Raw genomic sequence first — 115,343 nt, forward strand, 5'->3', positions numbered from 1 at the left:
CGTTTCTTACCACCACCGAACAACCCGTTCAGGCTTTCCTGCAGCTTTCGGAAGGCCTCGTCGAGATCCGGTGGCCCCTTGCGGTCGCCGTTATTGCGGCGCTTGCCACCCCAGGGATCCTGATTATTCGAGTTGCCACCCGGCTCATTCCAAGCCATAGCGCTCTCCATCTGATAAAGCAAAGACGCACCCACGGCGCGCCGACCAATGCTACAGAATGCCTGCCGTTGCGGCACAACCGCTTTGTCAGGCTTTTATTGCAAAGTGTGTTGCTCGATGAATTCCATCGGCTGCAATCCTTCGCGGCTTACCAATCGATTCAACTCGATCCGGGGCAAACGAACGGCCAGCAGGCTGACACCTTCTTCATCGTATTCTTCTTTCTGCACCGCACCGAGTTCGAAGAACTGCGCACGCAGTCGAGCGAAGCGTTGCGGCAAGCGCAAGGTACCGACGAACAGATCACTGCCGAGCAACTCGGCGATGGCCTGTTCAAGCAATTCCAGACCGCTGCCATCACGCGCCGAGAGCCAGACCCGTTGCGGCTTGCCATCGGCATCGCGCTGGATCTGCGGCTCGACGCCTTCGAGCAAATCGAGTTTGTTATAGACCTCGAGGATCGGCAAGTCCTGGGCACCAATCTCGCCCAGCACCACCATCACCTGCTCGATCTGCAACATGCGATCCGGTTCGGCCGCATCGATCACGTGCAGCAGCAGGTCGGAATTGCTCGACTCTTCGAGCGTAGACCGAAATGCCTCGACCAGCTTGTGTGGCAGGTGACGAATGAAGCCCACGGTATCGGCGAGGACGATCGGACCGAGGTCGTCAAGCTCCAGCCGGCGCAGGGTCGGGTCGAGTGTGGCGAACAGTTGATCGGCCGCGTACACCTCGGACTTCGTCACGTTGTTGAAGAGTGTCGATTTGCCCGCGTTGGTGTAGCCCACCAGCGAAACGGTAGGAATGTCCGCACGGGATCGGCCACGGCGCGACTGCTCGCGCTGACTGCGCACCTTCTCCAGCCGCCCCTTGATCTGACGCAGGCGAACCCGCAGCAGACGGCGGTCGGTTTCCAGCTGGGTTTCACCCGGGCCGCGCATACCGATACCGCCACCCTGACGTTCAAGGTGAGTCCAGCCGCGAACCAGCCGCGTGCTCATGTGGTCAAGCTGGGCCAGTTCGACCTGCAGCTTGCCCTCATGGGTGCGTGCGCGTTGGGCGAAAATATCGAGAATCAGCCCGGTGCGGTCGATCACGCGACATTCGAAAACACGTTCGAGGTTGCGTTCCTGACTGGGCGTGAGGATGTGATTGAAAATCACCAGATCGGCTTCTTCAGCCTTGACCAGGTCGCGCAGTTCCTCGACCTTGCCGCTGCCGATCAGATATTTGGCGGTTGGCCGATGACGCGGCACGTTAAAAAACGCGACGGTCTCGGCGCCAGCCGAATTTGCCAACTCCTGAAACTCCTGCGGATCTTCGCGCGCCTCAGGGTCCTGTCCATCCAAGTGAACGAGGATGACTCGTTCACCACCACCGTGGCGCTCAAAGAACAAAGGAGACTCCTATCAGGCGTTACCCGGCGCTGCATCGGCATCGCCCTGTTCGTTTTCGGTTGCGCTAGGCAGACGAATTGGACGAACCGGCACGACGGTCGAGATAGCGTGTTTGTAGACCATCTGGCTTACGGTGTTTTTCAGCAGGATCACGAACTGGTCGAACGACTCGATCGTCCCTTGCAGCTTGATACCGTTGACCAGGTAGATGGAAACCCCGACTTTCTCTTTACGTAAAGTGTTCAGGTAAGGGTCTTGTAGCGAATGCCCTTTTGACATGTGCCGCACTCCTTTAAGGATTCAATAATAAAAACAGGTAAATTCAGATGGCTTCGGCCGTCACACCCCCAAGGATAGACGGCAATTGCAAGGACTCAGCTCAATATGGAGATGGTCCCAAGGTATTTCAAGGCGCGTGGCAGATTGTCGCAATCAAGACTGTCCAGCCAGTGCAAATCGTCCCAGCTGCGCAGCCAGGTAAACTGGCGTTTGGCCAATTGGCGCGTGGCGATGATGCCCCGCTCCTGCATCTGGGCCAATGTCAGCTTGCCGTCCAGGTAATCCCAGACTTGGCGGTAGCCTACCGCACGTATAGACGGCAACCCCGAATGCAGGTCACTTCTTTTACGCAGGGCTACGACCTCGTCGATGAATCCCTGTTCCAACATATTTGTGAATCTTTGTTCAATTCGCTGGTGCAAAACCTGACGATTCGCCGGAGCAATGGCCAGGTTCGCGACAGTATAGGGCAATTGTTGGCGTCCCGAAGCGGCTGCTTCAGTACTTTGCGCAGATTGTTGCTCGCGCAGGGCGGTCATGCTCTGCCCGCTGACTCGATACACTTCAAGTGCCCGACTCAAGCGCTGCGGATCATTGGGATGAATGCGCGCCGCCGACACCGGATCGATTTGCGCCAGTTGATCGTGCAGGGCTTGCCAGCCGAGGCGTGCAGCTTCTTCCTCGATCTGCGCACGGACCTCGGGATCGGCCGCCGGCATGTCCGCCAGACCTTCGACCAGAGCCTTGTAATAGAGCATGGTGCCGCCGACCAGCAGCGGGATCTTTCCTCGTCCAGTGATTTCGGCCATGGCCTGCAACGCGTCGCGGCGGAAATCGGCGGCTGAATACGCTTCAGCGGGGTCGAGGATGTCGATCAGCCGGTGCGGGTATTGCGCCAGCAACTCTTTCGAAGGCTTGGCCGTGCCGATGTCCATGCCGCGGTAGACCAGCGCCGAATCGACACTGATCAATTCGCACGGCAGCACTTTGGTCAGCTCGATGGCCAGATCGGTCTTGCCCGCAGCGGTCGGGCCCATCAGGAAAATCGCTGGAGGAAGCTGGCTCATCAACGACCGCGCAGGAACAGTTTGTCCAGATCGTCCAGACCCAATTGGGTCCAGGTCGGTCGGCCATGGTTGCATTGACCGCTGCGTTCGGTGTTTTCCATATCACGCAGCAGGCCGTTCATTTCCGGCAGGGCCAGACGCCGGTTGGCGCGGATCGCGCCGTGGCAGGCCATGGTGCCGAGCAGTTCGTTGAGGTGCGCCTGGATACGGTCGCTAGTGCCGTACTCCATCAAATCCGAAAGCACGTCGCCGACCAGTCGATTGGCTTCGGCCTGCTTGAGCAATGCGGGAATCTGCCGGATCGCCAGGGTTTCCGGCCCCAGGCGCTGCAATTCAAAACCAAGGCGCTGAAACCAAGCGGCGTGTTCTTCAGCACAATCGGCCTCGCGCTGACTCACGGCCAGCGACTCCGGCACCAGCAACGGCTGGCCACTTAGACCTTCGCTGGCCATGGCGATTTTCAGGCGCTCGTACATGATCCGCTCGTGGGCGGCATGCATGTCCACCAGCACCAGACCATGGGCGTTCTCGGACAAAATATAGATGCCCTTGAGCTGCGCCAGTGCATAGCCGAGCGGCGGGATATCTTCCTGACCGGTTGGCAGCGCGCTGGCATTGGCTTCAGGCAGCGGCGCGAAAAACTCTTTGTAAGCGGCTTGAGCCTCGGCAGCGGGCAGCGCCGATTGCGGACGCGGCGTGTATTGATACTGATAAGCGCCGCCAGCGCTGGCCCCGGATGACGTGTTGAACGCCGGTTGCGCCTGCGGCTGCTCCAGCAGCGCATTGGCGGCCAGACGCATCTCGCCCTGTGGGCCGAATTCGCCCGCCTCGATCCCGCTCGGCCGAACGATCGCCGTGGTCACCGAACCGGCCAGTTGATCTTCCGGACGCACATCGCCCAGCGCACGGTGCAGCGTGCCATACAGGAAATCGTGGACCATGCGCCCGTCACGGAAACGCACTTCGTGTTTGGTCGGGTGCACGTTGACGTCGACCGCCGCTGGATCGACTTCGAAAAACAGCGCAAACGTCGGGTGACGGCCATTGAACAGCACGTCGCGATAAGCCTGACGTACCGCATGGGCCACCAGTTTGTCGCGCACTGCTCGGCCGTTTACGAAGAAATACTGCAAGTCAGCCTGGCTACGGTTGAACGTCGGCAAACCGACCCAGCCCCACAGGTGCAAGCCATTGCGTTCGATCTCGATCGGCAGCGCCTGCTCAAGGAAACCCGAACCGCAGATCGCCGCCACACGCCGGGCGCGGGCTGCATCATCGTGGGCCTCGTGCAGGCTGAGGATGGTCTTGCCGTTGTGGCGCAGATGAAAAGCCACGTCGAAGCGCGCCAGCGCCAGACGCTTTATCACTTCTTGCAGATGATCGAACTCGGTTTTTTCGGTCTTGAGAAATTTGCGCCGGGCCGGGGTGTTGAAGAACAGGTCGCGGACTTCCACCGAAGTGCCGACCGGATGCGCCGCCGGCTGCACGCGCGGCGCCATGTCCCGGCCTTCGGTTTCGACCTGCCAGGCCTGATCGGCATCGCGGGTGCGCGAGGTCAGGGTCAGACGCGCCACGGAGCTGATCGACGCCAGCGCCTCGCCACGGAAACCCAGGCTCATCACCTGTTCAAGATCCTCGAGGTTGCGAATCTTGCTGGTGGCGTGACGGGCCAAGGCCAGCGGCAGGTCATCGGCGGAAATACCGCTGCCGTCATCGCGCACGCGCAGCAACTTGACGCCGCCCTGCTCGACATCGACGTCGATACGCTTGGCGCCAGAGTCGAGACTGTTTTCCAGCAGCTCCTTGATGACCGAAGCCGGGCGCTCCACCACCTCACCGGCAGCGATCTGGTTCGCCAGCCGTGGACTGAGCAGCTCGATGCGCGCCGTGTTCAATACCTGGTTCATTCTTTGGACGCCAGTTCGGTGCCAGGAATCGTCAGATGCTGACCGACTTTCAGCTCATCGCTTTTCAGGTTGTTGGCGGCGCGCAAGGTGGCCGGCGAAACCTGATAGCGCACGCCGATCATCGCCAGGGTTTCCCCCGGGCCGACACGGTGGTCACGCGGGCCTTGGGCGATCTTGCCGGAATCACGCAGCCAAGCGATGTAGGTGCCCGGCGGCGGATTTTGCTGGAAGAACTGGCGCACACCGCTGCTGATCGAACGGGCCAACGCCTGCTGGTGGCTGGATGCGGACAGCTTGTTCGCTTCGTTGGCGTTGGAGATAAAGCCGGTTTCGACCAGGATCGACGGGATGTCCGGCGACTTCAACACCATGAAGCCGGCCTGTTCCACGCGCTGTTTGTGCAGCGGCGTAACGCGACCGATATTGGTCAGCACCTTCTGGCCGACGTTGAGACTGGAGGTCAGCGACGCAGTCATCGACAGGTCGAGCAACACGCCCGCAAGCATGCGGTCCTTGTCGTCGAGGCTGACGTTGCCGGCGCCGCCGATCAGGTCGGAACGGTTTTCACTGTCGGCCAGCCAACGGGCGGTCTCAGATGTCGCGCCACGATCGGACAGGGCGAACACCGACGCACCGAACGCGGCTGCGGACGGCGCGGCGTCGGCGTGGATCGAGACGAACAGGTCGGCGCCCTTCTTGCGGGCGATTTCGGTTCGCCCGCGCAATGGAATGAAGTAGTCGCCGGTACGGGTCAGCTCGGCGCGGAAGCCTTTCATGCCGTTGACCTGACGCTGCAGCTCGCGAGCGATCTGCAGTACCACGTCTTTCTCACGCTGGCCGCGCGAGCCGGACGCGCCCGGGTCTTCGCCACCGTGGCCGGCATCGATCACGACGATAATGTCGCGTTTGCCAGCCGGGGCTGGCGGCAGCTTGATCGCCGGTTCGGTCGGGGTCACCGGCACTGCCGGCACGGTCGCCACCGATGGCGTCGGGGCCGGCGGCGGCGCGGCATCGGCCGGGTTGTCGAACAGATCGACCACCAGACGGTTGCCGTACTGCGCGTTGGGCGCCAGCGAGAAGCTTTTCGGGGTGACGGCTTTTTTCAGGTCGATGACCACGCGCAGGTCGGTCGGCGTGCGCTGGGCCGAGCGCATCGCGGTGATCGGCGTGTTCGCCGTCTGCACGTTCAACGGCGCGCCGAGGGTGGCGCCATTGATGTCGATCACCAGCCGGTCCGGGGCTGTCAGGGTGAAAACGCTGTGCTGCACCGGGCCGCTGAGGTCAAAGACCAGTCGCGTGTTGTCCGGCGCCCGCCACAGGCGCACGCTGTTGACCTTTGAATCGGCCACAGCGTTGACGGTTACTGCCATCAACATCAGTCCAGCGGCAGCCACCAACGCGCGAAAGCGCATACCAAACCCCATCATTTAATTGGATTCCAATGCCAAAGCGGCACACCAGGCCTCGCCACGCGAGCCCTGGGCTAAAATTTTCAGCGAACGCCCGCTGTCTTGCGGGCTAATGGTAATGGTCAGGTCAGGCTTTGGCAAAAAGCCTGCACCTTTATCGGGCCACTCGATCAGGCACAGGGCATCGTCTTCGAAGTAGTCACGGATGCCGAGAAACTCCAGCTCCTCGGGATCGACCAGGCGATACAGGTCGAAGTGGAAGGCACGAATGTCACCGATCTCGTAGGGCTCGACCAATGTGAAGGTCGGACTTTTTACCGCGCCAACATACCCCAAACCGCGAATGATGCCCCGCGACAGAGTGGTTTTACCCATGCCCAGATTGCCTTCGAGAAAAATCAGGCCATGGCCCTGGGTGACGCGGGCGATCCGTGCGCCAAAGTCGCTCATCGCCTGTTCATCGGCCAGGTACAGGGTTACTTCAGACACGGTGCTTGCTCCTCCAACAACTGACGAATGGCTGGAATCAGATCACTGGCCGCCAGCCCACGGCCGAATTTGCCTTGTTGCATACCCGCGTTGGCGTGCAGCCAGACGGCCAGGCATGCCGCATCGAACGCGTCCATGCCCTGGGCCAGCAATGCGCCGGTGAGACCGGCCAGCACATCACCCAACCCGCCTGTGGCCATCGCCGGATGGCCCTGATGACAGAGGGCCAGACGCCCGTCTGGATGGGCGATCAGACTGCCGGCACCTTTCAGAACCACTACCGCTGAATACTTTTTGCTCAACGCCAGAGCAGCGGCCGGGCGATCGGCCTGCACCTCGGCGGTACTGATGCCAAGCAAGCGCGCCGCTTCACCCGGATGCGGGGTGATCACGCAATCCTTGGGCAACTGGACAAAATCGCTGGCCAGCAGGTTCAACGCGTCAGCGTCCCACACCTGCGGCAATGGTGCATTGGCGGCAGCCGACAGCAGGGCACGGCCCCAACTGGCCTGACCGAGTCCCGGCCCGATCACCAATACCGAAACCTTTTCCAGCAGACCCATCAGTTGATTGGCTGACGAGGTGCCGAGCGCCATCGCCTCCGGCACCCGAGTCAGCGCCGCCGGCACATGCTCTGGACGAGTCGCCAGCGAAACGATGCCCGCGCCGCCGCGCAAGGCCATTTCCGTGCTGAGCAGAATCGCTCCGCCGAAACCGTGATCGCCGCCGATCAGTAACACATGACCAAAGCGCCCCTTGTGCGAGGTCGGCGCACGCGGCGCAAGTGCTGGGAGATTAGCGGCGCTCAGGCGCTGAGCGCAGACGGGAATGTCACTGAAAATTTCGTCGGCGGCTTGCAGATCGCTGAAGACCAGTTCGCCGATATGATCCGCCGCGTCGCCGGTCAACAGCCCGATCTTCATAGCAATGAATGTCACCGTTAGATCGGCGTGGACCGCGACACCCAGTTCACGCCCGGTATCGGCACATAGCCCGGAAGGGATATCGACCGCCGCTACCGGCAAACCGCAGGCGTTGATCGCCTTGATCGTCGAGGCATAGGGCTCGCGCACTTCGCCGCTCAGACCTGTGCCGAGCAAGGCATCGAGGACGACACCGCGCAGCTCGCTTTGCCCCTGCCAGCCTTGCACCACAACACCAGCAGCCACCGATTCGGCATGGGCCAGTGCGGCATCGCCCTGCAAACGCTGCGGATCGCCGACGGCGAGAACGCGCACCGTCCAACCGGCCCGCAGCGCCAGCCCGGCCACCAGATAACCGTCGCCAGCGTTGTTGCCGTGCCCGGCGAGCACCGTCAGTTCGTTCGCTGCCGGCCACTTGCGCACCACTGCGCGCCACGTCGCGCGGGCGGCGCGCTGCATCAATTCGAAGCCCGGCGTGCCGGCGGCGATCAGCCGCGCGTCGAGTTCGCGCACCTGCGCGGCACGGTACAGCGCGTCGGGTAATTCATCTTTCGTCTGCGGCATGCGTCTTCGGGCTCCGATGTCTGGCAGAATTATACGCACCTCAGCTCCGGTTTCTCTCGCCTCATGTCCGCCATCACCACAGACCTGCCCGCCCTCGCCCAATCGATCAAGGATTGGGGCCGCGAGCTGGGCTTCCAGCAAGTCGGCATCAGCGGTCTGGACCTGGCCGAGCACGAGCAGCATCTGCAACGCTGGCTCGACGCCGGCTATCACGGCGAAATGGACTACATGGGCGCCCATGGCAGCAAACGCTCGCACCCGGAAGAACTGGTGCCGGGCACGTTGCGCGTGGTTTCGCTGCGCATGGACTACCTGCCAGGCGATACCGAAATGGCCAAACGCCTGGCTGAACCGGAAAAGGCTTACGTGTCGCGTTATGCCTTGGGCCGCGATTACCACAAATTGATCCGTAAACGTGTTCAGCAATTAGCGGACAAGATTCAGGCGGAGATCGGACCGTTCGGTTTTCGTGCATTTGTCGACAGCGCGCCGGTGCTGGAAAAAGCCATCGCCGAACAGGCCGGGCTGGGCTGGATCGGCAAAAACACCCTGGTCCTCAACCGCAAGGCCGGCAGTTACTTCTTCCTCAGTGAGCTGTTCGTCGACCTGCCGCTACCGGTGGACGAGCCGCACAGCACCGAACATTGCGGACGCTGCACCGCCTGTCTGGATATCTGCCCGACCAACGCCTTCGTCGGCCCCTATGTGCTGGACGCGCGGCGCTGCATTTCCTATTTGACCATTGAGCTGAAAACCGCGATTCCCGAAGAATTGCGGCCGTTGATAGGCAATCGGGTGTTTGGCTGCGATGACTGCCAGATCGTCTGTCCATGGAACCGCTTCGCCCGGCCAACCGGTGAAAGTGATTTCAAGCCACGGCACAACCTCAACAATGCTGAATTGGCCGAGCTGTTCATGTGGGATGAAGAAAAGTTCTTGAGCAGCACCGAAGGCTCGCCGTTGCGACGTGCCGGGTATGAGCGCTGGTTGCGCAATCTTGCGGTGGGGCTGGGAAATGCGCCTTCAACGATTCCGGTGCTGGAAGCGTTGAAGGCGCGACGGGATTATCCGTCAGAGTTGGTCAAAGAACATGTGGAGTGGGCGCTTGAACAGCACTCCAGACCTTCACACCCATAACGGGCAGGCGAAGTATTCAGAGTGCTCATGTGCGCGTTGTAACCATATTTTTGGCCGATCTCATTATTGCGTTGGTCTCTCCGTCGGTCCAATGGCCGCCCGCCCGCAGGACTCTGCAAACTCTCTGTTTACTGTCCTCCAGAAGATAAATACGCTCCCCGCGTCCTTTCGAGGCCGTAAAAAGAACATGCGTTACTTTTCTTCCATCACCGGCTGCGCCGAATGCCTCGTAATACATCCTGGAGCTCCTGGCTGCCTGGAGGGGGGACATATCGCTTTCCACGAGCTGGAAGAATTCGTCGGCCATCGTCTTATGAACGGCATGGACGTAGTCTTCTGTCTCTGGCCTGATTAATTGCCAAGGTCTCTCCGCCGCTTCCTCCGCGGGCGCATTCGCTCTACTTGCATTTTGCCTCCCGCGTCCTCCTCCCCCAAGCCGTCGTGCTGCTCTGGCTGTGTCGCCTCTATTAGGGCTGAGGCCTTTGCTAAAAGCTGAAGCCATCTTCCTGCCCGCATTCACAGCAGCTTTTGCACCCGCCGCCAAACCTGCACCGAGCGAAGCGAGCCCGAGACCAAAACTGATCCAGCCCAATATCTCGCCCGCTTGAGAACCCGGTGCGAGTTCATTGATCACCTCGCTGGCAATACCCGCCAGGCCTGAAGCAACCGCCAGCCCCAATGCCGCCACTGCCCATGGCGTCGCCGCGCCCATCGTCACTACGCTGGCAACAATTCCGAGAATACTCAGGCCGATGCCCAGGATCGATTGCCAGGAGACATGCCCGGTAGGGTCAACCCGGTTGACCGGGTCGCCCAGGCAATAACTGTAGGCATTCAATCCGCCCGCACCGAACGGACTCATGCTATCGGGGGCAAGAAAACGCATCAGTGTCGGGCTATAGGCCCGGTAACCGTTGCCCAGCAGATACAGCCCGGTAACCGGATCCAGCTGTTCGCCGTTGAACCCCGCCAGGCTGAACAATCCGCCGTCGGCAGGACGATGCCCATAAGGGCTGTAGGCGCAATCGGTGAGCTGCTCCTTACCCAGTGTAGCCAGCACGCTTTGCTGTTGATCGGTGCCAAACAGCTGCGCGCTGGCGTTCAAACCGAGTTGCCGCTGGCCCACAAGCGCGCCACCGTGACGCACGACACTGAATGAATTTTCACCACTGACCTCATTGGCAACCCGACCTGCGTGGTAGTAACGCTGCACAGTCGCCTTTTCGGGTTGCGACAGTTCAACCAGATCGTCGAAACCGTCGTAATGGTAACCACGGATCACTGATCCCCCTGTGTCGGACAACTGCTCAAGACGTCCGAACGCGTCATAGGCCAGCGTTCGCGCCTGGTCGTCCTTGATCATCCTGCCGTTGGCGTCGTATTCCAGCGTCACTGCTGGTGGATAGTCGACATGGGAATGTTTGACTGCACTGAGCTGTACCGGATCGGGATTGTCATAACTGAAGGTGGTCAGATTCACGCCCAGCGGGAACTTCGTCTGCACGGTAAGAATGTTGTCCAGCGCATCGAAGGTGAACGTCTGCTGAATAATTTCCTTGCCATACGGGTCACGGGGCTTTTGGGTGCCAGCACAGTCGTACTGGATCAAGCGCCCGCGCACGTCGTAGGTGAACTGTTCATCACGTAAGAGTTGAGTGCCACGTCTGGACACTTTCTGCGCCAGTTTGCCAGCCAGCGTGTAAGTCGATTCGAGGGTCTGGTCAGGCTGACCCTGAATCTCGAATGTACGCCGGGTTTCACGACCTATATCGTCATAGGCGAACCGGGTGATCATCTGACGCTTGATCGAGGTGTCTTCGGTTTTCGTCCACTCCAGCATCCCCGTCCGGGCGTTGTAGTGGAACTCGGTTGTCAGCAAGCCTTGCGAGGCGGATAGAAGGCGGCCGAACTCATCGTATTCAGATCTGTTGTCGGTACCGAGCACATCAACGTGGGTGATTGGTCGCCCCTGCAGGGACCAGGTACTGGACGTTGCTTTCGTGACAGCGCCGAAGGTCGTCGTTTCGGATTTCAGGCGCCCGGAAGGATGATAGGCAAAGCTGCGGCTCCTGCCGCTTTCGGTACAGGTCAAGGGTTTGCCGCTGACGGGGTCATAGGTCATGGTTGTGACCAGGTCCTCTGCCTTGCGCTCAGTCAGCAAACCGCCCAGTTCCCGCAAATAAGTGAATTCGGTTTTTTTGCCATCAGCACTCTTGCACCACTGTGGCTGAGTGAAGCCCGCTTCATAACCAGCCTCGGACTTTCGCCCGCCCACAGTACTCTGGATCAACCGCCCCAAACCGTCATACGTTTGCTGGCCCAGCACTTTGTCACCGACCTTGATGTCGATCGCAAGCCCTTCATCACTATGCTCGGCGTACTCGGTCACGACCTTACTGCCGTCGGGCAGGACACTGCGGGTCATTCGGTCAAAAACGTCGTACTCATATCGGCTGGTGTTGCCGACAGGGTCTGTCTGGCTGGCTGTGCGCCCATAACCGTCATAGGTGTAAACGGTTTTGCCCAGACTCTTGTTCTTCACATTGAAGCTTTCGACACTCAGCGGTTTTCCGAAATCATTGACGACGGTGATCGTCTTGCCCATGCCCTGGAGCCAATTGGTCTGCCGGCGAAGCACCGGATCCGCCTCGCTGTGTTCGATACGCCCATCATCGTGCAGAGTCTTGCTGACCTGGCCCCAGGAATCGAATTCATAGCGAGTGCTGACCGGATAAGGTTTGCCATCACGCCAATCAGTCAGCGTCACTTTCACCTTGTGACCGACTGAATCATGCAGGACAGAATGAAGCGTGCGCGTCTGAATGAGACCGTCCTTGTCGGGATGGTCGCAGTCCTTTTCCTGAACGGTGATTACCCGTTCCAGTCCGTCATAGGCGACTTTTTGCTCGCCGCCAGCAGGATCCGTGGTCACCATTGTCGCCGGCTGCTGTTTGCTGGCGGCCAGATAGGCCCACCGGGTAGCGCCCGCATAGGGGGTGCCGGCAGCAACGGTTTTGCACACTGCCCGGCCGATTGCATCGTATTCATATTCGATGTGCTCGCCATCGACACCGACTTCAGAGACCTGTAATCCGGTCAGCGTCGACAGCACTTTCTCACTGGTCTGCAGCGCGCCGTCGAATCCGCGCGTGCCGGACCTGACTCGCAGCCTGTCACCCTCAAGCTCATAGGAAAATTCGATAGCGGTTTTTTTATCATTCAGGGTGACACTTTGCTCTTTTGTGGCTCCATGCTTGAGTGGATCCTTGGGCGTATTCAGATAGCTGCGTGCGGTTTTCGAACGCAACACCTCTACACCCTCCACCACTTCGAAAAAACGCTCCTCGACCGGTAACACAGAGGCCAGTTCAGCACCCTCAAGCGCCGGATGCAAAGCGTAGTCGTAGTGGGTGACTGTCGAAGCACCATCCGATGCGGCAGCACTCACCGTCCTCTTTTTCGGGAATCTGGAAAAGCCCAGCGGATCCTCCGGGCAGTTATCCCCGCCAATGGCCGGATAGTATTCCGTCGTAGTCGTCACCCCAGTGGGCTCAACCTGCTTGAGCAAGTTACCTTCGCCATCGAACTCAGTGATCGTGGTTTCCACACGCTGCTGTTGGGTGCGCCGATCGAGGTACGTCACCGTATGGACTTTAGGCATGCGGAACTGGGCCACCTGCTCACTGAACGGCTTGGCAACGGAACAGTGATACTCCGTGGCGGTGGCGATCTGCGCGTCGCCACAGGTTGTAACCTCAGCCACCAACAGATGGAATTTGTTGTAGGTGCGTTTAATGCGGGTATGTACTTTGCCGCTGACCAGCAAGTGCTCGTCCGAGGTGTAGAAGTAGCTGCTGGGCGCCAGATAGAGCGGATCCAGGTCACTATCCTTGGCTGGAAGGAGGCCCTGCCCAAGGAAGTTATGGTCGGAGTACGTGTATGTCTTGCACACTCTGGGCTGGCCGCGCCCTGGGTAGACATCGTGAGCGATAACAAACGGCAGTGTCTGTTCCACACCGCTGATGAAGCGGTGGCCGTGCCGCTTGTAGCGAATGATTTCGACCCCGCGCAGCGGATTGACGATGCGATGAACATAGCTGGTTCCAGCGATGACTTCATACTCAAGGTCCCAACCCTTACCAACCGGCAGTTCGATGGCCGTCACCCGAGAGTTTTTCAAGATCAGCTTGTAGTTGGAACTGGAAGCAGTGTCGGGATGCCGGGACAGCGTCACCTGACCTGCCGCGCGGGTGATTTTCAACAGGCAGCGCTTGGCATCACTGACTTCGGCCAATCGGGGAAACTGGTTGAACAACTCATGCTTGAGGGTAATGCTCACACCGTTCGCCGCGATTATTTTTTCCACGACGGCGACCTGAGTACCGGCCAGGACTTTGAGCAGTTCCCGCCGACCATCCTTGTATCGAACTTCATAGCGCCCTGCTCCAGTGACTGACACCTTTGCCGTTTGCAGTTTCATCTCCTTGAACTTCAGGCCGCTAGACGTCTCGACAGCCTTGTAGCGTTCACCGTTGGACAAGGTCATGACTTTGCTGCGCAAGTCATAATTGGTCAGGGTCAAAGACCAGCCAACGCCGAAACCGCTATCGGCCTGATTGAGCGGATTGAAGCTCACTGAAAGTGCAAGCTCCGGACCATTGAGGTCTGCCGAGTGCAACTTGCCAAGCGAAAATGCACACGTATACATGCCCGTGCGCGGATCAACGCCTCCGGAAACAAACTCACCGAAGTTGAACGCGTTGGAGTGAACAGCGGAAGATGAATTACTTTCCATAGAAAAATATCCTTTATTCCAGGTGCAAATTTAAACAGGTCGAGCTGGGCAACGAAAAATCGCCGAGTCACAAATAACATCAGGCAAATTGTTTTGTTGAGCGTTTCGACTCACCCAGAATAAAAGTCCGCTGTTCTGTATCACCCTTGATAGCAAGCCAGTGTTCCGTACCGAACTCATCAATCACGGCGAGTTCGAACGCACCTCTCGTCGCCGGCTTCTCTTCTGTCTGTAGAGTCGTGCGCTGCACCAGCGTCAATACACCAGGCACATCGTTAATCGGGAAAGTAATAAAACCCAGAGGGGTATTGACCGAAGCCGATCGCCCATAGATTGGCGCGAGATAGCCATAAAAACTCCTACCGCCACCACTGTAGTGGTTTATCGTGCCCGACGAGTACACCATTACCGCGTCTTCAGCATCATACGGATTAAGTCTTATATCGGCGCTATACCAGTCAAGCAAGTTTATCTGGCGACCGTCAGCACGAAGCCCGAGATGAAAATACTGAATGCGTTCCTCGTACACTCTTTCGCTGAAAGTACCGTATTTATAAAGAGAGAAACTGTTCTGAGTGTATTTTTTCGGGAGAATCGCCTCCAGCGTGACACTGCTGTCGAAACCAACCCCATTACTTCGCAATACCGCGCCGTTCAAGGAAATCTCGGCAGCCACTTCCATGATTCCAGGTCGGGAAGCCGAAACCCAAAACTGTAAAATCTGTACCGGATCTGCGGCGTTGCTGATCCGGTTGTCAATGACCCGCGGGACTTCTGTCAGCCGCGTTGCCCCACCCGACATTTCGTGAGCGTAACGATTTTCCTGAATCGATACACTCCAGTCTCCCTCCAATGGGCGAGCACCGTTATAGGCAATCAGCCGCAGTGACTGCAATGCGGGATGTCCGTGCAGCGATACGCCGTTGCCGTTGTTATCGATCCCGTGAAGAAGCACCAACACACGCACCTGCATGCGACCGTTGGCGTAGAGCACTTTGTGCTGACCATGATTCGTGGCGTCGAGTTTTACCTCGATACGGGATATACCTACTTGCTCATCAAACATTTCACAATACCTTGCGGATTAATAGACTTTACCCCTAAGGGCTCAGCAAAGTATTGAGGTTCGCCTTGAATTAAAACAGCCGAAACATTCAACCAATTGTAAGCCTGCAATAACCTAACACCTTTATCACTAACTCACACAAAACCTCATATATTCAAAAATCCCAATCCCTCATGATGTAAAGCTCATAACATTGTTCCTAACCCATGATTTCAGCACGCTGCAACTCCTTCCCCTCCTGACTTCAAAACCTAACAGAATCAGGAGGGGTGCCACTGAGCGGTTTATTCTTTTCAGTATATGTTAGACCGATAAAGCAGCTGTTACTTTCGCCCACACTCAACCACTGTCTGACTCTGTCGAGAACCCGCTCTCAGAGGACTCACTATCGAAATCAAACTGAGGAACTTCCTCATCCACCTGAATTTCCATCTTGCGATCCATACTGGAGTTTTCAAGAAACTGCTTAATTCGCTGCCTCGATGCGTCATTCAACGGGTTATTTGACAACCCGACAAAGAGATTCTGTGTATCCGGAATCTCGAACAACTCATACCCCACGTCGGCAATATTATTATCATGCAATGCGACGACACCCAGTTTCCTGAGGGTATCTATACCTGAAGGAATGCTGGCAAGATTTGCGTTGCTCAGCATCAATCCGGTTAACCCTGTCATGTAGCCTACATGTGGAGCAACCGTCAGAGGGTTGTTTGCCAGATTCAACCGGGTAAGTGTTTCGATTCTGGATAACCCTTCAACTTCGACCTCGGACAGTCTTAGCGAGCAGCCGTCCAGCGTAAGCTCGCTTAACTGGCGCATTTGAAATATTCCTGAGGGAAATGTCTCCACGTCAATGCCGAAGACTCCCAAGAATTGAATATTGGGGAAACTGTCCAGAAACGCACCTATCCGTGCGCCCGGTTCATTTGCGGTCAGGATCAACTCTGTGACGTACTCGAATCTGGTGGACAATCTCGGTAACTCACCAGAAAAATCGACATAGTAAGAAAAGTGATCGTCTCCCTCCCCCCACCTCGAAACCGACTTGCGTTGCCAGATATCTTGCAGCTTTGCGCTGAACCGCTCGCGAGCCTGGCGTTGTTCTGCAATTTGCGGTGCGCCCTGCGATGAATCCGTGCGGGTCGACAATCCTTGGGCACTCCAGATCGCCAACTCATTGCGCAGTGTCGCCAACTCTGTCTCCAGGCGAGTCAAGACCCTGGCTGCGTCCGACTTCAGACGCTCGGAAATGAACATGGCTAGTTCTTGTTCGGCAAGCTGCGGATAAAGATCACGGACACGCTCTTCAACGGACTTTGTCGACGTCGGGTTGACATCGCCGCCCCCTCGCAGCCCCGCTTGCACGTGCTGGGCGCTGGCCGGAACAGCCGTTACCTGTACCGGTGCCAGTCCCAGCAATTCGCTCACGCGTTGGCGCGACGGCAATGGCTGTGCACGTACCAGCTGCCGCAGAGCCGCACCACCGCCCTGCGCTACACCGAGCAATTGGCGCTGCCCGGGCAGTAAAAGGAGCCAGACGGCGGCATACAGATCCGTCCGACCTTGGGGTGACGGGACGCCGCTGAGTTGGATAACGTAGCCTTCATGCTGACGAATAAACTTGTGACGCACTGACGACCGAGCATCGCCAATAGCACTCAATAACTCACCCTCTGACGCTTGCCGACGAATCTCGATACGAATCTGTCGCGGCCAAAGATCAAGCTGCCCGATCATCTGCAATGCCAGCAGATCACTGTCCAGACTGGCTACCGAATCCAGAAAGATTCCTTCGCACGCTCTGGCGAGACGCACCTCGCGTAGCGCTACCAGCGTCTTTTCTGCCATGTGCCTCGGCATTCCCGGCTGCAGGCGCAAATGCATATGGTCGGCGGCACTGGCCTCTCGCCACAACGCCTGAGCGATTGTCTTGGGCAGATCGGGAAAGATCCGTCGCATCTGCAATGTGTTGGCATCGCAATCGAGTTCGAACGCCCGCTCACTCTGCTCAAACAGCAAGGCGCTGGATTGTTCGATAACGCGCTCGCTCAGATCATCTGCCCGTGGCGGCAACAAAGCCTGCAGTTGTGAATCAGCCTGCGCACGCACGGTGGGATCGGAATGTTGCACCTGGGTGATGAACAGCTGGATCTTTTGATCGAGGGCAAAACGTCTCGCTGTGTCCTGCAGCAATGCCAGCGAGGTGGGATGAATCTCGGACCTGTGCACTATCGTTGTGTCTACGCCGCTCACTGCGAGCATGCGTTTGATCATCAATGGAGAAAAATCTTCTATTGAATATTCCGCGCCGGTAAGCAGTTCTGCCGCGCGTTTTTGTTCGGAATAGACAGTTGCAACCGGATTGGCCGACTCAGGGTCGTCCAGCGGATGCCACAACCGGCCCTCGCTGTCAGGTCTCAACAGCGGACCGGAAGGATGCAGTTCTCTGGCATGTGTGGCGCGAAGCAAACCGCTCTCAGCATCTCGGACCACTTGTACGATGTGGTTATCAGCGACGGCAACATACTGACGATGCTTCAAGGTTTTGATACCCAGTGCAACGGAATCATCGAGACCCTCTTGCGAGGGTATCCAGTAGCTTTCCAGGGAATCTTGTGCGGAAAACCTTGGGAATTCGTCAAATGTGGAATACGTCGTGGTCATGCTCACATTGAAGCCAGGCGTTATCGCCAGCGGATCTGATGAAGAGGGCGAATGCAGCGGTTCCTGATGATGTGCAACAGTCAAATGCGCCACTGTCGAAGACGAGGACAACGGTCGGTGGGAGACATCAATGCTGGAATCGGAGGGTTTGGTTGGGACAGATACAGGTTTGATCTTCGGCGGTTTGCCAGTCATGATCGCTCATCCTTGAGAGGGGGTGCGCTGGCCACACAGAGCTGCAGGGCCAACGCGAGTCATCAGAAAAGCACTTTCGTGCATATGCCTGATCATCGACATGGCAGTTTAACTGCAGTCGAAATGCCAAACGCATATACATCTACTACATTCACCGACATTGCATCAGTGAACGAACTCAGCCTCGTTGAAGATATAAATTACGCTCGCGAAAATTCACGCGGATTGCCAGTTTATGCTCAGTACCATATTCATCGATCGCGATGAAGTGGAGGACGCCGCCATATTTTTGTGGCCCGGTGCTTTTCGAGTATTCAGATAGAGCCTGGACGATGGTCAACTCCCCGTCGCTTTGAGTATTTACGTGATAATGCTTCGAGTTCCATGTTTGCGCATCACTGGTAAAAGTGTATGCAAACGGATCACCCCTGTCAGGCAAAGAGACGACTACACTGGAGTTTTCGGGACGCACAAAAATGCATTCCATGTAATTTGTTTTTATTTCGTTAAGCCTGTTACCACCCGCAAAATCGTAATCCTTGCCCTCTTCTGCCCCCTCTGCAATCCAGTCGACCAGCCGGATCTGCTTCCCACCCGGGTACAGTCCCAAATGGTACTTCCAGATACGGTTGCCGGGCGACTCATTACCAATCCTGGTCTGGTACAAGCGAAATACTCCGTCTACGCCATATGTCGAAGGCGTTTCCGCTTCTACAGTCACGCTGCTGTAATGAACACTGGCAGGCGTGGTTCCGTTACTGAGGATCGTCTCCCCGTTCACGGACAGGCGCGCACCGATCTCAGTCGTTCCGGCGCTCGATGAGGAAACCCAGAACGTACGAACCTGTGGATGAACGCTGTCATTCTCAAGATCATCGTCGTGCCTGTCTTCGGCGTCAGGTGCAGGACGTGCCTCACGCGTAAACCGCCCTTGGACTGCGCTCGCGACCCAGCCATCGCGCAAGGTCTTGCCGGTCGCGTAATGAATAAGCTGGATGCTTTCCATTACATCTGCGGGTACATGCATTGCGTTGCCGTCGGCGTCCACTCCGGCAACGAGTACTTGAACTTTGACCTGCATTCGGCCATTAGCGACAAGTGCCCTGCTTTGAGTATTATTACCGGCATCAAACTTGACTTGTAATTTGGACAGTCCCGCCAGGGTGGGCGGATTGTCATTTTGATTGTCTGTAACATCCATGCTTTCACTCATAATGCAGCTCCTTTTTGAGAATGTAATTTGATACTGACATCGGAAATATGTCAGCGAAAAAACTACATACCCATCAAGCAAAGATCAAAGTGAAAAATGTAAGAAATATGCGCACGCCATTCACAAATAACTCATTAGCTATTAATCAGCTTCAATGGCAATGACGCATGATCGATCAGTGTTCGTCGTTATAAACGAACTTCGGCATTTCCCAATGAAAACGAATGGCCAGCAGACGCAGCAAGAATCCGCCAAACAACGTGATCAGAATGGCTTGTTCACCCGGCACATTGAGATAAAGACACAACATGTAGCACCACGCCGCAGCAAATGAGACGCTGGCGTAAAGTTCGCGGCGAAAGATCAAGGGAATATCGTTGCAGAAGATATCGCGAAGAATACCGCCAAAAACGCCGGTGATGACTCCGCTGACGGAAGCCACCAACATGCCGTGACCCATTTCCAGCGCCGTCATGCAACCGATCAAAGTAAATGCCACCAGTCCAACTGCATCGAGCACCAGAAACAGCGAGCGCAGGTGGCGCATCCAGCGCGCAGCGAATACGGTGAACATCGCTGCCACCGAGGTCAGCACCAGATATTCCGGATGTTTGACCCAGGTCAGCGGGTAATGCCCAAGCAACACGTCGCGCACCGAACCGCCACCGAGCGCGGTGATGCAGGCGATCAGCACCACGCCGAACCAGTCCATGCCACGTCGGCCGGCGGACAGCGCGCCAGTCATGGCTTCGGCGGTGATGGCGATCAGATAGAGCATCAGCAACATGGTGGCAGTCCAGGCAGGAAGGCGCGCAGTCTAGCCATTTCAGCGCCGCACCAGAAGAGGGCGCGCCTTTCGCGAGCAGGCTCGCGAAGGCGGAAAGACGCTCCCTCAGAACTTGATGAAGTGCTTGCGGTAATGCTGCAACTCGGCGATCGATTCGCGGATGTCGTCCAGCGCCAGATGCGTGCTGCCCTTCTTGAAGCTGTCGCGCACGTCCGGAGCCCAGCGCGCGGCCAGTTCCTTGAGCGTCGAGACGTCGAGGTTGCGGTAGTGGAAGTAGCTTTCCAGCGCCTTCATGTGGGTATAAAGGAAGCGACGATCCTGGCAGATGCTGTTGCCGCAGATCGGCGATTTGCCCTTCGGCACCCACTTTTCCAGGAAGGCGATGGTCTCAGCTTCCGCCTCAGCCATGCTGATGCGGCTGTCGCGTACACGCTGGGTCAGGCCGGAATTGCCGTGGGTGCGGGTGTTCCATTCGTCCATGCGCGCGAGCACTTCGTCGCTGTGATGGATGGCGATCACCGGGCCTTCGGCCAATGTGTTCAGTTCACTGTCGGTGACGATGGTGGCCATTTCGATGATGACGTCGTTGTCCGGGTCCAGACCGGTCATTTCCAGGTCGATCCAGATCAGGTTCTGCGGGTTTTGCATATTCGGGCTCCTAGGCAATGCTGCGCAGTTTAGCCTAGGCCGGTGGCCGGGCGTGCTAAACTCGCGGCCGTTTTACCTAATCGCTGCATTCTTCAGACGGAACACCCATGGCCAAACGCCAACTCAATCGTCGTCAAAACTGGCGCATCGAAAAGATTCAGGGCGAGCGCGCCGCACGCGCCGCCAAACGCGAGTCCTCGGCGGTCGAAGCCCTCGAGGGCGGCGATCTCGGCCCTGAGCAACATGGCCTGGTGATCGCCCACTTCGGTGTGCAGGTCGAAGTCGAAGCCGTTGACGGCGAACTCGCCGGCCAAGTGTTCCGCTGCCACTTGCGCGCCAACCTGCCAGCGCTGGTCACCGGCGACAAAGTGGTCTGGCGCGCCGGCAACCAGGGCATTGGCGTGATCGTCGCGCAACTGCCGCGCAGCACCGAACTGTGCCGCCCCGACAGCCGTGGCCAGCTCAAGCCGGTTGCCGCCAACGTCGACATGATCGTCATCGTTTTCGCGCCGCTGCCCGAGCCTCACGCCAACCTGATCGACCGCTATCTGGTCGCCGCCGAACATGCCGGCATCCGCCCTCTGCTGCTGCTGAACAAATTCGACCTGATCGACGAGCAGAACGCCCCGGCGCTGAACGCGTTGCTGGCGGTGTATCGCACGCTGGGTTATCCGGTGCTGGAAGTCTCGGCGCACCACGGCGACGGCATGGAGCAACTGCAAAAGCAGCTCGACGGGCGCATCAGCGTATTCGTTGGTCAGTCCGGCGTCGGCAAGTCGTCGCTGGTCAACAGCCTGCTGCCGGAAGTCGAAACCCGCGTCGGGCCGTTGTCCGAGCTATCCGGTCAGGGCACGCACACCACCACCACCGCGCGCCTGTTCCACTTCCCTGGCGGCGGCGAACTGATCGACTCCCCGGGCATCCGCGAATTCGGTCTGGGCCATGTCAGCCGCGCCGACGTCGAAGCCGGTTTCATCGAGTTCGACGACCTGCTTGGCACCTGCCGTTTCCGTGACTGCAAGCACGATCGCGAACCGGGTTGTGCGCTGCTCAAGGCACTCGAAGACGGACGCATCCAGCAGCAGCGGATGAACAGCTATCGCTCGATCATCGCCAGCCTGCCTGAAAACGGCTATTAAACAGTCACGCCGGCGGCCCTGCGCGATGGGCTGCCGGTCGTCGGACTGCATCTGACTCACCTCTCTCCTCTTAAACGTCAGCTTCTTCTGTAGGCACTTGCACGACTGCTTGCAGGACCTTTCTGTTTTGCCGCGCAGATCTTGTAGGCCTGAGCCAGCGGCCTACATTTCTTTCCTCCTTCGCTCACAGCGACCATCGAGGAAAGCCATGCCAACCTGTCTTTTGTTCATCATCCATTCGTCTCGCGACGCCCGCCCGTGCAATACCCACAGAATCCCCGGCGCGATCCGCCTGCACAAGGCGGTGTGACCATGCGCAAGGCATTGTTCATCGGCATCAACGATTACACGCATATCGGCGGGCTCAGCGGTTGCTGCAACGACGCCATGGCCATGGCTTCGGTATTGAAAAGCAACGCCAACGGCGACCCCAACTTCAAAAATGTCGTACTGACGTCTGCCGAGGATTACCTGAGCCGAGAAAAACTCGAAGACCAGATCCGCGAGTTGTTTTCCGGCGACTGCAACGTCGCTCTGCTGTATTTCGCCGGTCATGGCGGTTTCGATGCCGACACTGACGAAGGCATGCTGATACCGCAGGACTACCGCAACGCCAAGGACGGCATCCGCATCAGCGACATTCTCAACTGGGCGGACAAAGCCACGCGGATCAAAAACAAAATGATCATCCTCGACTGCTGCGAAAGCGGTTCGGCCGGCGAAGTGCGCGCCTTGCGCAGCGAGAGCAGCATGGTCAGCGAAGGCATGACCATCCTCACCGCCTGCAAAAAAGCCGAGCCGGCACTGGAGGGCGCGCAGCACGGCGTGTTCACCGGCCTGCTGCTGCAAGCGCTGCATGGCGGCGCGGCGAATATCCTCGGCAAAATCACCCCCGGCAGCCTGTACTCCTTCGTCGACAACGCGCTCGGCCCGTGGGAGCAGCGTCCGGTGTTCAAGACCAATGTGTCGCAGTTCATTTCCCTGCGCGAAGTCTCGCCGCTGATTCCCAAGGAGATCCTGCGCAAATTGCCGGACTGGTTCGCCGAAGCCGAATCGGTCTTCCCGCTCGACCCCAGCTACGAACCCACCGAAATGGCGTTCATACCGGAGCACGGCGAGATCTTCGCCCAATTGCAAAAGTGCAACCGCCACAGCCTGATCGAACCGGTCGACGCCGAGCACATGTACTACGCCGCCATTCACTCCACCGGCTGCCGCCTGACGGCACTCGGTGCCTATTACCGCGAACTCGCCCTCAAAGGACATTTCTGATGCCAGTCTTTATCAGCTACCGCCATGTGGATCGCACTCATGCGATCGCCATCAACACCCGTCTGACCCAAGCGAAGATCAGGACTTACCTCGACGTGCTGGACCCGGAATCGCAGACCACCGACGACATCACCGGGGTCATTACCCGCAACATCACCGAGTGCACGCATCTGCTGGCGGTGGTATCGGAGAAGACTGCACTGTCGTGGTGGGTGCCGTTCGAGATTGGCGAGGCGACGATCAGCAACCGGCGGATCTGTACGTTCAAGACCGGGCCGGCACAACTGCCGATCTATCTGGACAAGTGGCCGAAGCTGAGCACGGCCAGCGACCTGGATTTCTTTATCGATGCGTATCGGGATGAGGTGTCGAACAAGCGGTCGATAACCCTGGATTCGTTCAGCGACTCGGTGAAAGGGGCGTACAAGCGCGATGCAGAGATGTTTCATGAACAGTTGAAGAATCGGATTCGTCGGGGATTCTGAGACTGTGCCGGCCTGTCCCCGATTATTTTAGTAACGCTACGAAATGGTTGGGGGCATGAAGCGATAGCCACAAAAAAGCCGACATCACTGTCGGCTTTTTTTCACTTACTGCTTCGGCGCTGGCGCCGCCCCACCCGGCTCAGCCGGTTTCGGCGCCGCATCGTCAAACAGATTCAACCGCTCGCGCAACTCGTGAGCCGGCACTGGCTGTTTGTCCGCCGGCAGCGCATTCGGATCAACCGGGGCTGCCGGAGCAGCACCGTTCTGACCTTCATCCGCCGGTTTCGCCGCCTCAGGCCCCTGCGCACCTTCGATGGCGGCCTGGGCTTTCTTCGTCAGCACGACAATATCGATGCGGCGGTTGACCGGGTTGAACGGATTTTCCCGATCAAACAACGCCGACGAGGCATAACCGACCACCCGCGCCACCTGCGCATCCGGATAGCTGCCCGCGACCAATGCGCGACGCGCGGCGTTGGCACGGTTGGCCGAGAGTTCCCAGTTGCCGTAGTCGCCAGTGCCGATGTACGGCTTGGCGTCGGTGTGGCCGCTGATGCTGATCTTGTTCGGCACCGCTTTGATGGTGTCGGCCATGGCCAGCAGGATGTCTTCGAAGTACGGCTTCAGGCGTGCGGATCCGGAGTCGAACATCGGCCGGTTCTCGGCGTCCATGATCTGGATGCGCAAGCCGTTCGGCGTGATTTCGAAAAGGATCTGATCCTTGAACTTCTGCAGTTGCGGGTTCTCGTCGACCTTGTTCTGCAGTTCTTGCAGGAGCAGTTCGAGACGCTCCTTCTCGACCTGCTCGGCCATGCCTTCAACCTGATCGGTGTCGACCGTGACCTTGTCCGGTTGCGGCTGCGACTTCACTTCCGGGTTGAGGGTGTTTTCCGGCGCCAGGGTCGGCGTACCGCCGAGGTCGATGATGTACGGCGTGCCGCTTTCGGAGAAGCCGACCGGGTCCTTGAAATAACCGGCGATGGCGATCTTCTGTTCCGGCGTAGCGGTGGACAGCAGCCACAGCACCAGGAAGAACGCCATCATCGCCGTGGCGAAGTCGGCGAAGGCGATTTTCCATGCCCCGCCGTGGTGCCCGGCGGCAATGCGCTTGACGCGCTTGACGATGATCGGCTGATTATTTTCCATTTCTTAACGACCGCGAACCGCTTGTTCCAACTCGGCGAAGCTTGGACGGTGCGCCGGGTACAGAACCTTGCGCCCGAACTCGACCGCCAGCGACGGCGGCATGCCGGACGCCGAAGCCACCAGCGAGGCCTTGATGGCTTCGTAGACGTTGAGCTCTTCCTTGGCATCGTGGGCCAGGGAATGCGCCAGCGGACCGAAGAAACCGTACGCCGCGAGAATACCGAAGAAGGTACCGACCAGTGCCGCACCCACGTGCAGACCGATCGACGCCTGGTCGCCCTCGCCCAACGAAGCCATGGTCACCACGATACCGAGTACCGCCGCAACGATACCGAAACCGGGCATGCCGTCGGCGATGCCGTTGACTGCGTGCGATGGGTGCTCGAGGTCTTCCTTGAGGCTGTACAGCTCCATGTCGAACAGGCCTTCCAGTTCGTGCGGAGCCATGTTGCCGGAAGACATGATGCGCAGATAATCGCAGACGAACGCGGTCATGCGTTCATCCTTGAGCACCGCCGGGTACTTGGCGAAGATCGGACTCGCGGCGGCATCTTCGATGTCGCCTTCGATGGCCATCATGCCTTCGCGGCGGCTCTTGTTGAGGATCTCGTAGATCAGCCCGAGCACTTCCAGATAGAAGGTGTGGGTGAAACGCGAACCGAACATGCTCAGGGATTTCTTGAGCACGTGCATCGTCATGTAACCGGGGTTGGCCTGGAGGAACGCGCCGAGGGCCGCACCGCCGATGATCATCACCTCGAAAGGCTGGATCAGGGCGGCAATCTTGCCGTGGGAGAGCACGTATCCGCCGAGCACGCTCGCGAATACGACGATGATGCCGATAATTTTAGCCATAGGTAGAAGGTACTTGTTTAAGTCGGGTTCAAGGTCATATTCGGAAGTTAAAAAATCTCTTCTTCTACTTATCGGCAAAACTGCGCCAGACTATAGCCAGTTCAGGCGAAAAGCCAATTTAGCCCATGCCGGGCGCGTCTACAGTCAGTGAAGATCTCGTCCAGACATGGCTAATGAAACGAACATTCCAGCGGTAAAACCGAGCACCCTCCAGGCTTGGGTCAAGCTGCTCGACAGCGTCCCCCTGCCCGTGCCACAAGAGGCTCACGACAAAGTCTGCCGGGCGATCCGCGACAATCGCAGCTCGCTGCGCGACATCGCCGAGTTGATGCAGGACAGCCCGGCGCTGGCCTTGAGCATCATCCGTGAGGCGAATCGTCACACCCACGGCACCATGGCCGCGCCAGCGGAAAATCTGGAGGTGGCAATCAATCGCCTGGGCCTTGCGCGCACCGAAGAATTGCTCGCGCGCCTGCCGGCCGAACCGCACCGGCAGATCCCCAAGGCTTTGCGCCAATTGCAACTGATCAGCCAACACGCGACACAACAGGCCAACGGCTTTTTTGCCAGTCGTCTGGCGCGGCTGTGGCAGGACATCCACTGGGGCAGCCTGCTGTTTTTGTCGCCGCTATGGCCATTGGCACTGACCTATCCGCAGTTGCTTGAGGAGTGGGAACTGCGGGTGATTCACAAGGGCGAGTCGGCACGTGTGGTTGAAAAGCAATTGTTCGGCGTGCGCCTGTTGAAGATTGCCGAGGCACTGGTCCAGGCCTGGCATCTGCCGATCTGGGTCGAGCAAGGCTACAAGTTGCTGCTCAGCGAACAACGCGAACTGGTCAAAGTGCTGCGCATCGCCCGTGACAGCGAGCACCCGCTGCGCCAGCAGAATCGCCTCGACGAAGACCCAACATTGCGCCGCTGGCTCAATCAACCCGCCAATACCGTGCTGCTGGCCAACGGCCTGGCGCTGTCGGCGCAACAGGCTTGGGACAGTCCGCACAGCAAGCGCTGGCAGTACCTGACCAGCCTGTATCTGCAGATTTCCATGGACGAAGTGCAGCAACAGCTGCACCAGCAAGCGGCGAACAGCGCGCGTCAGCATGCGATGCCTGATTTGTGGCACCCGGCGGTTTCGCTGATCTGGCCGTGGGGCACTCGTCGCTTGCCGGCCGGCATGCTCCCGGCCGCAGCGCCGAATGCAGATGATCTGGGCCAATGGCGTCGGCAATGCGCCGAACTGCTCGCCGAGCCCAGCCGCTTCACCAATGCCATGAGCCTGACCGTCGCCGCCCGCGAGGCACTGGTGGCGAGCGGCATGCGTCGGGTGATGATTCTGATGGCCGACCGCACGCACTCGACCCTGCGCGTGCACCAGACCGCCGGTTTGCCGAAGGATGCGGCGGCGCTGAGTTTTGCCGTCGGCCAGAGCAAAGTCCTGCAACGTCTGCTCGCTCAGCAGGCGCAGGTGCGGATCACGCCGGAGAACAACGGGCAATTCTCTGCCTTATTGCCAGCGAGCCTGCGCACGTTGTTTCGCGGTGAGCATCTGTTCCTGCGTTCGCTGGTCAACAACGGCCGGGTGATCATGATCGTAGTTGCCGATCAGGGCGGCGGGCCGTTCGCCGACATCACCGTACAAGCCTTCGGCAAAACCGCGCAGTGCATCGAAAAAGCCCTGCACAGCTTTAGCAGCCGCGGCCAATGAGCCTGCGCTACAATCCTCCCCTTTGTGCTCTGGAGACCTCACATGTCTGACTTCTCTGGCTTGCCGCTTGTCATCGAGCCGAGCGACCTGCTGCCGCGTCTGGAGTCCCCGGAACTGATTCTGGTGGACCTGACCAGCCCTGCCCGGTATGCCGAAGGTCACTTGCCCGGCGCACGTTTTGTCGACCCGAAACGCACCCAGCTCGGCCAGCCACCGGCGCCCGGGCTGATGCCGGCGAAGGCCGATCTGGAAGCGTTGTTTGGTGAGCTCGGCCATCGCAAAGACTCGGTATACGTCGTGTATGACGATGAGGGCGGTGGCTGGGCCGGGCGCTTCATCTGGCTGCTCGATGTCATTGGCCACGACAAGTACCACTATATAGACGGTGGTCTGCCGGCCTGGCTGGCGGACGGTATGCCGATGTCGATTCAGGTGCCGGCCGCCGTCGGTGGCCCGGTCTCGCTGACCCTGCACGATGAACCGACCGCCACCCGCGAATACCTGCAAAGCCGTCTCGGCGCCGCCGATCTGGCGATCTGGGACGCGCGTGGGCCGCTGGAATATTCCGGCGAGAAAGTCCTCGCCGCCAAGGGCGGACACATCCCCGGCGCGGTCAATTTCGAATGGACCGCCGGCATGGACCAGACTCGTCAGTTGCGTATCCGCAGCGACATGCCGCAGATCCTCGAAAACCTCGGGATCACCAAGGACAAGGAAATCATTACCCATTGCCAGACCCATCACCGGTCGGGCTTCACTTATCTGGTGGCCAAAGCCCTCGGTTATCCGCGGGTCAAGGGCTACGCCGGTTCCTGGGGCGAATGGGGCAACCACCCTGATACGCCAGTCGAGATTCAAGGTTTTAAGGACAACTAATGAAAGAGCGTCTGTTTATCCTCAGCCAGTACCTGCTGCCGCATCACCTGCTGTCGCGCCTGGCCGGCTGCATCGCCGAATGCCGCGTGCGCTGGTTCAAGAATGCCTTCACCCAATGGTTCGCCAAGCGTTATCAAGTGGACATGTCGCAAGCACTGGTCGAAGACCTGACCGCTTACGAGCACTTCAACGCATTCTTCACGCGTGCGTTGAAAGACGGCGCGCGTCCACTGGACGAAACTCCGGGCGCGATCCTCAGCCCGGCCGACGGTGCGGTGAGTCAGCTCGGCCCGATCGAGCACGGTCGCGTGTTCCAGGCCAAGGGCCACAGTTTCAGCGTGCTCGAATTGCTCGGCGGTGATGCGGCCAACGCAGCGCCATTCATGGGCGGCGATTTCGCCACGATCTACCTGTCGCCGAAGGACTACCACCGCGTGCACATGCCTCTGGCCGGCACCCTGCGCGAAATGGTCTACATCCCGGGCCGCATTTTCTCGGTGAACCAGACTACTGCCGAAAACGTCCCGGAGCTGTTCGCCCGCAACGAGCGCGTGGCGTGCATTTTCGACACCGAACGCGGGCCGATGGCCGTGGTGCTGGTCGGCGCGATGATTGTCGCTTCGATTGAAACCGTGTGGGCCGGTCTGGTTACTCCGCCGAAGCGCGAGTTGAAAACCTTCCGCTACGACGAAGCCGCACGCGCACCGATTCATCTGGAAAAAGGCGCGGAACTGGGACGCTTCAAGCTCGGTTCGACGGCAATCGTGCTGTTTGGCCCGGATCAGGTGAAGTGGGCTGAAGAACTGGTGGCCGGTTCGCCAGTGCAGATGGGCCAAGGCCTGGCACTGCCAAAAGCGTGACCCTGTTCGCGGAAGCAGCCGAGGCTGCTTCCGCACACCGCGGCATTTGCTGCTATGGTTTGGCTCATGAGCCAGACCAACTTTTCTCCCAAGCTGCGCGCTCCGACTCCCACGCAAACGCGCCTGTCGTTCTGCGACGCCAGCCCGCGTGATCTCAAGCGCTGGATCGCCGGCCTGCCCAAGGCCAACATCGGCGAAACCGCCCGCCTGCTCTATCAAGGCCTCGGCGAACTGAACCTGTTGCTCACCCCCAGCGACAATCGCCTGCAATTGTTGGAGTTGCTGCGGCCCGAGGTGTATTTCGTCTGCCAGCATCTGGAACGGCACTTTCTGCATCAAGCGATCATGCTCGACGAGCGCTCGCGCAAAGTCAGCAACCTGTGTCAGGCGCTGCAAGGTCAGTTGGCAATCGGCTATAAACAGATCGTTCTGCGCATCCTGCCCAAATACAGCAAGGATCGGGCGACGTTGGTCAGTACCGCCTTGCAACGCGCCGCGCATGCCCTCAAGGCGCAACTGGTGCGCGCCACGCAGCTGTACAGTTCACCGCCGGAACACGCGTGGTTCGAATTGCATCAGCTGTATCGCAGCGCTGCGCAATTGCAACTGCAACAACGGCGGCTGCGCGATGATCTGGCCTTTTTGACCAGCGAACTGAGCGTAGAACAGACCTACATCGCCGCACTGCTATTGGGCAGCGCCCGTTGCAATCAATTGCGCCAGAGCCAGATTGTCCGGCTGGCCGAGGTGATCGAGCCGTGGAGCGCCCTGCTCAAACTGCATCCCGGCAGCGCCGACGACGGTTTGTTCGCCATCAGCCCGGAACTCGATGTCGGCCCGCGCTACCGCAAGATGTTTCGCAGCGAACAACAGAGCGGGCTGCTGGGCTTCGATCCGCAACCGCTGGTCAAACAGCTCGAAACGCACCTGCTGCACGAGTCCACCTCGACCCCACTGCCCGTTTCCGCCGGCCTCAGCGTCGACACCCTGCAACATCTGCACGCTACTTGGGGCCAAGCGGCCGAACGCAGCTTTCAACGCATCGCCGGCCAGGGCACGCTGACCGTGTGCGTTGGCATGAGCGCCCTGCACTTCTACCTCGGCGGCGAGCGCACTTTCAGCGAATTGCTCAAACATCCCGGTGCCCGCGCGGCAAACTTCAGCAGCGTCGTGGCCAGCGGCGAAAAGGACAGCTGGAGTCAGGCGTTCGACGCTGCCCCGCAAAGTAACGATGAGCTGTTGCCGTACGAGGAAATCCAGTACGACCAGTTGAGCGAAGAGGAAGGCCCCGGCAACGCGCCGAACTATCCGACTTACGCCTTGCCGGTGATCAACCATAGTCCTGGCGGTTATTGCCTGGCCTGGCCCAGCGAAGTACCGGCGGAGTTGCAGGCCGGGGAAATGCTCGGGATTCAGGACAGCGAGGGCAAAGGCTGGAGCATTGCGGTGATTCGCTGGATCCGCCAGGTGCGCGGCAGCGGCACGCAGATGGGCATTGAACTGGTAGCGCCACACGCGCAGCCGTGCGGCTTGCAACTGGTGCGAACGAAAGATGATCACAGCCAGTATTTGCGCGGTTTGCTGTTGCCGGAAATCAGTGCGATCGATGTGCCGGCCACCGTGCTTGCGCCGCGCCTGCCCTTTCAGGAAGGCAACAAGGTGTTGATCAATACACAGGGCGAAGAACACCGCGCCGGGCTGGATCGGCGGGTGGCGAGTACGCACAGCTTCAACCAGTTCGCCTATCGCTCGCTGGATCCTGCGCAGAATGGCGGGGGTGAGGAGGATTTTGATTCGTTGTGGAATTCGCTTTGAAGCGAAAGATCGCAGCCTTCGGCAGCTCCTACATTTGGAATGCATTTCCCTGTAGGAGCTGCCGAAGGCTGCGATCTTTGTGCTTTGTCAGTTACAACTGCCCGTCACGATCGCGGAAACCCAGCAGATACAACACACCATCCAGCCCCAGCGTTGAGATCGCCTGCTTCGCCGACTGTTTGACCAGCGGTTTGGCGCGGAACGCCACGCCCAGCCCGGCAATCGCCAGCATCGGCAAGTCGTTGGCGCCGTCGCCGACGGCAATGGTCTGCTCCAGACGCAGACCTTCCTTGTGCGCCAGTTCCTTGAGCAAGTCAGCCTTGCGCTGCGCATCGACAATCGGCTCGATCGCCACGCCGGTGCACTTGCCGTCGACCACTTCCAACTCGTTGGCAAACACGTAATCGATGCCAAGCCTGGCCTGCAGTTGCTTGGCGAAATAAGTGAAGCCGCCGGACAGGATGGCGGTTTTGTAGCCGAGCCGCTTGAGTTCGGCGAACAGGGTTTCGGCGCCTTCGGTCAGGCGCAGCGAGGCGCCGATCGAGTCGAGCACGCTGACGTCGAGGCCCTTGAGCAGCGCCAGACGCTCCTTGAAGCTGGCGCGGAAATCCAGTTCGCCGGCCATGGCGCGCTCGGTGATTTCGGACACTCGATCACCCACGCCGGCCGCCTTGGCCAGCTCATCGATGACTTCCGCTTCGATCAGCGTCGAGTCCATGTCGAACACGGCCAGACGTCGGTTGCGACGGAACAGCGAATCTTCCTGAAAGGCGATATCGACGTTCAATTCCTGGGCAACGCTGAGGAATTCGGCGCGCAGCGCCTGCGGATCGGCAGCTTCGCCGCGCACGGAAAACTCGATGCAACCCTTGCCCTTGTCGGCCGGTGTGTCCAGCGGCATGCGCCCCGACAGACGGTCGATATGGTCGATGTTCAGGCCATATTTGGCGGTGATCGCGCTGACCGCCTGCAACTGGCCGGCGGTGACCTTGCGCGTCAGCAGGGTAACGATGTGGCGCTTCTTGCCCTGATTGCCCACCCATTGCTGGTAGTCCTCTTCGGACACCGGGGTGAAGCGCACTTGCTGATCCAGTTCGTAGCCTTTGAACAGGATGTCCTTGAGCACCGATTTGCCTTGCTCGGAATCGGGAATTTCAACCAGGATGCCGAACGACAGGGTGTCGTGGATCACCGCCTGACCGATGTCGAGAATGTTCACACCACCTTGTGCCAGAACACCGGTGATGGCCGCCGTCAGACCCGGACGGTCGACTCCCGTGATGTTAATCAGGACGATTTCGCGCAACGCGCACCCCCGCAACTGGAAAAAAACCGCATTCTACCCACTTTCAGTGACCATCGGGCACCGCGAGCGCTTTGCCGGTCTGGGGCCTGTCGCTATACTGCGCGTCAACTTCACGGACAAAGAGCCGAGCTCAAGTGAACCGGCCCACGCCAGTCAAAACCGATAACTTCTTCCTGCTGATCTTCCGTGCACTGCGCCATCGCCGTGTACCGATTGCATTGCGCATTGCCAGCCACAACGTGATCCTGGTCGCTCTGGCCCTGGTGATCTATGCCGGGGTGATGGGTCTGCAATTCAAGCAGGCCATGCACGAGCAGGCCGATGCGCTGGGCGAAAGCCTGACCACGCAGACCGCCACCTCCGCCACCGAGCTGCTGGTGTCCAACGACATCCTCAGCCTCAACGTGCTGCTCAACAACCTGACCAAGAACAAACTGGTCGCCCACGCGGCGATCTACAGCGTGGACAACCGCATCCTCGCCGAGTCCGGTCAGCGTCCCAAGCACAGCCTGCTGGGCGAAGCCGAGGGCATGTACGAGAGCAAGATCACTTTCCAGGACGTGACGGCCGGGCAACTGCGCATCAGCCTGGACATGGATCAGTTCCAGCAGCCAATGACCATCAGCCTGCAAAGCATGGGCATTCTGAGCGCGATTCTGCTGGCACTGTCGCTGGCTCTGAGCCTGCGCATGGGCCGTTATCTGTCGACGCCGTTGCTGCAATTGCGCGTGTGGCTGCGCCGCATCGACGCGCACACCCCGGGCATCGATCGTCAGGATGAAATCGGCGATCTGGCGCGCCAGCTGCACGCCAGCTACGCCCCGGAGCCCGAGCCTGAACCCGAGCCGGAATTCGCCGAGGAAGAAGACGAGCCGGAATTCGAGGTGCGTAACCTGCGCGATCCGAGCTTCGACGAAAGCCGCCCGCTGGCCGCGAAGAAACCGGCGCCGCGTCACCTGGTCAGCACGGTCGAAGACGATGATGACGATGACGCCTTCGCCGACCTGCGCGACGAATCGCTAAACGGCGCCGTCCAACCGCTCACGCGCAAACCGAGCCCTGACGTGCCACAGCACACCGCCGTACTGGCCGTGCAACTGGGTTCGCAGGAACAATTGCGTCGTTTGCCTCGCGCACGTCTGGAAGAATTGCAGGAACGCTATCGCGACTGCCTCGAGCAGGCTGCTTCGCTGTATCAGGGCGAAATCGAAACCCTCAACGATGGCAGCACGCTGTTGCTGTTCCACACCGAAGATTGCGGCGACGATTACCTGACCAATGCCATCTGCTGCGGCGAACTGCTGCGTGCTCTGGGTCATCAGTTGCAGATCGAGGTCGCAGACAGCGGCATCACCCTGCAATTGCAGCTGGGCCTGACCCTGGGCGATGAGTTGTTCGGTCTGAGTCAGATTGATCTGCTGCTGACGGATTCGGCGCAGGATGCACTGGCCTTGTCGCAACACAGCCGCAATCTGCTGCTGGTTGAGCGCAAGATCAGTGATGACGCGTTGATCCGCCAACGTGCGCGAATCCGGCCGATCGCCAGCCCTGAGGGCGCTTGCTGTGTGGAGCGGTTGATGGAGCCTTATCCGTCGATGCTGGAGCGGCAACTGGCGCGGATGCATGAGCGCCGGGCGTAAGGCTTAGGCCAGATACGCAAAAGCCCGCAGACGAGTGATTGTCTGCGGGCTTTTTTGTGCGCGGCGTTATTGGAATCGTGCGCATCCCTGAAAAGCCCCTCACCTCCAGACATAACAAAGCCCGCACTAGGCGGGCTCTGCTCTGACTCGTTCCAGCCTCAGAAGCGAAACACTTCCATATCCGTACGAATCGGCGAGGCCATTGGAATCTTCGGCTGCTTCTCGGCATCCGCCGCCGGCGCTGCGGGTTTCGGCGCGGCTTTACGCGGTGCCTCGGCCACGGGCGGCTGGTTGGCCAGTGGCTTGAGCGCCACCGACAGCTGCTCGGCCAGACGCTGCAACAGGATCCCCTGCGCCTGCACCTGGGACGCGGTGCTGCCGGCATGCGTTTCCTGCAGGTGAATGATGCGGTTATCACGCACCTTGCCGCGACGATCGATCAAACGCCACTGCGCATCGAGAATCGCCGGTTGTTTCGCTCCGGAATCCAGACGGGTGATGGTCAGCAACACCTGCACATCGGGCGTGAACCCGGCGGTAGCAGGCGCCAGCACCACACGCTGGCTGTCCAGGTGACCGGCGACCTGACGCATCAGCAACTGATCGATATCCGACGAAAGGCTGCCGGCCCAACGACCGTCGGTCGCCGCTTGCAGGCTGCCGTCGGGTTGACGTTGCAGCAGGGTTTCGCGTTGCAGGTAATCGGCTACAACCACCGGCCCCAGCAAAACCGCCATGCCCGCGCTTTGCGCAGGCTGAACCGGACTTCCGCTGTCCAGTTGGTACAGCGACACCGGCTGGTGAACGCTGCAACCCGCCAGGCCAAGAACGCCGGCGAGCAACAAAATAAGGGGGCGTAGAGCAGTCATCATCCCGTCCAGGTGGCCGCCACAAGGCTGACCACAGTGAAAATACTCAATAAATATGAAGAACGCTCGGCCACGCCGGCGCTTGAAAGGCCATATCATCCGTGAATATGCGTTCCGACTCCAGCGCCAAAGCGTCGATCTACGCGTTTAATCGCAGATCGAACGGTCTAGGAAGGCGTTCTCGCCTAATTGAGGTTTTCGACGAGCAGCGCATCGACCCGTTGGAAGCCCCGCGGAAGTTTGTTTCCGCGCCGTCCACGCTCACCTTTGTAGTGCTCGAGGTCGTCGGCTTTCAGTGACAGGGTCCGTTTGCCAGCCTGCAACACCAGGGTGGCGCCTTCCGGCAGAACGGCGATGTCCGTGACATATTCTTCGCGACTGGCCACGCGCTCACCGGAAATGCCAATGATCTTGTTGCCTTTGCCCTTACCTAATTGTGGCAGATCGCTGATTTTGAAGATCAGCAGGCGACCTTCGGTCGTGACCGAGGCCAGCCAGTTCTGCTCACGATCGGCCACAGGACGCGGCGCAATGACCTTGGCGTTGTTCGGCAGGCTCAACAGCGCCTTGCCAGCCTTGTTCTTCGCTTGCAGGTCTTCGCCTTTGACCACGAAGCCATAACCGGCATCGGAGGCAATCACGTACAGCGCATCGTCTTCGGGCATCAGCACGCATTCGAACGAGGCGCCCGGTGGCGGCGTCAGACGGCCGGTCAAGGGTTCGCCCTGACCACGGGCCGACGGCAAGGTATGCGCGGCGACCGAATAGCTGCGGCCAGTGGAGTCGATGAACACGGCAAACTGGTTGGAGCGCCCCGCCGCCGAGGTCTTGAAGCCATCGCCGGCCTTGTACGACAGACCGGTGGCGTCGATGTCATGGCCCTTGGCCGAACGTACCCAGCCTTTTTCCGACAGTACGACGGTGACTTTCTCGTTCGGCAGCAGATCGTGCTCGCTCAACGCCTTGGCTTCGGCGCGCTCGACGATTGGCGAGCGGCGGTCGTCGCCGTAGGTTTCGGCGTCTTTGAGCAGCTCGGTGCGCACTAGTTTCTTCAGCTTCGCTTCGCTGCCCAGCAGGGCTTGCAGCTTGGCCTGTTCCTTGAGCAGTTCGTCCTGCTCGTCACGCAGCTTCATCTCTTCCAGTCGCGCCAACTGGCGCAAACGGGTGTCGAGGATGTAGTCGGCCTGAATCTCGCTGAGGGCGAAACGCTCGATCAGCTTGGCTTTCGGGTGTTCCTCGGTGCGGATGATGTGGATCACCTCATCCAGGTTGAGGTAGGCGATCAGCAAACCGTCCAACAGGTGCAGGCGCCGTTCGACCTTGTCGAGGCGGAATTGCAGGCGGCGACGCACGGTCAGCACGCGGAATTCCAGCCATTCGACCAGCAGCGCACGCAGGTTTTTCAGCTGTGGCTTGCCGTCCAGGCCGATGATGTTGACGTTGACCCGGTAGGTCGACTCCAGCTCGGTGCTGGCGAACAGGTGCTGCATCAGCGCTTCGTGATCGACGCGGCTGTTGACCGGGATGATCACGATGCGGCACGGGTTTTCGTGGTCGGATTCGTCACGCAGATCGGCGATCTGCGGCGCTTTCGACGGTTTGGCCTGCATCAGCGCGGCGATCTGCTCCAGCACCTTGGCGCCGGAGACCTGATGCGGCAGCGCGGTGACGATGATGTCGCCGTCCTCGACGTGGTACACGGCGCGCATACGCACCGAGCCCTTGCCGGTTTCGTACATCTTCAGCAGGTCGGCGCGCGGCGTGATGATTTCCGCTTCGGTCGGATAGTCCGGACCCTGAATGTGTTCGCAGAGCTGTTCGACCGTGGCTTTCGGCTCATCGAGCAGACGCACGCAGGCGGTGGCGACTTCGCGCAGGTTGTGCGGCGGCACATCGGTGGCCATGCCCACGGCGATACCGGTGGTGCCGTTGAGCAGAATGTTTGGCAGGCGCGCCGGCAACACCAGCGGCTCCTGCAGGGTGCCGTCGAAGTTCGGCCCCCAGTCTGCGGTGCCCTGGCCCAGTTCGCTGAGCAGCACTTCGGAATAGCGCGACAGCCGCGCTTCGGTGTAACGCATGGCGGCGAAGGACTTCGGATCGTCTGGCGCACCCCAGTTGCCCTGGCCGTCGACCAGCGTGTAGCGATAGCTGAACGGCTGCGCCATCAGCACCATCGCTTCGTAGCACGCCGAGTCGCCGTGAGGGTGGAATTTACCGAGCACGTCACCGACGGTACGCGCCGATTTCTTGTGCTTGGAATCAGCGTCCAGTCCCAGCTCGCTCATGGCGTAGACGATACGCCGCTGTACCGGCTTCAGGCCGTCGCCGATATGCGGCAAGGCGCGGTCCATGATCACGTACATGGAGTAGTTGAGGTAGGCATTTTCGGTGAAGTCAGCCAGCGAGCGGCGTTCTACGCCGTCTAAGCTGTCTGCAAGGATGTCGCTCATGCGGGCCTCATCGGTTCGTTGTCTGGCGCAGCAGCATGGTGCCGCCGCGCTGGGTAAATTCAAGTTTGTTCAGGGCGCTCATGCCGAGCAGCACCTGATCGCCATGCAGCCCCGGCGCCACCAGTGCGCGGACATCGCGCAGCACGATGTCGCCCATTTGCAGGCGGGCAATCTTCGTTCGATAGCCCTGGCTCAGGCCGTTGGCCGTGCTCAGGGTCACGCCGAAACCTTCTTGCAGCTTCAAACGCTGGGCCAGATCCGCCGGGATCGCCACATCGGTCGCGCCGGTGTCGAGCATGAACTCCACCGGCTCGCCGTTGATCTGGCCGCTGGCGACAAAATGCCCTTGGGCATTGCTCGCCAGTTTCACTTCGATAAAACCTTCGCCCTGCTCCGACGTGACCACGATGTTCGGATTCTGCTGGCGCTGCTCCCACTGACCGAAAAACCGCGTCGCGAGAAACAGCGCCGCGCACCAGGCGAGGATCATCAACACCCGACCGGCACGCTTGCCCGGCGGTTGCTGGCTCATGGCCTGGCACTCCAGCCACCGTCCGGCGCGGCAAAGCGCCAGACCACCGGGCGGACTTCGCCGTCGGCACGCGGGCCAAAATTGTTGTCGACGCCGATCCAAGCACCTTCGGCATCAATGATCAGCGCTTCTTCCAGTCCGTAGTTCTGCGAGTAGCGGCGATTTTCCTGCAACAGTTCGCCGGCATACGACCAGCACTGCTCGACCTTGGCCGTCTGCGCATCGCGACGGCAGATGTCGAAAGCGTTGCGTTCGAGGGTAAACAGCTTGCCGTTGAACAAGGAAATGTCGGAAAAGTCGCGATGAACCGCTTTCGCTTTCGGAAACTGTGGCGGCTGCATCTCCTTGCCGCCCTCACTGAGCAGCACGCAGCGACCGTCACAATCCCACACCGTCTGCTGGCGCTTGATCAGCAGCAAACCGCGCTTTTGCCGTTCGGCGGCCAGCCACATCTGATCACCGGCCGGGTTGATCGCCAGGCCTTCGAAGATCGAATTGAACTTGAGCAGCAGGCCGCTCGCCCGCGCTTCGCGAACCAGCAGCGGCGAGATTTTCAGCCAGTTAGCCGGGCCACTGACCGGCACCTGCAACACCGCCGCATGGGCCTCACTGACGATGTAGCGATTGCCTACGCTGTCGCAACTGATGCCCTCGAAATCCAGATCGCCACCGCGAATGAACGATGCAGCCCAGGTGCGCGAACTCAAACCCCACGGCAAGCCGCTCTCCGGCACGGGCGGCACGTCGATGTGCACGGTTTGCGCCTGCCAGACCGGATCGCGGGTATCGAGCCGATAGATCTGCTCGTCATCGCGATCGGAAACCGTCCACAGCTCATTGCCGCACATGGCCAGACCCGACAGGTTACCGCCGCGCATGCCTTCGACCGGGTGTTCGGAAAGCAGCCGCAATTGTTGCAGCGGCTCGGCCGACACGCTCAGCGCACTCAGCAGCAACGCACCCGCCAAGGCCCAGCCAAACTGCATCAGGCCAGCACCTCGGCGAGGTTGCCTTTGGATTCCAGCCAGGATTTGCGGTCACCGGCGCGTTTCTTCGCCAGCAGCATGTCCATCATTTCCGAGGTTTCGGCGAAGTCTTCGCCCAGCGTCAACTGCACCAGACGCCGAGTGTTCGGGTCCATGGTGGTTTCACGCAGCTGCGGCGGGTTCATTTCGCCCAGACCCTTGAATCGGGTGACCTGCGGCTTGCCGCGTTTCTTCTCGGCGACCAGGCGATCGAGAATGCCGTCGCGCTCGGCTTCGTCGAGGGCATAGTAGATTTCTTTGCCGAGGTCGATGCGGTACAGCGGCGGCATCGCCACGTAGACGTGACCGGCATCCACCAACGGGCGGAAGTGCTGAACGAACAGCGCGCACAGCAAAGTCGCAATGTGCAGACCGTCGGAGTCGGCGTCGGCGAGGATGCAGATCTTGCCGTAGCGCAGTTGGCTCATGTCCGCCGCGCCCGGATCGACGCCGATGGCCACGGCGATGTTGTGCACTTCCTGGCTGGCGAGCACTTCACTGCCGTCGACTTCCCAGGTATTGAGGATCTTGCCGCGCAACGGCAGGATCGCCTGGAATTCCTTGTCCCGCGCCTGTTTGGCCGAACCGCCGGCGGAGTCACCCTCGACCAGGAACAGCTCGGAACGCATCGGGTCCTGCCCGGCGCAGTCAGCCAGTTTGCCGGGCAATGCCGGACCTTGGGTGACGCGTTTGCGCTCGACTTTCTTGCTCGCCTTGAGGCGACGACCGGCGTTATTGATCGCCAGTTCGGCCAGGGCCAGACCAGTTTCCGGGTTGGCATTGAGCCACAGGCTGAAAGCGTCTTTCACCACACCGGAGACAAACGCCGCTGCTTCACGGGAAGACAGACGCTCTTTGGTCTGGCCGGAGAATTGCGGTTCCTGCATTTTCATCGACAGGACGAACGCGATGCGCTCCCAGACGTCTTCCGGCGCCAGCTTCACGCCGCGCGGCAGCAGGCTGCGGAATTCGCAGAATTCGCGCATCGCATCGAGCAGGCCCTGACGCAGACCGTTGACGTGCGTGCCGCCCTGCGCGGTCGGGATCAGGTTGACGTAGCTTTCCTGCACCGCGTCGCCACCTTCCGGCAGCCACAGCAGCGCCCAGTCGACCGCTTCCTTATTACCGGCGAAGGCGCCGCAGAACGGCTCGTTCGGCAGGCGCTCGAACTCGCTGACCGCATCGACCAGATAAGAGCGCAGGCCGTCTTCGTAATGCCACTCGACTTTCTCGCCGGTGCCTTTGTCTTCGAAGCTGACCAGCAGCCCCGGGCACAACACAGCCTTGGCCTTGAGCACGTGCTTGAGGCGGCTGATGGAAAATTTCGGTGAGTCGAAGTATTTCGGGTCCGGCGCGAAGTACACGCTGGTGCCGGTGTTGCGCTTGCCGACGGTGCCGACGATTTCCAGCTCGGAGGCCTTGAAGCCGTCCTTGAAGGTCATCTGGTATTCGTTGCCGTCACGTTTGACCCGCACGCGCACTTCGGTCGACAGCGCGTTGACCACGGAAATACCCACCCCGTGCAGACCGCCGGAGAACTGGTAGTTCTTGTTGGAGAACTTGCCGCCCGCATGCAACTTGGTGAGGATCAGTTCGACGCCGGACACACCCTCTTCCGGGTGAATGTCGACCGGCATGCCACGGCCGTCGTCGCTGACTTCCAGCGAATGGTCGGCGTGCAGGATGACCTGCACCGATTTGGCGTGGCCGGCCAGGGCTTCGTCGACGCTGTTGTCGATGACTTCCTGGGCGAGGTGGTTCGGCCGACTGGTGTCGGTGTACATGCCGGGGCGTTTGCGCACCGGGTCGAGGCCCGAGAGGACTTCGATGGCGTCGGCGTTATAAGAACTAGCGCTGGGAGTGGCCATAAGGTCTCGTCGTCAGTCATTCATGAAAGAGGGGCAAGACTTCACAGCGTGGTGAAATCGATTGCCTGATACATATCGGCAGCCATGCCGGCAAAACTCAGCAACGCCGGCAATTGCCCGGCAAAGCCCTGGAAACTGTGGTCGCCGCCCGCCTGGATGCGCAAGGCACAGGCGCGGTAATACTGTTGGGCGAGGCGATAATCCAGCGTTTCGTCGCCGGTTTGCAACCAGACCTGATAACGCTGCGGATCCTGCGGTGGTGGCACTTCCAGTTCGGCCAGCGCCGTGACGTGGTCGTGGGTCAGTTCCCAGGTTTCATCGGTGTAGAGGTTCTGCTGCGTGCCCAGATAACCATCGAACATCCGGTGCGGGCTGACCGCCGGGTTGACCAGCAGGGCTTTCAGGCCATGGCGCTCGGCCAGGTGAGTCGCATAGTAGCCGCCGAGCGAACTTCCCACCAGCAACGGCCGGCCCAGCTCGGCGATTGCCTGCTCGAGCTGACCGATGGCTTCACGCGGATGGTGATGCAGCGCCGGCACACGCAATTGCTCGCTCAATCCCAGCCGCTCCATGACCGCGACCAGCTGACAGGCCTTCTTCGAGGCCGGCGCGCTGTTGAAACCGTGGATATAGAGGATCGAACCGGACATTTGAGCTCCCTGGCTGTCGGCGAAAGATAGCGGAGTTTACAGGGAGTCTGCATTGGATGGGCCATACAAATGCACCTGTAGGAGCTGCCGAAGGCTGCGATCTTTTGATCTTGTCTTTTAAAGCGAAAATCAACAGATCGCAGCCTTCGGCAGCTCCTACACGGAGGTCTCAGTAACCGTTGGAGCCGTAATCGACTGTGAACTCGAAGTCGGTGACTCTTTCGATACCGGTTTCCAGTTGCCCATCCGGCAACAACCGCAGCCAGCGATACCCCGGCGCCTGCTCGCCCACTTTGAAATCCGCACTCCCCGGCTCGAACTGGATGCACGTCGAAGGCGAAGCCATCAAGCGCACGCCATTGCGTTCGCGATCGATTTGCTGATGCACATGCCCCCACAACACCGCGCGAACCTGCGGGAAGCGATCCAGCACTTCGAAGAACGCTTCCGGGTTGCGCAGGCCGATCGGCTCCATCCATGCGCAGCCGATCGACACCGGATGATGATGCAGGCACACCAGATGATGACGCTCCGGCGCCTCGCTCAGCGCGCGGGCCAGCAGCTGCAACTGATCATCCTGCAGATAGCCCGGCACCGAACCCGGCACCGCCGAATCCAGCATCGTCACCCGCCAATTGCCGATATCGACTACCGATTCGAGCAAGGTGCTCTGCACCGCCGCCTCGGCCATGACCATCGGCTCGTCGTGATTGCCGGGAATCCAGCGCGCGGGCGCACTGATCTGCGCGCTCAGTTGGCGGAATGCCTGATACGACTGCAGCGTGCCGTCCTGGGAAATATCGCCGGTGGCCAGCAGCAGATCGATCTGCGCCTGTTGCGCCAACACCAGGTCGATGACCCTTTGCAGGCTCTCGCGGGTCTTCATGCCCAGCAGCGTGCCGTCCGCCTCGGCGAACAGGTGGCTGTCGGACAACTGCACCAGCAGCGCCGGGTCGGCGCTGGTCAATGTCGATACGCTGGGCAAGGCGCTCTCCCGGGGCTAAGCACGCAATGGATGGGTGCGGCAATTATGCTGGGGGATGACACAAAGGGGAAACCGCCGAAGCGGACGCAGTTCACAACTAGCGAACGACTTCGTACTCGTGCCCCAACGCCAGACAGTGACTCAGCCATTCGCCCAGAAACACATTGAGCTGGGCCTTTTCATCGGGCTGGTGCATGGCGGCGTTCGGATAAGGATAGATGCCGCGAAAGCGTCGTGCATGTTCGGCGCTGACCACTTCGGCCATGCGCGCGTCGTGATAGACCTGCACTTCCAGTTGCGGCACCGGCAACCACGGCAGGCTGTGCTCCTGGCGCACCTGCAAGGTCGTGGTGTACGGGCAGGTCTGCAGCACTTCGAGGGCGAGCACGCCGAGCATCTGCTCGCCCTGGGTCACGGCGATACGCCGCGCCTCGGGTTCGTTGCGCATGTCCGGCAGCAGTCGCATCAGGCGCGCGTAGTTGGCCTCGCAGGCGGCTTGCAGCCCAACGAGGTCAACCCGATAACGATCGCGCAGCTTGTTTACGACCATAGCCCCCTCACTTCGGCGCGGTTCAGCGCCAGCCACTGCAAGGCGATGATGCTCGCCGCGTTGGCAATACGTCCGTCACGCACGGCCTGCAAGGCATCTTCAAAGGCCCAGACCGTTACGCGAATGTCTTCGGCCTCTTCTTCCAGCCCGTGCAGACCGCCGACACCGTCGGTGCTGCAACGCCCCAGATACAAATGCACGAATTCGTTGCTGCCACCCGGCGATGGGAAGTACTTGGTCATCGGCCACAACGCCTTGATGTCCAGCCCAGCTTCCTCCTGCGCCTCGCGGTGAGCAACTTCTTCCGGTTGCTCATCCTTGTCGATCAGACCGGCGACCAGTTCGACCAGCCACGGGTTGTCGGCCTTGCCCATGGCGCCGACACGAAACTGCTCGATCAGCACCACTTCATCGCGCTGCGGATCGTATGGCAGGACGCACACGGCATCGTGGCGCACGAAGATTTCCCGGTTGATCTCGCGGCTCATGCCCCCGGCGAACAGCTCATGGCGCAGGTGCACACGGTCGAGCTTGTAGAAGCCCTCGTAGCATTTTTCGCGCCGCACGATATCCACGGCGGTCGGAATGGCGTTGGCAAAGTCAGTCATGATCATCCTCTTTACTGCATATCCTTTACGAGGTTTCCGCGTACAACCGGCAACCTCGACTTCGCGCCATCCTAACGCGCCCGCACCGTTTGATGCAGCCCCTTTACCGTCAGCGGGATGGACGGTGAAGCTGAAACACACTCTAATCAGCTTAGTGGCGAACTGACTGCTTCGTTGAGAGTCGAAGCGGTAACTTTTTCGCCTTCCCCTGCTTTCGAAAGGACGCCCATGTCGCTTTTCAAAATTGCCTCTGTGGCCGCTATTGCCCTTACCCTGGGCGCTTGTGCCAGCCTGTTCCAGCCCAACTATCGCACGCCGCTGGAAACCACCCGCGACGCCTCGGAACAACTCAAACCCGGCTGTTCCAACCCCGATTGTCCGCTGGTGAACATCGACACCCTGCGCTTCCCGGGTGAGCCGGCGCTGGATGGCATCATCGAAAAACGTTTGCTGCAAATGACCCGCACCGAGAAGAACGCACCGGTCGCGCCAACCCTGGCCGCCTACCGCGAGCAGTTCCTCGCCAGCGCCGGCCCGCGCAACAGCAGCTATCTGCAAGCGAAAGTACGCGAGCAGCATGACGGACTGGTGATCATCGAGCTGTCGAGCTACCTCGACACCGGCGGCGCCCACGGCACGCCGGGTCGCGGTTTCATCAACTATTCGCGCCAGCAGCACAAGGTGCTGAATCTCTCCGACATGTTGCTGCCGGGTCAGGAAGAGGCATTCTGGAAAGCCGCGCAAGTGGCGCACAACAGTTGGCTGATCAGCACCAAGCTCGATCAGGAGGCGGAATTCGTTGCGAACTGGCCGTTCGTGAAAACCCCGCACGTGGCGCTGACCTACGGTGGCGTGATCCTCAAGTACGACGTGACCACCATCGCGCCCTATGCGCTGGGCCACGTCGAACTGAAGATTCCTTACCCGCGCCTGAACGGCATTCTCAAGCCCGAGCTGTTTCCCGGCCGTAACTGAAGGCCCGGCCCAGCACCAGCTGCAGCAACCCTGCCAGCACCAGCGCCGGCAGGGTTGCGCCGACATCCGGATACAGATTCGCCAGCAAATGGTAGGTGCTCACGCCACCCAGCCACGCCAGCAACGCCGGCCAGCGCAATGCGGCTGAGGCGACCTGAGCACTGCGCTTGCGCAGGATGAAGTGATCCACCAGCACCACGCCGAACAGCGGCGCGAACACCGAGCCGATCAACAGCAGGAAATTCTGGTACTGCGCCAACGGCGCCAGCAGTGCGATCAGCGTGCAGATCACGCCGATGGCCAAGGCCAGATGCTCGACTTTCAGACGCAACAGAATCCCGCTCGAGACCGCTGCCGAATGGATATCGGCAAAAGCGTTTTCCGACTCGTCGAGCAGAATCAGCAACAGCGGAATGCCCAGACCGGCACCAGCCAAGGCCAGCAGCAACGCATTGACTTCACCGCTCGGCGCAAACGCCAGGGTGTAGGCCACGCCAAGGCTCATCAGCCAGAAGTTGCCGATGAAGAAACCCACAGCCGTGCCACCGAAAACATTCTTCGCGCGTTTGCCGAAACGCGAGTAGTCGGCAATCAGCGGCAGCCACGACAGCGGCATGGCGATGGCAATGTCGAAGCCCACGGCAAACGGCATCGAACCGTCACCGGCGCGCGCCCACAGCGCAGCAAGGTCGGCTTTGGCGAACAGGTTCCAGGTCAGCCACAGGCACGCCGCGAGCAGCACCCAGATGCCCCACTTGCGCAGAATCTGCCGCACGAACGTCAACGGCCCGCTCACCGCGAGCAAGGTCGCCAGCGCACCGAAGAACAGCGTCCACAGCATCGGATTGGCCCACAGCGAACCTTCGCTGAAGGCGCGGGTGCCGAGCAGGCTGGCGGCATCGCGCATGACGATGATTTCGAACGAGCCCCAGCCGATCAGTTGCAGCAGATTGAGCAGCGCCGGCAGGCTCGCGCCTTTGCTGCCAAGGCTGAGTTTCAGCGCCGCCATCGATGACAGGCCGGTGTCACTGCCGATCACGCCGACAGCGGCCAGCAATAGCACGCCGACGAGCGTGCCGAGGAAGATCGCCAGCAAAGAACCGGACAGGCCCAGGCCCGGCGCGAGCAATGCGCCGGTCTGCAAAACCATCAGGCCGATGCCGAGGGAGAACCACAGGGAAAACAGATCGCGACCGCCGAAGACACGCTTGTCAGCGGGCACGGCGAGGTCGGGAGAATAAGTGCCGGGTTGAATGCTCAAGGGTGTTATCTCAAAGAGGAGCAGGAAAAAGCTGCAAGCTGCAAGCTGCAAGCCGCAAGCCGCAAGTTAAAAGCGGTACGCGGACTGCTTCTAATCTTGCAGCTTGTAGCTTGCCGCTTGTGGCTAGACTTTCTTGTACAGCTGACTGCCTTCCTTCTTGAACCGCTCGGCCTGTTCCGCGAGGCCTTTGGCGACGTCCACATCGACCGCATCGATGCGTTGGTTGGCGGCGTATTCACGGACTTCCTGGGTGATCTTCATCGAGCAGAATTTCGGCCCGCACATCGAGCAGAAATGCGCGACCTTGGCCGAGTCCTTCGGCAGGGTTTCGTCGTGATAGGAACGTGCGGTGTCCGGGTCCAGGCCGAGGTTGAACTGGTCTTCCCAGCGGAATTCGAAACGCGCCTTGCTCAAAGCGTTGTCGCGGATCTGCGCGCCCGGGTGCCCCTTGGCCAGGTCCGCTGCGTGCGCGGCGATCTTGTAAGTGATGATCCCGGTTTTCACGTCATCCTTGTTCGGCAGACCCAAGTGCTCCTTCGGCGTCACGTAGCAGAGCATCGCGCAACCGAACCAGCCGATCATCGCCGCGCCGATACCCGAGGTGATGTGGTCGTAGCCCGGAGCGATGTCGGTAGTCAGCGGGCCGAGGGTGTAGAACGGCGCCTCGTCGCAGCATTCGAGCTGCTTGTCCATGTTCTCTTTGATCAACTGCATCGGCACGTGGCCCGGGCCTTCGATCATGCATTGCACGTCGTGCTTCCAGGCAATCTTGGTCAGCTCGCCGAGGGTTTCCAGTTCGCCGAATTGCGCTTCGTCATTGGCGTCGGCAATCGAGCCCGGACGCAGGCCATCACCCAGCGAGAAGCTGACGTCGTAGGCCTTCATGATTTCGCAGATTTCGTCGAAGTGGGTGTAGAGGAAGTTCTCTTTGTGGTGCGCCAGGCACCACTTGGCCATGATCGAACCACCACGGGAGACGATGCCGGTGACGCGTTTGGCGGTCAGCGGCACGTAACGCAGGAGCACGCCGGCGTGAATGGTGAAGTAGTCGACGCCCTGCTCGGCCTGTTCGATCAGGGTGTCGCGGAACAGCTCCCAGGTCAGGTCTTCAGCGACGCCGTTGACCTTCTCCAGCGCCTGATAGATCGGCACGGTACCGATCGGCACCGGCGAGTTGCGGATGATCCACTCGCGGGTTTCGTGAATGTGTTTGCCGGTGGACAGGTCCATCACGGTGTCCGAACCCCAGCGAATGCCCCAGGTCAGCTTCGCCACTTCTTCTTCGATCGAAGAACCCAGGGCGCTGTTGCCGATATTGCCGTTGATCTTCACCAGGAAGTTACGGCCGATGATCATCGGTTCCAGTTCGACGTGGTTGATGTTGGCGGGAATGATCGCGCGGCCACGAGCGATTTCTTCGCGGACGAATTCCGCGGTTATTTCTTGCGGGATGCTTGCGCCGAAGCTGTGACCGGCGTGTTGCTGCTTGAGCAGGCCGGCCGCGCGCGCTTCTTGCAGCTTCATGTTTTCGCGGATGGCGACGTATTCCATCTCGGCAGTGATGATGCCTTTGCGCGCGTAGTGCATCTGGCTGACGTTGGCCCCGACCTTGGCGCGGCGCGGGTTGTTGACGTGGGCAAAGCGCAGTTTGGTCAGTTCGGCATCGGCCAGACGCTGCTGGCCGAAGTTCGAACTCAGGCCCGGCAGGCGCTCGGTATCGCCACGGTCATCGATCCACGCTGAACGCACATCGGCCAGACCTTTGCGCACGTCGATGACCACGTTCGGATCGGTGTACGGGCCGGAGGTGTCGTAGACCGTGACCGGCGCATTGATCTCGCCGCCGAAATCGGTCGGGGTTACATCGAGGCTGATTTCGCGCATCGGCACGCGGATGTCCGGGCGCGAGCCCTGAACGTAGACTTTTTGCGAACGGGTGAACGGCTTGACCGATTGCTCGTCGACCTTGGCCGAGTCACTCAGGTTGATCGCGTTTTTTTCTTTTGTTGTCATCACAGGCTCTCCAGACAGCATCCAGCAGTGGATTGTCGGAGCAGAACCTGAAAGGCACGGACGCACCAGGACCGGTGCTGTGCATTCGTCATGGCGTTCGATTGTCGAACAATATCCCGGACGAAGCACAAGAGGACTCGCCGGGTGACGAGAAATCTTGTTCCCTACGCAGGCGCTAACCTGATCAGGTTCAACGGGATCCGAAATTATTCGATCTCAGCCTCATAGCAAGGCACCCCGACAAGAACCCGGCCAGTCTAGACACAACCACCGAGGAACGCCAACACCGCAGCAAACGCCATGATGAATGGCGTAAATACCCAGGCTGGCCGATTGTTGCCGGAGCAATGCGCAACTACACTCGCTTGGCCTGCTCAGCCTTGACGCTGTGCGGGCTGCGCCTTACCTTTGGCGCCCGGATTACTTCCATAATATTCATGCTAGGGATCGCCTCATGCTGCGCAAACTTTCACTGGCTGTTGCCGTGTCCTGTGCGTCCAACACAATGGCCTGGGCAGCGGAAGCACCCTTGTCGACCAAAACCGATCTGGTCAGCGTCTACCAGGAAGCGGTCGACAATAACGCCGACCTCGCGGCGGCCCGCGCCCAGTATGGCGCGCAGAAAGAAGTGGTGCCGCAGGCCCGCGCCGGTCTGCTGCCGAACCTGTCCGGTGGCGCCGAAGTCGCCGACGTGCGCACCTCGATCGACCAACCCTCGGCCATCGCCAACCGCAGCGCGCATTCCTATCAGGCGACACTGGCGCAGCCGCTGTTCCGCGCCGATCGCTGGTTCCAGTATCAAGCAGCCAAGGACGTCAACGAACAGGCCGCGCTGCAACTGTCGGCGACCGAACAGAACCTGATCCTGCAATCGGCCGAAAGCTACTTCAACGTGCTGCGCAGCCAGGACAACCTGGCCTCGACCAAGGCTGAAGAAGCGGCGTTCAAACGTCAGCTCGACCAGTCCAACGAGCGTTTCGATGTCGGCCTCTCGGACAAGACCGACGTGCTGCAATCGCAAGCCAGTTACGACACCGCGCGAGCCAACCGTATCGTCGCCCAGCGTCAGGTCGATGATGCGTTCCAGGCGTTGATCACCCTGACCAACCGTCAGTACAACTCGATCCAGGGCATCGTTCATACGCTGCCGATCCTGCCGCCGGCGCCCAACGATGCGAAATCCTGGGTCGACACGGCGGCGCGGCAGAACCTCAATCTGCTCGCCAGCAACTACGCGGTCAGCTCCGCCGAGCAGACGCTCAAGCAGCGCAAGGCCGGCCACTTGCCGACCCTCGACGCCGTGGCGAAATACGAGAAAGGCGACAACGACGCCCTCGGCTTCGCCAACCCCAACTCGTTCGGCGCGCCTTATGGCGGCAACGTCGAGCAGAGCACCCTGGGCCTGCAACTGAACATCCCGATCTACAGCGGCGGGCTGACCAGTTCGCAAGTGCGTCAGTCCTATGCGCAACTGGATCAGAGCGAACAGCAGCGCGAATCGCTGCGCCGGCAAGTGGTGGAAAACACCCGCAATCTGCACCGCGCGGTGAACACCGACGTCGAGCAGGTGCAGGCGCGCCGCCAGTCGATCATCTCCAACCAGAGCGCGGTGGAAGCCACGGAAATCGGTTATCAGGTCGGCACACGGAACATCGTCGACGTGCTCGACGCGCAGCGCCAGCTGTACACCTCGGTGCGCAACTACAACAACACCCGCTACGACTACATCCTCGACAACCTGCGCCTGAAGCAGGCCGCGGGGACGCTGAACCCGGGTGACCTGGAAGACCTGCGGCGTTATCTGAAAGCCGACTACAACCCGGACAAGGATTTCCTGCCGCCGGATCTGGCGTCGGCGGCCGAGGCGCAGCTCAAGGCCCGGCCTTAAACAATCTGGATGAATCCCCTGTGGTGAGGGGATTTATCCCCGATCGGCCGCGCAGCAGTCGTAAATCCTGCTTGCCAGATCTGACTGAATCACCGCGCTGAATGGTTTTGGGGCTGCTTCGCAACCCAGCGGGGATGAATCCCCTCACCACAGCATGGCCCGGCCATAAACAATCTGGAATGAATCCCCTGTGGCGAGGGGATTTATCCCCGTCCGGCTGCGCAGCAGTCGTAAATCCTGCTGGCCAGATCTGCCTGAATCACCGCGTCGAATGGTTTAGGGCTGCTTCGCAACCCAGCGGGGATGAATCCCCTCGCCACAGTAAGGCCCGGCCATTAACAATCTGGAGTGAATCCCCTGTGGTGAGGGGATTTATCCCCGTCCGGCTGCGCAGCAGTCGTGAATCCTGCTGGCCAGATCGGACTGAATCACCGCGCTGAATGGTTTTGGGGCTGCTTCGCAACCCAGCGGGGATGAATCCCCTCACCACAGCATGGCCCGGCCATAAACAATCTGGAATGAATCCCCTGTGGTGAGGGGATTTATCCCCGTCCGGCTGCGCAGCAGTCGTGAATCCTGCTGGCCAGATCGGACTGAATCACCGCGCTGAATGGTTTTGGGGCTGCTTCGCAACCCAGCGGGGATGAATCCCCTCGCCACAGTAAGGCCCGGCCATTAACAATCTGGAGTGAATCCCCTGTGGTGAGGGGATTTATCCCCGTCCAGCTGCGCAGCAGTCGTGAATCCTGCTGGCCAGATCGGACTGAATCACCGCGCTGAATGGTTTTGGGGCTGCTTCGCAACCCAGCGGGGATGAATCCCCTCACCACAGCATGGCCCGGCCATAAACAATCTGGAATGAATCCCCTGTGGTGAGGGGATTTATCCCCGTCCGGCTGCGCAGCAGTCGTGAATCCTGCTGGCCAGATCGGACTGAATCACCGCGCTGAATGGTTTTGGGGCTGCTTCGCAACCCAGCGGGGATGAATCCCCTCGCCACAGTAAGGCCCGGCCATTAACAATCTGGAGTGAATCCCTGTGGCGAGGGGATTTATCCCCGTCCGGCTGCGCAGCAGTCGTAAATCCTGCTGGCCTGATCTGACTGAATCACCGCGTCGAATGGTTTAGGGCTGCTTCGCAACCCAGCGGGGATAAATCCCCTCGCCACAGTAAGACCCGGCCATAAACAATCTGGAATGAATCGCCTGTGGTGAGGGGATTTATCCCCGTCCGGCTGCGCAGCAGTCGTGAATCCTGCTTGCCAGATCTGCCTGAATCACCGCGTCGAATGGTTTTGGGGTTGCTTCGCAACCCAGCGGGGATAAATCCCCTCGCCACAGTAAGACCCGGCCATGAACAATCTGGATGAATCGCCTGTGGTGAGGGGATTTATCCCCGTCCGGCTGCGCAGCAGTCGTGAATCCTGCTGGCCAGATCGGACTGAATCACCGCGCTGAATGGTTTTGGGGCTGCTTCGCAACCCAGCGGGGATGAATCCCCTCGCCACAGTAAGGCCCGGCCATTAACAATCTGGAGTGAATCCCTGTGGCGAGGGGATTTATCCCCGTCCGGCTGCGCAGCAGTCGTAAATCCTGCTGGCCAGATCGGACTGAATCACCGCGTCGAATGGTTTTGGGGTTGCTCCGCAACCCAGCGGGGGTAAATCCCCTCACCACAGTAATATTCCAGGCGACTATTGGATCAGCCGCGCCAAGCCATCCAGCAGCCGCTGCAACGCGCCCTGATTGCGCCGCATCACCGCCAGCCCGGCCTCGGCCATGCGCTGCGCATCACGGGGCAGTTCGAACAAGCGCTGCACCTCGACTGCCAGGCCTTCGGCATCATCCACTTCGGCCAATGCCCCGGCTTCGCGCAGTTGCGCAGCGATGTCGAGGAAGTTGAACAGGTGCGGGCCGCTGAGTACCGGTTTCGCCAGCGCGGCGGGTTCGAGCAGGTTGTGCCCGCCATTCGGCAACAGACTGCCGCCGACAAAAGCGCTGTCGGCCAGGGCATAGAGAAACAGCAACTCGCCCATGGTGTCGCCAAGCAGCACGCGCGTCTGCGCATCGACATTGGCCCCGGTCGAGCGACGTACCGTGGCGAAACCTTCGCGCTGGCACAAGTCGAACACCGAGTTGAAGCGCTCGGGATGACGCGGTACCAGAATCAGCAACGCATCCGGATGATTGGCCAACAGGCGACGATGAGCGTCGAGCACCACTTCATCTTCGCCTTCGTGAGTGCTCGCGGCGATCCACACGGGACGATCCTGTGCCTGCCATTGGCTACGCAATTCGGTAGCACGCTGCAACAGTTGCGGGTCGATGGTCAGGTCGAACTTGATCGAACCAGTGACTTCAACGGCTTCCAAACGCGCGCCGAGATCGCGGAAGCGCTGGGCCTCGGCTTCGGTCTGCACCGCCAACAGGCTCATCTCGGCAAGCATAGGCGCGGTGAGTTTGCTGAAGCGGCCATAGCCTTTGGCGGAACGCTGCGACAACCGTCCATTGGCCAGCGCCACCGGGATCCCGCGCTTGGCACATTGATGAATATGATTGGGCCACAGCTCGGTTTCCATGATCACCGCAAGTTTCGGCTGCACGCGATCAAGAAAACGCGCCGCCGTACAAGGCAAGTCATACGGCAGATAGCAGTGCTGGATGCGCGCCTCGTTGGCGAACAGTGCCTGAATCCGCTCCGAACCGGTCGGGGTCATGCAGGTCACGGTGATCGGCAGCGCCGGATAGCGTTCCAGCAGCGCGCGGATCATCGGCGCGGCGGCAATGCTTTCGCCGACCGACACCGCGTGCACCCAGATGCCGCCGGGCTGCAAGGTCGGCATGCCAAGAGTAAAGCGCTCGCCAATGCGCTTGGCATACGCCGGCGCCTTGCGTGCGCGCAGCCACAGCCGAATCGCCACCAATGGCAGCCCCAGGTAAAACAGCGCGGTGTAGAGAGTTCTATTCATGGCGGCGGAGTTTATCGGCTTTTGTCGCCGATCGCCCGCAAGTGCACGGCAAAACGTTCCGCCAGCCAGCGCGCGGCCGGGCCGAGCGGTTCGTCGCGACGCCAGACCAGTTCCACCACCAACGCCGGCGGCGTCCATTCGCTATCGAGTTCAACCATTTGGCCCTGATACGCCGAGTACTGCACAACGTGGCGCGGTAACCACGCCCAGCCGAGATCGCGCACCAGCCATTCGGACATCACGTAAAAACTGTCGGCGCGCCACACCTGCGGGCTGGCCGGCTCGTTGCCGGGATAGACGCTGGTCTGTGTCGACATCAGCAATTGCCGGTGCTGCGCCAGTTGCTGGCAGGTCACGTAGGCCTGCTGCGCCAGCGGATGATTGACACCGCAGACCGTGACCATTTCCACTCGACCCAGCACGCGGCGCTCAAGGGCTTCGGGGATTTCATCGTGATAGAACAGCAGGCCGAGGTCGGCGCGACGCTCGACCAGTTTGCGCGCGACTTCGCCTTGGGCGGCGCTGGTCAGTTGCACTTCCAGGCTGGGAAACTGCTCGGCCAGTTCACCGAAACTTTCCACCAGCGCCTGATACGGCATCGCCTCGTCCTGAGCCACCCGCAACTGCGCCTCCTGACCGCGCAGCATCGCCATGGCCCTGCCGTTGAGGCGCTCGCACTGGCGCAACACTTCGCGGGCCTCTTCCAGCAATGCCGCGCCCGCCTCGGTGAGCATCGGCTGCCGACCGCTGCTGCGTTCGAACAGGCTCACGCCCAAATCCTCTTCGAGCATCGCAACAGCACTGCTGATCGCCGATTGCGCCTTGCGTTGTCGCCGCGCCACGGCGGAGAAAGACCGCTGTTCAGCGACGTCGACAAATACACGCAGCTGCTCGAGATTCCATTGCATGATTGCTTCCAACCCATCTTCAGAACAGATAGGTAATGACTTTACCCCATCTGAGCAGTCCCTAGAATGTCACCTCAGCAAGCAACGATTTATTTGAGGATCGAAACCATGAACGCTTACGTCTATCTGGCCATCGCCATCTGCGCCGAAGTGATCGCCACCGTTTCGATGAAAGCGGTCAAGGGCTTCAGCACGCCGCTGCCGCTGATTCTGGTGATTGTCGGCTACGGGATCGCATTCTGGATGCTGACGCTGGTGGTGCGCACCGTACCGGTGGGCGTTGCCTACGCGGTCTGGGCGGGGATGGGCATTGTCATGGTCAGCGTCGCCGCTCTGTTCATTTACGGGCAGAAACTCGACGTACCGGCGATGCTGGGGATGGCGTTGATCGTGCTGGGGGTCGTCGTGATCCAGCTGTTTTCGAAAACTGCCGGGCATTAAAAAGCGGCAGCAAGCTTCAAGCGGCAAGCCGCAAGCATTGCTGATTTGCTGGTCCGGGTTGCAGCTTGCAGCTTGAAGCTTGAAACTTGCGGCTTCTTCAAGCTCCGAGGTCGCCGCATGCCATCCGTTATTTCCACCGACGTTCTGATTGTCGGCGCTGGTGTCGCCGGCCTCTGGCTGAATGCGCGCCTGCGCGGTCAGGGTTTTTCGACCGTGCTGGTGGAAAGCGCCAGCCTCGGTGGCGGGCAGAGTGTCAAATCTCAAGGCATCATCCATGGCGGCGCCAAGTACGCGCTGCACGGTGCGCTGACTGGCGCCTCGGAAGCCATCGCCGACATGCCGCGCCGCTGGCGCGAGGCGCTGGCCGGCAATGGCGAGCTGGATCTGTCTGGCGTACGCCTGCTGTCCGAAGCGCATTACCTGTGGTCGCCGGGCACGCTGGCCGGCAATCTGACCAGTTTCTTCGCCAGCAAAGCCGTGCGTGGCCGGGTCGATCAGGTCAAGGGCGACGAGCTGCCGCTGGCCCTGCAAGACAAGCGCTTCAAGGGCAAAGTCTATCGCCTCGCCGAACTGGTGGTGGATGTCCCGAGCCTGATCCAGCGCCTGGCCGAGTTGGCCGGTGACGGTCTGCTCGCCGGGCAGGTCATCGAACCGCTGCTGGAAGCCGGCGTGCTGGTCGGCCTGAAAGTCGATGGGCGTGAGATCCGCGCCCAGCGCATCGTCCTCAGCGCCGGCGCCGGCACGGCCGAACTGCTTGAAGCCCTGGGCCTGAGCCGTCCGGCCATGCAGCGCCGACCACTGCACATGATCCTCGCCAAGGGCCCCGGCTTGAAACCGTTGTACGCGCACTGCCTGGGCGGCGGCACCAAGCCGCGCATCACCGTGACCACGCATCCGGCGGCTGATGGTCAGTGGGTCTGGTACATGGGCGGCGACATTGCCGAAAGCGAAGGCGTGGCCCGCGAGCCGGCCGAACAGATCGCCACCGCGCAAAAGGAAATCGCCCAACTGCTGCCGTGGATCGACCTCAGCACCACGCAATGGGCGACCCTGCGCGTCGACCGCGCCGAGCCGCTGCAAACCGGCCTGACCCGCCCGGACAACGCGTTCCTCGCCGAGGAAGGTCGCTTGCTCGTCGGCTGGCCGACCAAACTGGCACTGGCGCCAGACTTCGCCGACCGCGTTATCGCCTCGCTGCAACGCGACGGCATCCAGCCGCAGGCGACTGAACCGCTGCCGCCATTGCCGAAACCGCCGCTCGGTGTACCCGCGTGGGAGCAACTGCTGCCATGACCATCGCTACTCTGCACGAGCTGCATCGCCCGCTGGGCAGCACCGGCCTGTCGGTTTCGCCGCTGGGCCTGGGCACAGTCAAACTCGGCCGCGATCAAGGGGTGAAATACCCCAACGGCTTTCAGATTCCCGGCGACGACGAGGCGCGCATGCTGCTGCGCCAGGCGCGGGATCTGGGCATCAACCTGATCGACACCGCGCCGGCCTATGGTCGCAGCGAAGAACGCCTCGGCCCGCTGCTACGCGGCCAGCGACAGGATTGGGTGATTGTCAGCAAGGTCGGCGAGGAGTTTGCCGACGGCCTGTCGCGCCACGACTTCAGCGCTGCGCACACGCGAATGTCGGTCGAGCGCAGCCTGCAACGTCTGGAAACGGATTTTATCGATCTGGTCCTCGTGCACTCGGACGGCAACGACATGGCCATCCTCGAGCACGAAGAGGTCTACGCCACCCTCGCGGCGCTGAAGACCGAGGGCAAGATTCGCGGCTTCGGGTTTTCCGGGAAAACCGTCGAAGGTGGGCTGAAAGCGCTGGAGCAAGGCGACTGCGCGATGGTCACCTACAATCTGAACGAACAAAACGAAAAGGCAGTCATTGACTATGCTGCTGCCCACGGCAAAGCGATTCTGGTGAAAAAAGCCCTGGCCAGCGGTCATGTCTGTCTGAGTCCGGGAGTCGATCCGGTGCGCGCCAGCTTCGAGTTGCTGTTCACTCAGCCCGGCGTCGCCAGTGCTATTGTCGGCACAATCAATCCGCTGCACCTCGCCCATAACGTAGCGACCGTTGCCCAGGTCCTGCGTAGTCACTGACGCCGCCCCGCGGCCTTAAGCCAGGAGCCGATATGCCGCGCACGCTCATCCGCAAGAACCCGAGCAACTTCAAGACGCTGCCGCTGTTCGTCGAAGCCACACCCGAAGGCCTGAGCTATCAGAGCGTCGGCATGCCGCTGAACTTCGCCCAGACCCTGCAACGGCGCAAACCGGTGAGCGTCGCCGACAGCGAGCGCTTCGCCCTGGAACTGGCCAACCTCGGCGTGTCCGTGCGCCTGACCTTGCATTGGCAGAATCGCGATTACTGGGTGCTGGTGCGCCAGCGTCGGCAGGATCGCGGTGACGTGGTACTGAAGCTGATTTCCGGCTACGTACCGGCCCACGAATTGAATATTCCGCTGCACACAGCAATTCAGGAAATTGCCGAAGAGTGTCTGCTGGAAACCCCGGAAGGCTGGCTCGGTGGGCGTTTCAATGACACCTGGTTGCCGGCGCCCTACTCCGCCGCGCTGCATTACCGCGAAGCACTGCCGTTTCGCCTGACGCCGTTGTCCGGTTCGGCACGGCCGGTGCGCTGCGCCAACCTGCAATTGCTGGAGCGGCCGCGGGCGTACGTGCATCTACCGACCGCGTCGCTGCAATTGATCTACGATTTGCGTTTGGAAGTGCCCAGGGAAGCCAAATCGCTGAGCTTGTTTCATGTCGATGAACGCTTGGAGGGTGATCAACTGGTGGCGCGGCTGGACCGAAAACGTCCTGATTTGTATCTCATGCCGCTCAAGGATGGCGCGCCAACTGCCGAGCTGTTTACCCTCAAACGCGACAAGCTGATACCGGCCAGCACCCGCGGCATTCACCTGGCGGAAAGCTTTGCAACGCAACAGGGCTGGGTCGTGCACGACGAACGCATTCGCTGGAAGGACTGGCTGGTGCAACAAGGTCTGACACCGGCGAAAGCGCCACGCACCGGCCTCAAGCAGTTGAGCATCAAGGCACTGCGCCTGGTCGGGCTGGGCAGGAAACGCGCGAGCCGCTAGCGCCGGCGATCCCACCAGGTGCGCAATGTCGCGAAGAAGTGGAAGTAGCGGTTTTCGCGCTTGCCCATGCCACGCTTGGGGGAGAACGACTCTTCGGCAAATGCGCCGGTGATGCGCACGCGGGAGGCCTGGATCGGCAAAGTGCAGACCTTGGCGCCTGCCTTGAGCAGGGCGAACTTGAGCAAGCGCTCGGAGTGCAGCTTGCGGCCGGTCGCCTTGCAGAAATCGAAGATACGTTCAATGCGCTTGCCGTACGCAACGTAGGTGTCGCGCCCGCATACGGCAAAACGGTCATTCAGGCCGCCCCACCACTGCCAGTCAGGAATATAGACGTTGTGCCGCCGCGCCTCGGCGTGGTTGAACACGTAGCCTGGCAGCGCCGTGTGGAAGAAATTGTCCGGCCGCACGAACACGACGAAATCCGGATTGAAGGATTCAATCTCGGTGGTGACGGTGTGTAATGAGTTGAGCTGATAAATCAGGTTGCGCAGCGATGCATAGTCATCGGCCCAGGTGTCACCCTGTGCCTTGACCCGCTCGAAATCCCAGCGCTCCAGCACGCCTTCGGTCAAGGTCAGCGCGCCGCTCATGGATTCGAAGGGCTGATAGTTGTCAGCCGCCAGCTCGCCTTTCTCGCCGGAACGCGAATTCTGCACTTCATCGACTTTATACAGATGATAAAAGCACTGCACCTCGCTGCCCGCAGGCAACTGCGCCAGTACCTTCTGTTCGATTGAAGGGAAGCAGATCGGCGAATTTCTCGGAATCCCGAAAAACGCCACGGCAATTTTCAACACTCGATTACACCTATGAAGAAATGATTCGGCCCGGCAGGCAACGACTGCGGCGTGGCTTATTTGCGCTTGAACAGTTTCTGCCACCAGCGTCGGGGTTGCAGCGGCACGACAATCACATCGGACTTTTGCAACCAGTCCCGCTCGTAATCCCAGGCATGACCACCCCACAGCTTTCCCGCCTCGTTGGAGAAGCCCAAAGTCATTAACTGATAGGTGTCACCGACATTCCCGCGCAGCCAGTCGAACAGCACCAGCGTGTTGAAGCCGGTGGAGGGGCCGACGTAGCGCTTGCCGCCCGGGCGGTCGACCGGGTAGTTCCACAGCGGCGGCAACGGAATGCGATCCCAGTACATCGCAACGCGAGGCAACGGGCACATCGGTGCTGCGCAACCCACCAGCATGGTGAAGCAGCGCTCGCCCGCACGGTCGAACAATCGCTGTACGTCCTGGTTGCAGGGTAGTCCGAAGAAATAGGCGTCCGGCGCGTTGTAGCCGTGCACGAAGACATTCACGCTTTGCTCGTTGAGCAGCGTCGCCTTGATGCAATGATTGAAACTGACGACGACGTCATCAGCGCCGATATTCAGCGCCGCGAAGTCAGCTGCGGTAACCGCGGGATTATTAGCGATCAATACCACCCGCGCCGCACGGCTGAGGCATTCGCGCAGGGCTTCGGGCAAGGCTTGCAAAACCGACTGGTCGCCACCGGGCAGCGCATCCAGCGCCATGTATTCGCCCGCCATTCAGGCCGGCACCTTCATGCCGTAACGCAATTTGACCCAGAACCGGGTGAAAGCCGACGGCGGCTGCCATGGGCGCATCTCGTGTTGTATGGCCTCGGCGAGCGCCTGACCGACCCGCGCAAACGAGTAACGGCTTTCAGCAAACGCCTGGCCGTTGCTGGCTATTCGCTGCGCCAGTTCCGGGTCGTCCTGCAGCAGCTTGATCTTCGCCACCGCCTCGTCTTCGCTGCGATAGAACACGGTGTTGTGCATGTCTTCGAAACCGAGCAACCGGTCTTCTTCGCCTTGGCTCCAGGCCAGCAGCACACAGCCGCAAGCCATGGCTTCGAAGTTCTTGATCATGAACTCGTTCATGCCGATGTCGGCGCTGACGAAGATTTTGATGCGATTAAGGGTTTCCAGATATTCCGCACCCGATTTGGTACGAGTCACGAGCATCCCGGTGCGCTGTGAAAGGGCTTCAAGCATGGCCTTGCGCTCGGCGTACTCAGTACTCTTCAGGCTGCCGAGGAAGCCGATCGGGATGTCGCGCTCGACCCCGGTGTTGTGCAGCATTTGCTCGTCATAACCTTTGGAGACGAACACGGTATCGATGCCTTCGGCGAGCATCTTGCGCGCGACCACTGCGCCGGAAACCAGCGCCCGGCAACTCGGCAATCGGCTGTACAAGCGCGAGTAAACACCACGGTACTTACTGGCCGGCATGTAGTTCTGATAAGCATCGTGCTCGAGAAACACCAGCCCTGGAATGCACTTGAGCACCCGCAGTTGCGGCGCCAGACGTTTGACCCGGGAGAAGATCACCACGCGATCAAAGGTCTGGTACTCGACCGAAGCCAGAAAGGCTCCGAGGTTCATCTGCTGCTGTTTGCTCAGACGATAGATAAAACATTCATCGCAGTTCTGCTGAACGATGTCATAGAGCCGGTCGAGAATGACCCGCTGCTCGTCCATCACCAGAAGCATGACTTTCATAAATTAAATGACCACGTAACGTAGGCAGGCAAGCGCAGCGGATTCAAACCTGCCAACATCAACGGAAACGGTGAAATCCCCAAGGCAAAATCCGTTCACACGCGGTACACAACGGTAAAAATTCATCTGATCAGCGACTGCGGATTTTTTCGACAATTGCGGTCGTCGAGCTGTTTTCCACCAGTCCTAACACTTTCACGGTACCGCCATAAGCGGTGACGATATCTGCACCGACAACCTGATCGATGCCGTAATCGCCACCCTTGACCAGCACATCCGGCTTGACCTCGCGCAGCAGATTCTCTGGCGTGCCTTCCGGGAAGCTGATGACCCAGTCCACGGCACCGAGGCCCGCCAGAACCGCCATGCGCCGGTCAACACTATTGATCGGGCGACCGGGGCCTTTCAGGCGACTGACCGAAGCATCGTCGTTGACTGCGACAATCAGTCGATCGCCTTGGGCTCGTGCCTGCTCAAGATAAGTCACATGGCCGGCGTGCAGGATGTCGAAGCAGCCATTGGTGAAGACGATTCGTTCGTTATGCGCACGGGCGTCGGCGACGGCCAGCACCAATTGCTCAAGGCCCAGCACACCGCGCTCGGAGCCTTCTTCACGCTGAATAGCGCGGCGCAGTTCCGGGGCACTGATGGCCGCGGTACCAAGCTTGCCGACCACAATACCCGCCGCCAGGTTGGCCAGGGCCACGGCGTGTGGCAGATCCTCACCGGCAGCAATCGCCGCGGCCAGGGTCGAAATCACGGTGTCGCCGGCGCCGGTCACATCGAACACTTCCCGGGCACGCGCTGGCAAATGCAACGCCGGTTGATCCGGGCGCAGCAGGGTCATGCCGTGTTCGCCACGGGTGACCAGCAGTGCTCCCAGCTCCAGATCGTGCATCAACGTTGCGCCCTTGCTGACGAGTTCGTGTTCGTCAACGCAACCGCCGACGATGGCTTCGAATTCGCTCAGGTTCGGGGTGATCAGGCTGGCGCCACGGTAGATCGAGAAATCCTTGCCCTTCGGGTCGGCCAGTACCGGGATGTTTTTCGCCCGAGCAGCCTGGATCAGCGCCTGATGGTTTTTCAGCGCGCCTTTGCCGTAGTCGGAAAGCACCAGCACCTTGATGCCTTCGAGCAGGTCATCGACCTGCGAGCCGAGCGCCAGCGCATCGGTGGCGAACGGTTCTTCGAAGTCGATACGCAGCAATTGCTGGTGCCGGCTCATGACCCGCAGCTTGACGATGGTGGGCTGGTGCGCAATGCGCTGGAACAGGGCACGTACGCCGGCGCCCTTGAGACTGTTGCTCAGGCTGTCGGCGGCTTCGTCATCACCGGTCACACCGACCAGCGACGCCGGCGCACCCAGTGCGGCAATGTTCAGGGCAACGTTCGCGGCACCGCCCGGACGGTCTTCGATTTGCTCGACCTTGACCACCGGCACCGGCGCCTCAGGGGAAATCCGTGAGGTTCCGCCATGCCAGTAACGGTCGAGCATGACATCGCCGACTACCAAGACAGGGGCTTGATCGAAACGCGGCATGGACAACTTCATGGAGCAACCCACATACAAAATGAACAGGGGCGCGATATTAACACAGGGTAAAGCGCCGTCCGCCTCAATCTGAAAGGTCGCGGACCCAGAACAGTTCGTGGCGGCGAACAGCCTTGCGGAAAAACTCGTTACTGCCTGTGACAGGCCAGCGACGTCCGGCCAGCACTTGCTGGATCACCCGGCGCGACTGCCGCTTGAATCCGAGCGGGCCCTGCAGGTCATGCTCCATGGCCAGCGCCATCGCCTTGTCCAATTGCACATCCGCTGACAGCAATGGACTCCACAGACGATCGGACGGCAACGGCTCGACTGCCGGCGGCAGCGCGATACCGCCACCGGCCGGGCCCATTGGCCAGCGATCATTGTCATGCAGATGATTGGCGTACATCAGCAACGTCGACGGTTTGCAGGTACTGGCGGCGATGGCTTCCAGCAGAGCACGGGTAGTAGCGACGTGATCGCTGTGCGGATCCAGTTCGGGATGCGGAGTGACAACGACTTCGGGCCGAAAGTGCTCGAGCAATTGCCGTATATCACCGACGAGATTGATCCAGGTCGGCGCACCATCGACATCGCCGGGGAGTTTGATCGGATTGTGCTGCCGAACACTGCGCACATCGTTTTCGCCGGATTCCCGCGAGCCGAATGGTTTGCCCGGCTCCTCGGCCATCGCTGGCAACTGAAGACAGTAGTAGCCCAGCTGTACACAATGACTGGCCGACACCCCACCCCATAAAGGAATGCTCAGGCTGTCCCAAGCGCGCAGCCTGCCCTTCAAGCGAGCAGCCTGAGCCTTGTCCAGCCCGAGGCGCTGGAAGTCTTCGGCTTCAATTTCGCCCTGGGTCAGGGTGACGATGCTCGCTTCTTTGCAGCGACTGTAAAGCCCGAAAGCCGCCAGCTCGGCATCATCGGCGTGGGGCGCGATGACCATGACCCGTTGCTGCGCGTAATCGGGATTGCGCATGACCCACAGTGTGCCGCTGGAACTCAGCGTGCAATGCCGACCACGCACTGTCAGGGTATTGTCGCCAAGCGCCGCCGCCTGCCCGGACAGATTGAGAAAGCGCCGCCCGCCGACGCCACGCTCAAAATCCTGGCGATCGCCACCCAGTTCGACATAAGGATCCCGCCAGCGGCCCAGCCACTTGGCCGTTATCTTGAGCTCCAGCAGCAGCGTTTCACCCGGCGCCAGCGGCTCGCTCAGACGCACGATTCCAGCATCCAGCTCCACGGCTTGACGCGGCGTACCGCTGGGAAAGTTGTACTGATAGTCGTCGCTTGCGCGATAGAACAGATGGTCTGCAAACCACGCCTCATGCGCCACCCACGCCAAGACCAGCAGCACCGGCACCAGCCACCAGCCCAGCAAGAAGCCGGCCGCCACCAGCGCGATCACAAACGCGATGAGGAACATGCGTTTGCTGCGTCGGTGCGCCTTGAGAAGCTGTTGCTTGCGAGCAGTCATGGTTTCAGACCTTGTAGACGGGCACCGTGTGGCACCAGCGATCCTTGTATTCGCGGTCGGCACGGCCGAACGAATAGCGCAGTGTCTTGCCCAGTGCCTGAGCATCCGCCCAAGCCTGCTGGGTGTTGACGAAACTCAACACGCTGCCGGGACTGAACTCGCGGCTTTGCGGGTCGACACCACCGTTGACGTATTCCAGCGATACCCATTGCGGCGCTTCGACACGGTAGAGAATCTGGATCGCCACTGGCGCCGATTCAAGCATCACCACCGAGCCGGTCATGAACTCGCGCAAGAGAGTGAAGACTTCGACCAGCCCGGCCTTGCCAGGCACCTCGAAACCCCAACGGCGCTGGAACAGATCACCGTAAGCGGCGGCCTGCTCCTGTGGCGTCAAGTCGGACATCGGAATCAGCGCACCACCCGCCTCTTCCAGCAGGCGCTGTTCGCGACGCTGGTTGTAGCGAAATTTCTTCGAATAATCTTCAGGCAGCCGCGCCAGCGCCAGCCCTTCCGGCTGCGCGCGCAGGGTGCTGATCTGCTCGGCGTTAAGCTGCGAGACATAAGCCATGCGCTGGCGCACCGGAACCACGACATCCGCGGCAATCGGCAGAATCAGTTCGGCGTTGCCCATGTCCAGCAGCCCACGCTTGCCTTCGCGTTTGAGCACTTCCTTGGACAGCGCGGCGTGCCTGCCCCAGCAAGCAACAGCCGCGACGACTTCGCCATCGACGACCCAGCCCAGGTAGTGAAGCTTGATGCCGACAAACGCCGACAGCCGCTCCACCACTTCAGGATGAGTTGCAAAACTGCCACCGAATCGCTGCCAGGCCTGGGCGTAGGCTGCCTGATCAATCTCGCTCCAGCCGCGCTCCCGCCAAACGCGAAACGCCGTCAGCATAGGTCGGTCACATGGGTCGGTTGCGGCTCGTCGCCTTCTTCGAACTCTTTGGCGTGCAAGCGTGCGTAATAGCCATTTTGCGCCAGGAGCTGGGTATGGGTGCCGCGCTCGACGATCTTGCCTTCGTCCATGACCAGAATGAGGTCGGCCTTTTCGATGGTGCTCAAACGGTGAGCGATGACCAGCGTCGTGCGGTTCTGCACCACATGATCGAGAGCCGCCTGGATATGCCGTTCCGATTCCGTATCTAGGGCCGACGTGGCCTCATCGAGAATCAGCAGCGGCGCATCCTTGAGCAATGCACGTGCGATGGCGATGCGCTGACGCTGACCACCGGACAGCAACACACCATTTTCACCGACCAGGGTTTCATAGCCCTGCGGCATCTTGATGATGAATTCATCGGCGTAGGCTTCGGTGGCCGCGCGTTTGACTTCTTCGAACGGCGCCCCGGCCAGGTCGCCGTAAGCGATGTTATTGGTCACCGTATCGTTGAACAGCGTGACCTGCTGGGTCACCAGGGCAATCTGCCGACGCAGGCTGCGCAGGGTCAAGTCCTGTACCTGCACATCATCGAGCAGAATATGCCCGTGTTCCTGCTCGTGCTGGTAGAAGCGTGGAATCAGACCGGCCAAGGTGGACTTGCCACTTCCGGAACGACCGACCAGCGCGACCATTTGTCCCGGTTCGACGACGAAACTGATGTCATCAAGGACCTTCTTGTCACTGTCGGGATAACTGAAGCTGAGGTTGCGCACTTCGAGGCGACCTTGCAGGCGGTCGCGCTCGACCGTGCCCCGATCAACTTCTGCTGGCTCGTCCAGCTGTTCGAAAATACTCTCCGCACCTGCCACACCCTTCTGGATTGTGGAGCTGACTTCAGAGAGCTGGCGAATCGGTTTTGGCAGCAGGCCGGCCATGGTTATGTAGGCCACCAGATCACCGGGCGACGCATCACCGCGAAGGTACAGGACCAGAAACATCACTACCGCCATGGCGCTATACGTCACCAATTGCAGCATCGGCGTATACACCGCGCCGGTCTTGGTCATGGTCAGCTGTTTGTCGGTGTTGCTCTGACTGGCGTCGTGGAAGCGCACCTTTTCATAGGTTTCACCACCAAAGCTGCGAACCACGCGGTAGCCGTGAATCGTCTCGGACGCAACGTGCGTGACGTTACCCATCGAGACCTGAATTTTTTTGCTCTGCTTGCGAAATTTCTTGCTGGTGCTGTTCACCATCAGGCCGATGACCGGCAGGATGGCGACCATCACCAGGGTCAGCTTCCAGTTCATCCACAACAGGGTGCAGAACAGGAAAATCACCGTCATGCCCTCACGGATCACCACTTTGATCGCGTCGGTGGCGGCGCCGGTGACCATGGTCACGTTGAAGGTAATGCGGGAAATCAGGTGGCCGGAGTTGTTCTTGTCGAAATAGCTGTTGGGCAGATCCAGCAGCTTGTTGAACAGAACCACACGCAGGTCATGCACCAGGCCGAGAGAGACCCGCGCCAGAAAGTAGTTGCCCAGATACGAACCGACGCCTTGCCACACGGCAATCAGCACGATCAGCAACGGCACGCTTTCGAGCAACTGCAACTTGCCCAGATAAGGATTGCCGGGAAACAGGCTGGCCTCCGGATTAGCCAGGCCGTCGACGAAATATTTGAGGATGTAGGCAAGCATCGGTTGGGTCGATGCGAAGATCAGAAAGCCAACGATACTCAGAATGAACAGGCCGGCGTAAGGACGCACGTAAGCCAAAAGGCGGAAGTAGATCGCCAGCGTTGACTGGGCTTTCGGTTCAGGACTGCTCATGGGAATCCGCGTAAATCAGTGAGGCGGCGATGATATCACAGGCCCTTTTGCGCCGATCAACATCACCGGGCGCCAGCCATTGGGCAAGTCGGTTAAGATAGCCGGCTCACGATGGGGAGTCAGGCATGCAATCGATTGATCACAGCACTTACGAGGCACTGCGCAAGGGTGCTCAGGTACTCGAAGCCGACGGTTCCGGCGACAAGGTGCTCAGGTTGGCCGACGGTCGCATGCTCAAGCTGTTCCGCCGCAAACGCCTGCTGAGTTCGGCGCTGTTCTTTCCCTACGCCCAGCGCTTCGCCAACAACACCAAGGCGTTGCAGCAGCGCGGCATCCTCTGTCCGAACGTGATCGCGGTTTATCGCATTCCAAGCATTCAGCGCGATGGCGTGTATTACGCACCGCTGGCGGGCGAAACCGTACGGCAATTGCAGGGCACGCCCGAAGAAACCGAGACGTTGCGCAGTCAACTGGGAGGATTTATTGCGCAACTGCACGAAAAAGGCGTGTACTTCCGATCCCTGCACTTCGGCAATGTCGTGCAGACGCCGGAGAATCAGCTCGGATTGATCGACATCGCCGACCTGCGCTGCCAGAGGCGCGCCCTGAGCGACAGCAAGCGACTGCGCAACTTCGCCCACTTGCTGCGCTACAAACAAGACCGGCAATGGCTGCTCGGCGGCGACGCCGGGAGAACTTTTCTTGAGGGTTATCGCCAGGCATTGCCGAGCAAGCGACAAGCTGCGCTGATGGAACGCCTGCGCCTGCTGCTGGATTGAGCCTTACTTGCCGATCACCAGAATCGTCGCACCCTTGCGATTGGCGAAGCGCTCGATGATGCGCATCTTGTGCGCGACCAGCCATTCGCCCAGCCACGGTTCATCACCTTTCCCCTCGATCAGGAAATAGCGATATTCATCGGCGTGCTCCGGTGACATGGCCTGTTCACGTGTGAGCGTCGGCAATACATAACCGCGCCCGGCGTAATAGCTGATGCGACCGTCTTCGAACCATGCGCTGGTATCAGGTTCGACGTGCGCAGACACCCAGCGCCCGGCAGTCACGTAATGGGTCTTGCCTGCACCCGTGGAGATCACATTTGACAGCATCACCAGCAACGCTGCCACGACCAGGACTTTGGTCCAGCGCGGAAACTGCCGGGCAAATGCCGCCAGCGCCATCGCCAGTACCGGTACGAAAAGCAAATTCAGGAAACTCAGATACCGGGCGTTCATGAATTGCTGCTTGATGAAAAACAGCATCAGCACAACGAGATACAGCAGCGCCGCCCAGGCGAAAGGACGATAGTCACGCCAATAAACACCCAATACGCCCCAGTTGCGACGCAGGATGAAGGGCACAGCGAACGGCCCCATCAGCTTGACGAATGTGATCGTCATCGTCGCCAGCAGGCCAAAGAACACGATGCGCCCGGCTTCATCCTGGGAATACTTGTTGATCAGCGAGTTGCCGAACTGTTCGGACAGCATCTGAAACGACTCGTAGACGCCCCGCGGTGCAATCATGTCCAGATACAGAAGGAAGCGCGCCGACATGAAAAACCCGAAGGCCGATGCAACCAGCAGCCCTATTGCCGGCAACAAAGCAAACTGCAGCAGACGGGTGCGCTGGCCAGAGCACCACAGACCCGGCAATTGCCACAGCCCGAGCGCCGGCAATAACAGCAATGCCTCCAGCCGGAACAGCGCAGCAGCCACGATCGCCAAGTGGATCAGACCCGCCCTGATCCAGCCGCCCAGCGCTTGCCAACGCAACGCCTGCCATAACGCCAGCGTGCAGAAAAACCAGAAACCGCATTCGCGGATGATGTCATTTCGAAAGGCATTGACCGCTGGCATCGCCAGCACAATCAGGCACGCCCAGCCGGCAAGCTCGGGCGAGCGTCGACGGATACAATCGACCATCAAGGCACTGGTGCCGGCAAAAAACAGACCGCACCAGAGATAGGCGCTCAACTCCAGCGGCAACAGCAGGAAGCGATGGGTCAGCGCCAGAAGAATGGAGAACCACGGCCAGTCGAAATGCGCCCAGGCCACGTCGGCCCCGTGCAAGACAACCTGATGGGCGATATCGATGTACAGCGCGGCATCGCGACCGACCGTTGCGGTACCCCACACGGCGATCAATGAAAGGAGAATGCTTGCCCAGAACGCGACACTGACCGGTCGCTCATCGATTACCCGAGCTGCCTTGACCGCCCATTTACTATCCGTACCTTTCACCCAGCCCCCTCAACATCACGCGCCACAGGTACGCAAAAAAACAGATCGATTTATCGGAACAGCAGACGCAAGGCTTTGCGCATGTATGACCAGCGCCCGAGGATGCGCCAGTCGGCGCGCAACGCTTGCATATAGAACGTTTTCGCTAACGCATATTCGCCATGGGAGTAGCAATCGCGGAACAACGACAGACAACGCTGCGCCAGATAAGCCTGGCGCAAATCATGGAACTCTTGCGGCATCCGTTGACTGGAAAAAACTTCAGCAACCACCTGCTCGGTACCCGCGGCCAGGCTCTGGCGCAGATCATGGCGCATGCTGTCGGCGTGCTTGTAAATGAGCGCCAGTGGCTGCTCGACCACCGTGCAGGGAAAGCGCGCCAGCACTTGAGCGAATACCGGCAAATCTTCAACGTTGCGCAGATGCTCGGGATAGTTGCCCGGCGCGAATACCTCACGATGCATTGCACAGGCACCGTTTGAGATCGACACCGACTTGTCCAGCAAATAGCCCCTGACCCGCTGTCGCACCGTGGCTGGCAACGGTTTGACAGCCTGCAGGCTGCGCTTGCCACCAGAGAAGATCGACCAATGAGCGCCGATGATCATCCGCGTGTCAGGATGACTGGCGATGTGTTGCGATAGCGCTCCAAGAGCACCGGGAGCCATCTCGTCATCTGCATCGAGAAAAATCAGAAATTGCCCGGTGGTTTCCTCGATCCCGCGATTGCGCACTGAAGACAGCCCGCCATTGCTTTGGCGTATGGCACGAAAACGCCCGGCATGTTCGGCCAGCAACGCTTGCATTACCTCAGGCGTCGAGTCAGTGGACCCGTCATCGATAACCAGCAGATCCGCCGTCGCTTCATGCAACTGCAGCAACACCGACTCCACAGCCCGAGGCAGGGAATCGGCGTAGTTATACGCGGGGATGACGACACTGATCAGTGTTTCAGTCAAGACCGTTTCCTTGCACGCCTTCTTTGACGACCAGAATATCTTCCATGATCAGATATTGCAGGTCAGAGCCGAAAAACATGTTCAGGGCGTCGGTCGGCGAGCAGATCATCGGCTCGCCACGACGGTTGAGCGAAGTGTTCAGCGATACGCCGTTACCAGTGAGGTTTTCCAGCGCCTTCATCATGTCGTAGTAGCGCGGGTTGTATTCGCGCTTGAGCACTTGGGCCCGAGAAGTACCGTCTTCATGGACAACTTCCGGCACGCGGGTTTTCCATTCTTCGGCGACTTCGAAGGTGAAGGTCATGAACGGCGCCGGGTGATCGATCTTGATCATCTGCGGCGCGACGGTATCGAGCATCGACGGGCAGAAAGGCCTCCAGCGCTCGCGGAACTTGATCTGGTGGTTGATGCGGTCGGCGACACCGGCCACGCTCGGGCAACCGATGATCGAACGGCCACCCAGCGCCCGCGGGCCGAATTCCATGCGGCCCTGGAACCAGGCTACCGGGTTGCCATCGACCATGATTTTGGCGATCTGCTCGGGCATGTTGTCGAGCTTGCGCCAGGTCGGCTTGTTCTCGTGACGGGCGCAGGCGGCAATCACGTCCTCGTTGCTGTACGACGGGCCGAGATAGACGTGTTCCATCTTCTCGACCGGCACGCCACGGGCGTGCGACACGTAAGCGGCAGCGCCGACCGCGGTGCCGGCATCGCCGGACGCAGGCTGTACGAACAGCTCTTTGATGTCGTCGCGGGCGATGATTTTCTGGTTCAGCTTGACGTTCAACGCACAGCCGCCGGCGAAAGCCAGTTTGCCGGTTTCCTTGAGCACGTCGCCCAGGTAGTAGTCGATCATCTGCAACGCGAGCTTCTCGAACAGCGCTTGCATGCTCGCGGCGTAGTGGATGTAAGGCTCATCAGCGATGTCGCCTTCGCGCTTCGGACCCAGCCACTCGATCAGCTTCGGCGAGAAGTAGAAGCCTTTGCCCTTCTCTTTATAGCGACGCAGGCCGATGACGTTGGCGTAGTCGGTATTGATCACCAGTTCGCCATTCTCGAACGAGGCCAGACGCGAGAAATCATACTTGCTGGCGTCGCCGTACGGCGCCATGCCCATGACCTTGAACTCGCCGTCGAGCATCTCGAAACCGAGGAACTCGGTGATCGCGCCGTACAGACCACCAAGGGAGTCCGGATCGAAGAATTCCTTGATCTTGTGGATCTTGCCGTTTTCGCCGTAGCCGAAGAAGGTCGTGGCGTATTCACCCTTGCCGTCAATGCCGAGGATCGCGGTTTTCTCTTTGAAACCCGAGCAGTGATAGGCGCTGGAGGCGTGAGCCAGGTGATGCTCGACCGGCTCGATCTTGATTTTCTTCGGATCGAAGCCCAGTTGCTCGAGGCACCAGACGATCTTGTTGCGATAGCGCTTGTAGCGACGGTTGCCCATCAGGATCGCATCAAGAGCACGATCCGGGGCGTACCAATAGCGCTTGGCGTAGTGCCAGCGGGCCTTGCCGAACAGGCTGATCGGAGCGAATGGAATCGCCACCACGTCAACGTCGGAAGGTTTGATGCCGGCTTGCTCGAGGCAGAATTTCGCCGATTCGTAGGGCATGCGGTTCTTTGCATGTTTATCGCGTACGAAGCGCTCTTCCTCAGCCGCCGCGACCAGCTTGCCGTCGATGTACAAGGCTGCGGAAGGATCATGGCTAAGGGCGCCGGACAGGCCAAGAATCGTCAATGCCACAGGGGTCTAGCCTCTTTAGTCTGCATGCAGGCGCGATGCGCCTTGAAAATTGATGTGCCCTCGCACAGGGCGAGTGACAGCTAAAGGGCGGGATTATAGCGTAAACATGACGGGAATTACCTTGTGCGAATTGCCACCTGCACGATTGGTCCGAATCAACAGGTTCAACGACTCAATAGCCGTCTCTGCGCCAGTAAATAGTCAGATTTGAATCGGTAATCTGCCGATATACCGTGTAAGGCAGCGAAAGCGTATCGAACACGGCGGACAGGGGAAGATCGAACAAAACAAACGGCGCCAGCATACCCGTAGGATCGGGCGGCGCATTCAAAGTGCAAAAGTCGAAAGCCACGCCACTGTAGATGCGCGGAATCGATTGGCAGTAGGTCTTCTTTTTGCGCAAGTCGCGGGCAGCATCGGCGTCCCCCTGTAACACGGTTGAGACACTGCCACAGCCTGAGAGAACCCAGGTAAGAACGCTCAGCGTCACCATTTTTTTCATGCTCAAGATTCGCCCTCCAGAATCGTCAGGCAAATTAGCATCGAGGCCGAGCCGGGCACAGCTCACGGATTCTGGAGATGCTGTAGGACAAGTCGCTGTGTTTGTCCGTTACTGCGAGCAGACTCAACCCCACAGTGAACCGGGCCCATTGCGAGAACGAGCCTGCCCGCGAATTGAGTCACCCCGCGCTGGAGACTCCTTTCGGCAGCCGCTCATCAATGACCCGATACAACGCGCTGTCTTGCGGCCAGTTGCGCATGAACCGCGCCCGATCCCGGGTATAGGCCGGGGCGAAACTGCCAACCGAGGCGTGCTGACACATCGAGTCGAGGTCGATCAGCGCCCAGCGATCCGCCTGCCAGAACAGGTTGTGGCCCTTGAAATCGCCATGACTGATACGCTCGGCGATCAATCGGGCAAACAGTTGATCCAGCGCCTGCAACTCGGCTTCCGGTGCCTGGCCATTGTCCATGTACGGCGCAAAGCGCTCGATGATGTCCGGTCCCGGCAGGTACTCGGTGACCAGATAGGCACTGCGACGCAGCCACAAGAAGCGCTTCTCCAGTACCGCCAGCGGTTTCGGCGTGGCGATGCCAAGGAACGCGAGGCGATTGCCTTCGCGCCACGAATGCCAGGCCCGGCTCGGGCGCCAGAAGCGCTTGAGCCAATGGGCGAAATTCTTGATGTTGTAGCGCTTGATAACCAGAGCCCGCCCGGCTATCTCGACTTTGCCGACGCTGGCCGCGCCACCGGTCTTGTACAGGTGCCCCTGATCAAGCAAGGCGTCAGCCTGCTCAAGCACCGGCAGCATGGCCGCTTCTTCTTCACGGCGAACGGCGCGCAGGCCAAATGCCCTGCGCTGCACGGAGAACAACGTGCAGTCGCGGCCAACCTTGATCAGGTAATCCCTGAGTCGCCAGTTGCGCACCTTGTCGATCTGTTTTTGCAACGCCTCCAGCGGTAAAGCATGTTCGCTGTTGCTGAGCAGGTAATACACCAGCAGTTCTTCGGTGAACGGTTCGAGTGATTTTGGCAACTGGGCGAAAAACACGCCGAGATTTTCCAGCACTTTCTGCCGGGACAAGGGCTGCCCCGCCGTTTCCGCACGAACGCCGGCACCATCGATCAAATACAGCTGACCGCCGTGGCGCAGCAGATTGTCCAGATGCAAGTCTTCCTGCCAGAGCCCTTTGCCGTGCAGCCGACCGATAGCATCCAGTGCTTCGGCCAGAACAGCGGTCTGCTCATCGGCCAGCGCCGGCAGAGACTCGACCTTGGCCCAGGCATCACCAAGGCTCTCGGCACCCTCGAGAAATTCGAACAGCAGCCAGCCACCCTCACCGTCTTTCAGCCCATCGGCCAATAACAGCGGCGTGGTCATGCCCTGCGCAGCGAGCAAGCGCACGCCTTGCAGCTCACGCTGAAAATGCCGCGCAGCTTTGCTGCCGACCAACAACTTGGCCAGCACCGGCCGACCGCGCCAGACACCTGCGCCAACGTAACGCTGCCCGGGCAACACCCGCAGCAGACTCAGCAACTGCAAATCCGCCGCGCCGGCAGCGTCCGCCAGGGTCACGGTCAGCGGCAGTGAGGGGGTCCGCCCGGTCCGGGCCAGCTCGGACAATTGCATCAACGGGTCTCCTTGTGGCTGCGCCGCGCCGTCAGTCGGCTCAGCCAGCTGTCGAGCAGCGAGCTGTCAGTCGGCTGATCGAGATAAGCCGCGAGCAATTGGCGCAAGTCGGCCTCGCTCCACTGCGGCGCGCGACGTTGCAACGGTTCCAGATCCTTGACCCGATCACGCATGCCGAACAGCAGCGGCCGGGTTTTCTCCAGATCGATAAGTTGCGCCTCATAGCCGTCGCCGGTGGCGCGCAGGAATATGTGCTTGGGGTAGAAACAGCCATGCACCTGACGCGCACCGTGCAGCCGCCGCGCCAGCAGACCGCAAGCCCTGAGAATGGCCGAATGCTGTGCGGCACTGAGCTGCGTCCAGTGCGCCAGCAACGAATCCAGGTCGCTCCAGCCATCCAAGGCGCGGGTGAGCAGAATGGCGCGCACTTCCCCGGCAACGTTGCGTTCACCGAAAAACGCCGCCTGCAACGCAGGAATGCCCAGCTTGCGGTAACGGCTGATGTTGCGAAACTCACGGGCAAAACTGGGCTCGCCAAACGGCGCATGCAAGGTCCGCGTCAGATAATTGCTCTGGCGCTTGAGGTAATAGCCCTGGCCTTCCAGGTCCAGGCGGAACACGCTGCTCCAGCCGCCACCGGCAGTGTTGGGCTCATCCACAGCTTCAAGCTGTTTGGCCCACAGTGCGTCGAAATTGCCGAGACCGTGGCGCTCCAGCAGAGCGCGGTCCTGTACGGCAAGAAAATCAGTCATTCACGTCCCTCAAAAAATCTCACCACGTGCCGAATCCGTTTCTTGTCGGCGACATCGAGCCGATCACACTGGCGATACTGCTTATAGAAGCGCAGGCGCTGGGTATTGGACAGGTGGTATTTGGCCAGCTTATCAAGACAGGCGAGGTCCTTGGTGATCCGGTACTTGAGCCAGAAGCCGCGCCAGAATTCGCCGTTGGGGCAGTCGATGAGGAAGATGCGCGCCTGATCGTCGATCAGCAGATTGCGCCATTTCAAATCGTTATGCGTAAACCGATGGTCGTGCATGGTCCGGGTGTAGCCAGCCAGTTGCCGGCTGACACCGTCGACCCAGGCGCGATCCTTGAGCCTGGGATCCTTGCGCTCAGCCAGTGCCGAGAGGTCTTCGGTATTGGGCAGCTCACGGGTGATCATCGCGCCCCGATCGTAGGCCGCGCCCCGCCGCTCCAGCCCCCAGGCCACCACCTCGGCAGTGGGGATGCCCCACTTGGCGAAGCGCTTGAGGTTCTGCCATTCCATTTTTACCCGCGGCTTGCCGAGGTAACGGCGCAGGCCCTTACCGGCGCCGACGTAGCGTTTGACGTAGTAATTGACCCCGTCGCGCTGCACCCGAACCACCTCCGACAGCGGATCGCGGGTCAGGCGTTCGCCCTGTAACGCAAACACCGCTTCGAGGCTGCCAAAATCTTGGGCGAGGTCGCTGTACTGCGGCTCAAGTGTCCAACCCGCCATCAGAGCGCATCCCCGTAACGCTGTTTGCGCGCGTAGAGCTTGTCGGCCTTGCCTTGCAGCCAGCTCAGCAGTGGCGCCTCTTCTGCCAGAATCTGCCGCAGCGGTTGCTGGAAATAGCCCTTGAGGAAACGCAGTTTGTCGCGGCGGGTCAGGCCGATGTCCAGCGCGGAGAAGTACAGCGCCGCCAGATCCTTGTTGCGCCAGCGCTGATTGATTTTCGCGCGGGTTTGGGCACGGTGCAGGTCAATCACCGAGAGCTTGAAATCCTGCGGTGTGACCGGTTTGTCGGTGTGCAGCAGAAAATGGCAGATGTAGCAGTCGCGGTGATTGACCCCGGCGCGGTGCATCATCCCGGTCATCCGCGCGACTTCGGCAATCAATGCGCGCTTGAGTGTTGGCTCCGGCGGCTGCTGGACCCAGTCAATGCTGAAGTCTTCGAGGCTGATGGTCGGCGCCAGCTCTTCGGTGACGATGAACGAATGCTGATCCGCCGGGTTGCTGCCCTTCTCGCCGTAGGCGACGGCGGTCATGGTCGGCACGCCGACTTCCTGAAGGCGCTGGATGGCCTTCCACTCTTGCCCGGCGCCGAGCACAGGCAGCTTGGCGGTCAGCAGGTTCTTGAAGATTTCGCCCCAGCCGATGCCACGGTGGATCTTGACGAAAAAGCCATGGCCGTCGACTTCCGTACGCAATGTCCGGCGCGCTTCCAGCTCGCGGTATACCTCGCCCTGCAAGCCCTCGACTTCGGCGAACGGGTCGCGTCCGGCCCAAAGGCTTTTGAACGGTTCAGCCAGCATCAACTTCATTAAGCGTGCTCCGCCAGAATCACATCCGCCGCGTGCTGCGGCATGCTGTAGAGGTCGGCCGTCTCGGCGAAGGCCAGACCGTTGCGGCTCCAGGCCGCACGTGCAGCGTCATTGCTCAACATCTCGGTCAGGTATTGCGTCAGCTGCGCCTGCTCGAACGGCTCGTCCAGCACGCGCCCGGCATCGGCCTCGGCAATGTAATGGGCGTAACCGCAGACCGCGCTGACCAACACCGGCAACCCGGCCACCAGCGCTTCAAGCAGCACGGTGCCGGTATTTTCGTTGTAGGCCGGGTGGATCAACAGATCGGCACCGAGCAGGAAGCGCGGGATATCGCTGCGCCCTTTGAGAAAGGTCACATTGTCGCCCAGGCCCAGCGTCGCACTCTGCATCTGGAACAATTTGGGGTCATCCTGGCCAATTACAAACAGCCGGGTGCGTTTGCGCAATTCGGCGGGCAGTGCGGCCAGCGCCTTGAGGCTGCGATCGACACCCTTGGTCTTGAAGCCGGAGCCGATCTGCACCAGCAGCAACTCGTCGTCCTTGAGATTGAATTCAGCGCGGAAACCGGCGCGAATCTCATCGGCATTCGCCGGCCGCCGACGATCCTGGGCAATGCCCGGCGGCAGCAGGTGGAAGCGCTCGAGCGGCGTGTCGTAGTACTTGATGAACAGTGGTTGCTGCACTTCGGAAATCATCAGCACTTCGGTCTTCGCGTCCTTGGCGAACACCGCGCGCTCGTACTCGGCGAAGTGGCGATAGCGACCCCAGCGGCGATACAACGAGTTGCGCAGGTTCTGCGCCTTGTCTTCAAAGCAGCCGTCGGCGGCGTAGTAGACGTCCAGACCCGGCATCTTGTTGAAGCCGATCAGGCGATCGACCGGACGCTTGGCCAGATCCGCGGCCATCCACGCGCTGAGCTTTTCGTTGCGACGGTGATTGAAGAACGCCTTGACCGGCGCCACCAGCACTTCGAAACCCGGCGGCACGTCGCCTTCCCAGATCAGCGTGTAGACGCGAATCTGATGGCCGCGCTTCTGACATTCAAGGGCGATGCGCATGAAGTCGCGCTGCAAGCCACCGAACGGGAAATATTTGTACAGGACAAATGCCAATTGCATCAGCGCAACTCCTCAGCCATTAACAACGTGCTCAGTCGGCTGGCGACACGCTCGGGGTTCACACGCGTGAAGCACAAAGGCTGCTCGCGTTTCAGGTCAAACTGACGGGCATCCTGCTCGGTCGGTTGATAGGTACATTTTTTCTGCATGCAGGGCGCGCACGGGAAGTCGCTGGCCAGATGAATCTGCAGCTTGCCGTAGGCGCCGGTGAGGCCCGGGTTGGTCGGGCCGAACAACGAGATGGTCGGCACATCCAGCGCAGCGGCCAGATGGCCGAGCCCGGTGTCCACCGCCACGCAGGCTTGCGCGCCGGCGAGGACTTTGCCGACGCCGGCCAGATTAAGCTTCGGCAGCACTTCGGCGTGTTTGAAGCCGGCAGCGATGCGTTCGGCGCGGGCCTTTTCCTGCGGGTTGCCCCACGGCAGCTTCACGCCAACGCCGAGGTAGCCGACCCGCTCGGTCAGCTCGCGCCAGTAGATTTCCGGCCAGTGCTTGGTATCCCAAGTGGTGCCGTGGAGGAACACCACGTAAGCGTTCCTGCGTGGCAACTCGACCAGTCGCTCGACGTTGAGGCCGTAATCGCCGAGGCCTTTGGGCAAGTCGTAACCCAGAGCGATGGCGAATAACTGGCGTACGCGCTCGACGGCGTGCTGGCCTCGGGCGACAGCGAGTTTACGATCGTAGAAGCGCGCAGCCATCGGCTCGCGCGCGGAAGTTTTATCGAGGCCGGCCACCGGGGCTTTGACGTAGCGGGCCAGCCAGGCACTTTTCAGAAGGCCTTGAGCGTCGATCACCAGATCGTATTTATTGGCGCGCACGCTTTGCTTGAAGCGTTTCCACTCGCCGCTGGTGATGGTTTTCCACAGACTCTTGCGCCAGCGGCGGATCGCCACCGGAATCACTTTATCGACCGCCGGGTGCCAGCTCGGAATCTCGGCGAAACCCTCTTCCACCACCCAGTCGAACTTGATTCCGGGAATGGCCCGGGCGGCGTCGGTCAGCGCCGGCAACGCGTGAATCACGTCGCCCAGCGATGAAGTCTTGATCAACAATACCCGCAAGTTAGTGAACCTCGACCACGGAGCCCTGCAACTTCTGCAAGGCATCGTTGACCACGTCCGGCATCAGCTGGCGCAGGCAGTTGTAATGGCCGAACCGGCAAGTTCGATCGAAGCACGGGCTGCATTCGATGCCCAGGCGCACGATCTCGACCTGCTCGGCCAGCGGCGGGGTGAAGCCCGGCGAGGTCGAGCCGTACACCGCGACCAGCGGACGATTCAATGCAGCAGCGACGTGCATCAGTCCAGAGTCATTGGACACAACGGAATCGGCGCATGAGAGCAGGTCAATGGCCTCGGCCAGCGAGGTGCCGCCGCTGAGGTTGACCGATTCTTCACGCAGGCCCGGGATCAGCCGGGCGCGAATGTCTTCGCCGACCGCGTGATCGTTTTTCGAGCCGAACAGCCATACCTGCCAGCCTTCGCGGATGCGCGCTTCGGCGACCTTGGCGTAGTGCTCGGACGGCCAGCGCTTGGATTCGCCGAACTCGGCGCCGGGGCACAAAGCCAGGACCGGGCGATCAAGGGTCAGGCCGAATTTGGCCAGTGCCGCTTCGCGGGTCACCGGGTCGATTTGCAGACTCGGGCGCGGGTACGGCTTCGGCAGCTCGGCGTTCGCTTCATAGGCCAGCGCCATGAAACGCTCGATCATCAGCGGGTAGCGTTCTTTGTCGAGGGTACGCACGTCGTTGAGCAGGCCATAGCGGAATTCGCCGCGCCAACCGGTGCGTTTCGGGATGCCGGCAAAAAACGGCACCAGTGCCGATTTCAGCGAGTTGGGCAGCAGGATCGCCTGATCGTACTGACCGCGCAGGGATTTGCCGATGCGCCGGCGCGTCGCCAGTTCCAGCGCGCCGTGGCCGAGCGGGAAGCTCAAGGCCGTACGCACTTCGGGCATGCGCTCGAGGATCGGCCGGCTCCACTCGGGCGCCAGCACGTCGATTGCGCATTGCGGGTGGCGTTGCTTGAGACACTGAAACAGTGTCTGCGCCATCACCATGTCACCGACCCAACTGGGCCCAACGATCAGAATATTCATGTGGTTTCCAAAAACGAACCGGGGAGGCATTTACGCCTCCCCGCCTCGATAATCATTGTGGAAGCGGCGCTGCTGGCGATGGGTCATTTCGTTCAACATGTCTGTCGACTGTCACTCCACTATCGCGAGCAGGCTCACTCCTACAGGTTTTTGCATCTGTTCACATCACTGCGCTCACCGCAGGTCACTGTGGGAGCGAGCCTGCTCGCGAAGGGGTCGGCACGTTCAACATTGCTGTTGACTGACACTCCGCGTTCGCGAGCAGGCTCGCTCCCACCGTTTGAATCTCATTGCGTTCATTGGCGCGTTTCAGCTTAGCCCCATCTCTTTCCATATACGCAAAACCTGCCGGCGTTCGTCGGCAAACTGGTCGCCCGGTATCACCCCGGCGTCCTTCTGCAAGGCCTGCCGGTGGGCGGCGGAGCGGTAGGCCTTGTAGGCCTCACGCAACAGACTGGCATCTTCGGCGGGCATCAGCCCTTCGTGTTCCAGCTCTTCCAGAATGCGGATGTTATCGGTCCAGCGCAGCAGCGGTGGATGGCTGTGCGACCACGCCAGGGCCGCGTATTGCACCATAAATTCAATATCGACGATACCTCCGGCGTCCTGCTTGAGGTCAAACGGCACGCCCGCGTCGAACGCATTCGCCGCCGTGCCGGCCGCGGTGCTGCGGGTCCCGAGGTTGTCGCGCATCTTCGCCCGCATCTCGCTGACTTCCTGTTGCAGCTTGGCCAGATCCCTAGGTTTGCCCAATACCTGGGCGCGGACTTTCTCGAAGGCCTGGCCAACATCCTGACTGCCCACCAGCACCCGCGCGCGCACCAAGGCTTGATGCTCCCAAGTCCATGCTTCGTTTTCCTGATAGCGCGCGAACGCGCCGAGGGAACTCACCAGCAACCCGGAAGCACCGGACGGCCGCAGGCGCATGTCCACTTCATACAGCTGGCCGGAGTTGGTCTGCGCTGTGAGCAGATGAATGATCCGCTGCCCCAAACGCGTGAAGAACTGCGCGCCGTCGATGGATTTCGGCCCGTCGGTTTCCGCCTGCGGATCACCGTCATGGATGAACACCAGATCCAGATCGGAACCATGCCCCAATTCGATACCGCCGACTTTGCCATAACCGACAATGATGAAGCCGGGATCGCACAGCGTGCCGTCAGTGCGCAGCGGCGTGCCGTACTTGGCCACGGTCTGCCGCCAGGCCAGGGCCAGCACCTGTTCGAGAATCGCCTCGGCCAGCCAGGTCAGGTAATCGCTGACTTTCATCAGCGGCAGGCTGCCGGCAATTTCCGAGGCGGCGACGCGCAAGCGGTGCGCCAGTTTGAAATGGCGCAGGGCTTCCATTTGCTGCTCGAGGTCGTCTTCGGGAATTCGCGTCAGGCGTTCGCGCAACTCGGCCGCCAGTTCCGGCGCCAGCGGCGGCTTGAACAGCCGGCCCTCGTTGAGCAATTCGTCGAGCAGCAGCGGGAAGCGCGTGATCTGCTCGGCAATCCACGGGCTCGCCGCACACAGGGTCAGCAGGCGCCGCAGCGCACCGGGGTTTTCCGTGAGTAACACCAGATACGCCGAGCGCCGCGCTACCGCTTCCACCAGCGGCAGCACGCGCTCGAGTACCAGATCGGGATTGTCATGCTCCACCGCTTGCGCAAGCAGTCGCGGAATAAAAGCATCGAGACGCTCGCGTCCCAGCCGCTGCATCGCGCGCAATTGCGGACTGCCACGCAAACCGGCCAGCGCTTTGAGGGCTTTGCCGGCATCGACGAAACCGCCCTCCTGCAACTGCCGGCACGCGGCCTCCTCGTCCTGTTCTTCCTCCCACAGCGGCAGCCATTCACCACCGACCACCACTTCGCTTTCGCTGCCCTCTTCCTCATCGGGATCGGCGATCACCTGGGCGAAATGCCAGGCCACGCGCCCGCGCCAGTACATCAGTTGTTCATGGAACACCGACCAATCGGCGAAGCCCAGCATGAAGGCGATGCGCGCCTGATCCTGGGCGCTGTCCGGCAGCATCTGCGTCTGGCGGTCGGCAATCGCTTGAATGGCATGTTCGGTGTAACGCAGAAACTCGTAACCCTCGCGCAATTCGCTGACCACCGCCGGCGGCAGATAGCCCTGCCCTTCCAGCGTGCTCAGCACCTTTAATAAAGGACGCTGTTGCAGGCTCAGGTCGCGGCCACCGTGGATCAGTTGAAAGGCCTGCGCGATGAACTCGACCTCGCGGATGCCGCCGGAGCCGAGCTTGATGTTGTCGGCCATGCCCTTGCGCCGCACTTCCTGCTGGATCAACTGCTTCATGGTGCGCAGCGCTTCGATCGCCGAGAAGTCCAGATAGCGCCGATAAACGAACGGCCGCAGCATATCGAGCAACTGCGCGCCGGCCACCTGATCGCCAGCCACCACCCGCGCCTTGATCATCGCGTAGCGTTCCCAGTCGCGGCCCTGATCCTGGTAATACTGCTCCAGCGCGTTGAAGCTGAGCACCAGCGCACCAGAGGATCCGTATGGACGCAGGCGCATGTCGACGCGGAAAACAAAGCCGTCGACGGTCATCGGATCCAGCGCCTTGATCAGACGCTGGCCGAGGCGGATGAAGAATTCCTGATTGTCCAGCGAGCGTTTCACGCCGACGGTTTCGCCGCCTTCGGGGTAGGCGAAGATCAGGTCGATGTCGGAAGACAGATTCAGCTCGACCGCGCCGAGCTTGCCCATGCCGAGGATGACCATCTGCTGCGGCTCACCGCTGCGCCGGCCGGTCGGCGTGCCGAACTGCTCGCAGTGGCGGCTGTACAGCCATTGATAAGCCTGATCGATGGTGGCGTCGGCCATGTCCGAGAGGTCGCGGCAGGTCTGCACCAGATTGGCCTGGCGGGTCAGGTCGCGCCAGATGATCCGTACCTGATGCCGTGCGCGCTGGCGGCGCAAGGCGCGGCCGAGTTCGTCTTCGCTCTGCGCGCTGTTCACAGCGGCGGCAATCTGTGCGCACAGCTCGCCGGGCGCAAACGCTCGATCAAGTTCGCCGGACGCCACCAGCGACAGCAACATCAAAGGGTCACGAATGCTCTGTTCAATGACAAATTCGCTGGAGGCGCTGACGCGGGCGAATTGCGCCCAGCGCTCCGGCGTCCAGTTCGACAGGCCGTGATCGTCTTCAAGGGCGGCGACGGACGTACGGAACGACTGCTCGGATCGGCTGACCAACGGCAGGAGAATGGCGGGCAGTTCGGCAAGCACGGGCAGGGTCATGGTCTATCCTTGATCGGCGTATTGAGGGCCGCTTGTAGTGAATGATGAAAACCCGCTACGTGAAGGACTGTCGAACAAAAGTTAGAAATAGCTGAAATTTCTTCTTCTTTGGCATCCAGCATCAAACTTTCACCTTATTCGGATGGAAATCGACCCGCCTTAACGATTATTCTCACAACGCAGTCGGAGGCCACAAGCCTTTCATCTGTAGTTTTACTACTCGTCTATACATTCGAAAGGCTGAAATGCCGGAAGATTTGTAGTAAAACTACACGCCGCCGGAACAACCTGTCGGCAATCCAAGAATTTTAAATCGTCTGCCCACAAGGCCAGTCGCAAACTCAGGCAACCGATTCTGGAAGCCTTTCCGCCCTGGAGCAAGCCATGCAAGACCTCGATCCCGTCGAAACCCAGGAATGGCTGGACGCCCTGGAATCGGTTCTCGACAAAGAAGGCGAAGACCGTGCTCACTATCTGATGACCCGTATGGGCGAACTCGCGACCCGCAGCGGCTCGCAGCTCCCTTACGCGATCACCACGCCTTACCGCAACACGATCCCCGTTACCCACGAAGCACGCATGCCTGGCGACCTGTTCATGGAACGCCGCATTCGCTCGCTGGTACGCTGGAACGCGATGGCCATGGTAATGCGCACGAACCTGCGAGATTCGGACCTGGGTGGTCACATCTCCAGCTTCGCTTCCAGTGCGACCCTGTATGACATCGGCTTCAACTATTTCTTCCAGGCCCCGACCGACGAACACGGCGGCGACCTGATCTACTTCCAGGGCCACACCTCGCCAGGCGTTTACGCCCGTGCATTCATGGAAGGCCGCATCACCGAAGACCAGATGAACAACTTCCGTCAGGAAGTCGATGGTCAAGGCCTTTCGTCCTATCCGCACCCTTGGCTGATGCCTGACTTCTGGCAGTTCCCGACCGTATCGATGGGTCTGGGTCCGATCCAGGCGATCTACCAGGCGCGCTTCATGAAGTACCTGGAGCACCGCGGTTTCATCCAGCCGGGCAAACAGAAGGTCTGGTGCTTCCTCGGTGACGGCGAGTGCGACGAGCCGGAATCCCTGGGCGCGATCTCCCTGGCCGGCCGCGAGAAGCTGGACAACCTGATCTTCGTCATCAACTGCAACCTGCAGCGCCTCGACGGCCCGGTTCGCGGCAACGGCAAGATCATCCAGGAACTCGAAGGCGTGTTCCGTGGTGCGCAGTGGAACGTGACCAAAGTCATCTGGGGCCGTTTCTGGGACCCGCTGCTGGCCAAAGACGTCGACGGCATCCTGCAACGCCGCATGGACGAAGTCATCGACGGCGAATACCAGAACTACAAAGCCAAAGACGGCGCGTTCGTTCGCGAGCATTTCTTCAACACGCCTGAACTCAAGGCAATGGTTGCCGATCTGTCCGACGACGAGATCTGGAAACTCAACCGTGGCGGCCACGACCCGTACAAGGTCTACGCGGCGTACCACGAAGCGGTCAACCACAAGGAACAACCGACCGTCATCCTCGCCAAGACCATCAAGGGTTATGGCACCGGTGCCGGCGAAGCGAAAAACACTGCGCACAACACCAAGAAGGTCGACGTCGACAGCCTGAAGCTGTTCCGCGACCGCTTCGACATTCCGGTCAAGGACGAAGAACTGGAGAACCTGCCGTTCTTCAAACCAGAGCCAAACAGCGCCGAAGCGCGTTATCTGGCCGAGCGCCGTGCCGCACTGGGCGGTTTCGTGCCGCAGCGCCGTGCGCAGAGCTTCAGCGTACCGACTCCGGACCTGGACACCCTGAAAGCCATCCTCGATGGCTCGGGCGACCGTGAAATTTCCACCACCATGGCTTTCGTGCGGATCCTGGCGCAACTGGTCAAGGACAAGGAAATCGGCCCGCGCATCGTCCCGATCATCCCGGACGAAGCCCGTACCTTCGGTATGGAAGGCATGTTCCGTCAGTTGGGCATCTACTCCTCCGTCGGCCAGCTCTACGAGCCAGTCGATAAAGACCAGGTGATGTTCTACAAGGAAGACCAGAAAGGTCAGATCCTTGAAGAAGGCATCAACGAAGCAGGCGCCATGAGCTCGTTCATCGCTGCCGGTACTTCGTACTCCAGCCACAACCAGCCGATGCTGCCGTTCTACATCTTCTACTCGATGTTCGGCTTCCAGCGTATCGGCGACCTGGCCTGGGCCGCTGGCGACAGCCGTACCCGTGGCTTCCTGATCGGCGGCACCGCTGGCCGTACCACCCTGAACGGTGAAGGTCTGCAGCACGAAGACGGTCACAGCCACTTGCTAGCCGCGACCATCCCGAACTGCCGCACCTACGATCCGACCTACGGCTACGAGCTGGCGGTGATCATTCAGGACGGCATGAAGAAGATGACCGAAGAGCAACAGGACATCTTCTACTACATTACCGTGATGAACGAGTCGTACCAGCAGCCAGCCATGCCGGCCGGTGCCGAAGAAGGCATCAAGAAAGGCATGTACCTGCTCGAGGAAGACACTCGCGATGCGGCGCACCACGTTCAGCTGATGGGCTCCGGCACCATCCTGCGTGAAGTGCGTGAAGCGGCGAAGATCCTGCGTGAAGAGTTCAACATCGGCGCTGACGTGTGGAGCGTTACCAGCTTCAACGAACTGCGTCGCGACGGCCTCGCCGTAGAGCGCAGCAACCGTCTCAAGCCTGGCCAGAAGCCTAAGCTGAGCTACGTCGAAGAGTGCCTGAACGGCCGTAAAGGTCCGGTCATTGCTTCTACCGACTACATGAAGCTGTTCGCCGAGCAGATCCGTCAGTGGGTACCGTCCAAGGAATTCAAAGTCCTGGGCACCGACGGTTTCGGCCGCAGCGACAGCCGCAAGAAACTGCGTCATTTCTTCGAAGTCGACCGTCATTTCGTGGTGTTGGCAGCCCTGGAAGCACTGGCTGACCGTGGTGATATCGAACCTAAGGTTGTGGCTGAAGCCATCGCCAAGTTCGGCATCGACCCGGAAAAACGCAACCCACTGGACTGCTGAGGAGACATTTTGTGAGCGAACTCATTCGCGTACCTGACATCGGCAGCGGTGAAGGTGAAGTAATTGAACTGTTTGTGAAGGTCGGCGACCGCATCGAAGCCGACCAGAGCATCCTGACCCTGGAATCGGACAAGGCCAGCATGGAAGTGCCGGCCCCGAAAGCCGGCGTCATCAAGAGCCTGAAAGTGAAGCTGGGCGACCGTCTGAAAGAAGGCGACGAACTGCTCGAGCTGGAAGTCGAGGGCGCCGCTGAAGCGGCCCCTGCGCCGGCCGCCGCTCCTGCTGCGAAAGCCGAAGAGAAACCGGCTGCGGCACCAGCTGCTGCCGCGCCTGCCGCTGCTCCTGCTGCTGCTTCGGTACAGCAAGTGCACGTGCCGGACATCGGTTCGTCGGGCAAGGCACAGATCATCGAGATTCAGGTCAAGGTCGGCGACAGCGTCGAAGCTGATCAATCGCTGATCACCCTGGAATCCGACAAGGCGAGCATGGAAATCCCGTCGCCTGCCGCTGGCGTGGTCAAGGCCATCAGCGTCAAGCTCAACGACGAAGTCGGCACTGGCGATCTGATTCTGGATCTGGAAGTGGCGGGTGCTGCGGCCCCGGCTGCCGCCGCTCCGGCTCAGGCTGCTGCGCCTGCTGCCGCTGCGCCAGCCCCGGCTGCTGCTCCGGCTGCACCGGTTGCCGACAGCGTTCAGGACATCCACGTTCCGGACATCGGTTCGGCTGGCAAAGCCAAGATCATCGAAGTGCTGGTCAAGGCCGGCGATACCGTCGAAGCCGACCAGTCGCTGATCACCCTGGAATCCGACAAGGCGAGCATGGAAATTCCATCGCCTGCCGCTGGCGTGGTCGAAAGCGTTTCGATCAAGCTGGATGACGAAGTCGGCACCGGCGACCTGATCCTCAAGCTCAAAGTCAAAGGCGCGGCCCCGGCTGCTGCCCCGGCTGCGGCTGCTGCACCGAGCGCTCCGGCACCTGCTGCTCCGGCTGCCGCTGCACCTGCTGCCACCGCTCCAGCCGCCGCACCGGCTGCTACACCAGCGAACCCGGGCGCCAAAGTTCACGCCGGCCCTGCCGTGCGTCAACTGGCCCGTGAGTTCGGCGTCGAGCTGAGCGCCGTTGGCGCCAGCGGTCCGCACGGTCGCATCCTCAAGGAAGACGTGCAGGTTTACGTCAAGGCGATGATGCAGAAGGCCAAGGAAGCACCGGCCGCTGCTGGCGGCGCTACCGGTGGCGCGGGCATCCCGCCGATTCCGGTGGTCGATTTCAGCCGCTTCGGCGAAATCGAAGAAGTGCCAATGACCCGCCTGATGCAGGTCGGCGCTGCCAACCTGCACCGCAGCTGGCTGAACGTGCCGCACGTGACGCAATTCGACTCGGCGGACATCACCGAGCTGGAAGCCTTCCGTGTTGCACAGAAAGCCGTGGCCGAGAAGGCTGGCGTCAAGCTGACCATCCTGCCGCTGCTGCTCAAGACCTGCGCGCACCTGCTCAAGGAGCTGCCGGACTTCAACAGTTCGCTGGCACCAAGTGGCAAGGCGATCATCCGCAAGAAATACGTGAACATCGGCTTCGCCGTCGACACCCCGGATGGCCTGCTGGTGCCGGTGATCAAGAACGTCGACCAGAAGAGCCTGCTGCAACTGGCAGCCGAAGCGGCTTCGCTGGCTGAAAAAGCCCGCACCAAGAAGCTGTCCTCGGACGAGATGCAGGGCGCCTGCTTCACCATTTCCAGCCTCGGCCACATTGGCGGCACCGGCTTCACACCGATCGTCAACGCGCCGGAAGTGGCGATCCTTGGTGTTTCCAAGGCAACCATCCAGCCAGTCTGGGACGGCAAGGCCTTCCAGCCGAAGCTGATGCTGCCACTGTCGCTGTCCTACGATCACCGCGTGATCAACGGCGCTGCTGCTGCACGCTTCACTCAGCGTCTGGGCAGCCTGTTGGGCGACATCCGCACCATCCTGCTGTAACCCAAACGGCCCTCCGGCGACGGAGGGCCGCTTGCTGCACCCTTTCGAGCGCCACACGCTCGTACCTCAACCCCGCCGGTCTGGCGGGGCTTTTTTTTGCCTGAATTAACTGGTCCGCGATTCTTTCCTACAACCTGCGCTGACATCGGCCACAGGTCTGGTCCACTTAACGCCAATATTTTCTGCCGCCGGCCAACTAACCTCTGCTCAGGAAAGTTGCTTCAACGCGCTCCGCTTATTTAATTCTTGTTTATTAAAATCTCGAACGGAATCGATCATGTTCAAACCGACTATCGGCCCCATCGTGGGCCACGCCACAACTAACGAAGTTCGTATTTTCATGCGCGGCGAACAACAGGACAAAAAACGCGTATTTGCCGGAGTTCGCGCCCGCAAGGCCGGAACGGAAAAATGGTCGAACAGCGTATTTGCACTTTTGCATCCAGCCAACGACATGTCGGGCGTACTGGTATTACAGGATCTGGACGCCGATTGTGAATACGAATATCAAGCCGGCTGGTTAAGCCCGATGAATCCGGTACACACCATCGACACAGTGGTGGAGTTTCCACTGCAATGGCCGCGACAGCTCTACCGCTTTCGTACCCGCACCGCGCAAGCCAGCCAGCCCCGGGGCTTTATCGTCGGATCTTGCCGTTACCTGCGGATCACCGCGGGCATTGCTTCGTTGCCGCAACTGGGCGATCGCATCTTTGGCTCGATCAATCAACTTGTCGAGAACAGTCATCTACCCGTCAGCGCGGTGATCATGACCGGCGATCAAGTGTATGTAGATGATTTGAATATCATTGCACCGGATCGCGAAGCCAAAGACATTCTGAAGAAGTATCGAACGGCATTCTCGCAACCGAATATTCAACGATTGATGTCCAATACATCGACTTACATGATGCTCGACGATCATGAAATAGAAGATAACTGGCCCGCCAATGCAAAAGATGCGGACAAGGACTTGTATCGCAACGCCATGGCCGCTTATGAACTTTATCAAGCCAGCCACAGCCCGGTCTACGCATATAACAGCGAGGGCCAGATAGACCGGAATACCTTGAAGCATTACTGGTATCAGTTTGGCGACAGCGATATCGCCTGGTTCGTCACCGACAGCCGCACCCGACGCAACTTGTCTGAGGATGACCGGCGCATTCTCGACATCGAGCAGGAACAGGCCCTGCTGCAATGGCTGATCCATAGCCCGGCACGAGTGAAATTCGTGGTGACCAGCGTGATGTTCTATCCCGATCGCAAGTTCAACGGTGACGATGCCTGGAAAGCTTTTCCCGAGCAGCGTCTGCGCCTGCTGGAAACCATCCGCACTCACCGGATCAAGAACGTGGTGTTCGTCTCCGGCGACGTCCATGGCTCGCTGACCAGTCGCTTGAGTCACAGCGAGGACGCCGATTTCGAAGTGCACACCATCGTGTCCTCGCCGTTGCACAACAGCAAATTGCTGCCGTATGCCAAGGCCTCGACGTTTATCCTCGATCAACCGCTGGTGCGCACGGCGGCCGGGGATTATCGGCACGAGCTGACCAGTGCGGTGGTGAGTCAGGACAATTTTGCGCATGTGGTCGTCGAGGCTGACCGGATTCTGGTCGAGTATCACGATCGTGACGGCAAATTGCTGCAATCGATCAGCATGAAATTGCGTTGAGACCCCAAAAGATCGCAGCCTTCGGCAGCTCCTACATGAGGCGCATTCCCTTGTTGGAGCGTTGCAAGGCAGCGATCTTTTGTTCTTTTGCCCCAGACGCTGGAGAAATGTTCACTGCAGCCGACATATTCTTATAGCACTTGGCCTTCATCTCTCTTGTCAGTCGGTGCCGCAATGATGCAACCTTGCCGCAGCCAACAGACAAGAGGGCGAGAGCCCGGCGCATTCAGCATATTTCCAAGCGAGTTTCCTTCATGAAGAGCCAGCCCGATGCCGCCAGCCGTATGGCGGCCGAGGTAGTGACGCAGTTGCCTGTGCCCTCGCGGCTCGGCATGCTGCGTTTCGAGCGCTTGAATGAAGCCAGTTGGGCGATGCTGTTCCTTGATCCCAACTGCGAACGCCAGTTCGGCCAGCCGGCCGTCGAGCTCTGCGCCCTGGTCGGCTCGCCCTACGCCAGCCTGATGGAGCCCGAAGCGCGCTATCAGCTGCACGACGCGATCCAGCAGCAGTTGAGCAAAAGCGCGCATTACGTGGTGCGCTACACCCTGCACACCGCCGCCGGCGCGTTGAACATCCTCGAGCTGGGTGAAGCCTACAAACAGCACAACCGGCATTTGCTGCGCGGCTATCTGCTGGCCGTCGACGAGGTGTTCGACGAAACCCAGGCGCTGCCTTCGGTGGATCTGGAAACCCAGAACTCGCGCCTGCAAATCGCCCTTGAGCTGAACCAGCGTGCCCAGCAGGAACAACTGCAGCATCTGGAGCGCGTGCGCGCCCAACAGGATCTGATTCTGCTGCTCGCACGCCAGCGCTACAGCACGCACAACTCGCTGCAGGAAGCCGCCGAGCTGATCACCCGCTGCGCCTGCGATATCTACGAAATCGACTGCGCCAGCCTATGGAACCTCGAAGGCCAGCGCTTGCTGCCGATCTCCGCTTACCATCGCGCAACTCAGGAATACATCCTGCCGGAGCCGATCGATATCAGCGGCTTCCCCGACTATATGGAAGCGCTGCACAGCAGTCGCGCCATCGATGCGCACAACGCCATGCACGACCCGCGCACCCGCGAGATGGCCGAGGCTATGCGTCCGCGTGACGTCAACGCCATGCTCGATGCCAGCATTCGCGTCGACGGCCAGGTGGTCGGTGTGTTGTGTCTGGAACAGACCGGCGCCACTCGCGCCTGGCAGTCCGACGAAATCGCCTTTGCCGGCGAGCTGGCCGACCAGTTCGCGCAAGTGATCAACAACCACAACCGGCGCACTGCCACCAGCGCTCTGCACCTGTTTCAGCGCGCGGTCGAGCAAAGCGCCAACGCCTTTTTGCTGGTCAACTGCGACGGCGTGGTCGAGTACGTCAACCCGAGCTTCACCGCGATCACCCAGTACACCACCGAGGAAGTCCACGGCCAGCGCCTGTCGGAACTGCCCGCCCTGGAAAATCTCAGCGAACTGCTGTTCGACGCGCCCTCGGCGCTGGCCCAGAGCAACAGCTGGCAGGGCGAATTCAAAAGCCGCCGCAAGAACCTCGAACCGTACTGGGGGCAGTTGTCGATTTCCAAGGTCTATGGCGACAACCGTGAGCTGACGCATTACATCGGCATCTACGAAGACATCACCCAGACCAAACTTGCGCAGCAACGTATCGAGCGCCTGGCCTACACCGACAACCTGACCAACCTCGGCAACCGTCCGGCATTCATCCGCAATCTCGATGAGCGCTTCGCCCGCGACAGCGATACGCCGATCAGTCTGTTGCTGGTGGACATCGACAACTTCAAGCGGATCAACGACAGCCTCGGCCACCAGACTGGCGACAAACTGTTGATCAGCCTCGCCCGGCGCCTGCGCAACAGCCTCAGCCCGAGTGGCAGCCTCGCGCGTTTTGCCAGTAACGAATTCGCCGTGTTGCTCGACGACACCGACCTTGAGGCCGGGCAGCAGATTGCCAGTCAGTTGCTGATGACCCTCGACAAGCCGATGTTCGTCGACAATCAGCTGATCAGTGTCACCGGCTCCGTCGGCCTCGCCTGCGCGCCGCTGCACGGGCGCGATCCGCAAACCCTGATGCGCAACGCCGGCCTGGCGCTGCACAAGGCCAAGGCCAACGGCAAACATCAGTTGCAGGTGTTCACCGAAGCGCTGAACGCTGAAGCCAGTTACAAACTCTTCGTCGAGAACAACCTGCGCCGCGCCCTGACCCAGAATGAACTGGACGTGTTCTACCAGCCGAAACTGTGCCTGCGCAGCGGTCGCTTGCTGGGCATGGAAGCGCTGTTGCGCTGGAACCATCCGGAACGCGGCATGATTCGCCCGGACCAGTTCATCAGCGTCGCCGAGGAAACCGGCCTGATCATTCCGATCGGCAAATGGATCGCGCGTCAGGCGTGCCGCATGAGCAAATCCTTGACTGCTGCCGGCCTGGGCAATCTGCAGGTGGCAATCAATCTGTCACCGAAACAGTTCTCTGATCCGGATCTGGTCGCCTCGATCGCCAACATCCTCAAGGAAGAGGCGCTGCCGGCCAATCTGCTCGAACTCGAGCTGACCGAAGGCTTGTTGCTGGAAGCCACCGAAGACACGCATTTGCAGCTCGACCAGCTCAAACGCCTGGGCCTGACCCTGGCCATGGATGACTTCGGCACCGGGTACTCGTCGCTGAGCTATCTGAAGAAATTCCCGATCGACATCATCAAGATCGATCGCAGCTTCATCCATGAAATCCCCGACAACCAGGACGACATGGAAATCACCTCCGCCGTGATCGCCATGGCCCACAACCTGAAACTCAAGGTCGTCGCCGAAGGCATCGAAACCGCCGAGCAACTGGCGTTCCTGCGCCGGCATCGTTGCGACGTCGGTCAGGGTTATCTGTTCGACCGACCGATTCCGGGCGATGAGCTGATCAAAGCGCTCAAGCGCTATCCGCGTGGGCCGCTCTGTCTCTAATCCCTCTACCCCATTCTCGCCATAACATGCCGCCCCCTGTAGGAGCTGCCGAAGGCTGCGATCTTTTGATCTGGTTTTTAAAAAGCAAAATCAAAAGATCGCAGCCTTCGGCAGCTCCTACATTGGGTAGTGATTAACTCGGCATCATTCGGCACACTGGCGGTCTGACTTTTTACCTCCAACCTGACTGAGAGGAACGATCATGGTTCTGCGCTCGGAAATTCTGGTGAACAAAAACGTGCTTCCAACCAAAGAACAAGCCCTGCCCGGCCGCGAAACCGCGATGACCCTGCCGGAAAAACACTTCGTCTTCGAAGACACCCCGCTGCTCGGTCCATTCTTTCAGGACGTCGACTTCGCGATTTTCGGTCTGGGTTGCTTCTGGGGCGCGGAACGACGCTTCTGGCAGCGCGAAGGCGTGGTCAGCACAGTCGTCGGTTACGCCGGCGGCTTCACGCCGAACCCGACGTACGAAGAAGTCTGCTCGGGCCTGACCGGCCACGCCGAAGTGGTATTGGTGGTGTATGACAAGGCCCAAGTCAGCTATGAAGAGCTGCTGGCGATGTTCTGGGAACTGCACAACCCGACTCAGGGCATGCGTCAGGGCAGCGACATCGGCACTCAGTACCGCTCAGTGATCTATGCGACCACCCCGGAGCAACTGGATGCGGCACTGAAAAGCAAAGACGTGTATCAGGCGGAACTGGCCAAGGCCGGTCTGGGTGAAATCAGCACCGAGATCGACCAGGCCCCGACCGTGTACTTTGCCGAGGCGTATCACCAGCAGTATCTGGCGAAGAACCCTGAAGGTTACTGCGGGATTGGCGGCACCGGCGTGTGCATGCCAGCAAGCCTTGCGGGCAACTAACCCCGCCTGATCGTTCCCACGCTCTGCGTGGGAATGCAGCCCGGGACGCTCCGCGTCCTGACAGCGGACGCAGAGCGTCCATTGAGGCATTCCCACGCGGAGCGTGGGAACGATCGCTCGGCGATCAGCTCTCGGCAATCAGCCAATCCATCTGCCAGCCACCCTGAGTCTGCCCCAGCTTCTTCGACAACCACGGCAGCAACTCACGCAATTCTTCTTCCAGCCCCCACGGCGGATTGGCGATCGCCAGCCCGGAACCGTTCAGGCTGTTCGGCGTGTCCAGCGGATGCACCAGCAGCTCCACACGCAACAACTTCGGTGCACCCGTGCCTGCCAGGTCCTGATAGAAACGCCGCAGTGCACGCTGATCCTTCACCGGATACCAGATCGCAGCCACGGTCTGGCGCATGCGGCCGATGGCTTCTTTCATCGACGCCGCGCAACGCTGCATCTCGTCGAGTTGCTCGAACGGCGGATCGATCAGCATCACCGCGCGCTTTTCCTGCACCGGCAACATCGCCCGCGCCACGTGCCAGCCCTCGCCCAGATGCACTTTTACCCGACGATCGCCGGCCATGTTGTCCTTGAGCAACACGCCATCTTCGGGGTGCTTCTCGTTGAGCATCACCCGATCCTGCGGCCGCGTCAGGCGCCGTGCCAGCTCCGGCGAACCCGGGTAATAGCGCAACTGGCCATCCGGGTTCATCTCGTGCAGCACCTTCATATAGTCGGCGGTCAGCGCCGGCAGGTCCGGCTGATCCCACAACCGCGCAATGCCTTCCAGGTACTCGCCGGTGCGATTGGCCTGATCGCCCTGCAAGTCGTACAGACCGATGCCGGCGTGCGTGTCGAGATAGGCAAACGGCTGCTCCTTGCGCGACATCAGAGCGATGAGGCGGGTCAAGGTCAGGTGTTTGAACACATCGGCGTGATTGCCGGCATGGAAGGCGTGACGATAATTCATGGCTGCTCCTGCGAAGGGCGCAAAGTTTACCTTTTACCGGGCGGCAAGTCAGGGGTTCGCAGCCGAGTGGACAAACGCCTTTCCCTCACCCTAACCCTCTCCCGAAGGGAGAGGGGACTTACGGTGGCGATCTTGCGAGTTACATCGACCTGAATGATCGACGTGATCTCAGGCTTGGCCAAGCGTAGATAAGCGCGCAAGTCGCAAGTCGTCACACGACCAGTCCCCAGAAAGAACACCACCATCCAGGCTTGGCCAAGCGAAGTTCACCCCTGAAGTCGCAGGTCGGTATACATCATCCAGACAACTCGGTCAGTCCCCTCTCCCTCTGGGAGAGGGCTAGGGTGAGGGGCTTTGCTTTTATAGCGTTAAACTGGCAAACCATGAACGACAGGAAGTCAAAAACTCATGCGATATCTGATCATCTGTTTACTCAGCCTTCTTAGTCCATACCTCGCCCTTGCCGACGAAACCCACATTGAACAGGCACGCCAGACACTAAAGAACTACGGGCTGAGCCATTGCATCCTGGCGCCATTCAATGAGCAATCAGCCCTGAGAACAGACATTGCAGTGTCCGCCGATGCCTATTCGTTCATGGGCAACGGCCTGCATTCCATCCTGCAAAACGAAGACACGCTGCAAGTGCTGCACGATCGTTATAAAGCAACCAGAAACTATGTGTATGCGGCATCTGAGCAGACACCGTCGATCAGCAAAACACTCGAAAAGCCATTTCGTTTTTTATGGGTGCCTGGAGGTCTCAACTCAGAGGCTTTCGACAGTTTTATCAAGACCCAGGATCGGCACGTCGCAGACTGACTGCTGAACCCTCAACGTCAAATGATCGCAGCCTTCGGCAGCTACTACAGATGATCCCGTGTAGGAGCTGACGAAGGCTGCGATCTTTTGATTTTGCTTCTGAACAGTTCAGGCAGGCATGGCGCCCAGACGTAGCCCGATGACGTCGAGCAAATCACAGCCGTCGCGCAAGGGGGATGGCGCAGAATTTGGCGAAGTCGCTGAGGATCATCGAGTCACCTTGATCGAACGGCGCATGCACACATTCTCCAGCATCAGGACCACGGCGCGAAGTGGTGGGATAGTTGAAGGCCATATCAGGAAATCGGAGATGAGGAACCTTTACGGAGCTGCACAAAGGTTGAATTTGGATAGACGGTAGTACTTTATGCAATTACCTGTCAGATCTGACAGTGGCGTTATCGGTAGCTGCTGATCCATAGTCTGAACGACGCGAAAATCAATCGATCGCCCTGATTCTAGACTACGACTGGAAGGAGATTGGAAATGGCGGAAAGTATTGTAAATACATCGGGCAATGGCACCGTGATTGGCGCCTATACCAGAGGTGAAGACGGACCGTACCCAACATACTCAGTAACGGTGAGACCCGATGACAACAGTGGAGACCTGAGCGTAAGCACTCCGGGCGATCCCCGCCTGAAAGTCGGTGACAAGGTCAGCTTTACCATTAGCGACGGCGCTGCTGGCAGACTTCTGGGAAATGTGACAAAGATATAAAAAAGTAACCCTGATAAAAGATTCCGTTTACCGCTTCAATAAGGCTGGCTTCGCAGCCTAAAACAACGCCGTGACTTGCCCTTCAACGACAAAAGATCGGAGCCTTCGGCAGCTACATAGGATAGGCGCTCACTCTGCCGAAGGCTGCGATCTTTTGATCTTCAGGCGGGCAAGCTGCGCAGGCGCTTGCCGATGACGTCCAGCACATCACAGCCATCGCGCAATGGGATGGCGCACAGCAGGGCGAAGTCGCTGAGGATCACGGAGTCGCATTCGATCGAGCCGCGCATGCACATGTTTTCCAGGACCTGAACCACGGCGCGGATGCGATAGTTGGCGGCATCCATGAGTATGTCGAGGGGCACGTGGGTGTCGACGAACAGGCTGGGCATGTCGCTGCAATTGCCGGTGAGGGCCATGAAGCGGTTGTCGGGGTGAGGCGTGATTTTCTTGTAGGGCGGATCATGTTTTGTCGTTGTCATTCTTGGCATCCCTGAAGTTCTGAGTGGAGCCGCCATTGACCTTCCTACGGGTTTGGGTGGCAGCCATGTGCGGGAGTAGGAACTGAGAACTCCAAATCAGCCACGTCGAAACGTGTCCCGCACAAAGCCGCCGTCAACTTGTCATGAATACGCTTTGACCCTTGTATTCAGCCTGCGGCACTTATGCACTTCAGAGTTCGGGATCCTACCCCCTGCCACCGCTCTCGCGGCGACAACGAAAAGACTATCCCTGCAACCCACCACGCACCAGTTCATGAAAACCGCCGCGATTCGAAGGAAACGTCCGAAGCGTTTGCCCCGAAATTTCACTCTGCCTCTGCCAGCAAAAACTCCAGAAGCGCCGATCGTGACGAATCTTCCGACATCGATAATTTGAAAAACTGCCCGACCTTGCAGCGCAAAACAGCCTCGGGAAACGCCTCGAACACGGCCGGTTGCTCCTCGCTCAGCCATTGCAAAGCATTGGCGATGCGTACGCTTGCATCAGTCTGCGCCAACAGCGATTGCGGCACGCTCCACCACGGAAAGACCCGCCCCGAAACCAGCGCACGGCCCCCGGTTTCAATGGCTTGGCCATTGATCAAGGCTCGCGAAACGACTGGCAGTAATTGCGCGGAATTGAGCTCGTCAGAGTGCAAAAGAGGCAGCAGAAACCGACCATCCCAAAAACGAAAAAACACCGCTTTACCGTCCGGCATCAGCACTTGAGTCAGGCTGCGGAAATGTTCGACCAGCACATCCAGATCTGCCGAAGACACCGCCAACCATCCCCAATCCAGGGATTCTGTTTCCGCCACCCAACGTAAAAACTCACTGTCCGCAGCGACAATTCCCACATAGGGCATCACCGCGTCCCACTCGGCATAAATCGTCTCGGCCCAGACCGGATTCGCCGTGCCCTGCCAGGCTTTGAAAGCATCGGCATCGCTGGCGCGGCTGAAAATGGCGAACAGTTGTTCCGACGCATGCAGCGGTTGCCGCGCCAGCCATTGTTCGGGTGTCAATTCCTCACGCTGCACAGACACCATCCTTACAACGCTCACACTCTTCGCAGAAAGGCGCATCACCTTTGAGACTCATGATCTGTGCGGCGGTGAGAATCGCCGCCGGCGCAGCGACCAGTTTCTCTGGCAAGCCCGGCACCACCGGTGCCGCACTCGTTGCCGCCATTGGCGCGCCACCCACAACAATCGGCACGCTGCTGAAAATTCCGCCGGGGCCGATGTTGATCCACTGTCCGCCGGCCTGAATCGTCGCGCTCGCGCCGCCATCAATGACCACTTGCTGGCCTGCGCTGATATGGATCTGCGCCGAGGCGCTGGTGGCCTGGCTGTTCACCCGCACCTGCCGGTCGCCGAGCACGGACAAATGATCATCCTGCCTGACTTCGGTCTGGCGCTGGCCGTGGGTGATGCGCTGTTCGTCGGCCTTGAGTTCATGCCGGGCGGTGCCGGTGACCACCACACTGCGCTGATTATCGACCTGCAGCTGCTGGTCGTTGAGCACATGCTGGGTCCAGTTGCGCTGGGCACGCAGGTAGATTTCCTCGGCGCCTTTTTTATCCTCGATGCGCAGTTCGTTATAACCGCCACCTCCGGGGCTGCTCTGGCTGCGGAACACGCTTCGGGTCTTGTCTGCCGGCAGATCCAGCGGCACCGGGGTCGCCGCATTGGGCAGACACCCTATGACCAGCGGCTTGTCGGCATCGCCATCAATGAAGCCGACCAAAACTTCCATGCCGACGCGCGGAATCAATACGCTACCGTAGTGATCGTGAGCCCAACCGGTCGCGACGCGCAGCCAGCAACTGGAGTGCTCGTTCAATTCGCCATCGCGGTCCCAGGCCAGTTGCACTTTGACCCGGCCATATTCATCGCAATGGATTTCCAGGTCTTTTGGGCCGGTGACCACGGCAGGTTGGTAGCCCGACATGCGCGGTTTTTCCGGGCACAGTGCCGGACGAAAGACCACGTCCCACGGCGTGGCGACGAAAGTATTGCGGTAGCCCTGAAAGGATTCGCCATCGCTGGTCACCGACTCCTCAAGCACCTGCGGCTGACGGCCGCGATGCTCGACACAGGTGAGCAACCACAGATCATTCCAGTCGCTGCGCGGATGCTCGGTGAGTTGCAGGAAATGGCCGCAGACCAATGAAGACTCGTCGCTGCTGCCTTCGGCCTGACGGTAATCGGCGACGTGCCGTTCCAGCGCTCGCCGAGTCAGCTGTTTGCCGGTTTCACGATCACTGAATTGGCCGGGGAAGAGATAGTCCTCCAGCACCGGACGCTGCTCGCCGTCACTGCGACTTTCCAGCGACAGGCGTGGTTTCTCGAAATTGTAGTCGCGCCGGGTGACGACGCTGGTGCGGGTTTCCACACGCACATTGAAACGCTGAATCGCCGGCGCGCCCGCCGACATGCCGCTGCCCGGCAGATACAACGTTGGCGCGGGCAGCTTGGGGAATACGGTCTGGTCGTCGCCGAACACCAGTAAATGGCTTTCGGGGCTGTGTTGAAAGTGGTAATGAATGCCGACTTCGGCACACAGACGCTGGATGAAGGCCAGATCGCTTTCGGCGTATTGCACGCAGTACTCGCGCTCCGGGTATTCGCTGCCCAGGCGAAATTCAAAGGCATCGCGCAGGATCGAATGATCCTTGAGAATCTGCGTGACTATCTGCGGCACGCTCTGATGCTGGAAAATACGCTGGTTGATGCGATGCCCCAGATACGTCAGACGCGGGACGAGGCTGAGGTGATAGCGTGTCAGACGTTTCCCGGAATCGCCCTGCCCGACCTGATAAATCTGACCATGAATACCGCAACCCTGAGCATCGAAACTCAGAAACGCCTGACCATGCAGCAGGCTTTCCAGATCCAGGTCCGGCCGCTCGCTGACCAGTTCCAGCTCGAAGCGAAAGGGTTGGCTGATGGCTTCCCTGCCCGTGAACTCAAGGACTTTGAGGTCATGCCGGGCGCCTTCGAGGGTCAACGTAAAACGCGGTTGATTGGCAGGCGCGAACATCCGATGTCTCTCTGCAGTGTGAGGGCGGGGGATTCTGCATGAGGGGCAAGGGGTGCTGAGCAGGTGACGGGAAATTCAGATTTGCCCTACGTGGTTTGCTGAAACGACCTTGTTGATTCGGCCGTTCGGCTACAGACAATTCAATCAAACCTGCCACCCACCTTGTGGGAGCGAGCCTGCTCGCGAAAGCGGCATGTCAGTCGACACATTCATTGAATGATCAATCGCATTCGCGAGCAGGCTCGCTCCCACAATGGATCTGCACATTCTTCAGGGAAAATCACAGGCAACAAAAAACGGCCCGCTTCCTGTAGGAAACGGGCCGTTTTCAGGTGAGCCGAAGCTCAGTCCATCACTTGTTCAGATGGAAGTCTTTTTCCGCTGCCTCGAAACGCTCAACCATGCCGCGAGTCGGCTCACCCGCCTTGCTGACAAAGTAGATGGCCAGGCTGGCGAAGATGAAGCCCGGAATGATTTCGTACAGACCAAGCAGTTCGAAATGCTTCCAGACCACCACGGTGATCGCGCCGACCAGAATACCGGCCAGTGCGCCGTTGCGGGTCATGTCTTTCCAGACCACCGAAATCAGCACCACCGGACCGAACGCAGCACCGAAACCGGCCCAGGCGTAGGACACCAGGCCCAGTACGCGGTTTTCCGGGTTGGCAGCCAGCGCGATAGCAATCAGAGCTACCAGCAGCACCATGGCACGACCGACCCAGACCAGCTCCAGTTGCGAAGCGGACTTGCGCAGGAAGGCTTTATAGAAGTCTTCGGTCAGGGCGCTCGAGCACACCAGCAACTGGCAGCTCAGGGTGCTCATCACCGCCGCCAGAATGGCCGACAGCAGCACACCGGCAACCCATGGGTTGAAGAGGATTTTCGCCAGTTCGATGAACACGCGCTCCGGGTTCTCGGTCACAGGACCGGCGACTTCCGGGTGCGCCGAGAAATAGGCGATACCGAAGAAGCCCACCGCAACGGTGCCGCCCAGGCACAGGATCATCCAGGCCATGGAAATGCGACGTGCCTTAGCGATCGACTTCACCGAATCCGCCGCCATGAAACGCGCGAGGATGTGTGGCTGACCGAAGTAGCCCAGACCCCAACCCATCAGCGAGATGATGCCGATGAAGGTGGTGCCTTTGAGCATGTCGAAGTTGCTCGGATCTTGCGCTTCGATGGCCAGGAACGTGGTGTCGACGCCGCCGGTGGCCAGCAGAACGATGATCGGCGTAAGGATCAGTGCGAAGATCATCAGCGTGGCTTGTACGGTGTCGGTCCAGCTCACCGCGAGGAAACCGCCGATGAAGGTGTAGGCAATCGTCGCCGCCGCACCGGCCCACAACGCCGTTTCGTAGGTCATGCCGAACGTGCTTTCGAACAGACGGGCACCGGCGACGATGCCGGAAGCGCAGTAGATGGTGAAGAACACCAGAATCACGATCGCCGAGATGATCCGCAGCAAGCCGCTTTTATCTTCGAAACGGCTGGAAAAGTAATCCGGCAGAGTCAGGGCATCGCCGTTGTGCTCGGTCTGCACACGCAGACGGCCGGCGACAAACAGCCAGTTCAGGTAGGCACCGACGATCAGGCCGATGGCGATCCAGCTTTCGGACAGACCGGACATGTAGATGGCGCCCGGCAGGCCCATCAGCAACCAGCCGCTCATGTCGGAGGCACCGGCAGACAGCGCGGTGACGACGCTGCCGAGGCTGCGACCACCGAGAATATAGTCGGAAAGGTTGTTGGTGGAGCGATAGGCCATCAAGCCGATCAGCACCATTGCTGCGATGTAGATCACGAATGTGATCAGGGTTGGATTGCTTACGCTCATTGAGTTACGCCCTGGCTTTGTTTTTATGTAGCGGCGGTGGTGAACCGCTCGCAAACGACGACGTTTGGCAGACGATCCGGGATCCCGCGCATTTAAGACTGATGTTTCCCCAGGAAAGCCATCAGCCGGTGCACCGGGTTATTCCCGGTTGCACCTTGGCGGCGAATGCTATGCAACAAAGCAAATAAGGTGCAACCAGTTTCGCGAGAATTAGTTGCACCCAGTCGGATTAATCGACGATCACCCCGTTTTTGCTCCCTTTTGTCGCAGTCATGGCTCTTTGCTAGAAGCAAAAGCACCAAGCAGGAGCAGCACTTTCGTACCAGAAATTATTTCCTGACGAGCTGCGTATTATTCCGGCAAAAAAAGGGTTGCACCCGGTTGCACCTCATTCAACGCACGGCTAATCTTGCGGCCAGCTGATGCCACGCAACTGTGGCAACCATGAGGATAAAAATATGGCTACCACCACCCTTGGGGTCAAACTCGATGACCCGACCCGCGAGCGCCTGAAGGCTGCCGCAACCTCGATTGATCGCACGCCGCACTGGCTGATCAAGCAGGCAATTTTCAATTACCTGGAAAAACTCGAGGGTGGTGCAACCCTGACCGAGTTGAACGGTTTGACCGCCAAAGACGCCGACGACGCGGGCGAAGTGCAGACCGATCACGCTCACCAATGCTTCCTCGAATTCGCTGAAAGCATTCTGCCGCAATCGGTGCTGCGTGCTTCGATCACCGCCGCTTACCGCCGTCCTGAGCCGGAAGTGGTGCCGATGCTGATCGAGCAGGCGCGCCTGCCGGCACCGATGGCCGAAGCCACCAACAAGCTCGCGGCGACCATCGCCGAAAAACTGCGTAACCAGAAAAGTGCCGGCGGTCGTGCCGGTATTGTTCAGGGTCTGTTGCAGGAATTCTCCCTGTCGTCCCAGGAAGGCGTGGCGCTGATGTGCCTGGCCGAAGCGCTGCTGCGTATTCCGGACAAAGGCACCCGCGACGCGCTGATCCGCGACAAGATCAGCACCGGCAACTGGCATCCGCACCTGGGCAACAGCCCTTCGCTGTTCGTCAACGCTGCGACCTGGGGTCTGCTGCTGACTGGCAAACTGGTTTCCACCCACAACGAAGCCGGCCTGACCTCGTCGCTGAGCCGCATCATCGGCAAGAGCGGCGAGCCGATGATCCGCAAGGGCGTCGACATGGCCATGCGCCTGATGGGCGAGCAGTTCGTGACCGGCGAAACCATCGCCGAAGCACTGGCCAATGCGAGCAAGTTCGAAGCCAAGGGCTTCCGTTATTCCTACGATATGCTCGGTGAAGCGGCACTCACCGAAGTCGACGCGCAAAAATACCTGGCCTCGTACGAACAAGCGATCCACTCGATCGGCAAAGCGTCCCACGGCCGTGGGATTTATGAAGGCCCGGGCATTTCCATCAAGCTCTCGGCACTGCACCCGCGCTACAGCCGTGCGCAGTACGAGCGGGTGATGGACGAGCTGTACCCGCGCCTGCTGTCGCTGACCCTGCTGGCCAAGCAATACGACATCGGCCTGAACATCGACGCCGAAGAAGCCGACCGCCTCGAGCTGTCGCTGGATCTGCTCGAGCGCCTGTGCTTCGAGCCGCAACTGACCGGCTGGAACGGCATCGGTTTCGTCATCCAGGCTTACCAGAAGCGTTGCCCGTACGTGATCGACTACGTGATTGATCTGGCCCGCCGCAGCCGTCATCGCCTGATGATCCGTCTGGTAAAAGGCGCGTACTGGGACAGCGAAATCAAGCGCGCCCAGGTCGAAGGTCTGGAAGGCTATCCGGTCTACACCCGCAAGGTGTACACCGACGTTTCCTACATTGCTTGCGCACGCAAACTGCTGTCGGTACCGGAAGTCATCTACCCGCAATTCGCTACGCACAACGCCCACACCCTGTCGGCGATCTACCACATCGCCGGTCAGAACTATTACCCGGGCCAGTACGAGTTCCAGTGCCTGCACGGCATGGGTGAACCGCTCTACGAACAAGTTGTAGGCAAGGTTTCCGAGGGCAAGCTGAACCGTCCGTGCCGTGTGTACGCACCGGTCGGCACCCACGAAACCCTGCTGGCGTACCTCGTGCGTCGTCTGCTGGAAAACGGCGCCAACACCTCGTTCGTCAACCGTATCGCCGACCAGTCGATTTCGATCCAGGAACTGGTGGCCGATCCGGTGGCACAGATCGAGCAGATGGCCACCGTCGAAGGCGGTTTTGGCCTGCCGCACCCGCGCATTCCGCTGCCGCGTGATCTGTACGGTGCCGAGCGCGCCAACTCCAGCGGCATCGACATGGCTAACGAACATCGTCTGGCCTCGCTGTCTTGCGCCCTGCTCGCCACCGCGCACAACGACTGGAAAGCCGCGCCGATGCTCGGTTGCGCCTCCAGCAACGAAACGCCGGTCGCGGTGCTGAACCCGTCCGATCACCGCGATGTGGTCGGTCACGTTCAAGAAGCTACGGTCGAAGACGTCGACAACGCCATTCAATGCGCGCTGAACGCCGCGCCGATCTGGCAGGCCACGCCGCCGGCCGAACGTGCGGCGATCTTGGAACGTGCCGCTGACCTGATGGAAGGCGAGATCCAGCCGCTGATGGGCCTGCTGGCTCGCGAAGCCGGCAAGACCTACGCCAACGCCATCGCCGAAGTCCGCGAAGCCGTCGATTTCCTGCGTTACTACGCAGTGCAGGCGCGCAACGATTTCAGCAATGACGCCCACCGCCCACTCGGTCCGGTGGTGTGCATCAGCCCGTGGAACTTCCCGCTGGCAATCTTCAGCGGCCAGGTCGCTGCGGCATTGGCTGCCGGTAACCCGGTACTGGCCAAACCGGCCGAGCAGACTCCGCTGGTCGCCGCTCAGGCCGTGCGCCTGATGCTCGAAGCCGGCATCCCGGAAGGCGTGCTGCAACTGCTGCCGGGGCGCGGTGAAACCGTCGGCGCCGGTCTGGTTGGCGATGAGCGCGTCAAAGGCGTGATGTTCACGGGTTCCACCGAAGTCGCGCGCTTGCTGCAACGCAACATCGCTGGCCGTCTCGACAGCCAGGGCCGTCCGATTCCGCTGATCGCCGAAACCGGTGGACAGAACGCGATGATCGTCGATTCCTCGGCACTGACTGAACAAGTGGTGATCGACGTAGTGTCGTCGGCCTTCGACAGTGCCGGTCAGCGCTGCTCGGCATTGCGCGTGCTGTGCCTGCAGGAAGATTCCGCCGATCGCGTCATCGAAATGCTCAAAGGTGCCATGGCCGAAAGCCGTCTCGGCAACCCCGAGCGTCTGTCCGTGGACATCGGCCCGGTGATCGACGCCGAAGCCAAGGCCGGCATCGACAAGCACATCCAAGGCATGCGCGACAAAGGTCGCAATGTTTACCAGGTGGCGATTGCCGACAGCGAAGAGGTCAAGCGCGGCACCTTCGTCATGCCGACCCTGATCGAATTGGAAAGCTTCGACGAACTGCAACGCGAAATCTTCGGCCCGGTACTGCACGTGGTGCGCTACAAGCGCAAGGAGCTGGACCAACTGATCGGCCAGATCAACGCCTCCGGTTACGGCCTGACGCTGGGCGTGCACACGCGCATCGACGAGACCATCGCCAAGGTGATCGACAACGTCAACGCCGGTAACGTCTACGTCAACCGCAACATCGTCGGTGCCGTGGTCGGCGTGCAGCCATTCGGCGGCGAAGGCCTCTCGGGTACTGGCCCGAAAGCCGGCGGCCCGCTGTATCTGTACCGCCTGTTGTCGACACGCCCTAGCGACGCAATCGAGCAATCCTTCGCCCGTGGTGATGCCATCGTCGCCCCGGACGTGCGCTTGCGCGATGCCATGAGCCAATCGTTGAACGCGTTGAAAGCCTGGGCCGACAACAACAAGTTCGCCGACCTGAGCACCCTGTGCGGGCAATACGCAGCGCAATCGCAGAGCGGCATCACCCGGGTGCTGGCTGGCCCGACCGGCGAGAAAAACAGCTACGCCATCCTGCCGCGCGAACACGTACTGTGCCTGGCAGAAGTTGAAGGTGATCTGCTGACGCAACTGGCGGCGGTGCTGGCAGTGGGCGGTTCGGCAGTGTGGCCGGAAACCGAGCTGAGCAAGGCCTTGTTCGCCCGCCTGCCGAAGGAAGTGCAGGCGCGGATCAAGCGCGTTGCCGACTGGAACAAGGACGAAGTGGTGTTTGATGCCGTGCTGCATCACGGCCACTCCGACCAGTTGCGCGGCGTCTGCCAGCAGATCGCCCAGCGTGGCGGTGCAATCGTTGGCGTTCAGGGCCTGTCCCAGGGCGAGACCAACATTGCCCTGGAGCGCCTGGTGATCGAACGGGCATTGAGCGTCAACACCGCTGCGGCGGGGGGTAATGCCAGCTTGATGACGATCGGATAAAAGCAGCTACAAGCTTCGAGCGACAAGCTGCAAGTAAAAGCAAACTGCTCTTACTTGCAGCTTGAAGCTTGTAGCTTGTGCCGCCCCATCACCCTTATCTATCTTCCTTCCCCATTTTTATGGGCCTACCTAGACTGCGGCATACTTTCTTTAAGGTAAGCCGCCATGTCCGAGACGCTGCTCAGTTCCCGCAATCTGGCTTTCGAGCTGTACGAAGTCCTCGATGCCGAGGGCCTGACCCGGCGCGAGCGCTTTGCCGAGCACAATCGCGAGACCTTCGACGCCGCCATCGGCACCGCGCGCAACATCGCCGAAAAGTTTTTCGCCCCGCACAACCGCAAGGGCGATGAAAACGAGCCGCGCTATGAAGATGGCCAGGCCATTCTGATTCCCGAAGTGAAACCGGCGGTGGATGCCTTTCTCGAGGCCGGCTTCCTCAACGCCGCACGCAGCTTCGAGGCCGGCGGCATGCAATTGCCGACGCTGCTGTCGCAAGCCTGCTTCGCGCATTTCCAGTCCGCCAACGCCGCTTCGACGTCCTACCCGTTCCTGACCATGGGCGCGGCCAATCTGATCGAGAGCTTCGGTAGCGAAGAGCAGAAACAGCGCTTCCTGCAACCAATGATCGACGGACGCTTCTTCGGCACCATGGCCCTGACCGAGCCTCATGCCGGTTCGTCGCTGTCGGATATCCGCACCCGCGCCGAACCTGCATCCGACGGCACCTATCGCCTGAAGGGCAACAAGATCTTCATTTCCGGCGGCGACCATCCGCTGTCGGAAAACATCGTGCACATGGTTCTGGCCAAACTGCCCGACGCCCCGCCGGGGGTGAAAGGTATTTCGCTGTTTATCGTGCCGAAGTTTCTGGTCAACGACGACGGCAGCCTCGGCCAGCGCAACGACGTGCTGCTCGCCGGTTTGTTCCATAAGATGGGCTGGCGCGGCACCACATCGACGGCGCTGAACTTCGGCGATAACGGTGAGTGCGTCGGCTATCTGGTGGGCAAAGCGCACCATGGTTTGAGCTACATGTTCCAGATGATGAACGAAGCGCGGATCGGCGTCGGCATGGGCGCGGTCATGCTCGGCTATGCCGGTTACCTGTATTCGCTGGAATATGCGCGTGAGCGACCGCAGGGCCGGGTGCCGGACAGCAAGGATCCGAGCACAGCGCCGGTGGCGATCATTCAGCACGCCGATGTCAGACGCATGTTGCTGACGCAGAAGTCATACGTCGAAGGGGCATTTGACCTCGGCCTGTATGCCGCGCGGTTGTTCGATGACACCACCACGCTGGAAACCGAAGCCGAACGCAAACAGGCTCATGAACTGTTGGACCTGCTGACGCCGATCGTCAAATCCTGGCCTTCTGAGTTCTGCCTCAAAGCCAACGAACTGGCGATCCAGATTCTTGGCGGCCACGGCTACACCCGTGAGTACCCGGTGGAGCAGTACTACCGTGACAACCGCTTGAATCCGATCCACGAAGGCACCCACGGCATCCAGTCGCTGGATTTGCTCGGGCGCAAACTGGCGCAGAACGGTGGCGCCGGTCTCAAGCAGCTGATTCGATTGATCGCCAACACGGCCGAACGTGCCACTGCATACGATTCGTTGACCACCCTGCGCGAACCGCTGGAAAAACTCGTTGCCCGCCTGCAAACAGTGACCATCGGCCTGCTCACCGATCTGGCCCAAGGCAAGGTCAACAGTAGCCTGGCGAACTCGGCGCTGTACCTGAAAGTGTTCGGCCAAGCAGTGATCGGCTGGCGCTGGCTGGAGCAGGCGATCCGCGCCGAGGAAGGCCTGGCCAAAGGCAATTCGGCGGATGTCGACTTCTATAAGGGCAAGTTGCAGGCGGCGCGGTATTTCCTGACATGGGAAGTGCCGGGTTGCCAGCATGAGCTGGACTTGCTTGAGGCGCGGGATGATACGTGTCTGGGGATGCAGGACGCGTGGTTCTAAAAGCAAAAGATCGCAGCCTTCGGCAGCTCCTACAGAAACCGCATTCCAATGTTGGAGCTGCCGAAGGCTGCGATCTTTTGATCTTGATCCTTTAGCTCAACTTGAACCCACCCATCTGCCGCGCCAGATCATCCGCCAGCTTCTGCAACATCTGGCAGTCTTCGCGACAAGCCCTGACCTCCCCCGCCGTCGCCCGTGCCAGATCGGAAATCCCCTGCACGTTGCGGTTGATCTCTTCGGTCACCGCCGACTGTTCTTCGGTCGCCGTCGCTACCTGATGGTTCATGTCGCTGATGCGCTCAACCTGACCGGTAATCGCCGTCAGCGACGCACCGGTGCGCTGGCTCGATTCAACCCCGGTACCCGTCGCGGCCTGGCCGGTGCGCATCGAAGACACGGCGTTCTCCGCGCCTTGCTTGAGGCTGCCGATCATCAGCTGGATCTCATTGGTCGAGGCCTGGGTTCGGCGCGCAAGCGTGCGCACTTCATCGGCGACCACGGCGAAGCCACGGCCCATGTCGCCAGCGCGGGCGGCTTCGATGGCGGCGTTGAGTGCCAGCAAATTGGTCTGTTCGGAAACGCCACGAATCACCGCCAGCACCGAATCGATCGACGCCACTTGCTGCGCCAGCTCACCCACTGCGCCCGCCGCTAAGCCGATCTCATCGGACATGCTTTCGATATGACGGATCGAGCCACCAACCACTTCCCGTGCCTGCAACGCCTCATCGCGCGCGGTTTGCGAGGCAAGCGCGGCGTTGCCAGCGTTCTGCGCAATTTCCTGCACGGTCAGACCCATTTCGTGGACGGCGGTGGCAACCATGTCGGTCATTTCCTGCTGCCGGCCGGAGCGCTCGGCGGTGTTGTCCACCACCGTAGCCACTTGCCCTACGGCCGTGCGCAGGCGCTCGCTGGTGGTCAGCACTTCACCGATCATTGCGCGCTGGCTGTCGAGGAAACGGTTGAAGCCCCGCGCCAGGTCGCCCAGCTCATCGGCACGGCTGGAATCTAACCGGTGAGTCAAATCTCCACCACCGCTACCGATGGCCACCAGCGCCCGTGTTACTTGTCGAATCGGTCGCACCAGCCCCTGGGCCAGCCACACCACCAACGCCAGGCAGACCAGCGCCACCAGCAGACCGATGCCGCCACTCATCCACATCGCTTTCCGTGCTTCGGCGTAGATCTGCGACTGCGGCACTTCGGCCACCAGCGTCCAGCCGAGATCGCGCAGCGGCAGGCTGAAGGCGAGGAAGTCTTCACCCTCGCGCTGGAAGCTGCTGTTGACCGCATCCTTGTGCCCCATCAGCGCTTGTGCCGCATTGGCACCAATCTGCTCGGTCAAGGTGCGTTTGCCGCTGAACTGCGCCTCAGGATGGACCTGAATCAGACCGTCGGAACGCACGAGATAGACCTTGCCGCGCTCGCCGAAACTGAAGTTGTGGATCAGCTCCGATAGCTCCTTCATGCTCAGCCCGAGCCCGGCGACACCGACAACTTTACCGGCCTGCTCGACCTTCAGATCGATGAACAAGGCCAGCTCGCCAGTGGCGCCATCGTTGTCGATATTGAGGGTGCGCGGCTGATTGCTGTCGAGAAAGGAATAGAACCAGGCATCGGCCGGTTTCGCGCGACTGAGGGTTCGATCCAGGCCTTTTTCGGTGATGTAGTGGTTGGATTCGGTGCCGATGATCAGCGCGGTGAAAGCTTTGTGTTCAGCACGGATGCCTTCCAGATACTGCGCGAAGAGCGCAGTTTTGCTGCTGTCCTCGCCTGTCGCCAACCAGTCACGCACCATGCTGTTGCTGGCGATGTCCTTGGCGGCGGTGAGCGGTTGTACGAGGATGCGTTCGATATCGTTGCGTGTCGCTTCGATACTCGACGGCAGCGCTTGTTCGACCAGATAGCTCTGGGCGAGGCGGTTGACCACCAGGGTATAAATGCCAACCACAATCACGATGCTGATCAGCAGGGCCGCGCCCATGCCGAGAATCAACTGCCATTGAATACTGCGTCGCCACCACTGCATGGAGCACCCCCGAAGAATAAGAGCCTGAACCACTGCAACAGCCGTGCCGATTGTATACAAAGAGCATCAGAATAAAACACAACCTTCGGTACAGCCGTATCCTTCCTAGCAAGAAGCAGGCCGTTATATCGAGGGATTCACTGTCAAATCTGACAGGTTACAACTTGCATCGGGTGGCTTAGATTCACGGTTTCACGTCTGTGACAAGCATCCGCGTCCCAGATCCAAGCCGTCTATAGCAGGAGAAAGAACATGACTGACACCGGTCCACGAGAGAATTTTGTTCAGGCAATGGCTGACAACGATACGTTTGTTAAATCGGCGCTCATTGGCGACTTTGTAGGGAGCTCGACTTCTCAATCGATGATTATTCGCAGGCACTTCACCGAGGTCATGGTTTTCCCGGTAACCCATTACAAAATTACGATCACCACCCTCGCAGGCACGACGTACAGCACAGCTCAGCCAATTGCGTCGGCAGAATATATCCACCTGCTTTCCAAGGGTGATGAAGTGACGATCGAAAATACCACCTATAGAGTTTCCCACTCAGAGTTCATCAAGCAATCCGATGGAGAATGGACAACAAAAGTCTACTGGCAGCCAATACTCCAAGCCTCATAGCAACAAGACCTCAGCATGTTCAGCGCCTCAATGTACCGAGGCGCTGCGAAAAGCGAGTCAACCCTGACTGATCGTCTTGGCAATGGTGTCGACCGTGGCGCTGACTTGCTCTTGATAACGGTCGAGTTCTTCCTGGTGCTGCTTCTTCATTTCGATCTGCTGCGAGCACAGATTCATCGCCGCCAGCACCAGCAAACGGTCACCGATCAGCGTCGGGTATTTGCGCTTGGTGTCTTCCAGCGCTGCCTTGAGCATCATCGCCGCGTCCAGCAGGGTCTGTTCTTCCCCGGCCGGTGCCTTGATCGAATAGTCCTCGCCAAGAATGGAGATGACTTTTACCCCTGCTGTGCCGTGGTTCATGCGCTCACAGGACCGGCATTGACGCGATCAACCAGCGCCTGAATGCGCGCGGCGGTGGCGCCGTGTTTTTCTTCCTGCTCCATCAGGTTCAGTTGCAGGCTTTCGTTTTCATCCTTGGCATGGGCCAGTTCCGTGGACAGAGTCTGGTTGGTCTGCAGCAGAGTCTGGTTCTGTTGCACGAGGTCGCTGACGAGCTGTTCCAATTGGCTGAGGGATGCTTCCAACATTTTGATCTTCCAAGCGTTTTTCAAAGGGCGCGTACGATAAAGAAAAGTCACCACGGATGCCAGGGTTAAACCGGCGCAAGGCCTTGATTTTCCTGGCGGGCAAGCGTTCTCGCGAGTTTAAAAGACTGTGATTGGTCGATCTGGTTCCTGCACTTCGTCGCTCAAGCCTGTCTGCGACAAATACGCACACCACCTCAAGACTTTAGTCGTATGACCGATAAGTCACCCATACAGCAGTCTCAGCCCGCATGGATGCGGCCCTTTTCGGTATCCGCCCATGTCCCTTCGCAATATGAATATCGCCCCACGGGCGTTCACCGGCTTCGCCCTGATCGGCGGCCTGATGTTGATCCTCGGCGTGTTTGCGCTGAACCAGATGAGCAAGATCCGCGCGGCCGGCGAAGACATCGCCACCGCCAGCGTGCCGTCGATCAAGGCTCTGGACGAATTCACTCAACTGACCCTGCGCCTGCGCGTGCTCTCTTACCGTTTGCTGATCAATCGCGAACCCGACGTGCAGCAGAAAACCATCGAACTGTTCGACATGCGCAACCGCCAGATCGCCGATGCGCAACGCGCATACGAGCCACTGATCGAAGGCCCGCAGGAACGTGCGGCGTACGATCAGTACGTGCAATTGCTGGCGCAGTACCGTCAGCTCGAAGAGCGTATGAAAACCCTGTCGCGCAACAATCAGATCGACGAGTTGCGGCAGATGCTCAACAGCGATTTGCTGAGCAATTCGGAAGCGGTGAATACCGCGCTGGCGCGCTTGCTGGATATCAACACCCAGCAGATCGCCGCAACCGACCAGGGCGCGAAGGATCAGTACTCGCTGTCGTTCAATCTGGTGGTGACCCTGCTGGTGATCGCCAGCGGCCTGACCCTGCTGTTCGCCTGGTTGCTGACCGTGAGCATTACCAAGCCGATTTCCAAGGCACTCGAGGCGGCGGAAACCATCGCCGAAGGCAACCTAACCCAGCCGATCCATGTCGATGGCGAAGATGAAGCCGGGCGCCTGCTGGCGGCGATGGCGAAGATGCAATCGAAGCTGCGCGACACCCTGCAGCGCATCTCCGGTTCGGCCACACAGCTTGCGTCTGCTGCGGAAGAGCTGAACAGCGTCACCGACGAGAGTGCTCGCGGCCTGACCCAGCAGAACAACGAAATCGAGCAGGCCGCCACTGCGGTCAATGAGATGACCAGTGCCGTCGAAGAAGTCGCGCGCAACGCGGTCAGCACTTCGGAAGCCTCGAAAAACGCCACCACTTCGGCGGGCGACGGTCGTGATCTGGTGCAGGAAACCGTCAGCGCCATCGAACGCATGAGCGCCGATGTGCAGAGCACCGCGTCGCTGATCGGCGACCTGGCCAATGAATCCCGCGATATCGGCAAGGTGCTCGACGTGATTCGTGGCCTCGCCGATCAGACCAACCTGCTGGCATTGAACGCAGCAATCGAAGCGGCCCGTGCCGGTGAGGCCGGTCGTGGTTTTGCCGTGGTGGCGGACGAAGTGCGCGCACTGGCCCATCGCACCCAGCAGTCGACCAGCGAAATCGAACGCATGATCGGCAGCATCCAGAGCGGCACCGAACACGCCGTGGATTCGATGCGCAACAGCACCGAGCGCGCCGAATCGACCTTGAATATCGCCCGTGGCGCCGGGATGTCGCTGGACACGATCAACAGCGCCATCGTCGAAATCAACGAGCGCAACCTGGTCATCGCCAGCGCAGCCGAAGAGCAGGCGCAGGTGGCGCGGGAAGTCGATCGCAATCTGGTCAACATCCGCGATCTGTCGGTCCAGTCGGCGACCGGCGCCAATCAGACCAGCGCAGCGAGCAATGAGCTGTCGCGCCTGGCGCTGGATCTGAACAACATGGTTGGGCGGTTCAGCCTGTAACACACCTCGCTTGAGCTTCCCCTGTGGTGAGGGGATTTATCCCTGTTGGGTGGCGAAGCCGCCCCAAAAGCAGCGTATGCGGTTCCCTTTAAGGATCCGCGTACAGCGGTTTTACGACGGCTGCGCCGCCGAACGGGGATGAATCCCCTCGCCACAGTCATCATTCGCCGCATGTGCAAGGCGATTCTGCAAAAAAGCTTTTTGACAGCATCACATTTCAACAGGTTAGAATCGCTGGCACGCAGACTGCATGGTCAGTTTGTGCCTCGTCTTTACGCTTCTGGAGTACTGCCTTTGAATGCGACGACCATCAACAGCCTGTTCTTGATCGGCGCGTTGCTGGTAGGCGCAAGCATTCTTGTCAGCTCGCTTTCTTCACGTCTCGGCATTCCGATTCTGGTCATCATTCTCGCGGTCGGCATGGCGGCCGGAGTCGATGGTGGCGGGATCATTTTCGATAACTACCCGACGGCCTATCTGGTCGGCAACCTCGCCCTGGCAGTGATCCTGCTCGACGGCGGCTTGCGTACGCGGGTGTCGAGTTTCCGCGTGGCCTTGTGGCCGGCGCTGTCGCTGGCCACGGTCGGGGTGTTGATTACCACCGGGCTGACCGGCATGGCCGCTGCGTGGCTGTTCGACCTCAATCTGATTCAGGGCCTGCTGATCGGCGCCATCGTCGGCTCGACCGACGCCGCTGCGGTGTTCTCGCTGCTCGGCGGTAAAGGCCTCAACGAACGGGTCAGCGCCAGTCTGGAAATCGAATCCGGCAGCAACGACCCGATGGCGGTGTTTCTCACCGTCACCCTGATCGACATGCTCGCCAGCGGCGAAACCGGCCTGCACTGGAGCCTGCTGACCCACCTGATCCGCGAGTTCGGCATCGGTGGCGTGATCGGTCTGGGCGGCGGTTGGGTGATGCTGCAACTGGTCAATCGCATCAATCTCGCCGCCGGGCTCTATCCGATCCTGATCATTGCTGGCGGTCTGGTGGTGTTCGCGCTGACCAACGCCTTGCATGGCAGCGGCTTCCTTGCTGTCTATCTGTGCGGTCTGGTGATCGGCAACCGCCCGGTGCGCAGCCGCCACGGCATTCTGCATATGCTCGACGGCATGGCCTGGCTGGCGCAGATCGGCATGTTCCTGGTGCTGGGCCTGCTGGTCACGCCCCACGATCTGCTGCCGATCGCCCTGCCCGCCCTAGGTCTGGCGCTGTGGATGATTCTGTTCGCGCGGCCGCTGTCGGTGATGGTCGGCCTGCTACCGTTCAAGGCTTTCCACGGTCGCGAAAAAGCCTTTATTTCCTGGGTCGGCCTGCGCGGCGCGGTGCCGATCATTCTTGCGGTGTTCCCGCTGATGGCCGGCCTGCCGCAAGCGCAGCTCTACTTCAATCTGGCGTTCTTCATCGTGTTGGTCTCGCTGCTGGTGCAGGGCACGAGCCTGCCGTGGGTGGCCAAATTGCTCAAGGTGACCGTTCCGCCAGAGCCAGCGCCGATATCCCGAGCGGCACTGGAAGTGCACGTCACCAGCGAGTGGGAACTGTTCGTTTACAAGCTCGGCGCGGAGAAATGGTGCATCGGTTCGCCCCTGCGTGAGCTGAAAATGCCCGAGGGCACACGCATCGCGGCGCTGTTTCGTGGCCAGCAACTGCTCCATCCGTCGGGTAGTACGGTGCTGGAAGTCGATGATTTGCTGTGTGTTATTGGCCATGAACACAACTTGCCGGCCCTCGGCAAACTGTTCAGCCAGGCACCGCAACGCGGCCTCGATCTGCGTTTCTTCGGCGACTTCGTGCTCGAAGGAGACGCCCAGCTTAAAGCGGTTGCAGCGCTGTATGGCTTGCCGGCCGAAGGCATCGATCCGGACATGACTCTGGGCGCGTTCATCGCGCAAAAAGTCGGGGGTGCTCCCATCGTCGGCGACCAGGTGGAGTGGAACAACACCCACTGGACGGTGGCGGTCATGGACGGGAACAAGATCGGCAAAGTGGGCGTCAGATTCCCCGAAGGAAGTCGCCCGGGCCCCGGACTCTTCCTCTAAACTGCTCCCACTCTCACTTGCTTGACCGGTCTCTATGCCTACCCTGCGCTCCTTTTTCGCCGCGGCCCTGCTGGGCCTCAGTCTTGTCGTCGGCCCGCTGCATGCTGCCGAACCACCGTCCAGCGATGCCGTGCAGGCCAGCCTCGATAAGCTGGCCGACAGCAAGCTGCCGGACGCCGACAAGAAGACCCTGCAGACCGTCCTGCAGAACACCCTCAATCAGCTGAACAACCAGCGTGATTACGAGCAGAAACTGATCGATCTCAAGCGTCAGTTGGCCAACGCGCCGAAGCAGACGATTGAAAACACCCGCGAACTGAGCCGCCTCAAGGCCACCGCGCCAGTGCCGGTCGCGCAGCGCTTTCCGAAGGAGTCGATTCAGCAACTGGAGCAGATCCTTACCGATCGCTCGACCCAGCAGAGCGATCTGCAAAAAGCCCTGGCCGAAGCCAACAGCCTGATCATCACCGCACAGACTCGCCCCGAGCGCGCTCAGGCGGAGATCTCTGCCAGCCAGACGCGCATCCAGCAGATCAACACCATCCTCAAATCCGGCAAGGACACGGGCAAAACGGTCACCGCCGAACAGCGCGACCAGTTGAACGCCGAACTCGCCGCACTCAATGCACTGATTCCACTGCGCCGCCAGGAACTGGCCGGCAACACCCAGTTGCAGGATCTCGGCAATGCCCAGCACGACTTGCTTTCGGAGAAATCCGACCGCCTCGACCGCGAGATCCAGGAACTGCAAACCCTGATCAACCAGAAGCGTCTGGCGCAGTCGCAGGAAACCGTTACCCAGCAATCGATCGAAGCGCAGAAGGCCGGCGGCAGCAGCCTGCTGGCGAGCGAGAGCGCGACCAATCTCAAGCTTTCCGACTATTTGCTCAAGAGCACCGACCGTCTCAACGAAGTCACGCAGCAGAACCTGCAGACCAAACAGCAACTCGACACCCTGACCCAGAGCGATTCGGCGCTGGACGAGCAAATCAACGTGCTCAAGGGCAGCCTGCTGCTGTCGAAAATCCTCTACAAACAGAAGCAGGCGCTGCCGCACTTGAAGGTCGACCGCGACCTCGCCGACCAGATTGCCGATATTCGCCTGTATCAGTTTGATGTCAGCCAGCAGCGGGAGCTGCTGAGCAACCCGGCGACCTATGTCGACAATCTGCTGGCCACCCAGCCGCCAGAGCAGGTCACCCCGCAATTGCGCAAGAGCCTGCTCGATCTGGCCAACACCCGCGCTGATCTGCTCGAGCGGCTGAACCGCGAGTTGAGCGCGATGCTCAATGAATCGATCACCCTGCAGCTCAACCAGAAACAATTGCTGAGCACCGCGCAAAGCCTGCGCGCGACCCTCGACGAACAGATGTTCTGGATCCCCAGCAACAAACCGCTGGATGTGGAATGGATGCGCGGTGTGCCCGAGCGCCTGGAGCGGCAGGTCAACACCTTGCCGTGGGCGTCGAGCCTGAGCGAACTGGCTGACGGCCTGACCCAGCGGCCATTGCTGTTCCTGCCATTGGCGCTGCTGATCGGCGCCCTGTTGTGGCGCCGCAAGGCCCTGTACGGACGACTCAACAAGGTTCACCAGGACATCGGCCACTTCAAGCGCGACAGCCAGTGGCACACGCCGCAGGCGATTCTGATCAACATTCTGTTGGCGATGCCGGTGGCGCTGGGTCTGGCGCTGTGCGGTCTGGCCTTGCAGATCGACGCGCGCGGGCAGAACGCCAACATGGGCGCGGCGCTGTTGCAGATGGGTCAGGCCTGGCTGGTCTTTTACACCGCTTACCGGATTCTTGCGCCGGGTGGCGTGGCGGAATTGCACTTCCGCTGGGAGAAGCCGCAGGTCGAGTTCCTTCAGGGCTGGGTGCGTCGATTGGGCCTTGTGGTCATGGCGCTGGTCGCCGTGGTGGCCGTCGCCGAGTTGCAACCAGCGGCGCTGGCTGATGACGTGCTCGGCATGCCGGTGGTGCTGACCTGCTACGCCTTGATGGCGTGGCTGCTCAGTCGCCTGCTGATCAGCAGCCCGACGCACCAGAACGCTTCGCTGTTCCGCAAAGCCGTCGGGGTGATGTTCACCCTGCTGCCGATCGCCCTGTTTGTCGCGGTGTGCTTCGGCTACTACTACACCGCGCTGAAACTCAGCGACCGCTTGATCAACACCCTGTACCTGCTGATGTTCTGGCTGGTGATCGAGGCCACTTTCGTGCGGGGCCTGAGCGTTGCTGCGCGGCGTCTGGCTTACCAGCGCGCGCTGGCAAAACGGCAGGCGGCAAAAGAGGCTGGCGACGGCGAAGCGGTGATCGAAGAGCCGACGCTGGATATCGAAAAGGTCAACGAACAGTCCCTGCGCCTGATCCGCCTGGCCCTGCTCGGCGGTTTCATCGCGGCGCTGTACTGGGTCTGGTCGGACCTGATTTCGGTGTTC

The 115,343-nt window shown here is 60.1% G+C and carries 85 protein-coding genes, 3 pseudogenes and 1 riboswitch (2 of these 89 running past the window's edge); of the genes and pseudogenes, 29 read left to right on the top strand and 59 right to left on the bottom strand.

Going from position 1 to position 115,343, the window contains the following annotated elements:
• The 8 genes from hflK to AB4N47_RS20475 form a co-directional block, all read right to left on the bottom strand.
• Positions 1-158: the 5' end (the start) of an FtsH protease activity modulator HflK gene (gene hflK, locus AB4N47_RS20440; protein ID WP_024011368.1), read on the bottom strand. It extends 1,009 nt beyond the left edge of the window; 158 of the gene's 1,167 nt are visible here — the first part of the coding sequence; it begins with the start codon at positions 156-158; its stop codon lies beyond the left edge, outside the window.
• Between the two features lie 96 nt (positions 159-254).
• A complete protein-coding gene (hflX, locus tag AB4N47_RS20445) occupies positions 255-1,556 on the bottom strand; it encodes a ribosome rescue GTPase HflX (RefSeq protein ID WP_016771946.1) in 1,302 nt (433 codons plus the stop codon).
• A 12-nt stretch (positions 1,557-1,568) separates the two neighbouring features.
• Complete coding sequence (gene hfq, locus AB4N47_RS20450; protein ID WP_016771947.1) at positions 1,569-1,835, bottom strand: RNA chaperone Hfq; 267 nt, start codon at positions 1,833-1,835, stop codon at positions 1,569-1,571.
• A gap of 95 nt (positions 1,836-1,930) precedes the next feature.
• Positions 1,931-2,902 (bottom strand): tRNA (adenosine(37)-N6)-dimethylallyltransferase MiaA, encoded by a 972-nt coding sequence (gene miaA / locus AB4N47_RS20455; protein WP_122699792.1) that lies wholly within the window; start codon positions 2,900-2,902, stop codon positions 1,931-1,933.
• Positions 2,902-4,809 carry a DNA mismatch repair endonuclease MutL gene (mutL, locus tag AB4N47_RS20460; RefSeq protein WP_122881189.1) on the bottom strand — a complete coding sequence of 636 codons (1,908 nt, stop codon included), beginning with the start codon at positions 4,807-4,809 and terminating at the stop codon, positions 2,902-2,904. The genes miaA and mutL overlap by 1 nt, the downstream gene beginning before the upstream one ends.
• On the bottom strand, positions 4,806-6,185 hold the full coding sequence (locus tag AB4N47_RS20465; protein WP_370593506.1) for an N-acetylmuramoyl-L-alanine amidase: 1,380 nt from the start codon (positions 6,183-6,185) through the stop codon (positions 4,806-4,808). Before AB4N47_RS20465 ends, mutL begins: the two co-directional genes overlap by 4 nt.
• A 51-nt stretch (positions 6,186-6,236) precedes the next feature.
• A complete protein-coding gene (gene tsaE, locus AB4N47_RS20470; protein ID WP_123443942.1) occupies positions 6,237-6,707 on the bottom strand; it encodes a tRNA (adenosine(37)-N6)-threonylcarbamoyltransferase complex ATPase subunit type 1 TsaE in 471 nt (156 codons plus the stop codon).
• The gene (locus AB4N47_RS20475; RefSeq protein WP_341638482.1) at positions 6,695-8,194 is read right to left on the bottom strand and encodes an NAD(P)H-hydrate dehydratase; all 1,500 of its coding nucleotides are present in this window, start codon (positions 8,192-8,194) and stop codon (positions 6,695-6,697) included. The genes tsaE and AB4N47_RS20475 overlap by 13 nt, the downstream gene beginning before the upstream one ends.
• 63 nt (positions 8,195-8,257) lie before the next feature.
• On the opposite strand from AB4N47_RS20475, the gene queG reads away from it, so the two are divergent.
• A complete protein-coding gene (gene queG / locus AB4N47_RS20480; protein ID WP_341638481.1) occupies positions 8,258-9,331 on the top strand; it encodes a tRNA epoxyqueuosine(34) reductase QueG in 1,074 nt (357 codons plus the stop codon).
• Between the two features lie 25 nt (positions 9,332-9,356).
• On the opposite strand, the gene AB4N47_RS20485 is transcribed toward queG, so the two are convergent.
• The 6 genes from AB4N47_RS20485 to orn all read right to left on the bottom strand — a co-directional run bounded on the left by AB4N47_RS20485 (position 9,357) and on the right by orn (position 20,702).
• The gene (locus AB4N47_RS20485; RefSeq protein WP_460154325.1) at positions 9,357-14,126 is read right to left on the bottom strand and encodes an RHS repeat domain-containing protein; all 4,770 of its coding nucleotides are present in this window, start codon (positions 14,124-14,126) and stop codon (positions 9,357-9,359) included.
• Positions 14,127-14,205: 79 nt separating this feature from the next.
• A complete protein-coding gene (locus AB4N47_RS20490; protein ID WP_460154326.1) occupies positions 14,206-15,192 on the bottom strand; it encodes a hypothetical protein in 987 nt (328 codons plus the stop codon).
• Positions 15,193-15,531: 339 nt separating this feature from the next.
• Entirely contained in the window at positions 15,532-18,054 is a 2,523-nt protein-coding gene (locus AB4N47_RS20495) for a leucine-rich repeat domain-containing protein (protein ID WP_460154327.1), read from the bottom strand.
• A gap of 178 nt (positions 18,055-18,232) precedes the next feature.
• Positions 18,233-19,267: a hypothetical protein gene (locus AB4N47_RS20500; protein WP_341638477.1), complete on the bottom strand. Its 1,035-nt coding sequence runs from the start codon at positions 19,265-19,267 to the stop codon at positions 18,233-18,235.
• 175 nt (positions 19,268-19,442) lie between these two features.
• Positions 19,443-20,054, bottom strand: a complete 612-nt coding sequence (locus AB4N47_RS20505; RefSeq protein WP_016771956.1) for a trimeric intracellular cation channel family protein — start codon at positions 20,052-20,054, stop codon at positions 19,443-19,445.
• A gap of 105 nt (positions 20,055-20,159) precedes the next feature.
• A complete protein-coding gene (gene orn / locus AB4N47_RS20510) occupies positions 20,160-20,702 on the bottom strand; it encodes an oligoribonuclease (RefSeq protein WP_016771957.1) in 543 nt (180 codons plus the stop codon).
• Positions 20,703-20,809: 107 nt separating this feature from the next.
• Between orn and rsgA the strand changes: the two genes are divergently transcribed.
• The 3 genes from rsgA to AB4N47_RS20525 all read left to right on the top strand — a co-directional run bounded on the left by rsgA (position 20,810) and on the right by AB4N47_RS20525 (position 23,598).
• The gene (gene rsgA / locus AB4N47_RS20515; protein WP_024011360.1) at positions 20,810-21,841 is read left to right on the top strand and encodes a small ribosomal subunit biogenesis GTPase RsgA; all 1,032 of its coding nucleotides are present in this window, start codon (positions 20,810-20,812) and stop codon (positions 21,839-21,841) included.
• A 312-nt stretch (positions 21,842-22,153) separates the two neighbouring features.
• Positions 22,154-23,113, top strand: coding sequence for a caspase family protein (locus AB4N47_RS20520; RefSeq protein ID WP_341638476.1), 960 nt, complete (start codon positions 22,154-22,156; stop codon positions 23,111-23,113).
• On the top strand, positions 23,113-23,598 hold the full coding sequence (locus AB4N47_RS20525) for a toll/interleukin-1 receptor domain-containing protein (RefSeq protein WP_341638475.1): 486 nt from the start codon (positions 23,113-23,115) through the stop codon (positions 23,596-23,598). Before AB4N47_RS20520 ends, AB4N47_RS20525 begins: the two co-directional genes overlap by 1 nt.
• Positions 23,599-23,703: 105 nt before the next feature.
• Here AB4N47_RS20525 and motB read toward each other — a convergent pair whose 3' ends face one another.
• Together motB and motA are read right to left on the bottom strand one after the other, a co-directional pair.
• The gene (gene motB, locus AB4N47_RS20530; RefSeq protein WP_341638474.1) at positions 23,704-24,744 is read right to left on the bottom strand and encodes a flagellar motor protein MotB; all 1,041 of its coding nucleotides are present in this window, start codon (positions 24,742-24,744) and stop codon (positions 23,704-23,706) included.
• A gap of 3 nt (positions 24,745-24,747) precedes the next feature.
• Positions 24,748-25,599: a flagellar motor stator protein MotA gene (gene motA, locus AB4N47_RS20535; RefSeq protein WP_024011357.1), complete on the bottom strand. Its 852-nt coding sequence runs from the start codon at positions 25,597-25,599 to the stop codon at positions 24,748-24,750.
• A 166-nt stretch (positions 25,600-25,765) separates the two neighbouring features.
• Here motA and AB4N47_RS20540 point away from each other — a divergent pair, with 166 nt between their 5' ends.
• From AB4N47_RS20540 to AB4N47_RS20555, 4 genes are all read left to right on the top strand, one after another.
• Positions 25,766-27,304, top strand: coding sequence for an HDOD domain-containing protein (locus AB4N47_RS20540; protein WP_341638473.1), 1,539 nt, complete (start codon positions 25,766-25,768; stop codon positions 27,302-27,304).
• 42 nt (positions 27,305-27,346) lie between these two features.
• Positions 27,347-28,180 (top strand): thiosulfate sulfurtransferase, encoded by an 834-nt coding sequence (gene rhdA, locus AB4N47_RS20545; protein WP_341638472.1) that lies wholly within the window; start codon positions 27,347-27,349, stop codon positions 28,178-28,180.
• Complete coding sequence (gene asd, locus AB4N47_RS20550; protein WP_024011354.1) at positions 28,180-29,040, top strand: archaetidylserine decarboxylase; 861 nt, start codon at positions 28,180-28,182, stop codon at positions 29,038-29,040. Before rhdA ends, asd begins: the two co-directional genes overlap by 1 nt.
• A 66-nt stretch (positions 29,041-29,106) precedes the next feature.
• The gene (locus AB4N47_RS20555) at positions 29,107-30,855 is read left to right on the top strand and encodes a molecular chaperone (RefSeq protein WP_341638471.1); all 1,749 of its coding nucleotides are present in this window, start codon (positions 29,107-29,109) and stop codon (positions 30,853-30,855) included.
• Between the two features lie 91 nt (positions 30,856-30,946).
• Here AB4N47_RS20555 and serB read toward each other — a convergent pair whose 3' ends face one another.
• Complete coding sequence (serB, locus tag AB4N47_RS20560; protein WP_041477650.1) at positions 30,947-32,161, bottom strand: phosphoserine phosphatase SerB; 1,215 nt, start codon at positions 32,159-32,161, stop codon at positions 30,947-30,949.
• 134 nt (positions 32,162-32,295) lie between these two features.
• On the opposite strand from serB, the gene AB4N47_RS20565 reads away from it, so the two are divergent.
• On the top strand, positions 32,296-33,801 hold the full coding sequence (locus tag AB4N47_RS20565; RefSeq protein WP_341638470.1) for an AhpA/YtjB family protein: 1,506 nt from the start codon (positions 32,296-32,298) through the stop codon (positions 33,799-33,801).
• A 158-nt stretch (positions 33,802-33,959) separates the two neighbouring features.
• On the opposite strand, the gene AB4N47_RS20570 is transcribed toward AB4N47_RS20565, so the two are convergent.
• The 9 genes from AB4N47_RS20570 to AB4N47_RS20610 all read right to left on the bottom strand — a co-directional run bounded on the left by AB4N47_RS20570 (position 33,960) and on the right by AB4N47_RS20610 (position 43,338).
• Positions 33,960-34,670 (bottom strand): PqiC family protein, encoded by a 711-nt coding sequence (locus AB4N47_RS20570; RefSeq protein ID WP_137215188.1) that lies wholly within the window; start codon positions 34,668-34,670, stop codon positions 33,960-33,962.
• A gap of 185 nt (positions 34,671-34,855) precedes the next feature.
• Positions 34,856-37,120: a DNA topoisomerase IV subunit A gene (gene parC / locus AB4N47_RS20575; protein WP_125917491.1), complete on the bottom strand. Its 2,265-nt coding sequence runs from the start codon at positions 37,118-37,120 to the stop codon at positions 34,856-34,858.
• A 7-nt stretch (positions 37,121-37,127) separates the two neighbouring features.
• A complete protein-coding gene (locus tag AB4N47_RS20580; protein WP_122601468.1) occupies positions 37,128-37,652 on the bottom strand; it encodes a retropepsin-like aspartic protease family protein in 525 nt (174 codons plus the stop codon).
• Positions 37,649-38,638 carry an esterase-like activity of phytase family protein gene (locus AB4N47_RS20585; RefSeq protein WP_341638469.1) on the bottom strand — a complete coding sequence of 330 codons (990 nt, stop codon included), beginning with the start codon at positions 38,636-38,638 and terminating at the stop codon, positions 37,649-37,651. The genes AB4N47_RS20580 and AB4N47_RS20585 overlap by 4 nt, the downstream gene beginning before the upstream one ends.
• Entirely contained in the window at positions 38,638-40,545 is a 1,908-nt protein-coding gene (gene parE / locus AB4N47_RS20590) for a DNA topoisomerase IV subunit B (RefSeq protein WP_024011346.1), read from the bottom strand. Before parE ends, AB4N47_RS20585 begins: the two co-directional genes overlap by 1 nt.
• 41 nt (positions 40,546-40,586) lie before the next feature.
• The gene (locus tag AB4N47_RS20595) at positions 40,587-41,195 is read right to left on the bottom strand and encodes a YqiA/YcfP family alpha/beta fold hydrolase (protein ID WP_016771970.1); all 609 of its coding nucleotides are present in this window, start codon (positions 41,193-41,195) and stop codon (positions 40,587-40,589) included.
• A 169-nt stretch (positions 41,196-41,364) separates the two neighbouring features.
• Positions 41,365-42,180 (bottom strand): 3',5'-cyclic-AMP phosphodiesterase, encoded by an 816-nt coding sequence (cpdA, locus tag AB4N47_RS20600; RefSeq protein ID WP_341638468.1) that lies wholly within the window; start codon positions 42,178-42,180, stop codon positions 41,365-41,367.
• A gap of 97 nt (positions 42,181-42,277) precedes the next feature.
• Complete coding sequence (locus AB4N47_RS20605; protein ID WP_016771972.1) at positions 42,278-42,730, bottom strand: DUF1249 domain-containing protein; 453 nt, start codon at positions 42,728-42,730, stop codon at positions 42,278-42,280.
• Positions 42,721-43,338: an NUDIX domain-containing protein gene (locus AB4N47_RS20610; protein ID WP_024011344.1), complete on the bottom strand. Its 618-nt coding sequence runs from the start codon at positions 43,336-43,338 to the stop codon at positions 42,721-42,723. Before AB4N47_RS20610 ends, AB4N47_RS20605 begins: the two co-directional genes overlap by 10 nt.
• 228 nt (positions 43,339-43,566) lie before the next feature.
• On the opposite strand from AB4N47_RS20610, the gene AB4N47_RS20615 reads away from it, so the two are divergent.
• Positions 43,567-44,313: an RsiV family protein gene (locus AB4N47_RS20615; protein WP_186567420.1), complete on the top strand. Its 747-nt coding sequence runs from the start codon at positions 43,567-43,569 to the stop codon at positions 44,311-44,313.
• On the opposite strand, the gene cytX is transcribed toward AB4N47_RS20615, so the two are convergent.
• Both cytX and thiC read right to left on the bottom strand, forming a co-directional pair.
• Positions 44,282-45,574 carry a putative hydroxymethylpyrimidine transporter CytX gene (gene cytX, locus AB4N47_RS20620; RefSeq protein WP_341638467.1) on the bottom strand — a complete coding sequence of 431 codons (1,293 nt, stop codon included), beginning with the start codon at positions 45,572-45,574 and terminating at the stop codon, positions 44,282-44,284. The two genes, AB4N47_RS20615 and cytX, sit on opposite strands and share 32 nt — an antisense overlap.
• 123 nt (positions 45,575-45,697) lie before the next feature.
• Positions 45,698-47,587: a phosphomethylpyrimidine synthase ThiC gene (gene thiC / locus AB4N47_RS20625; protein WP_341638466.1), complete on the bottom strand. Its 1,890-nt coding sequence runs from the start codon at positions 47,585-47,587 to the stop codon at positions 45,698-45,700.
• A 144-nt stretch (positions 47,588-47,731) separates the two neighbouring features.
• Positions 47,732-47,837, bottom strand: a riboswitch (TPP riboswitch).
• Between the two features lie 204 nt (positions 47,838-48,041).
• Between thiC and AB4N47_RS20630 the strand changes: the two genes are divergently transcribed.
• The gene (locus tag AB4N47_RS20630) at positions 48,042-49,475 is read left to right on the top strand and encodes a TolC family outer membrane protein (protein WP_016771977.1); all 1,434 of its coding nucleotides are present in this window, start codon (positions 48,042-48,044) and stop codon (positions 49,473-49,475) included.
• Positions 49,476-51,168: 1,693 nt separating this feature from the next.
• Here the strand turns inward: AB4N47_RS20630 and waaA are convergent.
• On the bottom strand, positions 51,169-52,443 hold the full coding sequence (gene waaA / locus AB4N47_RS20635; protein WP_341638465.1) for a lipid IV(A) 3-deoxy-D-manno-octulosonic acid transferase: 1,275 nt from the start codon (positions 52,441-52,443) through the stop codon (positions 51,169-51,171).
• An 11-nt stretch (positions 52,444-52,454) separates the two neighbouring features.
• Positions 52,455-53,351 (bottom strand): LysR family transcriptional regulator, encoded by an 897-nt coding sequence (locus AB4N47_RS20640; protein WP_125926288.1) that lies wholly within the window; start codon positions 53,349-53,351, stop codon positions 52,455-52,457.
• Positions 53,352-53,459: 108 nt separating this feature from the next.
• Here AB4N47_RS20640 and AB4N47_RS20645 point away from each other — a divergent pair, with 108 nt between their 5' ends.
• The 4 genes from AB4N47_RS20645 to AB4N47_RS20660 all read left to right on the top strand — a co-directional run bounded on the left by AB4N47_RS20645 (position 53,460) and on the right by AB4N47_RS20660 (position 56,892).
• Entirely contained in the window at positions 53,460-53,792 is a 333-nt protein-coding gene (locus AB4N47_RS20645) for a DMT family transporter (protein ID WP_016771980.1), read from the top strand.
• 117 nt (positions 53,793-53,909) lie between these two features.
• Complete coding sequence (locus AB4N47_RS20650) at positions 53,910-55,085, top strand: NAD(P)/FAD-dependent oxidoreductase (protein WP_217851147.1); 1,176 nt, start codon at positions 53,910-53,912, stop codon at positions 55,083-55,085.
• The gene (locus AB4N47_RS20655; protein ID WP_341638464.1) at positions 55,082-55,894 is read left to right on the top strand and encodes an aldo/keto reductase; all 813 of its coding nucleotides are present in this window, start codon (positions 55,082-55,084) and stop codon (positions 55,892-55,894) included. Before AB4N47_RS20650 ends, AB4N47_RS20655 begins: the two co-directional genes overlap by 4 nt.
• Positions 55,895-55,926: 32 nt before the next feature.
• The gene (locus AB4N47_RS20660; protein WP_071174214.1) at positions 55,927-56,892 is read left to right on the top strand and encodes a metal ABC transporter ATPase; all 966 of its coding nucleotides are present in this window, start codon (positions 55,927-55,929) and stop codon (positions 56,890-56,892) included.
• On the opposite strand, the gene AB4N47_RS20665 is transcribed toward AB4N47_RS20660, so the two are convergent.
• The 7 genes from AB4N47_RS20665 to msbA form a co-directional block, all read right to left on the bottom strand.
• Entirely contained in the window at positions 56,889-57,689 is an 801-nt protein-coding gene (locus tag AB4N47_RS20665) for a hypothetical protein (protein WP_341638463.1), read from the bottom strand. The two genes, AB4N47_RS20660 and AB4N47_RS20665, sit on opposite strands and share 4 nt — an antisense overlap.
• 56 nt (positions 57,690-57,745) lie before the next feature.
• Entirely contained in the window at positions 57,746-58,432 is a 687-nt protein-coding gene (locus tag AB4N47_RS20670; RefSeq protein ID WP_341638462.1) for a hypothetical protein, read from the bottom strand.
• Positions 58,433-59,407 carry a glycosyltransferase family protein gene (locus tag AB4N47_RS20675; RefSeq protein ID WP_258710905.1) on the bottom strand — a complete coding sequence of 325 codons (975 nt, stop codon included), beginning with the start codon at positions 59,405-59,407 and terminating at the stop codon, positions 58,433-58,435. It abuts the gene before it with no gap.
• A 130-nt stretch (positions 59,408-59,537) separates the two neighbouring features.
• Positions 59,538-60,959 carry a bifunctional D-glycero-beta-D-manno-heptose-7-phosphate kinase/D-glycero-beta-D-manno-heptose 1-phosphate adenylyltransferase HldE gene (gene hldE / locus AB4N47_RS20680; protein WP_076565323.1) on the bottom strand — a complete coding sequence of 474 codons (1,422 nt, stop codon included), beginning with the start codon at positions 60,957-60,959 and terminating at the stop codon, positions 59,538-59,540.
• Positions 60,960-61,023: 64 nt separating this feature from the next.
• On the bottom strand, positions 61,024-62,424 hold the full coding sequence (locus AB4N47_RS20685; protein WP_460154328.1) for a PIG-L deacetylase family protein: 1,401 nt from the start codon (positions 62,422-62,424) through the stop codon (positions 61,024-61,026).
• Between the two features lie 4 nt (positions 62,425-62,428).
• Positions 62,429-63,325: a GNAT family N-acetyltransferase gene (locus AB4N47_RS20690; protein WP_160769210.1), complete on the bottom strand. Its 897-nt coding sequence runs from the start codon at positions 63,323-63,325 to the stop codon at positions 62,429-62,431.
• Entirely contained in the window at positions 63,319-65,145 is a 1,827-nt protein-coding gene (gene msbA, locus AB4N47_RS20695) for a lipid A export permease/ATP-binding protein MsbA (protein ID WP_341638460.1), read from the bottom strand. Before msbA ends, AB4N47_RS20690 begins: the two co-directional genes overlap by 7 nt.
• 125 nt (positions 65,146-65,270) lie before the next feature.
• On the opposite strand from msbA, the gene AB4N47_RS20700 reads away from it, so the two are divergent.
• On the top strand, positions 65,271-65,924 hold the full coding sequence (locus tag AB4N47_RS20700) for a lipopolysaccharide kinase InaA family protein (RefSeq protein WP_341638459.1): 654 nt from the start codon (positions 65,271-65,273) through the stop codon (positions 65,922-65,924).
• Positions 65,925-65,927: 3 nt separating this feature from the next.
• On the opposite strand, the gene AB4N47_RS20705 is transcribed toward AB4N47_RS20700, so the two are convergent.
• The 13 genes from AB4N47_RS20705 to AB4N47_RS20765 all read right to left on the bottom strand — a co-directional run bounded on the left by AB4N47_RS20705 (position 65,928) and on the right by AB4N47_RS20765 (position 81,104).
• Entirely contained in the window at positions 65,928-67,388 is a 1,461-nt protein-coding gene (locus tag AB4N47_RS20705) for a hypothetical protein (protein WP_341638458.1), read from the bottom strand.
• Between the two features lie 50 nt (positions 67,389-67,438).
• Positions 67,439-68,347 (bottom strand): glycosyltransferase family 2 protein, encoded by a 909-nt coding sequence (locus AB4N47_RS20710; RefSeq protein ID WP_341638457.1) that lies wholly within the window; start codon positions 68,345-68,347, stop codon positions 67,439-67,441.
• Positions 68,340-70,094 (bottom strand): carbamoyltransferase family protein, encoded by a 1,755-nt coding sequence (locus AB4N47_RS20715; RefSeq protein ID WP_122693271.1) that lies wholly within the window; start codon positions 70,092-70,094, stop codon positions 68,340-68,342. The genes AB4N47_RS20710 and AB4N47_RS20715 overlap by 8 nt, the downstream gene beginning before the upstream one ends.
• A gap of 172 nt (positions 70,095-70,266) precedes the next feature.
• Positions 70,267-70,596: a YceK/YidQ family lipoprotein gene (locus AB4N47_RS20720; protein ID WP_445941210.1), complete on the bottom strand. Its 330-nt coding sequence runs from the start codon at positions 70,594-70,596 to the stop codon at positions 70,267-70,269.
• A gap of 178 nt (positions 70,597-70,774) precedes the next feature.
• A complete protein-coding gene (locus AB4N47_RS20725; RefSeq protein ID WP_341638455.1) occupies positions 70,775-72,226 on the bottom strand; it encodes a lipopolysaccharide kinase InaA family protein in 1,452 nt (483 codons plus the stop codon).
• Entirely contained in the window at positions 72,226-72,978 is a 753-nt protein-coding gene (locus AB4N47_RS20730) for a lipopolysaccharide kinase InaA family protein (protein WP_341638454.1), read from the bottom strand. Before AB4N47_RS20730 ends, AB4N47_RS20725 begins: the two co-directional genes overlap by 1 nt.
• On the bottom strand, positions 72,975-73,709 hold the full coding sequence (locus AB4N47_RS20735) for a lipopolysaccharide kinase InaA family protein (protein WP_341638453.1): 735 nt from the start codon (positions 73,707-73,709) through the stop codon (positions 72,975-72,977). The genes AB4N47_RS20730 and AB4N47_RS20735 overlap by 4 nt, the downstream gene beginning before the upstream one ends.
• On the bottom strand, positions 73,709-74,515 hold the full coding sequence (gene rfaP / locus AB4N47_RS20740; protein ID WP_341638452.1) for a lipopolysaccharide core heptose(I) kinase RfaP: 807 nt from the start codon (positions 74,513-74,515) through the stop codon (positions 73,709-73,711). Before rfaP ends, AB4N47_RS20735 begins: the two co-directional genes overlap by 1 nt.
• Complete coding sequence (locus AB4N47_RS20745; RefSeq protein ID WP_073471643.1) at positions 74,515-75,636, bottom strand: glycosyltransferase family 4 protein; 1,122 nt, start codon at positions 75,634-75,636, stop codon at positions 74,515-74,517. Before AB4N47_RS20745 ends, rfaP begins: the two co-directional genes overlap by 1 nt.
• Positions 75,636-76,697: a lipopolysaccharide heptosyltransferase I gene (gene waaC / locus AB4N47_RS20750; protein WP_341638451.1), complete on the bottom strand. Its 1,062-nt coding sequence runs from the start codon at positions 76,695-76,697 to the stop codon at positions 75,636-75,638. Before waaC ends, AB4N47_RS20745 begins: the two co-directional genes overlap by 1 nt.
• A 1-nt stretch (position 76,698) precedes the next feature.
• Complete coding sequence (waaF, locus tag AB4N47_RS20755) at positions 76,699-77,733, bottom strand: lipopolysaccharide heptosyltransferase II (RefSeq protein ID WP_341638450.1); 1,035 nt, start codon at positions 77,731-77,733, stop codon at positions 76,699-76,701.
• Positions 77,734-78,042: 309 nt separating this feature from the next.
• Positions 78,043-80,982 (bottom strand): bifunctional [glutamate--ammonia ligase]-adenylyl-L-tyrosine phosphorylase/[glutamate--ammonia-ligase] adenylyltransferase, encoded by a 2,940-nt coding sequence (glnE, locus tag AB4N47_RS20760; protein ID WP_460154329.1) that lies wholly within the window; start codon positions 80,980-80,982, stop codon positions 78,043-78,045.
• Positions 80,979-81,104, bottom strand: a complete 126-nt coding sequence (locus AB4N47_RS20765; protein ID WP_256205860.1) for a hypothetical protein — start codon at positions 81,102-81,104, stop codon at positions 80,979-80,981. Before AB4N47_RS20765 ends, glnE begins: the two co-directional genes overlap by 4 nt.
• A 262-nt stretch (positions 81,105-81,366) precedes the next feature.
• Here AB4N47_RS20765 and aceE point away from each other — a divergent pair, with 262 nt between their 5' ends.
• The 5 genes from aceE to msrA all read left to right on the top strand — a co-directional run bounded on the left by aceE (position 81,367) and on the right by msrA (position 91,479).
• Positions 81,367-84,012: a pyruvate dehydrogenase (acetyl-transferring), homodimeric type gene (gene aceE, locus AB4N47_RS20770; protein ID WP_024011316.1), complete on the top strand. Its 2,646-nt coding sequence runs from the start codon at positions 81,367-81,369 to the stop codon at positions 84,010-84,012.
• An 11-nt stretch (positions 84,013-84,023) separates the two neighbouring features.
• A complete protein-coding gene (aceF, locus tag AB4N47_RS20775; RefSeq protein WP_460154330.1) occupies positions 84,024-85,985 on the top strand; it encodes a dihydrolipoyllysine-residue acetyltransferase in 1,962 nt (653 codons plus the stop codon).
• Positions 85,986-86,262: 277 nt separating this feature from the next.
• Entirely contained in the window at positions 86,263-87,660 is a 1,398-nt protein-coding gene (locus AB4N47_RS20780) for an alkaline phosphatase D family protein (RefSeq protein ID WP_341638448.1), read from the top strand.
• 254 nt (positions 87,661-87,914) lie between these two features.
• Positions 87,915-90,611: a putative bifunctional diguanylate cyclase/phosphodiesterase gene (locus AB4N47_RS20785; protein ID WP_341638447.1), complete on the top strand. Its 2,697-nt coding sequence runs from the start codon at positions 87,915-87,917 to the stop codon at positions 90,609-90,611.
• Positions 90,612-90,813: 202 nt separating this feature from the next.
• Entirely contained in the window at positions 90,814-91,479 is a 666-nt protein-coding gene (gene msrA, locus AB4N47_RS20790) for a peptide-methionine (S)-S-oxide reductase MsrA (RefSeq protein WP_341638446.1), read from the top strand.
• 124 nt (positions 91,480-91,603) lie between these two features.
• Here msrA and AB4N47_RS20795 read toward each other — a convergent pair whose 3' ends face one another.
• Positions 91,604-92,443, bottom strand: a complete 840-nt coding sequence (locus AB4N47_RS20795) for a 23S rRNA (adenine(2030)-N(6))-methyltransferase RlmJ (protein ID WP_016772007.1) — start codon at positions 92,441-92,443, stop codon at positions 91,604-91,606.
• Between the two features lie 408 nt (positions 92,444-92,851).
• On the opposite strand from AB4N47_RS20795, the gene AB4N47_RS20800 reads away from it, so the two are divergent.
• A complete protein-coding gene (locus tag AB4N47_RS20800; RefSeq protein ID WP_341638445.1) occupies positions 92,852-93,265 on the top strand; it encodes a hypothetical protein in 414 nt (137 codons plus the stop codon).
• A gap of 881 nt (positions 93,266-94,146) precedes the next feature.
• Here the strand turns inward: AB4N47_RS20800 and AB4N47_RS20805 are convergent.
• The 4 genes from AB4N47_RS20805 to putP all read right to left on the bottom strand — a co-directional run bounded on the left by AB4N47_RS20805 (position 94,147) and on the right by putP (position 99,349).
• Complete coding sequence (locus AB4N47_RS20805; protein ID WP_258710895.1) at positions 94,147-94,467, bottom strand: hypothetical protein; 321 nt, start codon at positions 94,465-94,467, stop codon at positions 94,147-94,149.
• A gap of 326 nt (positions 94,468-94,793) precedes the next feature.
• A complete protein-coding gene (locus AB4N47_RS20810) occupies positions 94,794-95,516 on the bottom strand; it encodes a DUF4123 domain-containing protein (RefSeq protein WP_445941209.1) in 723 nt (240 codons plus the stop codon).
• On the bottom strand, positions 95,497-97,512 hold the full coding sequence (locus AB4N47_RS20815; protein WP_460154331.1) for a type VI secretion system Vgr family protein: 2,016 nt from the start codon (positions 97,510-97,512) through the stop codon (positions 95,497-95,499). The genes AB4N47_RS20810 and AB4N47_RS20815 overlap by 20 nt, the downstream gene beginning before the upstream one ends.
• 352 nt (positions 97,513-97,864) lie before the next feature.
• On the bottom strand, positions 97,865-99,349 hold the full coding sequence (putP, locus tag AB4N47_RS20820; RefSeq protein ID WP_016772011.1) for a sodium/proline symporter PutP: 1,485 nt from the start codon (positions 99,347-99,349) through the stop codon (positions 97,865-97,867).
• 458 nt (positions 99,350-99,807) lie between these two features.
• Here putP and putA point away from each other — a divergent pair, with 458 nt between their 5' ends.
• Both putA and AB4N47_RS20830 read left to right on the top strand, forming a co-directional pair.
• Positions 99,808-103,761, top strand: coding sequence for a trifunctional transcriptional regulator/proline dehydrogenase/L-glutamate gamma-semialdehyde dehydrogenase (putA, locus tag AB4N47_RS20825; protein WP_341638444.1), 3,954 nt, complete (start codon positions 99,808-99,810; stop codon positions 103,759-103,761).
• A gap of 165 nt (positions 103,762-103,926) precedes the next feature.
• On the top strand, positions 103,927-105,729 hold the full coding sequence (locus AB4N47_RS20830; RefSeq protein WP_341638443.1) for an acyl-CoA dehydrogenase: 1,803 nt from the start codon (positions 103,927-103,929) through the stop codon (positions 105,727-105,729).
• Positions 105,730-105,820: 91 nt separating this feature from the next.
• On the opposite strand, the gene AB4N47_RS20835 is transcribed toward AB4N47_RS20830, so the two are convergent.
• A complete protein-coding gene (locus AB4N47_RS20835) occupies positions 105,821-106,666 on the bottom strand; it encodes a methyl-accepting chemotaxis protein (RefSeq protein WP_460154572.1) in 846 nt (281 codons plus the stop codon).
• Between the two features lie 21 nt (positions 106,667-106,687).
• A pseudogene (locus tag AB4N47_RS20840) lies at positions 106,688-107,758 on the bottom strand (HAMP domain-containing protein); the annotation flags it as partial.
• Positions 107,759-108,010: 252 nt separating this feature from the next.
• Here AB4N47_RS20840 and AB4N47_RS20845 point away from each other — a divergent pair.
• Complete coding sequence (locus AB4N47_RS20845; RefSeq protein WP_341638441.1) at positions 108,011-108,382, top strand: hypothetical protein; 372 nt, start codon at positions 108,011-108,013, stop codon at positions 108,380-108,382.
• 57 nt (positions 108,383-108,439) lie between these two features.
• Here the strand turns inward: AB4N47_RS20845 and AB4N47_RS20850 are convergent, their stop codons facing one another.
• Together AB4N47_RS20850 and AB4N47_RS20855 are read right to left on the bottom strand one after the other, a co-directional pair.
• Positions 108,440-108,742, bottom strand: a complete 303-nt coding sequence (locus AB4N47_RS20850) for a cell division protein ZapA (RefSeq protein WP_056787426.1) — start codon at positions 108,740-108,742, stop codon at positions 108,440-108,442.
• A complete protein-coding gene (locus AB4N47_RS20855) occupies positions 108,739-108,969 on the bottom strand; it encodes a hypothetical protein (RefSeq protein ID WP_341638440.1) in 231 nt (76 codons plus the stop codon). Before AB4N47_RS20855 ends, AB4N47_RS20850 begins: the two co-directional genes overlap by 4 nt.
• Positions 108,970-109,312: 343 nt before the next feature.
• On the opposite strand from AB4N47_RS20855, the pseudogene AB4N47_RS20860 reads away from it, so the two are divergent.
• The 4 genes and pseudogenes from AB4N47_RS20860 to mscK form a co-directional block, all read left to right on the top strand.
• Positions 109,313-109,969, top strand: a pseudogene (locus tag AB4N47_RS20860) (MCP four helix bundle domain-containing protein); the annotation flags it as partial.
• A gap of 303 nt (positions 109,970-110,272) precedes the next feature.
• A pseudogene (locus AB4N47_RS20865) lies at positions 110,273-110,872 on the top strand (methyl-accepting chemotaxis protein); the annotation flags it as partial.
• A 294-nt stretch (positions 110,873-111,166) separates the two neighbouring features.
• The gene (locus AB4N47_RS20870; protein ID WP_024011302.1) at positions 111,167-112,909 is read left to right on the top strand and encodes a potassium/proton antiporter; all 1,743 of its coding nucleotides are present in this window, start codon (positions 111,167-111,169) and stop codon (positions 112,907-112,909) included.
• A 34-nt stretch (positions 112,910-112,943) separates the two neighbouring features.
• Positions 112,944-115,343, top strand: the 5' portion of a protein-coding gene (gene mscK, locus AB4N47_RS20875) for a mechanosensitive channel MscK (RefSeq protein WP_076565278.1). 954 nt of this gene lie beyond the right edge of the window; the window shows 2,400 of its 3,354 coding nt (coding positions 1-2,400); the start codon lies at positions 112,944-112,946; its stop codon lies off the right edge, out of view.

The organism is Pseudomonas sp. S3_G06, assembly GCF_054667565.1.

What these genes read in the sequence shown, in the direction of transcription:
- hfq (WP_016771947.1), bottom strand. Translation starts at nt 1,835, where the DNA reads ATGTCAAAAGGGCATTCGCTACAAGACCCTTACCTGAACACTTTACGT.
- miaA (WP_122699792.1), bottom strand. Translation starts at nt 2,902, where the DNA reads ATGAGCCAGCTTCCTCCAGCGATTTTCCTGATGGGCCCGACCGCTGCG.
- mutL (WP_122881189.1), bottom strand. Translation starts at nt 4,809, where the DNA reads ATGAACCAGGTATTGAACACGGCGCGCATCGAGCTGCTCAGTCCACGG.
- AB4N47_RS20465 (WP_370593506.1), bottom strand. Translation starts at nt 6,185, where the DNA reads ATGTTGATGGCAGTAACCGTCAACGCTGTGGCCGATTCAAAGGTCAAC.
- AB4N47_RS20475 (WP_341638482.1), bottom strand. Translation starts at nt 8,194, where the DNA reads ATGCCGCAGACGAAAGATGAATTACCCGACGCGCTGTACCGTGCCGCG.
- queG (WP_341638481.1), top strand. Translation starts at nt 8,258, where the DNA reads ATGTCCGCCATCACCACAGACCTGCCCGCCCTCGCCCAATCGATCAAG.
- AB4N47_RS20485 (WP_460154325.1), bottom strand. Translation starts at nt 14,126, where the DNA reads ATGGAAAGTAATTCATCTTCCGCTGTTCACTCCAACGCGTTCAACTTC.
- AB4N47_RS20490 (WP_460154326.1), bottom strand. Translation starts at nt 15,192, where the DNA reads ATGTTTGATGAGCAAGTAGGTATATCCCGTATCGAGGTAAAACTCGAC.
- AB4N47_RS20495 (WP_460154327.1), bottom strand. Translation starts at nt 18,054, where the DNA reads ATGACTGGCAAACCGCCGAAGATCAAACCTGTATCTGTCCCAACCAAA.
- AB4N47_RS20500 (WP_341638477.1), bottom strand. Translation starts at nt 19,267, where the DNA reads ATGAGTGAAAGCATGGATGTTACAGACAATCAAAATGACAATCCGCCC.
- AB4N47_RS20505 (WP_016771956.1), bottom strand. Translation starts at nt 20,054, where the DNA reads ATGTTGCTGATGCTCTATCTGATCGCCATCACCGCCGAAGCCATGACT.
- orn (WP_016771957.1), bottom strand. Translation starts at nt 20,702, where the DNA reads ATGCAAAACCCGCAGAACCTGATCTGGATCGACCTGGAAATGACCGGT.
- rsgA (WP_024011360.1), top strand. Translation starts at nt 20,810, where the DNA reads ATGGCCAAACGCCAACTCAATCGTCGTCAAAACTGGCGCATCGAAAAG.
- AB4N47_RS20520 (WP_341638476.1), top strand. Translation starts at nt 22,154, where the DNA reads ATGCGCAAGGCATTGTTCATCGGCATCAACGATTACACGCATATCGGC.
- AB4N47_RS20525 (WP_341638475.1), top strand. Translation starts at nt 23,113, where the DNA reads ATGCCAGTCTTTATCAGCTACCGCCATGTGGATCGCACTCATGCGATC.
- motB (WP_341638474.1), bottom strand. Translation starts at nt 24,744, where the DNA reads ATGGAAAATAATCAGCCGATCATCGTCAAGCGCGTCAAGCGCATTGCC.
- motA (WP_024011357.1), bottom strand. Translation starts at nt 25,599, where the DNA reads ATGGCTAAAATTATCGGCATCATCGTCGTATTCGCGAGCGTGCTCGGC.
- AB4N47_RS20540 (WP_341638473.1), top strand. Translation starts at nt 25,766, where the DNA reads ATGGCTAATGAAACGAACATTCCAGCGGTAAAACCGAGCACCCTCCAG.
- rhdA (WP_341638472.1), top strand. Translation starts at nt 27,347, where the DNA reads ATGTCTGACTTCTCTGGCTTGCCGCTTGTCATCGAGCCGAGCGACCTG.
- asd (WP_024011354.1), top strand. Translation starts at nt 28,180, where the DNA reads ATGAAAGAGCGTCTGTTTATCCTCAGCCAGTACCTGCTGCCGCATCAC.
- AB4N47_RS20555 (WP_341638471.1), top strand. Translation starts at nt 29,107, where the DNA reads ATGAGCCAGACCAACTTTTCTCCCAAGCTGCGCGCTCCGACTCCCACG.
- AB4N47_RS20570 (WP_137215188.1), bottom strand. Translation starts at nt 34,670, where the DNA reads ATGACTGCTCTACGCCCCCTTATTTTGTTGCTCGCCGGCGTTCTTGGC.
- parC (WP_125917491.1), bottom strand. Translation starts at nt 37,120, where the DNA reads ATGAGCGACATCCTTGCAGACAGCTTAGACGGCGTAGAACGCCGCTCG.
- AB4N47_RS20580 (WP_122601468.1), bottom strand. Translation starts at nt 37,652, where the DNA reads ATGAGCCAGCAACCGCCGGGCAAGCGTGCCGGTCGGGTGTTGATGATC.
- AB4N47_RS20585 (WP_341638469.1), bottom strand. Translation starts at nt 38,638, where the DNA reads ATGCAGTTTGGCTGGGCCTTGGCGGGTGCGTTGCTGCTGAGTGCGCTG.
- parE (WP_024011346.1), bottom strand. Translation starts at nt 40,545, where the DNA reads ATGGCCACTCCCAGCGCTAGTTCTTATAACGCCGACGCCATCGAAGTC.
- AB4N47_RS20595 (WP_016771970.1), bottom strand. Translation starts at nt 41,195, where the DNA reads ATGTCCGGTTCGATCCTCTATATCCACGGTTTCAACAGCGCGCCGGCC.
- AB4N47_RS20605 (WP_016771972.1), bottom strand. Translation starts at nt 42,730, where the DNA reads ATGGTCGTAAACAAGCTGCGCGATCGTTATCGGGTTGACCTCGTTGGG.
- AB4N47_RS20610 (WP_024011344.1), bottom strand. Translation starts at nt 43,338, where the DNA reads ATGACTGACTTTGCCAACGCCATTCCGACCGCCGTGGATATCGTGCGG.
- AB4N47_RS20615 (WP_186567420.1), top strand. Translation starts at nt 43,567, where the DNA reads ATGTCGCTTTTCAAAATTGCCTCTGTGGCCGCTATTGCCCTTACCCTG.
- thiC (WP_341638466.1), bottom strand. Translation starts at nt 47,587, where the DNA reads ATGACAACAAAAGAAAAAAACGCGATCAACCTGAGTGACTCGGCCAAG.
- AB4N47_RS20630 (WP_016771977.1), top strand. Translation starts at nt 48,042, where the DNA reads ATGCTGCGCAAACTTTCACTGGCTGTTGCCGTGTCCTGTGCGTCCAAC.
- waaA (WP_341638465.1), bottom strand. Translation starts at nt 52,443, where the DNA reads ATGAATAGAACTCTCTACACCGCGCTGTTTTACCTGGGGCTGCCATTG.
- AB4N47_RS20640 (WP_125926288.1), bottom strand. Translation starts at nt 53,351, where the DNA reads ATGCAATGGAATCTCGAGCAGCTGCGTGTATTTGTCGACGTCGCTGAA.
- AB4N47_RS20645 (WP_016771980.1), top strand. Translation starts at nt 53,460, where the DNA reads ATGAACGCTTACGTCTATCTGGCCATCGCCATCTGCGCCGAAGTGATC.
- AB4N47_RS20650 (WP_217851147.1), top strand. Translation starts at nt 53,910, where the DNA reads ATGCCATCCGTTATTTCCACCGACGTTCTGATTGTCGGCGCTGGTGTC.
- AB4N47_RS20655 (WP_341638464.1), top strand. Translation starts at nt 55,082, where the DNA reads ATGACCATCGCTACTCTGCACGAGCTGCATCGCCCGCTGGGCAGCACC.
- AB4N47_RS20660 (WP_071174214.1), top strand. Translation starts at nt 55,927, where the DNA reads ATGCCGCGCACGCTCATCCGCAAGAACCCGAGCAACTTCAAGACGCTG.
- AB4N47_RS20670 (WP_341638462.1), bottom strand. Translation starts at nt 58,432, where the DNA reads ATGGCGGGCGAATACATGGCGCTGGATGCGCTGCCCGGTGGCGACCAG.
- AB4N47_RS20675 (WP_258710905.1), bottom strand. Translation starts at nt 59,407, where the DNA reads ATGAAAGTCATGCTTCTGGTGATGGACGAGCAGCGGGTCATTCTCGAC.
- hldE (WP_076565323.1), bottom strand. Translation starts at nt 60,959, where the DNA reads ATGAAGTTGTCCATGCCGCGTTTCGATCAAGCCCCTGTCTTGGTAGTC.
- AB4N47_RS20685 (WP_460154328.1), bottom strand. Translation starts at nt 62,424, where the DNA reads ATGACTGCTCGCAAGCAACAGCTTCTCAAGGCGCACCGACGCAGCAAA.
- AB4N47_RS20690 (WP_160769210.1), bottom strand. Translation starts at nt 63,325, where the DNA reads ATGCTGACGGCGTTTCGCGTTTGGCGGGAGCGCGGCTGGAGCGAGATT.
- msbA (WP_341638460.1), bottom strand. Translation starts at nt 65,145, where the DNA reads ATGAGCAGTCCTGAACCGAAAGCCCAGTCAACGCTGGCGATCTACTTC.
- AB4N47_RS20700 (WP_341638459.1), top strand. Translation starts at nt 65,271, where the DNA reads ATGCAATCGATTGATCACAGCACTTACGAGGCACTGCGCAAGGGTGCT.
- AB4N47_RS20720 (WP_445941210.1), bottom strand. Translation starts at nt 70,596, where the DNA reads ATGAAAAAAATGGTGACGCTGAGCGTTCTTACCTGGGTTCTCTCAGGC.
- AB4N47_RS20725 (WP_341638455.1), bottom strand. Translation starts at nt 72,226, where the DNA reads ATGCAATTGTCCGAGCTGGCCCGGACCGGGCGGACCCCCTCACTGCCG.
- AB4N47_RS20730 (WP_341638454.1), bottom strand. Translation starts at nt 72,978, where the DNA reads ATGACTGATTTTCTTGCCGTACAGGACCGCGCTCTGCTGGAGCGCCAC.
- AB4N47_RS20735 (WP_341638453.1), bottom strand. Translation starts at nt 73,709, where the DNA reads ATGGCGGGTTGGACACTTGAGCCGCAGTACAGCGACCTCGCCCAAGAT.
- rfaP (WP_341638452.1), bottom strand. Translation starts at nt 74,515, where the DNA reads ATGAAGTTGATGCTGGCTGAACCGTTCAAAAGCCTTTGGGCCGGACGC.
- AB4N47_RS20745 (WP_073471643.1), bottom strand. Translation starts at nt 75,636, where the DNA reads ATGCAATTGGCATTTGTCCTGTACAAATATTTCCCGTTCGGTGGCTTG.
- waaF (WP_341638450.1), bottom strand. Translation starts at nt 77,733, where the DNA reads ATGAATATTCTGATCGTTGGGCCCAGTTGGGTCGGTGACATGGTGATG.
- glnE (WP_460154329.1), bottom strand. Translation starts at nt 80,982, where the DNA reads ATGACCCTGCCCGTGCTTGCCGAACTGCCCGCCATTCTCCTGCCGTTG.
- AB4N47_RS20765 (WP_256205860.1), bottom strand. Translation starts at nt 81,104, where the DNA reads ATGCTGGATGCCAAAGAAGAAGAAATTTCAGCTATTTCTAACTTTTGT.
- aceE (WP_024011316.1), top strand. Translation starts at nt 81,367, where the DNA reads ATGCAAGACCTCGATCCCGTCGAAACCCAGGAATGGCTGGACGCCCTG.
- AB4N47_RS20780 (WP_341638448.1), top strand. Translation starts at nt 86,263, where the DNA reads ATGTTCAAACCGACTATCGGCCCCATCGTGGGCCACGCCACAACTAAC.
- AB4N47_RS20785 (WP_341638447.1), top strand. Translation starts at nt 87,915, where the DNA reads ATGAAGAGCCAGCCCGATGCCGCCAGCCGTATGGCGGCCGAGGTAGTG.
- msrA (WP_341638446.1), top strand. Translation starts at nt 90,814, where the DNA reads ATGGTTCTGCGCTCGGAAATTCTGGTGAACAAAAACGTGCTTCCAACC.
- AB4N47_RS20795 (WP_016772007.1), bottom strand. Translation starts at nt 92,443, where the DNA reads ATGAATTATCGTCACGCCTTCCATGCCGGCAATCACGCCGATGTGTTC.
- AB4N47_RS20800 (WP_341638445.1), top strand. Translation starts at nt 92,852, where the DNA reads ATGCGATATCTGATCATCTGTTTACTCAGCCTTCTTAGTCCATACCTC.
- AB4N47_RS20805 (WP_258710895.1), bottom strand. Translation starts at nt 94,467, where the DNA reads ATGACAACGACAAAACATGATCCGCCCTACAAGAAAATCACGCCTCAC.
- AB4N47_RS20810 (WP_445941209.1), bottom strand. Translation starts at nt 95,516, where the DNA reads ATGGTGTCTGTGCAGCGTGAGGAATTGACACCCGAACAATGGCTGGCG.
- AB4N47_RS20815 (WP_460154331.1), bottom strand. Translation starts at nt 97,512, where the DNA reads ATGTTCGCGCCTGCCAATCAACCGCGTTTTACGTTGACCCTCGAAGGC.
- putP (WP_016772011.1), bottom strand. Translation starts at nt 99,349, where the DNA reads ATGAGCGTAAGCAATCCAACCCTGATCACATTCGTGATCTACATCGCA.
- putA (WP_341638444.1), top strand. Translation starts at nt 99,808, where the DNA reads ATGGCTACCACCACCCTTGGGGTCAAACTCGATGACCCGACCCGCGAG.
- AB4N47_RS20830 (WP_341638443.1), top strand. Translation starts at nt 103,927, where the DNA reads ATGTCCGAGACGCTGCTCAGTTCCCGCAATCTGGCTTTCGAGCTGTAC.
- AB4N47_RS20835 (WP_460154572.1), bottom strand. Translation starts at nt 106,666, where the DNA reads ATGATCGGTGAAGTGCTGACCACCAGCGAGCGCCTGCGCACGGCCGTA.
- AB4N47_RS20845 (WP_341638441.1), top strand. Translation starts at nt 108,011, where the DNA reads ATGACTGACACCGGTCCACGAGAGAATTTTGTTCAGGCAATGGCTGAC.
- AB4N47_RS20850 (WP_056787426.1), bottom strand. Translation starts at nt 108,742, where the DNA reads ATGAACCACGGCACAGCAGGGGTAAAAGTCATCTCCATTCTTGGCGAG.
- AB4N47_RS20855 (WP_341638440.1), bottom strand. Translation starts at nt 108,969, where the DNA reads ATGTTGGAAGCATCCCTCAGCCAATTGGAACAGCTCGTCAGCGACCTC.